This window comes from Rhodobacteraceae bacterium S2214, assembly GCA_025141675.1.
Lineage (GTDB): Bacteria > Pseudomonadota > Alphaproteobacteria > Rhodobacterales > Rhodobacteraceae > Yoonia.
The window spans coordinates 172,619-287,961 of sequence record CP081161.1; the positions used below are offsets into that span (position 1 = coordinate 172,619).

The 115,343-nt window shown below is 55.2% G+C and carries 101 protein-coding genes, 2 tRNA genes and 2 riboswitches (2 of these 105 running past the window's edge); of the genes, 41 read left to right on the forward strand and 62 right to left on the reverse strand.

The genetic code is table 11. The features are described from left to right. A protein-coding gene (locus K3729_00835; protein ID UWQ99378.1) for a MarR family transcriptional regulator crosses the window boundary here: on the reverse strand, positions 1-297 show its 5' portion. 210 nt of this gene lie to the left of the window's left edge; the window shows 297 of its 507 coding nt (coding positions 1-297); the start codon lies at positions 295-297; its stop codon lies off the left edge, out of view. A 141-nt stretch (positions 298-438) separates the two neighbouring features. On the opposite strand from K3729_00835, the gene K3729_00840 reads away from it, so the two are divergent. After that, positions 439-1,308 carry a branched-chain amino acid aminotransferase gene (locus K3729_00840; GenBank protein UWQ99379.1) on the forward strand — a complete coding sequence of 290 codons (870 nt, stop codon included), beginning with the start codon at positions 439-441 and terminating at the stop codon, positions 1,306-1,308. A gap of 49 nt (positions 1,309-1,357) precedes the next feature. Here K3729_00840 and K3729_00845 read toward each other — a convergent pair whose 3' ends face one another. The 11 genes from K3729_00845 to K3729_00895 all read right to left on the reverse strand — a co-directional run bounded on the left by K3729_00845 (position 1,358) and on the right by K3729_00895 (position 15,476). Continuing rightward, positions 1,358-1,627, reverse strand: a complete 270-nt coding sequence (locus K3729_00845; protein ID UWQ99380.1) for a hypothetical protein — start codon at positions 1,625-1,627, stop codon at positions 1,358-1,360. A gap of 243 nt (positions 1,628-1,870) precedes the next feature. Then, positions 1,871-2,788, reverse strand: coding sequence for a DMT family transporter (locus tag K3729_00850; GenBank protein UWQ99381.1), 918 nt, complete (start codon positions 2,786-2,788; stop codon positions 1,871-1,873). Positions 2,789-2,806: 18 nt separating this feature from the next. After that, positions 2,807-3,802, reverse strand: a complete 996-nt coding sequence (locus K3729_00855; GenBank protein ID UWQ99382.1) for a DUF2183 domain-containing protein — start codon at positions 3,800-3,802, stop codon at positions 2,807-2,809. Then, positions 3,802-4,962 (reverse strand): PQQ-dependent sugar dehydrogenase, encoded by a 1,161-nt coding sequence (locus K3729_00860; GenBank protein ID UWQ99383.1) that lies wholly within the window; start codon positions 4,960-4,962, stop codon positions 3,802-3,804. Before K3729_00860 ends, K3729_00855 begins: the two co-directional genes overlap by 1 nt. Positions 4,963-5,022: 60 nt before the next feature. Next, positions 5,023-6,060, reverse strand: a complete 1,038-nt coding sequence (queG, locus tag K3729_00865) for a tRNA epoxyqueuosine(34) reductase QueG (GenBank protein UWQ99384.1) — start codon at positions 6,058-6,060, stop codon at positions 5,023-5,025. A 77-nt stretch (positions 6,061-6,137) separates the two neighbouring features. After that, positions 6,138-6,803 carry a glutathione S-transferase family protein gene (locus K3729_00870; protein UWQ99385.1) on the reverse strand — a complete coding sequence of 222 codons (666 nt, stop codon included), beginning with the start codon at positions 6,801-6,803 and terminating at the stop codon, positions 6,138-6,140. Between the two features lie 64 nt (positions 6,804-6,867). Next, positions 6,868-7,611: a monofunctional biosynthetic peptidoglycan transglycosylase gene (gene mtgA, locus K3729_00875; protein UWQ99386.1), complete on the reverse strand. Its 744-nt coding sequence runs from the start codon at positions 7,609-7,611 to the stop codon at positions 6,868-6,870. Positions 7,612-7,683: 72 nt separating this feature from the next. After that, positions 7,684-8,646: a Hint domain-containing protein gene (locus K3729_00880; protein ID UWQ99387.1), complete on the reverse strand. Its 963-nt coding sequence runs from the start codon at positions 8,644-8,646 to the stop codon at positions 7,684-7,686. Between the two features lie 150 nt (positions 8,647-8,796). Then, the gene (gltB, locus tag K3729_00885; protein ID UWQ99388.1) at positions 8,797-13,329 is read right to left on the reverse strand and encodes a glutamate synthase large subunit; all 4,533 of its coding nucleotides are present in this window, start codon (positions 13,327-13,329) and stop codon (positions 8,797-8,799) included. Then, a complete protein-coding gene (locus K3729_00890) occupies positions 13,316-14,038 on the reverse strand; it encodes a hypothetical protein (GenBank protein ID UWQ99389.1) in 723 nt (240 codons plus the stop codon). Before K3729_00890 ends, gltB begins: the two co-directional genes overlap by 14 nt. A gap of 4 nt (positions 14,039-14,042) precedes the next feature. After that, complete coding sequence (locus K3729_00895) at positions 14,043-15,476, reverse strand: NAD(P)-dependent oxidoreductase (protein UWQ99390.1); 1,434 nt, start codon at positions 15,474-15,476, stop codon at positions 14,043-14,045. Between the two features lie 214 nt (positions 15,477-15,690). Here K3729_00895 and K3729_00900 point away from each other — a divergent pair, with 214 nt between their 5' ends. Then, positions 15,691-16,488, forward strand: a complete 798-nt coding sequence (locus K3729_00900) for an undecaprenyl-diphosphate phosphatase (GenBank protein ID UWQ99391.1) — start codon at positions 15,691-15,693, stop codon at positions 16,486-16,488. A 215-nt stretch (positions 16,489-16,703) separates the two neighbouring features. Here K3729_00900 and K3729_00905 read toward each other — a convergent pair whose 3' ends face one another. Next, a complete protein-coding gene (locus tag K3729_00905; GenBank protein ID UWQ99392.1) occupies positions 16,704-17,681 on the reverse strand; it encodes a complex I NDUFA9 subunit family protein in 978 nt (325 codons plus the stop codon). A 198-nt stretch (positions 17,682-17,879) separates the two neighbouring features. Between K3729_00905 and K3729_00910 the strand changes: the two genes are divergently transcribed. Continuing rightward, positions 17,880-17,966 (forward strand) — tRNA-Leu (locus tag K3729_00910). Between the two features lie 141 nt (positions 17,967-18,107). Then, a complete protein-coding gene (locus K3729_00915; protein UWQ99393.1) occupies positions 18,108-18,938 on the forward strand; it encodes a (S)-ureidoglycine aminohydrolase in 831 nt (276 codons plus the stop codon). A gap of 61 nt (positions 18,939-18,999) precedes the next feature. Here the strand turns inward: K3729_00915 and K3729_00920 are convergent, their stop codons facing one another. The 3 genes from K3729_00920 to puuE all read right to left on the reverse strand — a co-directional run bounded on the left by K3729_00920 (position 19,000) and on the right by puuE (position 22,250). Next, positions 19,000-20,310 carry a purine permease gene (locus tag K3729_00920; GenBank protein ID UWQ99394.1) on the reverse strand — a complete coding sequence of 437 codons (1,311 nt, stop codon included), beginning with the start codon at positions 20,308-20,310 and terminating at the stop codon, positions 19,000-19,002. A 63-nt stretch (positions 20,311-20,373) separates the two neighbouring features. Continuing rightward, the gene (locus K3729_00925; GenBank protein ID UWQ99395.1) at positions 20,374-20,862 is read right to left on the reverse strand and encodes an ureidoglycolate lyase; all 489 of its coding nucleotides are present in this window, start codon (positions 20,860-20,862) and stop codon (positions 20,374-20,376) included. Then, complete coding sequence (gene puuE, locus K3729_00930; GenBank protein UWR00891.1) at positions 20,859-22,250, reverse strand: allantoinase PuuE; 1,392 nt, start codon at positions 22,248-22,250, stop codon at positions 20,859-20,861. Before puuE ends, K3729_00925 begins: the two co-directional genes overlap by 4 nt. 184 nt (positions 22,251-22,434) lie before the next feature. On the opposite strand from puuE, the gene uraH reads away from it, so the two are divergent. After that, a complete protein-coding gene (uraH, locus tag K3729_00935) occupies positions 22,435-22,788 on the forward strand; it encodes a hydroxyisourate hydrolase (GenBank protein UWQ99396.1) in 354 nt (117 codons plus the stop codon). Here the strand turns inward: uraH and K3729_00940 are convergent. After that, the gene (locus K3729_00940; GenBank protein ID UWQ99397.1) at positions 22,785-23,696 is read right to left on the reverse strand and encodes a LysR family transcriptional regulator; all 912 of its coding nucleotides are present in this window, start codon (positions 23,694-23,696) and stop codon (positions 22,785-22,787) included. The two genes, uraH and K3729_00940, sit on opposite strands and share 4 nt — an antisense overlap. Positions 23,697-23,800: 104 nt before the next feature. On the opposite strand from K3729_00940, the gene K3729_00945 reads away from it, so the two are divergent. The 4 genes from K3729_00945 to K3729_00960 all read left to right on the forward strand — a co-directional run bounded on the left by K3729_00945 (position 23,801) and on the right by K3729_00960 (position 28,391). Further along, positions 23,801-25,036 carry a urate hydroxylase PuuD gene (locus K3729_00945; GenBank protein ID UWQ99398.1) on the forward strand — a complete coding sequence of 412 codons (1,236 nt, stop codon included), beginning with the start codon at positions 23,801-23,803 and terminating at the stop codon, positions 25,034-25,036. Between the two features lie 55 nt (positions 25,037-25,091). Beyond that, positions 25,092-25,190: riboswitch (TPP riboswitch) on the forward strand. A gap of 36 nt (positions 25,191-25,226) precedes the next feature. After that, positions 25,227-26,213: a thiamine ABC transporter substrate binding subunit gene (gene thiB / locus K3729_00950; protein UWQ99399.1), complete on the forward strand. Its 987-nt coding sequence runs from the start codon at positions 25,227-25,229 to the stop codon at positions 26,211-26,213. Then, positions 26,189-27,715, forward strand: a complete 1,527-nt coding sequence (locus K3729_00955; protein UWQ99400.1) for a thiamine/thiamine pyrophosphate ABC transporter permease ThiP — start codon at positions 26,189-26,191, stop codon at positions 27,713-27,715. Before thiB ends, K3729_00955 begins: the two co-directional genes overlap by 25 nt. Further along, complete coding sequence (locus K3729_00960) at positions 27,702-28,391, forward strand: ATP-binding cassette domain-containing protein (protein ID UWQ99401.1); 690 nt, start codon at positions 27,702-27,704, stop codon at positions 28,389-28,391. The genes K3729_00955 and K3729_00960 overlap by 14 nt, the downstream gene beginning before the upstream one ends. Positions 28,392-28,451: 60 nt before the next feature. Here K3729_00960 and K3729_00965 read toward each other — a convergent pair whose 3' ends face one another. The 3 genes from K3729_00965 to petA are packed head-to-tail and all read right to left on the reverse strand — an operon-like array spanning position 28,452 to position 31,231. Continuing rightward, positions 28,452-29,306 (reverse strand): cytochrome c1, encoded by an 855-nt coding sequence (locus K3729_00965; protein ID UWR00892.1) that lies wholly within the window; start codon positions 29,304-29,306, stop codon positions 28,452-28,454. Positions 29,307-29,323: 17 nt separating this feature from the next. Beyond that, positions 29,324-30,661, reverse strand: coding sequence for a cytochrome b (gene petB / locus K3729_00970; protein ID UWQ99402.1), 1,338 nt, complete (start codon positions 30,659-30,661; stop codon positions 29,324-29,326). A 12-nt stretch (positions 30,662-30,673) separates the two neighbouring features. Next, positions 30,674-31,231, reverse strand: a complete 558-nt coding sequence (petA, locus tag K3729_00975; protein UWQ99403.1) for a ubiquinol-cytochrome c reductase iron-sulfur subunit — start codon at positions 31,229-31,231, stop codon at positions 30,674-30,676. Between the two features lie 380 nt (positions 31,232-31,611). Between petA and K3729_00980 the strand changes: the two genes are divergently transcribed. Next, positions 31,612-32,262 (forward strand): porin family protein, encoded by a 651-nt coding sequence (locus tag K3729_00980; GenBank protein ID UWQ99404.1) that lies wholly within the window; start codon positions 31,612-31,614, stop codon positions 32,260-32,262. An 87-nt stretch (positions 32,263-32,349) separates the two neighbouring features. Continuing rightward, on the forward strand, positions 32,350-33,000 hold the full coding sequence (locus K3729_00985; GenBank protein ID UWQ99405.1) for a porin family protein: 651 nt from the start codon (positions 32,350-32,352) through the stop codon (positions 32,998-33,000). Here the strand turns inward: K3729_00985 and K3729_00990 are convergent. The 5 genes from K3729_00990 to dapF are packed head-to-tail and all read right to left on the reverse strand — an operon-like array spanning position 32,997 to position 36,988. Continuing rightward, complete coding sequence (locus tag K3729_00990; GenBank protein UWQ99406.1) at positions 32,997-33,596, reverse strand: glutathione S-transferase; 600 nt, start codon at positions 33,594-33,596, stop codon at positions 32,997-32,999. The two genes, K3729_00985 and K3729_00990, sit on opposite strands and share 4 nt — an antisense overlap. Positions 33,597-33,605: 9 nt before the next feature. Beyond that, positions 33,606-34,229, reverse strand: coding sequence for an FMN-binding negative transcriptional regulator (locus K3729_00995; protein ID UWQ99407.1), 624 nt, complete (start codon positions 34,227-34,229; stop codon positions 33,606-33,608). A gap of 8 nt (positions 34,230-34,237) precedes the next feature. Next, positions 34,238-34,873, reverse strand: coding sequence for a glutathione S-transferase (locus tag K3729_01000; GenBank protein ID UWQ99408.1), 636 nt, complete (start codon positions 34,871-34,873; stop codon positions 34,238-34,240). Positions 34,874-34,926: 53 nt separating this feature from the next. After that, on the reverse strand, positions 34,927-36,195 hold the full coding sequence (gene mtaB, locus K3729_01005; protein UWR00893.1) for a tRNA (N(6)-L-threonylcarbamoyladenosine(37)-C(2))-methylthiotransferase MtaB: 1,269 nt from the start codon (positions 36,193-36,195) through the stop codon (positions 34,927-34,929). Continuing rightward, on the reverse strand, positions 36,176-36,988 hold the full coding sequence (dapF, locus tag K3729_01010) for a diaminopimelate epimerase (protein ID UWQ99409.1): 813 nt from the start codon (positions 36,986-36,988) through the stop codon (positions 36,176-36,178). The genes mtaB and dapF overlap by 20 nt, the downstream gene beginning before the upstream one ends. Before the next feature lie 94 nt (positions 36,989-37,082). On the opposite strand from dapF, the gene K3729_01015 reads away from it, so the two are divergent. The 3 genes from K3729_01015 to aroC all read left to right on the forward strand — a co-directional run bounded on the left by K3729_01015 (position 37,083) and on the right by aroC (position 38,858). Then, positions 37,083-37,158: transfer RNA gene (locus K3729_01015), tRNA-Lys, on the forward strand. A 189-nt stretch (positions 37,159-37,347) separates the two neighbouring features. After that, the gene (locus tag K3729_01020; protein UWQ99410.1) at positions 37,348-37,635 is read left to right on the forward strand and encodes an SH3 domain-containing protein; all 288 of its coding nucleotides are present in this window, start codon (positions 37,348-37,350) and stop codon (positions 37,633-37,635) included. Between the two features lie 119 nt (positions 37,636-37,754). Beyond that, positions 37,755-38,858 (forward strand): chorismate synthase, encoded by a 1,104-nt coding sequence (aroC, locus tag K3729_01025; protein UWQ99411.1) that lies wholly within the window; start codon positions 37,755-37,757, stop codon positions 38,856-38,858. A gap of 49 nt (positions 38,859-38,907) precedes the next feature. Here the strand turns inward: aroC and K3729_01030 are convergent, their stop codons facing one another. The 7 genes from K3729_01030 to crtI all read right to left on the reverse strand — a co-directional run bounded on the left by K3729_01030 (position 38,908) and on the right by crtI (position 46,711). Beyond that, positions 38,908-39,774 carry a DMT family transporter gene (locus tag K3729_01030; GenBank protein UWQ99412.1) on the reverse strand — a complete coding sequence of 289 codons (867 nt, stop codon included), beginning with the start codon at positions 39,772-39,774 and terminating at the stop codon, positions 38,908-38,910. A 70-nt stretch (positions 39,775-39,844) separates the two neighbouring features. Next, positions 39,845-40,135, reverse strand: coding sequence for an HU family DNA-binding protein (locus tag K3729_01035; GenBank protein UWQ99413.1), 291 nt, complete (start codon positions 40,133-40,135; stop codon positions 39,845-39,847). A gap of 149 nt (positions 40,136-40,284) precedes the next feature. Then, positions 40,285-41,763, reverse strand: coding sequence for an AMP nucleosidase (locus K3729_01040; GenBank protein UWR00894.1), 1,479 nt, complete (start codon positions 41,761-41,763; stop codon positions 40,285-40,287). Between the two features lie 27 nt (positions 41,764-41,790). Further along, entirely contained in the window at positions 41,791-43,596 is a 1,806-nt protein-coding gene (locus K3729_01045) for an adenine deaminase (GenBank protein ID UWQ99414.1), read from the reverse strand. A 39-nt stretch (positions 43,597-43,635) separates the two neighbouring features. Continuing rightward, on the reverse strand, positions 43,636-44,115 hold the full coding sequence (locus tag K3729_01050) for a tryptophan-rich sensory protein (protein UWQ99415.1): 480 nt from the start codon (positions 44,113-44,115) through the stop codon (positions 43,636-43,638). A 35-nt stretch (positions 44,116-44,150) separates the two neighbouring features. Continuing rightward, positions 44,151-45,176 (reverse strand): phytoene/squalene synthase family protein, encoded by a 1,026-nt coding sequence (locus K3729_01055; GenBank protein ID UWQ99416.1) that lies wholly within the window; start codon positions 45,174-45,176, stop codon positions 44,151-44,153. Then, entirely contained in the window at positions 45,173-46,711 is a 1,539-nt protein-coding gene (crtI, locus tag K3729_01060) for a phytoene desaturase (protein UWQ99417.1), read from the reverse strand. The genes K3729_01055 and crtI overlap by 4 nt, the downstream gene beginning before the upstream one ends. A gap of 110 nt (positions 46,712-46,821) precedes the next feature. Between crtI and K3729_01065 the strand changes: the two genes are divergently transcribed. Genes K3729_01065 through K3729_01080 form a run of 4 tightly spaced genes read left to right on the forward strand, consistent with a single transcriptional unit; the run spans position 46,822 to position 50,962 of the window. Beyond that, the gene (locus K3729_01065) at positions 46,822-47,538 is read left to right on the forward strand and encodes a spheroidene monooxygenase (protein ID UWQ99418.1); all 717 of its coding nucleotides are present in this window, start codon (positions 46,822-46,824) and stop codon (positions 47,536-47,538) included. Beyond that, positions 47,535-48,539 carry a magnesium chelatase ATPase subunit I gene (gene bchI / locus K3729_01070; GenBank protein ID UWQ99419.1) on the forward strand — a complete coding sequence of 335 codons (1,005 nt, stop codon included), beginning with the start codon at positions 47,535-47,537 and terminating at the stop codon, positions 48,537-48,539. The genes K3729_01065 and bchI overlap by 4 nt, the downstream gene beginning before the upstream one ends. Continuing rightward, positions 48,526-50,106, forward strand: a complete 1,581-nt coding sequence (locus K3729_01075; GenBank protein ID UWR00895.1) for a magnesium chelatase subunit D — start codon at positions 48,526-48,528, stop codon at positions 50,104-50,106. Before bchI ends, K3729_01075 begins: the two co-directional genes overlap by 14 nt. Position 50,107: 1 nt before the next feature. After that, positions 50,108-50,962: an alpha/beta fold hydrolase gene (locus K3729_01080; protein ID UWQ99420.1), complete on the forward strand. Its 855-nt coding sequence runs from the start codon at positions 50,108-50,110 to the stop codon at positions 50,960-50,962. A 59-nt stretch (positions 50,963-51,021) separates the two neighbouring features. Here K3729_01080 and K3729_01085 read toward each other — a convergent pair whose 3' ends face one another. From K3729_01085 to bchF, 15 genes are all read right to left on the reverse strand, one after another. Beyond that, a complete protein-coding gene (locus K3729_01085; GenBank protein ID UWQ99421.1) occupies positions 51,022-51,462 on the reverse strand; it encodes a c-type cytochrome in 441 nt (146 codons plus the stop codon). A gap of 123 nt (positions 51,463-51,585) precedes the next feature. Continuing rightward, positions 51,586-52,800, reverse strand: coding sequence for a 5-aminolevulinate synthase (hemA, locus tag K3729_01090; protein UWQ99422.1), 1,215 nt, complete (start codon positions 52,798-52,800; stop codon positions 51,586-51,588). Further along, positions 52,790-53,596, reverse strand: coding sequence for a DUF3623 domain-containing protein (locus K3729_01095; protein UWQ99423.1), 807 nt, complete (start codon positions 53,594-53,596; stop codon positions 52,790-52,792). The genes hemA and K3729_01095 overlap by 11 nt, the downstream gene beginning before the upstream one ends. A 93-nt stretch (positions 53,597-53,689) precedes the next feature. Then, the gene (acsF, locus tag K3729_01100; protein UWQ99424.1) at positions 53,690-54,808 is read right to left on the reverse strand and encodes a magnesium-protoporphyrin IX monomethyl ester (oxidative) cyclase; all 1,119 of its coding nucleotides are present in this window, start codon (positions 54,806-54,808) and stop codon (positions 53,690-53,692) included. Further along, the gene (locus K3729_01105; GenBank protein ID UWQ99425.1) at positions 54,805-55,101 is read right to left on the reverse strand and encodes a hypothetical protein; all 297 of its coding nucleotides are present in this window, start codon (positions 55,099-55,101) and stop codon (positions 54,805-54,807) included. The genes acsF and K3729_01105 overlap by 4 nt, the downstream gene beginning before the upstream one ends. Before the next feature lie 64 nt (positions 55,102-55,165). Continuing rightward, entirely contained in the window at positions 55,166-55,624 is a 459-nt protein-coding gene (locus K3729_01110; GenBank protein UWQ99426.1) for a photosynthetic complex assembly protein, read from the reverse strand. 4 nt (positions 55,625-55,628) lie between these two features. Further along, positions 55,629-56,267 (reverse strand): PH domain-containing protein, encoded by a 639-nt coding sequence (locus K3729_01115; protein UWQ99427.1) that lies wholly within the window; start codon positions 56,265-56,267, stop codon positions 55,629-55,631. A 62-nt stretch (positions 56,268-56,329) separates the two neighbouring features. After that, positions 56,330-57,088 carry a photosynthetic reaction center subunit H gene (puhA, locus tag K3729_01120; GenBank protein ID UWQ99428.1) on the reverse strand — a complete coding sequence of 253 codons (759 nt, stop codon included), beginning with the start codon at positions 57,086-57,088 and terminating at the stop codon, positions 56,330-56,332. A gap of 19 nt (positions 57,089-57,107) precedes the next feature. Then, the gene (locus K3729_01125) at positions 57,108-58,538 is read right to left on the reverse strand and encodes a PucC family protein (protein UWQ99429.1); all 1,431 of its coding nucleotides are present in this window, start codon (positions 58,536-58,538) and stop codon (positions 57,108-57,110) included. Next, positions 58,535-59,224, reverse strand: a complete 690-nt coding sequence (bchM, locus tag K3729_01130; GenBank protein UWQ99430.1) for a magnesium protoporphyrin IX methyltransferase — start codon at positions 59,222-59,224, stop codon at positions 58,535-58,537. The genes K3729_01125 and bchM overlap by 4 nt, the downstream gene beginning before the upstream one ends. Beyond that, the gene (gene bchL, locus K3729_01135) at positions 59,224-60,120 is read right to left on the reverse strand and encodes a ferredoxin:protochlorophyllide reductase (ATP-dependent) iron-sulfur ATP-binding protein (protein UWQ99431.1); all 897 of its coding nucleotides are present in this window, start codon (positions 60,118-60,120) and stop codon (positions 59,224-59,226) included. The genes bchM and bchL overlap by 1 nt, the downstream gene beginning before the upstream one ends. A 91-nt stretch (positions 60,121-60,211) precedes the next feature. After that, positions 60,212-63,745: a magnesium chelatase subunit H gene (locus tag K3729_01140; GenBank protein UWQ99432.1), complete on the reverse strand. Its 3,534-nt coding sequence runs from the start codon at positions 63,743-63,745 to the stop codon at positions 60,212-60,214. Next, positions 63,735-65,273, reverse strand: coding sequence for a ferredoxin:protochlorophyllide reductase (ATP-dependent) subunit B (locus tag K3729_01145; GenBank protein UWQ99433.1), 1,539 nt, complete (start codon positions 65,271-65,273; stop codon positions 63,735-63,737). Before K3729_01145 ends, K3729_01140 begins: the two co-directional genes overlap by 11 nt. Continuing rightward, complete coding sequence (locus K3729_01150) at positions 65,270-66,553, reverse strand: ferredoxin:protochlorophyllide reductase (ATP-dependent) subunit N (GenBank protein ID UWQ99434.1); 1,284 nt, start codon at positions 66,551-66,553, stop codon at positions 65,270-65,272. Before K3729_01150 ends, K3729_01145 begins: the two co-directional genes overlap by 4 nt. Further along, positions 66,550-67,074: a 2-vinyl bacteriochlorophyllide hydratase gene (bchF, locus tag K3729_01155; GenBank protein UWQ99435.1), complete on the reverse strand. Its 525-nt coding sequence runs from the start codon at positions 67,072-67,074 to the stop codon at positions 66,550-66,552. The genes K3729_01150 and bchF overlap by 4 nt, the downstream gene beginning before the upstream one ends. Before the next feature lie 277 nt (positions 67,075-67,351). Here bchF and K3729_01160 point away from each other — a divergent pair, with 277 nt between their 5' ends. Together K3729_01160 and ppsR are read left to right on the forward strand one after the other, a co-directional pair. Continuing rightward, positions 67,352-68,110: a cobalamin B12-binding domain-containing protein gene (locus K3729_01160; protein ID UWQ99436.1), complete on the forward strand. Its 759-nt coding sequence runs from the start codon at positions 67,352-67,354 to the stop codon at positions 68,108-68,110. A 35-nt stretch (positions 68,111-68,145) separates the two neighbouring features. Next, entirely contained in the window at positions 68,146-69,573 is a 1,428-nt protein-coding gene (gene ppsR, locus K3729_01165; GenBank protein ID UWQ99437.1) for a transcriptional regulator PpsR, read from the forward strand. 13 nt (positions 69,574-69,586) lie between these two features. Here ppsR and K3729_01170 read toward each other — a convergent pair whose 3' ends face one another. Further along, entirely contained in the window at positions 69,587-70,108 is a 522-nt protein-coding gene (locus K3729_01170; GenBank protein ID UWQ99438.1) for a copper chaperone PCu(A)C, read from the reverse strand. A 529-nt stretch (positions 70,109-70,637) separates the two neighbouring features. Here K3729_01170 and K3729_01175 point away from each other — a divergent pair. After that, positions 70,638-73,169, forward strand: coding sequence for an EAL domain-containing protein (locus tag K3729_01175; protein UWQ99439.1), 2,532 nt, complete (start codon positions 70,638-70,640; stop codon positions 73,167-73,169). 73 nt (positions 73,170-73,242) lie between these two features. Continuing rightward, positions 73,243-74,115: an NAD(P)-dependent oxidoreductase gene (locus K3729_01180; GenBank protein UWQ99440.1), complete on the forward strand. Its 873-nt coding sequence runs from the start codon at positions 73,243-73,245 to the stop codon at positions 74,113-74,115. 124 nt (positions 74,116-74,239) lie between these two features. On the opposite strand, the gene K3729_01185 is transcribed toward K3729_01180, so the two are convergent. Genes K3729_01185 through K3729_01205 form a run of 5 tightly spaced genes read right to left on the reverse strand, consistent with a single transcriptional unit; the run spans position 74,240 to position 80,266 of the window. Beyond that, positions 74,240-75,871: an alpha-D-glucose phosphate-specific phosphoglucomutase gene (locus tag K3729_01185; GenBank protein UWQ99441.1), complete on the reverse strand. Its 1,632-nt coding sequence runs from the start codon at positions 75,869-75,871 to the stop codon at positions 74,240-74,242. A 27-nt stretch (positions 75,872-75,898) separates the two neighbouring features. Further along, positions 75,899-76,906, reverse strand: a complete 1,008-nt coding sequence (locus K3729_01190; protein ID UWQ99442.1) for a P1 family peptidase — start codon at positions 76,904-76,906, stop codon at positions 75,899-75,901. Positions 76,907-76,926: 20 nt separating this feature from the next. Beyond that, positions 76,927-78,513, reverse strand: a complete 1,587-nt coding sequence (locus K3729_01195) for a dipeptide ABC transporter ATP-binding protein (GenBank protein ID UWQ99443.1) — start codon at positions 78,511-78,513, stop codon at positions 76,927-76,929. Then, positions 78,510-79,322 (reverse strand): ABC transporter permease, encoded by an 813-nt coding sequence (locus K3729_01200; protein UWQ99444.1) that lies wholly within the window; start codon positions 79,320-79,322, stop codon positions 78,510-78,512. Before K3729_01200 ends, K3729_01195 begins: the two co-directional genes overlap by 4 nt. Further along, the gene (locus tag K3729_01205; protein UWQ99445.1) at positions 79,319-80,266 is read right to left on the reverse strand and encodes an ABC transporter permease; all 948 of its coding nucleotides are present in this window, start codon (positions 80,264-80,266) and stop codon (positions 79,319-79,321) included. The genes K3729_01200 and K3729_01205 overlap by 4 nt, the downstream gene beginning before the upstream one ends. Before the next feature lie 34 nt (positions 80,267-80,300). Next, positions 80,301-80,444, forward strand: a riboswitch (FMN riboswitch). A 78-nt stretch (positions 80,445-80,522) separates the two neighbouring features. Between K3729_01205 and K3729_01210 the strand changes: the two genes are divergently transcribed. Then, entirely contained in the window at positions 80,523-80,951 is a 429-nt protein-coding gene (locus K3729_01210; protein ID UWQ99446.1) for a 6,7-dimethyl-8-ribityllumazine synthase, read from the forward strand. A 40-nt stretch (positions 80,952-80,991) separates the two neighbouring features. Here the strand turns inward: K3729_01210 and K3729_01215 are convergent, their stop codons facing one another. Further along, positions 80,992-82,467, reverse strand: coding sequence for an ABC transporter substrate-binding protein (locus K3729_01215; protein UWQ99447.1), 1,476 nt, complete (start codon positions 82,465-82,467; stop codon positions 80,992-80,994). A 126-nt stretch (positions 82,468-82,593) separates the two neighbouring features. Between K3729_01215 and panB the strand changes: the two genes are divergently transcribed. Both panB and panC read left to right on the forward strand, forming a co-directional pair. Further along, a complete protein-coding gene (panB, locus tag K3729_01220) occupies positions 82,594-83,421 on the forward strand; it encodes a 3-methyl-2-oxobutanoate hydroxymethyltransferase (protein UWQ99448.1) in 828 nt (275 codons plus the stop codon). Then, on the forward strand, positions 83,418-84,260 hold the full coding sequence (gene panC / locus K3729_01225; GenBank protein ID UWQ99449.1) for a pantoate--beta-alanine ligase: 843 nt from the start codon (positions 83,418-83,420) through the stop codon (positions 84,258-84,260). The genes panB and panC overlap by 4 nt, the downstream gene beginning before the upstream one ends. Before the next feature lie 408 nt (positions 84,261-84,668). On the opposite strand, the gene K3729_01230 is transcribed toward panC, so the two are convergent. The 3 genes from K3729_01230 to K3729_01240 are packed head-to-tail and all read right to left on the reverse strand — an operon-like array spanning position 84,669 to position 88,470. Beyond that, the gene (locus K3729_01230) at positions 84,669-85,940 is read right to left on the reverse strand and encodes an acetylornithine deacetylase/succinyl-diaminopimelate desuccinylase family protein (protein UWR00896.1); all 1,272 of its coding nucleotides are present in this window, start codon (positions 85,938-85,940) and stop codon (positions 84,669-84,671) included. A 57-nt stretch (positions 85,941-85,997) separates the two neighbouring features. Beyond that, on the reverse strand, positions 85,998-86,918 hold the full coding sequence (locus K3729_01235) for a dimethylarginine dimethylaminohydrolase family protein (protein ID UWQ99450.1): 921 nt from the start codon (positions 86,916-86,918) through the stop codon (positions 85,998-86,000). Further along, complete coding sequence (locus K3729_01240) at positions 86,908-88,470, reverse strand: amidohydrolase (GenBank protein ID UWQ99451.1); 1,563 nt, start codon at positions 88,468-88,470, stop codon at positions 86,908-86,910. The genes K3729_01235 and K3729_01240 overlap by 11 nt, the downstream gene beginning before the upstream one ends. 239 nt (positions 88,471-88,709) lie before the next feature. Between K3729_01240 and K3729_01245 the strand changes: the two genes are divergently transcribed. The 10 genes from K3729_01245 (at position 88,710) to K3729_01290 (ending at position 101,923) form a co-directional block, all read left to right on the forward strand. Further along, entirely contained in the window at positions 88,710-91,244 is a 2,535-nt protein-coding gene (locus K3729_01245; GenBank protein UWQ99452.1) for a serine/threonine protein kinase, read from the forward strand. A 38-nt stretch (positions 91,245-91,282) separates the two neighbouring features. Continuing rightward, a complete protein-coding gene (locus tag K3729_01250; protein ID UWQ99453.1) occupies positions 91,283-92,038 on the forward strand; it encodes an FHA domain-containing protein in 756 nt (251 codons plus the stop codon). After that, positions 92,022-92,981: a protein phosphatase 2C domain-containing protein gene (locus tag K3729_01255; protein ID UWQ99454.1), complete on the forward strand. Its 960-nt coding sequence runs from the start codon at positions 92,022-92,024 to the stop codon at positions 92,979-92,981. The genes K3729_01250 and K3729_01255 overlap by 17 nt, the downstream gene beginning before the upstream one ends. A 1-nt stretch (position 92,982) precedes the next feature. Next, on the forward strand, positions 92,983-94,494 hold the full coding sequence (locus K3729_01260; protein UWQ99455.1) for a hypothetical protein: 1,512 nt from the start codon (positions 92,983-92,985) through the stop codon (positions 94,492-94,494). Positions 94,495-94,671: 177 nt separating this feature from the next. After that, positions 94,672-96,771 carry a dynamin family protein gene (locus K3729_01265; protein UWQ99456.1) on the forward strand — a complete coding sequence of 700 codons (2,100 nt, stop codon included), beginning with the start codon at positions 94,672-94,674 and terminating at the stop codon, positions 96,769-96,771. Continuing rightward, positions 96,768-97,721 (forward strand): dynamin family protein, encoded by a 954-nt coding sequence (locus K3729_01270; GenBank protein ID UWQ99457.1) that lies wholly within the window; start codon positions 96,768-96,770, stop codon positions 97,719-97,721. The genes K3729_01265 and K3729_01270 overlap by 4 nt, the downstream gene beginning before the upstream one ends. 87 nt (positions 97,722-97,808) lie before the next feature. Beyond that, on the forward strand, positions 97,809-98,171 hold the full coding sequence (locus tag K3729_01275; protein UWQ99458.1) for a hypothetical protein: 363 nt from the start codon (positions 97,809-97,811) through the stop codon (positions 98,169-98,171). Between the two features lie 52 nt (positions 98,172-98,223). Further along, entirely contained in the window at positions 98,224-99,000 is a 777-nt protein-coding gene (locus K3729_01280) for a hypothetical protein (protein ID UWQ99459.1), read from the forward strand. Between the two features lie 207 nt (positions 99,001-99,207). Next, positions 99,208-100,800 carry a substrate-binding domain-containing protein gene (locus K3729_01285; protein ID UWQ99460.1) on the forward strand — a complete coding sequence of 531 codons (1,593 nt, stop codon included), beginning with the start codon at positions 99,208-99,210 and terminating at the stop codon, positions 100,798-100,800. Positions 100,801-100,972: 172 nt separating this feature from the next. After that, entirely contained in the window at positions 100,973-101,923 is a 951-nt protein-coding gene (locus K3729_01290; GenBank protein UWQ99461.1) for a type IV pili methyl-accepting chemotaxis transducer N-terminal domain-containing protein, read from the forward strand. 61 nt (positions 101,924-101,984) lie between these two features. On the opposite strand, the gene K3729_01295 is transcribed toward K3729_01290, so the two are convergent. Next, positions 101,985-102,878: an SMP-30/gluconolactonase/LRE family protein gene (locus tag K3729_01295; GenBank protein ID UWQ99462.1), complete on the reverse strand. Its 894-nt coding sequence runs from the start codon at positions 102,876-102,878 to the stop codon at positions 101,985-101,987. Between the two features lie 212 nt (positions 102,879-103,090). Here K3729_01295 and K3729_01300 point away from each other — a divergent pair, with 212 nt between their 5' ends. Beyond that, complete coding sequence (locus K3729_01300; protein ID UWQ99463.1) at positions 103,091-103,657, forward strand: cold shock domain-containing protein; 567 nt, start codon at positions 103,091-103,093, stop codon at positions 103,655-103,657. Here K3729_01300 and K3729_01305 read toward each other — a convergent pair. The 3 genes from K3729_01305 to katG form a co-directional block, all read right to left on the reverse strand. Further along, positions 103,654-104,394 carry a sulfite exporter TauE/SafE family protein gene (locus K3729_01305; GenBank protein UWQ99464.1) on the reverse strand — a complete coding sequence of 247 codons (741 nt, stop codon included), beginning with the start codon at positions 104,392-104,394 and terminating at the stop codon, positions 103,654-103,656. The genes K3729_01300 and K3729_01305 overlap by 4 nt on opposite strands. Positions 104,395-104,405: 11 nt before the next feature. Next, the gene (locus tag K3729_01310) at positions 104,406-105,449 is read right to left on the reverse strand and encodes a Gfo/Idh/MocA family oxidoreductase (GenBank protein ID UWQ99465.1); all 1,044 of its coding nucleotides are present in this window, start codon (positions 105,447-105,449) and stop codon (positions 104,406-104,408) included. 116 nt (positions 105,450-105,565) lie between these two features. Further along, positions 105,566-107,737 (reverse strand): catalase/peroxidase HPI, encoded by a 2,172-nt coding sequence (gene katG / locus K3729_01315; protein ID UWQ99466.1) that lies wholly within the window; start codon positions 107,735-107,737, stop codon positions 105,566-105,568. Positions 107,738-107,836: 99 nt separating this feature from the next. Between katG and K3729_01320 the strand changes: the two genes are divergently transcribed. Beyond that, a complete protein-coding gene (locus K3729_01320; GenBank protein ID UWQ99467.1) occupies positions 107,837-108,736 on the forward strand; it encodes a hydrogen peroxide-inducible genes activator in 900 nt (299 codons plus the stop codon). Positions 108,737-108,806: 70 nt separating this feature from the next. Then, positions 108,807-111,071 (forward strand): methyl-accepting chemotaxis protein, encoded by a 2,265-nt coding sequence (locus K3729_01325; GenBank protein ID UWQ99468.1) that lies wholly within the window; start codon positions 108,807-108,809, stop codon positions 111,069-111,071. 21 nt (positions 111,072-111,092) lie between these two features. Here the strand turns inward: K3729_01325 and K3729_01330 are convergent, their stop codons facing one another. Then, entirely contained in the window at positions 111,093-112,052 is a 960-nt protein-coding gene (locus K3729_01330; protein ID UWQ99469.1) for a LysR family transcriptional regulator, read from the reverse strand. A gap of 79 nt (positions 112,053-112,131) precedes the next feature. On the opposite strand from K3729_01330, the gene K3729_01335 reads away from it, so the two are divergent. The 3 genes in view from K3729_01335 to K3729_01345 are tightly spaced (at most 12 nt apart) and all read left to right on the forward strand, a layout consistent with a single transcriptional unit that may run on beyond the window. Continuing rightward, positions 112,132-113,406, forward strand: coding sequence for an aromatic ring-hydroxylating dioxygenase subunit alpha (locus K3729_01335; GenBank protein ID UWQ99470.1), 1,275 nt, complete (start codon positions 112,132-112,134; stop codon positions 113,404-113,406). Next, positions 113,403-114,452, forward strand: coding sequence for an iron-sulfur cluster-binding domain-containing protein (locus tag K3729_01340; GenBank protein ID UWQ99471.1), 1,050 nt, complete (start codon positions 113,403-113,405; stop codon positions 114,450-114,452). The genes K3729_01335 and K3729_01340 overlap by 4 nt, the downstream gene beginning before the upstream one ends. Before the next feature lie 12 nt (positions 114,453-114,464). Further along, a protein-coding gene (locus tag K3729_01345; protein ID UWQ99472.1) for an NADH:flavin oxidoreductase crosses the window boundary here: on the forward strand, positions 114,465-115,343 show its 5' end (the start). It continues 1,167 nt past the right edge of the window; the window shows 879 of its 2,046 coding nt (coding positions 1-879); its start codon is at positions 114,465-114,467; its stop codon lies off the right edge, out of view.

The window sequence follows — 115,343 nt, forward strand, 5'->3', positions numbered from 1 at the left end:
CCCAACTGTGTTGAGCACCAAACCGTCTTCGACCAATGTACGCAACACACGATTAAGCGATTGTTTTGTAACGCCAAGGATCGCAAGCAGATTATTGACAGTCGTTCCCGGGCTGCGATGAATGAAATGTACGGCACGATGATGGGCACGACCATAGCCTCGTTCGGATAGGATACGATCCGGATCAGCGGTAAATCCGCGATAGGCAAAGAACATTGCCTCGGTTCCTTTGCGCAGCTGTTCATCCGTTAGAAACAGCAGGCTTTGACCCGTCGTCGACTGACCGCTTTGTGTCATGGCTTCCTCCACCTCGCTCATTCAGAATACGTCAGCTTTGTTGACATTCCAAGAATCAACTGTTAGCGATTTTGAGAAATTGCGCAACATTAAGTCCATTTCGGACATATTCGCGCAACAAATGCAAATCGGGAGGCCGCAATGGCAGCTGCATATGACGATCGCGACGGCAAAATCTGGTTCGACGGAAAGCTTGTGGAATGGCGTGACGCCAACGTCCACATTCTGACCCACGCAATGCATTATGCGTCGTCTGTCTTTGAAGGTGAGCGTTGTTATTCTGGCAAGATCTTCAAATCACGTGAACATTCTGAACGCCTGATCAAGTCCGGCCAGCTCATCGATTTTGATATTCCTTACACAGTGGATGAAATCGAAGCAGCCAAGCAGGCTGCCCTTGATGCCAACGGTTTGAAAGACGCATATGTACGTCCAGTCGCATGGCGCGGGTCCGGCACCGATATGGGTGTCGCTGCCGCCGCCAACCCTGTCCATCTTGCCGTGGCCGTTTGGGAATGGGGCAATTACTACGGTGATGCGAAAACCAAAGGTGCCAAGCTCGATATTGCAAAATGGAAGCGTCCGTCGCCGGAAACAGCGCCGTCCCAAGCCAAAGCTGCCGGTCTGTACATGATCGCCACCATGTCCAAACACGCCGCAGAGGCCAAAGGTTGTTCTGACGCGATGATGTTTGACTACAAAGGCGACGTTGCAGAAGCCACGGGCGCGAACATCTTCTTCGTGAAAGATGGCGAAGTGCACACGCCGGACGCATCCGCATTCCTGAACGGCATAACCCGTCAGACTGTTATCGGCATGCTGCGCGACAAAGGCATCACAGTTGTTGAACGCACCATCAAACCAGCAGAACTGGAAGGGTTCGAACAATGCTGGCTGACAGGCACAGCCGCTGAGGTGACCCCAGTTGGTCAAATCGGCGACTACAACTTTGAAGTTGGCGCCATGGCGCAAGAGATCGCATCGGATTATGAAAAGTTGGTCCGCAGCTAGACGCTAATGTCTGACGGCTAGATTTACAAACTCTAGCCGTCAGACAAATTTATGCAGCTTCTTTGATCCAATTCGAAACTTCAAGAGGCAAGCCATACCAAGCAGCTTCACCGGTAAGCCGCGCGACAAACAATCGGTCATTCTTATCAATAACATGCAGTAAATCATCTCTGATTTGTTGCGCAGACTTGTTCGACCGAACTAACCAGACCGATTGTTGTGGATGACACCAGCTACCATACGATTTAATTTTTTTGATAATCGCGTCGTAGTTTTGTCCTGCATGCATCAAGTCGTATGTAATTGCAAAAGTAGGCATTTTGCCACTCCTTATGGTTTGCCCAAGGGCATTAGACATAAGACCGCAACTTGACGTAGCTACACAAAAATGAGATTCTCAATATGTGCTCGCAAAGCGCTACGCCGTAGTAATACGGTCGGGTACTGAGGGAATCCCCTCAGTACCCATATATACAGGGCTTGGTTGTACGAGTCTACGATCTGTGGATAAGTATACTATATCTAGTAACGGAACGAGGATCGCGGTCTAGATAACAACCACCTATTTCCCTCCAATTGATCCCATCGCTTTGCGTGCTTGTGCCCTTTGCAGGCCCAACGTCCGTTCACGCCAGATGATCAAAACACCCGCAGAGATAACAATCGCGGCACCCAGAAGCATTGTCGCCGTGGGAACTTCGTCAAAGATGAAATACCCGATGCCGAGCGCTAGCAGCATGGATGTATAGTCAAAGGGCGCGACCAAAGACGCGTCGGCGTAGCGATAGCTTGATGTTAGGAAAATCTGACCGATCCCGCCGAATAGCCCTGAACAAATCAACAATGCCGCCGCTGACCAGCCGGGCCAAGCCCAGCCCCAAGGAATCGTAAACAACGACAGGATGCTTGATGTGACCGTGAACCAGAACACGATGGCTGCCGTGCCTTCGGTCGCGACCAGCTTACGCACAAAAACCTGCGCGAGAGCGGCCAGAACCGCCCCCATAAAGACGACCAATGCACCCAGCGTTTCGGACACCCCCAGCGCCGCTGACAGGCGCGGTGATAGCACGATCAAAACCCCGACCATGCCCAAAGCGACGGTGGACAACCGGAATATCCCGACCTTTTCGTCCAGAAACATCGCGGCAAACACAACCACCAGCAGGGGGGCTGCGTAGCCAATCGCCGTGACTTCAGGCAGCGGCAGCAAGCCCAGACCGGTGAACCCGAGCCCCATAGCGCCCGTCCCGATCAATCCGCGCCAGAAATGGCCCAAGGGGTTATTGGTTTTCCACCCGTCCCGCAATTCATGACGCATCGCGAGCCAGCCGAATATGATCGGCAGCGCAAAGAACGACCGGAAAAAGACGGCTTGGCCGGGCGGTACACTGTCAGCCGTCGCCTTGATCAGGCTGGCCATACAGACAAACATACAGACAGAAATTACCTTGAGCGCGATACCATGAACAGGTTGCATTGGCGGCCCCTTTCGGGGTCACACTAGGCGTGGTTCATCTGGGTGCAAGGCCGCAATTGTATCGATATAATCTGGCGCGACGTCCACCGGTACGCCCATCGCGCGGATCGCATCAACGTAAGACATGTCTTCTGCATCAGCCCCATCGCCGGGCGCGCGCAAGATTACTTGTTTGATCCGACCGTGGTGTCGCTGAACAGCGTCGCGATACACATGCGCGTCGTGCTGGCCGGTGTCACCGATCAGATAGAACGCCAAATCAGGGTTTGCGGCAAGGACACGATCAATCGCGCTTCCCTTATGATCCCCATGGGTGCCTGTGATGAACTGCGTTTCTGATATCCCGTAATCGCGCAGGAACTTTGGCGCTTTGGGCAGCCCTGTGCGTGCGAAAATCTGGTCAAGGAAACCGTGCATATTCCAAGGTGACGAACTGATGAAAAAGATAGGATTGCGCCCGTTCTGGTGCAACTGCGTCATCAACGTGACCGCGTCGGGAAAGACCTTACGCGTCAAGGCATTACCCGTCAAAGACGTCCACAAGTTGCGCCACAACGAATAGGCGCCCGTTTCCATCATTGTATCATCAATATCCGAGATCACGCCGAAATCCGCATCAGGGTGTGGGACGAACACAGGGCATACAGCGGTCACGCCGCCTGCCGAAATCACCTGATCGGTCCAACCTGTTTGATCGTCGCGTGGCACGAGAATGGTAAAATACCCTTCCTCGTCCGTCACCGCCGTGTAGTCGCCGCAGGTCACCGTCACATCGGCGACCTCATCGGTCAGAAATAGGCCCACCATCTGACGTAAATTCCGCCATTTGCTTTGATTGGCATGGGCTACGGTTTTCTGCGCGTTGCCAAGCACACGCCCGCGCACGACAAGATGTTCTGGCGTCGCGTAACCGATATAAGGCGCAATCACCGATGCCACGTGTCGCCGCTGAATAAGCGGATCAAGGCGGCGTTCAATCGCGCTGGCGATACGGGCAAGACGGAGTTTCAGCATTATTCGCCAACCACAACTTCAAGCACCGCACCGTCCGTGTCGTCGATCAGTACAAAGACGCGGCCGTCTGCAGTGACCTCTACATCGCGGACGCGGCCCACGTCGGTCAAAAGCCGTTCTTCCCCCGTGACCAACCCGTCTGTCATCTTCAGACGCACAAGCGCACCGGGGTTCAGCGATCCGATCAGAAGATCATCCTGCCAATCCGAATAAGGACCGTCGTAAAACGACATACCACCCGGCGCGATCACCGGATCCCAGTAATAAACCGGCTGTTCTGTGCCGTCTTGCACCGCCACCCCTTCACCAACGTCGCTACCACGGTAATTGATCCCGTAGGATACAAGCGGCCAGCCGTAATTGCCGCCAGCCACCGGTTTATTCAACTCATCCCCACCGCGCGGACCATGTTCAATGGTGTAAAGCGCACCATCCGGCCCAATCGTTGCACCCTGCATATTGCGGTGCCCGTAGGACCAAACTGCGTCATCGCCAAGCTGGTTCACAAAAGGGTTCGACGTCAGAACGCCGCCTGTGTCTGTGACGCGAATGACCTTGCCGTGCGTCGTCGTGATATCTTGCACCAATGTGCCATCATCACCGGCGCCGCGATCGCCGGTCGTGACCCAAACGGTGCCGTCAGACATCGGAATCACACGACTGCCGAAATGTTGCCCCTTCGATGTCGGGTTCGACTGCACAAAGATATCGCGGACATCGGTTAACGCGTTGTTGTCCCCAAGTATGCCGCGCGCAGCGGCGGTGACAGCACCACCATCGACCGGCTTTGCGTAGGTCCAGAACAACGTACGGTCCGTCGCAAAATTGGGGGACGCGGCAACATCCAGCAAACCGCCCTGCCCTTGATCCCAGACATCGGGCAGACCGGTTATCGGATCAGACAACACACCGTCCGCATCGATCAATCGCATTCTGCCGGGTCGTTCGGTCACCACAAATGCGCCATCAGGCAATGCGGCGATCCCCCAAGGGCGCTGCAACCCATCCGCCAAAATCGTCGTCGTAACGGGTGTTGTTTCCAACGCAGGGGCGCGGGTCTGTTCGGGAAATGCAGGGTCAAAACCGGCATTGGGCGCGCCCTGTTCGACCTGACCGATGGCCAGCGTGGGTAGTACAAAAAACAACAGGCTCAAGCGCATGGTCGCAATCCTTTTCTTGGGGCTGATGCACAGCGTAAGGTGCAACTGCCCAAAGCCAATTCAAGTTCCCGTGGTCAGGCAATCAATGGCCCAACGGGCAGCATCAGCAACGGCTGGATCGGGATCATTGACCAGTGGCTTTGCAGCATCAACTAGCGTTGGATTTCCGGAATTTCCGATTGCATACAGAACGTTACGCACAAATCGATCCCGCCCAATTCGTTTTATGGGAGACCCCGAAAACCGTGCGCGAAAATCCGCATCATCAAGTGCTGCAAGCACAGCCAAAGACGGGGCAAGGTTGTCGGCACGCGGATCGTACTTCGCATCACGCCCGTCTTGGGCAAACTTGTTCCACGGACAAACCGCCAAGCAATCGTCGCAACCGTAAATCCGGTTGCCGATCAACGCCCGCAATTCGAGATCAACAGGACCCTTATGTTCAATCGTCAGATACGAAATACACCGTCGGGCATCCAGTCGATAAGGCGCGGGAAAAGCATTAGTCGGGCAGATATCCAGACACGCGGTGCAATTGCCGCAATGGCTTTGCTCTGGCGCGTCCGATTCAAAATCAAGCGTCGTGAAAATTGCGCCTAAAAAGAACCACGACCCCAGATCACGCCCCAACAGATTGGTATGCTTGCCCTGCCAGCCCAATCCGGCGGCCTGTGCCAACGGTTTTTCCATAACCGGAGCCGTATCAACAAATACCTTTATTTCAGCGTTCGGGTCCTGTTCGATCAACCAGCGACCAACCCGCTTCAGACGCTTTTTAACAACGTCATGATAATCTCGGCCTTGGGCATAGACGGAAATCGCCGCGCAATCCGGTTGTTCCAAAACAGCCAACGGATCATGATCAGGCGTATAAACCTCGGCGAGCATGATCACCGATTTGGCAGCGGGCCAAAGGGCTGCGGCATTGCCCCGCCAATGCATCCGTTCTGCCATCCAAGACATTTGGCCATGCATGTCGGCATCAACGAAAGCAGCCAGTCGATCCGCAGTTTCAGGTGCCGCGTCAGGCCGACAAATGCCAACCTTCGCAAAACCTGCGTCTGTGGCGAAAGCGACAAGATCATCACGCAGGCCCATATTTCTTTTGGTCCTAAATATCTCGGGGGTTTGGGGGCTGGCCCCCAACCGATTTTTCGCGAAAAATCGCCCCGCGTTTAAAAATCAAGGTCCGCATAATGGCGCGGTTGTGGGAAACCTGGCACCTGATCGGCCAGCAATGTCCGGAAAGCAGGGCGCGATTTGATCTTCGCATACCAGTCTTTGACGATCTCCGAGCGGTTCCAATCCACGTCAGAGATATAATCCAAACAGGACAATTGCGCTGCAGCTGCGAAGTCCGCCAAAGACATTTCATTGCCTGCCAACCACCGACGTTGGTCCAGCAAATGCGTCATGTAATCCAGATGATACCGGATCGCCTTTGCACCCGATTTCACGTTCGCGCTGTCGGGATATCCTGTCCCCATCACCTTGCGGAACACGCGTTCGCCGACCAGCATCGACGTCACTTCTTTGTAAAACTTGTCGTCAAACCACGCGACCAGACGGCGGACTTCGTAACGTGCTTCGGCCCCTTTGGGCAGCAAAGCAGGCGTCGGGTGCGCTTCTTCCAAGTATTCGCAGATCGCGGCACTATCGGCCATCGTCCGGTTGCCCAGCTTCAAGATCGGCACTTTGCCTGCAGGATTGCGCCGCAGGAAATCGCTGTCCTGTTCCCAGTACCGTTCTTCGACCAGTTCCACTTCAATTTTCTTCTCAGCAAGGCTCAGGCGCACTTTGCGAGAAAAAGGTGACAGCGGGTAATGGTACAAACGATTCATTGGGGTCCCTCTTGTGGTGCTTGTCTTCAATGCCGCAACCGGCGTCCTGTTTCAATGGGCGTCTCTATTCGCCGTTGAAACAAGCGGCCCGCCCGTCGACACGGATCGTTGCTGCACCGTCCAGAATTGATGCCGCACGCCTGCGGGTCGCATTGGACGGGTTCGATGCAGATCGCGTTTTTGGAGACGGCAGGATCGCAGCAAGTCGTGCCGCTTGCACCGCCGATAAGTCGGACGCATTCACGCCAAAATAATGACGCGCTGCGGCCTGCACCCCGAACACGCCTTCATCAAATTCCGCGACGTTCAGGTACAGTTCGAGCACCCTGTGCTTTGTCCAGATCAGTTCCGTCAGAGGTGTCCACAGTGCTTCCGTCGCTTTGCGCACCCAAGATCGGCCATGCCACAGGTAGACATTTTTGACGACCTGTTGGGAAATCGTGGATGCCCCACCTGTGCCGCCCCGTTCAATCCGGTCGCGGATCGCCTTCACATCCAGCCCCCAGTGCAGGCAAAAATTGGCGTCCTCTGCCGCCACCGCAGAGCGGGCCATCACAGGCGCAATATTTTCGAGAGGAACAAAGTCATATGACACGCCCCCGACGCGGCGGCCTTCTTGAAACATATAGGGCGTCGTTGGTGGGTTCACGATGGCGTAAAGCACTGTCAGCCCTACGACGACAGCGATAGCGCCAAGCACGACCCGCCAAAACCAGCGCCGCATCCTTTGGATAAGCGACGTCCCCGGCATCGCCTTTTTCGCAGGCTTGCGCGGCTTTGCTTTGGTTTTACGGGTTGATTTGGCCATAACGTCTTAAGTCATAGGCACGGGCATCTGGTCAAGCGTGGTTGCATGTGTTCACACGTGTCGCCACACCGATCAAGCGGCAAACACTGCTTCGGATTGTAGGACAATTGCTTCACGACCTGACAGGTTCGGACGGGCCATGCAAAGCCCGTGATCCACACCGTCATCCTTCAGTTCGGGAAACAGGGCAAAGAGTTCTGCTGAAACACCCGGCATCGCCCCGAGAATGTAGTCTCCGGGATAAAAGCTTTCGGACCAAGTCCCGTTAGCCTGAATAACTTCGTGCTGGGCAAACAGAATGTGATGGTACGTCACGGTCTGAACCGGTTCGGATGTGATCAGATCGCCATCGACAAGATCCTTTGCGGCGACAAGCACTTCTTTCTCTCCGAAATAGAATTCCGGAATCCAACCGGTGACGAGCATGCGGTGCTGCGGTGACACCAACAGTGCGGTATCGTTGCCTAATGCACCCGGGGCGAACCGGATCGGAGCGAAATCTCCGCCACCCCAAACGCTGCGCCGCCCGTGCCAAACGATAGGCTGATATCCGTGGTCACGCGTCCAAACCAGATCACCTGCGACCAAGTCTTCGACTTTCCGGTAACCTTTGTCCGTCCTGATCAATGACCCTGACACGAAACAGGGCGGGACAGGAAAATTGGACACGCGATCCGTATCCAGATCGGTCGTCGCCAGCTTTGTGTTACCATTGCTTAGGTTTGGTAGGCCGTCACCATCGGCGTTCATATCAACCGCGAATGTTTGCGTTGAGCCATCCGCCAAATTCACCCTGACAAAAGCAGCGTCTTGGGATGAATCCGCCCGCACATCGCCATAACCCAAGAATGTATAGGTCAGAAAGGTAACGCCACCATCGATCGACACTGTTTCGCCGCCGTTCGGCCCACCAAGTTGGTTATCGACGTCCTGAAATATCAATTGGGTCGTCGAATTCGCGACGATGTTGATATTGCTGCCATCCGTAAACGGATCTCCGTTCACATTTTGGGCGGTTAGAGTGAAATCAGCCACGTCAAAAGTCCAATACACTAACTCATGTATAGACAGACTATTATTCGATTTTGTCTAAAAGGTGACGTGAAGCGGGCACACAGCAATGTTGCACACGTGCAACGCGACTTGAAAAGCAAAGGGGACAGCCCTGCGGCTGTCCCCTTGATCTTATTCCGCTGGAATTGCCTGTTCTTCAGTGGCCAGCGGATGCTTGAGGTGCACCAGCATTTCTTTCGGGCAAACCTGCACGAAGTTGGCTTTTTCAGTATCCCAATTCTGCAAAATCTCAGCAGCTTTGCGACTGTCTGTTTCAGCCAAGTGGCGTTTGATCAGCCCAAGAAGCTGATCTTCCCAAGCCGGAACAGTCACCGGGCATGTCACCAGCGTTTCCATGTTGATAAGGTCGCCTGCGGCACCCTCAGGATCATAGATGTACGCCATCCCGCCTGTCATACCGGCACCGAAGTTCGCACCGATTGACCCAAGGATTACGGACACACCACCGGTCATGTATTCACAACCGTTGGTCCCGCAGCCTTCGATCACGACACTCGCGCCAGAGTTTCGCACAGCGAAACGTTCGCCCGCGCGGCCCGCTGCAAACAGATAACCCGCGGTCGCACCATAAAGCACAGTGTTCCCGATGATCGTGTTATTTGCAGCCACCAGTGGCGACGCCATTGGCGGACGTACGACGATGGTCGCACCGGACAGACCTTTGCCCACGTAGTCGTTGGCATCGCCGGACACTTCCAGCTTTAGACCCGGCGCACCAAAAGCACCAAGCGACTGGCCCGCAGAACCGCGCAGTTTCACGGTCAGATGGTCAGGTTGCAGGTTGTTGCGCATCCCGAACTGTTTGACGATGTGGCTGGATGTACGCGTCCCGATGGTCCGCAGCGTATTTTGCACCGCATAATCAAGCTGCATCTTTTCGCCGTCGTTCAGGAAGCGTGCTGCATCCTTTACGATTTGCGCATCAAGCGTATCGGTCACCGCGTTGCGTGGTTTGTTGCGATCGTATTTGATCTCGCCAGCGCCATCGACAGTGATCAGAAGCGGGTTCAGATCAAGGTCATCAAGGTGAGCAGAGCCACGTGATACCTGCGTCAGAAGATCAGCACGACCGATCACTTCATCAAGGCTACGTGCACCAATAGACGCGAGGATTTCGCGGACTTCGGTGGCGTAGAATGTGATCAGGTTCACGACCTTATCGGCGTTACCTGTGAACTTTTCGCGCAGTGCTTCATCCTGTGTACACACGCCCACCGGACAAGTGTTGGACTGACACTGACGGACCATAATGCAGCCCATCGCGATCAGTGCTGCGGTGCCGATGCCGTATTCTTCGGCACCCATCATCGCGGCCATGACGATGTCACGACCAGTCCGCAGACCACCATCGGTCCGCAATGTCACGCGTTCACGCAAGTTGTTCATTGCGAGCACTTGGTGTGCTTCGGTCAGACCCATTTCCCACGGCAGACCCGCGTATTTAATGGATGTCGCAGGGGACGCACCAGTACCACCGTTGTGACCTGAAATCAGGATCACGTCGGCTTTCGCCTTTGCAACACCAGCCGCAATTGTACCAACACCGGAAGACGCTACGAGCTTCACCGTCACCTTACAGCGCGGGTTGATCTGCTTGAGATCGTAGATCAGCTGCGCAAGGTCCTCGATCGAATAGATATCGTGGTGCGGCGGCGGTGAAATCAGCGTCACGCCTTTGGTCGAATGGCGCAGACGCGCGATCAGATCGGTGACTTTCATCCCCGGTAGCTGACCACCCTCACCCGGTTTTGCACCTTGGGCGACCTTGATTTCAAGCTCTTCACATTGGTTCAGATATTCCGCTGTGACACCAAACCGGCCAGATGCGACCTGTTTGATCTTCGCAGACGGGTTGTCACCGTTTGGTTCCGGATGGAAATGCGCCGGATCTTCGCCGCCTTCACCAGAATCGGATTTCGCACCAATCCGGTTCATCGCAACGTTCAGGGTCTTGTGCGCCTCTGGCGACAAAGCACCCAGCGACATACCGGGTGTCACGAACCGTTTGCGGATCGATGTGATGCTTTCGACTTCTTCAATCGGGATCGCATCGCCCATTGTTTTGATCGCAAGCAAGTCACGCAAATGGATCGGCGGGTTCGATTGCATGGACTTCGAGAACTGCTGCCACATCGCATAAGACGCTTTGTTACAAGCGGCCTGCAACATGTGCATTGTCTGCGCTTCCCAGGCGTGTTTTTCGCCGGACCGACGGGACTTGTAGAACCCACCGATTGGCAACACGTCGTTGGCGGCTTTCCAACCTTTTGCGTGAACTTCTTCGACCTTGGCTTGGATACCAATGGTCCCGATACCGGAAATCCGTGACTGCATGCCGGGGAAATATTCGGCGCACATCGCGCGACCCAGACCGACGGCTTCGAAATTCAGACCACCGCGGTAAGACGACAGTACCGAAATACCCATCTTCGACATGATCTTGAGCAGACCCGCGTCCACAGCTGCGCGATAACGGCGCACAGCATCAATCAAGGAGCCTTCGATCAAGCCACGTTCGATACGATCAGCAATCGAATCCTGTGCCAGATAAGCGTTCACAGTTGTCGCACCACAGCCGATCAGCACCGCAAAGTAATGCGGGTCGATACATTCAGCAGAGCGCACGTTGATCGAACAGAATGTCCGCAGACCATTCTTGGTCAGGCCGGAATGCACAGCAGATGTCGCAAGGATCATCGGCATTGGCACGCGTGTTTCGGACTGGTGTTGGTCAGTCAAAACAAGGTGACCGGCACCCGAACGCACGGCATCTTCTGCTTCGGCACGAATGCGTTGCAGCCCAGCGCGCAATGCGTCGCGGCCTGTTTCAAACGTACAGTCGATGAACGCGACGTTGTCCCCAAAATGCGCAACCATCTTGTCAAATTCTGCGTTCGCCACAAACGGGCTTTCGAGCATGACGATTTCGGTTTGGCTGCTATCTTCGGACAGAACGTTCTTGAGGTTCCCAAACCGTGTTTTCAACGACATCACGCGGCTTTCGCGCAGTGAATCGATTGGCGGGTTTGTCACCTGAGAAAAGTTCTGGCGGAAGAAATGGGACAGCGGGCGGTATTTCTTGGACAAAACTGCAGACGGTGTGTCGTCACCCATGGACGCGATCATTTCCTTGCCGTCTTCGGCCATCGGGGCCAACACATTTTCCAGCTCTTCGATGGAGTAACCAGCAGCCACCTGACGTTTGCGCAGCTCTTCGCCCGCGAAAACAGATGTTTCTGGCAGGTCGCGCATCGACAGTGAAAGGTTGTTAACCTTGCTCACCCAATCACCAAATGGCTGCGCTGCGGCCAGCGTGTCTTTCATTTCGGTGTCGTGGAACAGTTTGCCTTCTTTCATGTCCACGGCAATCATCTGCCCCGGACCAAGTGCGCCTTTTTCAACGACAGTGGATTCGTCGATGGTGACCATGCCCACTTCGGAACCCGCGATCAGAAGGCCGTCGCCAGTCACGACATAGCGCAGTGGACGCAAACCGTTCCGGTCCAAACCACCACAGACCCAACGACCGTCGGTCATCGCGAGCGCCGCAGGACCATCCCATGGTTCCATCACAGCGTTGCAATAGCCGTACATGTCCTGCCAAGCCTTCGGAATATCCACGGCTTGATGCGCCCATGCTTCGGGCACCAACATTGTCTTGGCCATAGGGGCGTCGCGACCTGCGCGCACCAGAACTTCAAACACGGAATCGAGCGCGGCTGAGTCAGATGTGCCTGACGGGATGATCGGCTTAATGTCTTCCGCCATTTCGCCAAATGCGCCGGACGCCATGCGAATTTCGTGGGACCGCATCCAGTTGACGTTGCCCTTCAGCGTGTTGATCTCACCGTTGTGCGCCAACATGCGGAACGGCTGGGCCAATGACCACTGTGGGAATGTGTTTGTGGAATAACGCTGGTGGTAGATCGCGAACGCCGATTCAAAACGATCCTCGAGCAGGTCAGGATAGAAATCCGCAACCTGTTCGGCCAGCATCATGCCTTTGTAGATGATCGAGCGGCAAGACAATGAGCAGAAGTAGAAGCCTGCAACGCCTGCACCTGTCACCGCTTTTTCGATACGACGACGGATGATGTAGAGTTCGCGTTCGAACTGTTCCTCGTCGATATCCTTCTCATTGCGGATCAGGATTTGTTCGATTTCCGGACGTGTTGCGTTGGCCTTATCGCCCAAACATTTCACGTTCACAGGCACATGGCGCCAGCCGTAAATATAGTGGCCCATGCGCAGCACTTCGGCCTCAACGATGGTCCGGCAGCGTTCTTGGGCACCAAAATCGGTCCGTGGCAGGAACACCTGACCAACCGCGATTAGTTTGTCCTGATCCGGTTCGTGACCTGTGCGGCGTACTTGATCGTAGAAGAATTGCACTGGAATCTGGACGTGGATACCAGCGCCGTCGCCGGTTTTACCGTCCGCATCAACAGCACCACGGTGCCAGATCGCTTTCAGCGCATCGATGCCCTTTTGGACAACGCCACGCGACGCTTCACCGTCGATTGCCACAACAAGACCAACACCACACGAAGAATGTTCTTCTTCTTCACGGTACAGGCCGTTGTCGTTCATCCATTGGCGCTTTGCCTCTTCGGCGGCGACCCAGTTTTCATCATAGTTTGTCATTGAGGGACTCCAAGCGTTGGATCAGGGATGGGGCAGACGACAAAGTCTCACCGCAGCCGTGTTTTGGGTTAGCTGACAAAAAGCCGGGCTCACCTGGGAAGATGAATTCAACCGGATTGTCGTCGTTATCAAAGGTGCCGTTTTCAGTTGTGACTTTGCTGGATCCGGCAAGGAACATGTTGAAGCGCTGGGAAATATATTCATTCCCTTCAGACGCCCATTTCACATCACCTGCTTCATCGTATGCGGTGATGTTGTATTGCGTCTGATCAAGCACAACGCCGTCGATGGTGATCTGTTCACCCGTCAACGAATCCTGACCCACATAGCGTGTTTTCCCGACTTCTTCGGATTCGGTCATAAAGTCGTAAGTATCGATGCCCATCTCAACCAGTTCCGAGAAAGACGCGCGATCACGCGGTTCCGCTTCAAGCCGCTCAACATGGCCGGACCCGACGTGGAAACTTTCAACCCACTGCGTTTCTTCATCAATTTCACCGGCGTATGTGACGCCGTTTTCGCCAATGCTGATCCGGCGCTGGTGGCCTTCGGCGTCACCTTCACACGTAAAGATATGGTCGACAGAACAGGCTTCGGTCTGGATTGTCAGGTAGGCATCGCAGCCCGCTGGCAATTCAAATACTTCGGCAGTTTGGGCGACAGCAGGAACCGCTGCGCTGATCAAAAGGCAAGTCAGTGTCTTCTTCATAAGATTACTCCGCTGCGACTGATGTGGCTTGGGATAGATACTGTAGGATTGCGGCTGACGCGTCACGCCCGTCACGGATCGCCCACACAACAAGCGATGCACCGCGCACGATGTCACCTGCGGCAAACACGCCATCAAGGCTGGTTTGGCCCGTCTCAAATGCGGCTTTGATCGTGCCCCAACGTGTGACTTCCAGACCTTCAACGCCCCACAGGGCGGGAATGTCTTCGGGTGTGAAACCCAGCGCCTTGATCACAAGATCAGCTTCTTCGACGTAGTCAGCACCTTCGATCAGTTCAGGCACCTGACGACCCGTCGCATCGGGTTGACCAAGACGCATTTTCTGGACGTTCACGCCTGTGACTGTGTTACCTTCGAAACCGTTCGGGGCAGACAGCCAGACGAATTCGACGCCTTCTTCTTCGGCGTTTTGCACTTCGCGTTGTGATCCGGGCATGTTCGCTTTGTCACGACGGTACAGGCATTTCACGGATGTCGCACCCTGACGGATCGCCGTGCGGACACAGTCCATCGCGGTATCGCCGCCACCGATGACGACAACGCGTTTGCCTTCGGCGTTCAACTCACCACTTTCGAATTCTTCGACAACATCGCCGAATGATTTGCGGTTGCTGGCGGTCAGGTAATCAATCGCGTCGGCAATGCCGTCCGCATCAGAACCCGGCGCTTCAAGGTCGCGCGTTTTGTAAACACCCGTCGCGATCAGAACCGCGTCATGCTTGCCGCGGATGGCGTCGAATGAGATGTCTTCGCCGACGTTGCAGTTCAGAACGAATTCAACACCGCCATCTTCGAGCTGCGCCATACGTTTCATCACAACGTCTTTTTCCAGCTTAAAGCCCGGAATACCGTAAGTCAGCAGACCGCCCCCGCGATCGTACCGATCATAAACCGTGACCTGTACACCTTCACGGCGCAGCATGTCAGCGGCAGCAAGACCACCCGGACCCGCGCCGATGATGCCAACACTTTCAGTGCGTTCCATGTGCGGACGGATTGGGGCGACCCAACCTTCTTCGAATGCGGTGTCTGTGATGTATTTCTCAACCGCGCCGATGGTGACAGTCCCATGGCCAGATTGTTCGATCACACAGTTACCTTCGCACAGACGGTCCTGCGGGCAGATGCGACCACAGATTTCCGGGAAAGTGTTTGTGGCTTGGGATACTTCATAGGCTTCTCGCAAGCGACCCTCAGCAGTCAGACGTAGCCAATCGGGAATGTTGTTGTGCAGCGGACAATGCGACTGACAATAAGGGACGCCACACTGGGAACAGCGACTTGCTTGCTCTTCGGCTTTGGCCGTCGCAAATTCAGCATAGATTTCCTGAAAATCCGTGTTGCGCAGATTAGGTACGCGTTTTTCTGGCATATCGCGTTCGACGTTTACGAACTTGAGCATCTTTTGGCCGGCCATGGCATCCTCCTGTCAAAGGGCTAGAGCGCCCTTTTATGCGGGAGCGTCAGAAATGAAAAGTCAGCACTACTGACCTATTAATCGGATTTTGACGTCAAAGCGATAATAATTTTGAGGTCTTGTTGATTTTTTAGGTCCGCAATGAACCCTAATTCGACTCTTTCCCCGATTTTAAAGGGGTCTATGGTGCGCGAAACCGAATCAAGGATCGCACATGCCGCTGTTCAATCTTATCCTCGTTGCCCTTATTCAAGGCCTGACAGAGTTTCTACCTGTCAGCTCATCGGGCCACCTGATCCTTCTTCCGTCCCTGACTGGTCTTGATGATCAAGGTCAGGTCATCGACGTCGCGGCCCATGTTGGCACCCTGATTGCGGTCATCATCTACTTTTGGTCGGACGTGAAGCTGGCCCTGTTTGGTACGTTGCGACTGCTGCGCGGGAAGATCGACACCAAAGGTGCCTTTTTGGCCCTTTGCCTGTTAATCGGAACCATTCCTGTCATTGCCGTCGGCTTGATTTTGAAAGTTACTGGTTTGGCTGACGCGATGCGAGGGATCACTGTGATCGGTTGGTCGATGCTGATCTTTGGTATCGTTCTGTATTGGGCCGACCAAAAGGGCGCAGAGACACGCAGCGCCGAAGAATGGACATTAAAGCACGCGTTTATCATGGGGCTGTGGCAGTGCATCGCATTGATCCCCGGCACATCGCGGTCAGGCATCACCATTACAGGTGCGCGGCAACTGGGTTATAATCGGCGCGACGCGGCGCGGCTGGCAATGCTGATGTCGATCCCGACGATCATCGCTTCGGCGGCACTATTGAGCCTCGATGTCATCGGAACACCCGGCGTGATGGGCGATATCGCTATCGTCGCCGCTATGTCCTGCATTGCAGCGCTCGCCGCACTTTTCCTGATGATGAAGCTGCTGCAATCGGTCAGCTACACACCCTATGTCATTTACCGGATCATCCTTGGCGTGGTTCTACTTTTTATCGCCTACAGCTAAAGCCTCGGCCCGATATTCAGCTTTGATCCATCAGTAGAGCGGCCAAATACAGAGCCGCAAAAACACCAACAGCACCGCCACCGATAATCACGACGTCAACAGAATCAGGCAACGGCCCATGAAACTGAATTCAAGTTGCGACGGTAATACGGGTTGGTGTCATGACAGGCGCGCGTTGGGGTGTCTGATGTGACGCTACCCTGCCGCGCAAACCTTTAGGTCCGCAAGTTTTTCGCAGATTCCTTGATAGCGTCGTACTGACCTGACGGGCGGAACCGCCACAGATAATCGGGCAGAATCGTCGCCATCGTCGCAGGACGGATCCCCAACGCATCAAAGCCCTGCGCATCATCAGACACGACATTATCAACGGCCAGATTGATAACCTGATCCTTCGTGATCGGTGCCTTTACGATGCCGGCCGTCAGAAACTGCCCAACACCAAAGACCGATGCCATGATCTTTGCTACAAAGAACGGCACGTTCAGAATCAAACGGCGGCGGCGCACGACAGCAAGCATGTCTTGCATCAGTTCGCGGAAGGTTTTCACCTCTGGCCCACCAAGTTCAAACACGCCGAACGCTTCGCCATTCACGCCTTTGACAGCGGCGGCAGCTACATCGTCCACATGGACGGGCTGGAATTTCGTGTCCGCACCAACGACAGGCAAAATCGGCCCAAAACGAGACATGCCGGCGAACCGGTTAAAGAATTCGTCTTCTGCACCGAACACAATCGACGGACGCAGGATCATCGCGTTGGGCATATGTTCAAGAACGCCTGCTTCGCCTTGCGCTTTGGTCTTAGCGTATTCACTGTCAGCGTCGGCGTCCGCACCAATGGCAGAGATATGCACCATACGGTCAATGCCCATACCCGCAGCGATCCGCGCCACGCGCGCGGCGCCTTCCGCTTGGACAGCTTCGAAGGTGTTTTTGCCAGTCTCGGCCAGCACACCTACGCAGTTCACAACTGCATCGGCGCCTTGGGTCACAGCCGCAACGCTTGCGTCATCACGGATGTTGCAGAATACAGGTTCGACCTGACCAACCACGCCGTAAGGGCGTACAAAACCGGCCTGTTCAGGATTGCGTACAGCAACACGCACACGCCAGCCTTCTTTGGCCAACCGCAATGCGATGTAACGCCCGACAAAACCGGAACCGCCAAAAATGGTAACAAGCTTGGACATGAGGCTGGCCTTTCATTGATTTCGCCTGTGTTTACGCCTGACAGCCGTGGCAGACAAGACGAAAGGCGCAGTTCGGTTTCGCATGTTTTAACGGGTTTTGCGGATAGGATCGCGTGGTAGAGCCCTGTTCGTGCAAAAACCCGTGCGAATCGCGTTGACAGGCACCGCGCAGGTCACTAGATCACCGCTACCAACCGTGCCCAGATGGCGGAATTGGTAGACGCGCCAGCTTCAGGTGCTGGTGTCTGTATGGACGTGGAGGTTCGAGTCCTCTTCTGGGCACCATTTTCCTTAGTTCGGAAAAGATGCAGCGGCGCAGGCCGCGTATTATCAAAACAATCTGTAAAGTCCTTTGCCGCGTTATCGCTGGCCCACGCTCGCAGGGTCGCGCATAATCGTCGTGTTCAAGCCGCGCAAAGGGATAACATGTCTAACACGTATTTCGCACCATCCGGCGGGCATCCTCCGCAGACTCAGCTTCTGACGGATCGTGCCGTTTTTACAGACGCCTACGCTGTTATCCCTAAAGGCACGATGCGTGATATCACGACCAGTTTCCTGCCATTTTGGAACGACACGCGCCTTTGGGTAATTGCGCGCCCCATGACTGGCTTCGCCGAGACATTTTCGCATTACATCATGGAAGTCGCCCCGAACGGTGGCTCTGACACGCCTGAAACAGACGCGAGCGCCGAGGGGGTTTTGTTTGTCGTAGAAGGGACAGCCACGCTTTCGATCAACGGCGCAATGCATCAGCTAGACGAAGGCGGATACGCCTTTATCCCGCCCGCCAGCGACTGGAGTTTGCGGAACACATCCGACAAAACTTTGCGGTTCCATTGGATCAGAAAGGCCTATGACGCCGTCCCCGGTTTGCCTGCGCCAGAGGTGCTGATCCTGAACGAAAACGACATCGCCCCAACAATTATGCCGGACACAGACGGCAAATGGGGCACGACCCGCTTTGTCGACCCGACTGATCTGCGCCACGACATGCATGTGACTATCGTCACGTTTGAACCCGGTGCTGTGATTCCATTCTTGGAAACACACGTGATGGAACACGGGCTGTATGTGTTGGAAGGCAAAGCCGCTTACCGGCTGAATACCGATTGGGTCGAGGTCGAGGCCGGCGATTACATGTGGCTGCGCGCGTTCTGCCCGCAAGCGTGTTATGCGGGTGGACCGGGCAAATTCCGGTATCTGCTATACAAGGACGTGAACCGGCACATGGGATTGAAACCCTTAACCCGCTGACCAAATGAAAAAGGCACCCGCGTTTGCAGGTGCCTTATTTGTTTACCGGCTTTGTTAGTCTTTACTCTTCTTCTGGCAGGATCAGGTTTAGGACAATCGCCATCAATGCCGTCGGTGCAACTGCTGACGTTGCCAAGACCTTCACGACGCCTGGCAGATATTGCACAGCGGTTGGCACCAAGTTCAGGCCCAGCCCGAAGGCGAGTGATACCGCGATGATGATCATGTTGCGGCGTGTCATGTTGACGTCAGTCAGCATGTTAAGGCCAGCAGAAGCCACCATGCCGAACATCACGATCACGCCGCCACCAAGCACTGGTAGAGGCATGGATGCGATCACTGCCCCAACCTTAGGGATCAGACCACAAACGATCATGATCAGCCCTGCAATTGTTACAACGTGACGGCTCATGATGCCGGTCATCCCAACAATGCCGACGTTCTGGCTGAAGGATGTATTTGGCAGGCCACCAAAGATACCCGCAACCGCTGTCCCAAGACCGTCTGCATAGGTCGCACCAGCGATTTCCGCGTCAGTTGCTTCGCGCTGTGCGCCTGCTTTGGCCGTCGCTGACGCGTCGCCAACGGTTTCAATCGCGGATACGATTGACACCAATGTCACAGCGATCACTGCGCCTAGGTTGAATTCAAACCCGTATGGCAACGGCTGGATCGACGTGATCCACGACGCACCCGCCACGGAACCAAAGCTGACCATGCCCAGCACCCATGCCAAGGCGTAACCTGCCAGCAGACCGACAAGGATCGCTGCATTGGATAATGCGCCTTTGGTGTAGAACTTGAGCAATAGCGACACGACGATCACTGTCAGCGCGACTGACCAGTGTTTCAGCGACCCAAAGCTTTCAGCCGCCATTTGGAAATCAGCCGCACCACCGGCTGCGTATTTGATCGCAACTGGAATGAGGTACAAACCGATCGCGAGAATAACGAGCCCGATCACCAGTGGTGGAAACAGGAAACGTAGCTTGTCGATAACTGCCCCCAAAAGGAAATGCACAACGCCGCCGATGATACAGGCTGTCAGCGCCACACCAAGACCCATCGTCGCGGCGATACCGGCCAGTACGCCAACGAAAGCAAAACTTGTGCCCTGCATGATCGGCAGTCGCGCACCAATTGGTCCGATCCCGACAGTCTGAAACAAGGTCGCGATACCAGCAAAAAGCATCGCCATTTGGATCAGATAAATCTGCTCTGGCCCGCCAAAAGCAAGGCCCGCAGCACCTGCCACGATAATCGATGGCGTCACGTTGGATGCGAACATCGCAAGCACGTGTTGTAAGCCGAGCGGTATGGCTTGCGCGATGGGTGGCGTCACATTTGGATCGCTATATCTTATGTCTGTCATTGTTTTGTGTCCCTATTTGTTGGTCGTTTTGCCAGTCTTGACGCTGGTCTCTTTTCGCAAGTGTCATGCGTTTTGGGCGATTTGAAACGCTGTTTCAAACCAATGCTCTTGCAGGTTCGGCCCTGCGCCGATCCGATCCACCACTGCGAATAGCCCTGGTGCGCTGATCGGCGTCAGTACGCCGTGCCATGTGTTGCGGTGGTAGTTCAAGCCTTGGCCCGCTTGCGTCAGAAACGCCTGTGGGTGGTCCGGTTTGCCGTTGTCGTCCGCAGCGACGACCACAACGAATGGCGTATGCGTCATCGGGATGAACGCTTGGCTGCCGTCGGGGTGACGTTCCATCATATCAAGCGCGATAGGGAAACTGCGGGCCTGCGCGTTAAACAAGCTGATCCCTGCCTTGCCATCTGCAAAGTCGAGCCGGGCGAGGTCATGATGCCGTCCGCAAAGCCCTTGGTTGATGATTTTATCAGGATCACCAGCTATTTCTAAGACATCGCCAAACGGCGCGAACGCCTCTGCCGTCAGCGGTTGCAGATGCAGGACGGTCATGTGCCGAACTTCGCGATCAGGCGCAGTTGCGCGATGCGTTCGACTTGGCGGCAGGCCTCTTGCAATTCGTCTGCCGTGTCGTTGAAAAGACGTCGGTTGAAGGCGGCTGTGATGGTCGCTTTCGTATTGTCGCCCACTGCAATGATGAACGGGAATCCGTGTTTTTCAACGTAACGCGCGTTCAGGTCTTGGAACATTTCGCGTTCGTCGTCGGTCAACACATCAAGGCCCGCGCTTGCCTGTTCTGCGGTGCTTTCTGCGGTGAGCTTTTTCGCCGCTGCCAGTTTCCCTGCCAGATCTGGGTGCGCCCGCAACACACCTAAGCGTTGATCATCGGATGCTGTGCGGAACACGCGGCAAAGTGCCGAATGCACGCCCTGTGCGGTGTCATGCGTCGGCCCAAGTTCCAACGCATGCGCACCTTCGGCAATCCACGGGCTATGTTCAAATATTCCGCCATATTCAGCGACGAAGGTCGCCCGATCCATCTGCGACGGGCGGGCAAAACGCTGATGCGGATGTGTCGCGGCCCAATAATCTGCGATCTGTTCACGCGTCGCGAACCAAACACCGTCATGCGACTGAAAATGCGCGATCGCGCGGCGCAGGGCAGCAGCACGCCCCGGACGGCCGATGATCCGGCAGTGCAAACCGATCGACAGCATCTTTGGCGCACCAGCGGCACCTTCGGCATAAAGCGCGTCGAAACTGTCTTTTAGGTAGCTTTCAAACTGATCACCCGTGGTGAAACCCGCCTGAATGCCGAACCGCATGTCGTTGCAATCCATCGTGTACGGCACGATCAACTGGTCTTGATCCCCAAATTCCATCCAGTAAGGCAGATCGTCGGCGTAACTGTCCGCAATATAGGCAAACTTGCCAGTTTCGGCGGCCAAACGCACCGTATCGTTCGAACAGCGGCCTGTGTACCAGCCGCGCGGCGGGGTGCCGGTGACTTCGGTATGCAAGCGGATGGATTCAGCAATCGCTGCGCGTTCTTCATCCTCTGGCATGTCTTTGTGTTCGATCCATTTCAGACCGTGGCTGGCGATTTCCCAACCAGAGGCCTGCATCGCCGCGACCTGTTCAGGGGCACGTGCAAGCGCAGTGGCGACGCCGTAAACCGTGACGGGCAAATCCGACAGCATCCGATGCACACGCCAGAAACCGGCACGCGATCCGTATTCGTACAAGGATTCCATGTTCCAGTGACGCATCCCCGGCCAAGGTTGCGCCCCTGTGATTTCGGACAAAAACGCCTCTGACGCGGGATCACCGTGCAGAATGTTGTTTTCACCGCCCTCCTCGTAATTCAGCACGATTTGCACAGCAATCTTGGCCCCATTCGGCCAGTTGGCTGCGGGCGGGACGGCGCCGTAACCAGTCATATCACGGGGGTAGCGGTTCACATTGTTTTCCTTGATCATGCGGGTACCTTGTAAATCAAACTGATCAGCTTGGTTTTCAAATAAAACATGAAGCTGCCTCTTGCACGTCCCCTTTGGCACTTGCGGCAGGCTGACGTATAGATCGACCTCATCAGAGGCACCTTTTGCAGCGGAAAGACCTGTTATGACCGGATTTTTGACAACTCACGTTCTTGATACGGCGCGCGGATGTCCTGCCCAGGGGCTGAAAATAGACCTGTACCGCATTGATGGTGACACGCGAGCGCACATCACATCGCTGACCACTAACGATGACGGACGCACAGACAGCCAGATTTTGCCTGCTGCAGATTTCGCGACAGGCACCTACGAATTGGTGTTTCACGCGGGCGCCTACCTTGATGCGATCGGCACGCCGGCTGAGGACCCGCGGTTTCTTGATATCATCCCGATCCGGTTCGGCATGTCAGAGCAATCGCATTATCACGTGCCACTGCTGTTATCCCCGTTCGGTTACAGCACCTATCGCGGTAGTTAATCGGTTGCGCGGACAATCGGTGCGATCCGACTGATCACGTAGTCCATAAACAGCCGTGTCTTGGGGTCTTGATTGCGTCGGTGCGTGAACAAGCAGGCCAGCTGCACAGGCGTTGGTGGCGTCTCATTCGCCACGACAACAAGTCGGCCCGCCGCAATGTGATCCGCGACCTCGAATACCGGTTTGAGCGCAACCCCGCAGCCATCCAGCGCCCAATTGGTCAACACATCGCCATCGTCACATTCGTAACGTCCCGCGACCTGAAACTTCTTGGGGCCATCGGGGGTCATTAGCCGCCACTGAAATTCGGTCGCGCCCGGAAAGCGCAGGTTCAGACATTCGTGGCCGTCCGCAATCAGCGCCGTGCCGTTTTGGGGATGACCACGGGCCGCAATGTAATCGGGCGCGGCGCAAAGTACGCGTTCCACATCCGCGATTTTGCGCATTCTGAGATTGCTGTCCATCGGTTGGCCCATGAAAAACGCCAGATCCAGCCCTTCCGTCGTCAGATCAACCGTCCGGTCCGTCAACCGCAACCTGACCTGCACGTCAGGATATTCTTCTAAAAAACCGGGAATAAGAGGCGCGATCAAGCGTTTCCCAATGCCCAACGGCACGGCAACATACAGCGATCCGCGCGGTTGATCAGTGATGTTCACGACCTTCGCTTCGGCTGCATCGACGGCCTCTAGTACCTCGCAGGCCCCACCATAGAACGCTTGGCCTTGTTCGGTCGCGGTCAGGCTGCGCGTGGTCCGCTGGAACAATCGAACGCCTAATTTTTCCTCAAGTTGCGATATCCGCGCTGATGTCACAGCAGGCGATATCCGCAAATCACGCCCAGCAGCAGACATACTGCCCAGTTCGTAGACGCGCACAAAAGTTCGGATATTATCGAGGTATGACATTGTTCTGGATTTTTTGATGCTGTTTGGCCATTCCAAGCAATAGCAGAACAATCACAAGCGGCCTAGTGTGGCCACACTTTATACACGGCACGGCGGGGACCCTAATGTACGACATGGCAATTCTTTGGGACTGGATCGCGTTTTCCGTCCGCTGGCTGCACGTGATCACGGCCATGGCGTGGATCGGCGCATCATTCTTTTTCATTGCGCTTGATCTTGGCCTAAAGAAAGCACCGAACATGCCTGACGGGGTGCACGGCGAAGAATGGCAGGTACATGGCGGCGGTTTTTATCACATTCAGAAATACCTCGTTGCACCCCCGAACATGCCCGAACACCTGATATGGCATAAATGGCAAAGCTACATCACGTGGGTATCCGGTGCCGCCCTTTTGATGATCGTCTATTGGGTCGGTGGCGAGTTATTCCTGCTCGATCCGACCAAGGCTGATCTGACGTTGTGGCAGGGTATCCTGATTTCTGGCGGATCACTGACCATCGGTTGGTTGGCCTATGATTTCTTGTGCAAATCCAAGCTTGGCGAACAACCAACCACGTTGATGGTGTTGCTGTTTGTCATCCTCGTTGTGATGGCGTGGGGGTATAACCAGATATTCACAGGGCGCGCTGCGTTACTGCATCTTGGCGCTTTCACCGCGTCGATCATGACCGGAAACGTTTTCTTCCAGATCATGCCGAACCAACGCATCGTTGTCGCAGACCTGAAAGCGGGGCGCACGCCAGATGCAAAATATGGAAAGATCGCAAAGCTGCGGTCGACACATAACAACTACCTGACTTTGCCAGTCGTGTTCTTGATGTTGTCGAACCACTACCCGCTGGCGTTCGGGACTGAATACGCGTGGATCATCGCAAGCCTGATTTTCCTGACCGGCGTTACGATCCGACACTATTTCAACACGATGCACGCCACGGGTGCTGGTCCAAACTGGACCTGGGCGGTCACCGTCTTGCTGATGCTGATTATCGCTTGGCTGTCATCAGTCAGGTCGACAGAAACCATCGAACAAGCCGAAGCCCGCGCGATGACGCCCTATGAACAGCATTATGCGTCTGCCGAAGGGTTCGACGAGGCCTACAACACCGTGCTTGGCAATTGTTCGATGTGCCACGCGCGCGAACCGTTCTGGGATGGCATCCGCTGGGCACCCAAAGGCGTGTACCTTGAAACGCAAGCGGACGTCGCCAAACACGCAACCCAGATTTACCTACACGCTGGCGTTTCACACGCCATGCCGCCACCCAACGCGATCCAGATGGACGCCGACGCCCGCGAAACGCTGATCACGTGGATCACAAACGCTCGAAACGATGGCTAGTCGTTAACACGCGTTAACCGCTACCCTTGCCCTTCCCCATAAAGCATCCTACCAACGCCCTACCTCGGGGGGCCAATACGGCTGAGATTGCGCAAGCTGACCCGTTGAACCTGAACCGGTTAAGACCGGCGGAGGGAAGGTTTAGCACGCACGCTATCCCCCAATCCGCCCGTCGCATTTGGAGGATACGATGTTCAAAACCACTTATCTGACAGCTGTTGCGGGACTTTGCTTGGCGACTGCAGCCACGGCAGAGACCCCGAAATTGTCTGTTCTCACCTACGACAGCTTCACCAGCGAATGGGGCCCCGGCCCTGCGGTGGAAGCGGCGTTTGAAGAAATCTGCGCATGTGATCTGGAATTTGTCGGGGCTGGTGACGGCGCTGCATTGCTGGCACGTTTGCAGCTGGAAGGACCACGGACCGAAGCCGATATCGTGCTCGGACTGGATACAAACCTGACAGCCGCAGCCCGTGAGACAGGTCTGTTTGCACCGCACGGCATCACGGCTGACCTGACACTGCCATTGGGCTGGACTGATACGGAATTCATGCCTTTCGACTGGGGCTATTTCGCTTTTGTGGGCAACGCCGACGCGGACGCACCAACGTCACTGCGTGAATTGGCCGAGAGCGACATCAAGGTCGTGATCCAAGACCCTCGGTCATCCACACCGGGCCTTGGTCTACTGATGTGGGCGAAAGAAGTCTACGGCGACGAAGCCCCACAATTCTGGGACGCGATCGCTGACAACATTGTCACCGTGACACCCGGTTGGTCTGAAGCCTACGGTCTGTTCCTTGATGGCGAAGCGGATGCCGTGTTGTCCTACACCACATCACCGGCCTACCACCTGATCGCCGAAGAAGACGATAGCAAGGTCGCATGGGAATTCAGTGACGGCCATTACATGCAGGTCGAAGTCGCTGGCAAAGTGGCCGGCACCGATGTGCCAGAATTGGCTGACCAGTTCTTGGAATTCATGGTGTCAGACGCGTTCCAATCCATCATCCCAACAACCAACTGGATGTACCCAGCCGCCACACCTGCGGATGGTCTGCCAGACGGTTTCAACACATTGATCGCGCCAGCCACATCTTTGCTGAAAACACCGGAAGATGCGCTTGCTGTCCGTGAAGAGGCATTGGCCGAATGGCGCGCAGCGCTGTCCCAATAATCACGCGCATCCCCGCTGTCATGGCGGGGATGTTGGTGCTGGTGCTGACGCTTGGCACGTTGATCGCAGTTGCGATGCGGGCCGAAGTGGGCACTGGCCTTTCTGCCGCAGATTGGGCCGCGATCAAATTTACGGTATCGCAGGCATTTGTATCTGCATTGGTCAGCATTATCATCGCGATCCCCGTCGCGCGCGCCTTAGCACGACAATCGTTTCGCGGGCGTGGCGCGTTGATCACCCTGCTTGGTGCCCCGTTTATTCTTCCCGTCATCGTGGCCGTTCTTGGATTGCTCGCAGTTTTCGGACGCAACGGTATTTTGAATGCAGGGTTAGAGGCCTTGGGCCTACCCACCTTTACGATCTACGGTTTTCATGGCGTGGTTCTGGCGCATGTTTTCTTTAACCTGCCACTCGCGACGCGGTTCATTCTGCAAGGCTGGCTCGCGATCCCGTCCGAGCGTTTCCGGCTTGCGGCGACGCTAAACGCACCTGTCGGTCGTCTGTTGGAATGGCCGATGTTGCGCAGCGTTTTGCCCGGAACATTTCTTATCATTTTCCTGATTTGCCTGACCAGTTTCGCGGTCGCATTGACCCTTGGCGGTGGGCCGAAGGCAACGACAGTGGAACTCGCCATCTATCAAGCTGTCCGGTTCGATTTCGACCTTGGGCGTGCCGCACTACTGGCCTGTATCCAGTTTGGCATCTGCACTATCGCCGCCATCGTTGCATGGCAGGTCACCGCCGTGGATGGTTTCGGCGCGGGTCTGGACCGTGTGGTGCAGCGTTGGGATGGGTCGCGGTTCATTGATTTTGTTTGGATCGGCCTTGCCGCTGCATTTTTGATCGTGCCGCTGTCGATGGTCGTGATCAACGGGATCATGGGCCTGTCAGAATTACCATTCAGCATTATCCAAGCGGCCACCCGATCGGTGATTGTCGCGCTCGCATCTGCGGTTTTGTGCATCACGATGGCGTTGGCGCTTGCCTTGCAAGGCGGACGCATCGTGTCGATCATTGGCGTATTGCCTCTTGCTGCGTCGGGTCTGGTCGTGGGCACAGGGTTGTTCCTAATTGTCTTTCCCTTCTGGCGGCCATCCGATCTTGCCTTGCCCGTCACAGCGCTGGTCAACGCGACGCTGGCATTGCCATTTGCGCTGCGCTCCATTGCACCTGCCGTTGATGGCGTTGTCGCCGACTACGGCCGGTTGATGGACCAGTTGAACGTCACGGGCTGGACACGGTTACGTCTGATCATATTGCCCCGCATACGCAGGCCACTAGGCTTTGCGCTTGGCCTCGCGGCCGCATTGTCGATGGGAGATTTGGGAGTGATCGCCTTATTCGCGGATGAAAACGGCGCGACCTTACCGCTTGCGATGTACCGTCTGATGGGCGCGTATCAGATGGACGCAGCAGCGGGTGCTGGGCTGCTCTTAGTTGCGCTCAGCTTGTTGCTGTTTTGGATTTGTGACCGTGGAGGGCGCGTCGATGCTGACGTTTGAAAAAGTGACGTTAACACAGGGCACGTTCCACCTGACCGCGCACCTTACGCTTCCAACGGGGATCACCGCGATCATTGGTCCGTCCGGTGGCGGGAAATCTACACTTTTGGCAACAATTGCCGGGTTCATCGCACCGACCACAGGCGACATCCTATGGCACGATAAATCTTTGTCTAAGCAACCGCCCGGTGAACGCCCCGTCAGTATGTTGTTTCAGGACAACAATCTATTTCCGCATCTGACGATTGAACAGAACGTCGGTCTCGGGATTAGGCCCGACCTAAAGCTTTCAACCGCTCAAAAAGAGACGGTCGCCAAGACACTGACGCAAGTTGGGCTGGCCGACTTAGGTTCACGCAAGCCGAACGCGCTGTCCGGCGGCCAGCAAAGCCGCGCGGCATTGGCCCGTGTGCTGGTTTCGGATCGACCTTTGGTTTTGCTGGACGAACCGTTCGCGGCCTTAGGCCCTGCACTAAAAGACGAGATGCTGGAATTGGTCACAACGACGTTGGCTGCGGCTGGCAAATCCATTGTCATGGTGACGCATGATCCGGACGATGCACGACGTATCGCGGATCGTGTGGTGCTGGTGGCTGATGGCAAAGCCCACCCACCCGTCGACGGACAACGGATTTTCGACGATCCACCAGCGGCATTAACAGCCTATCTGGGCTAGCACCCGAAACGCAAAAGGCCCGCCAAACTGGCGGGCCCTTCGAAATGGTTCAAGACGATATCAGTCTTTGTGCTTGTGTGGTGCCCACAAACGCTTGTTTGTGAGGTAAAGAAGTACAGACAGGATCGCGAGGAAGATCACGCCGGTCAGACCAGCCTGCTTACGCGCCATCATCTTTGGTTCAGCAGTCCACATCAGGAACGCTGCGACGTCTTCGGACATGTGGTGGATGTCGTTGGAATGGCCGTCAGCAAAATCGATGTCGCCGCCGTAGATTGGCTGTGCCATGCCGATCCATGATCCAGGCACCATGTGCTTGCCTTTTTCATCGATGCAGCTTGCTGGGAAACCACCGGACGCGAACGCCGTGTTGTAGTAACCATCCATGTTCGCATCAGCAGCACATTCTGGTTCTTCTTCGTAGCCGGACAGCAGCGCTGTGATGTATTCAGCGCCACCCATGCCGTACCACAACTGGGCAAGGCCCGTGCCATATGGACCGTGGAAACCAGCGCGCGCTTTTGCCATCAAGGACAGGTCGGGCGCGTTTGCTGATGTCACAGCTGGGAATTTGTCAGCTGGTGTGGCTGTGCGGAAATCGCCTTCGCCGTCGAACAATGCAGGGTCAAAGACCTCGTAGAATTCAGCGTAGGCAAAAACCTGATCCTCGGGCAGTGCAGGACCGCCTTCGTCGCCAAGTGTGCGGATCGCTACATGTTCAAGACCGTGGCATGACGAACAAATCTCTGTGTAGATCTGCAGACCACGCTGAAGTTGCATCTGGTCGAAAGACCCGAACATGCCATCGAATGAAAAATCAACATCATGAATGTGCACTTCGGATCCGGCAGCCGCCGCTTGTGTCCCCAGAAGGGACACGGCAGCAACGGCTGAAAGGGTGAGTTTACGGAACATAGTCATTGTATCTTTCCTCACTCTGCCGGCTGTGTGGCACCATCAGTGCCTTTGGCCGGGTAGTGCGCGTTGAAGTCTTCTTCGATAGTCGCCGGTGGTGTGTCTGGCTTCTCGATCACGCCGAGCAATGGCAGGATAACGAGGAAGTAGGCAAACCAGTAAGTAGAGGCGATCAAAGAAATCCAGTCATACGGGAATTCAGCCGGACGCGCACCAACCCACATCAACAAGATGAAGTCGGCAACCAGCAGCGCGAACCACCATTTGAACATCGGACGGTACCGACCTGACCGGACAGAAGATGTGTCTAACCAAGGTGCCAGCGCCATGACAGCAATCGCACCAAACATCGCCAGAACACCGAAGAATTTCGCATCAATGATGCCAAAGCTCAGGAACTGAACAATCTGAACAACCCAAACGTCTGCAGTGAAGGCCCGCAGGATCGCGTAGAATGGCAAGAAGTACCATTCTGGAACGATGTGTGCAGGTGTCGCAAGCGGGTTCGCAGGGATGTAGTTGTCAGGGTGGCCCAAGTAGTTCGGCATGAAGCCAACGACCGCCATGAACACGACCAAGATCACAGCCAGCGCGAACAAATCTTTGATCACGAAGTATGGCCAGAATGGCAGCGTGTCTTTTTGTGCGTCTTCTTTTGATGTCCGACGTACCTCAACACCAGTTGGGTTGTTGTTGCCTGTCGTGTGGAACGCCCAGATGTGCAGGATCACGAGACCGGCAATGATGAACGGCATCAAATAGTGCAGTGAGAAGAAGCGGTTCAGCGCAGGTTGGCCAACGGCGCCAGCACCCAACAACCATGTCTGGATGCTTTCACCGATGAACGGGATCGCCCCAAACAGGCCTGTGATAACGGCGGTACCGTGGAACGACATCTGGCCCCATGGCAGAACGTAGCCCATGAACGCAGTCCCCATCATCAAAAGATAGATGAGCATACCGATGATCCATGTGACTTCACGTGGTGCCTTGTAAGACCCGTAGTAAAGTCCGCGGAAAATGTGGGCGTAAACAGCCACAAAGAACAGCGACGCGCCGTTCATGTGGAAATAACGGATCATATGTCCGCCATTCACGTCACGCATAATGTGTTCGATAGACGCAAACGCCATATCAACGTGTGGCGTGTAGTGCATAACCAGCACGATGCCGGTGATGATCTGCAGCGCCAATGTAAATGTCAGGACAATGCCCCAAATCCACATCCAGTTCAGGTTTTTCGGAGTCGGGATCATCAAAGTGCCGTGCAGCAAGCCTACAATTGGCAAGCGCTTATCAAGGCCCTTTTCGAATTCCGTCTTTGGTTCGTAATGGTCGTGGGGAATGCCGCCCATGGGTATCTCTCCTTAACCGAGTTGAATTGTTGTTTCGTCGATAAACGACGCGACGGGGACAGGCAGGTTGCGCGGTGCTGGACCCTTACGGATACGGCCAGCCGTATCGTAGTGAGAACCGTGGCACGGGCAGAACCAACCGCCGAAATCACCAGCATCGCCAAGCGGCACGCAACCAAGGTGTGTACACACACCCATCTGCACCAGCCATTGACCAGCTTCGTCCAAGGACCGGTTTTCGTCGGTCGCAGGCACTTCGCCAAGGTTGTCGTTGTTCGCTTCTGCATCAGGCAGATCGTCAACGCTGACCTCACGGGCCTCTGCGATTTCTTCTTCTGTGCGGTTCCGGATGAAAACCGGCTTACCCTGCCACAGCACAGTGATCTGTGTGCCGGGATCAATCGCGCTGATATCAACGCGGATAGAGGCCAAGGCCAAAACATCGGCAGAGGGGTTCATCTGATTGACCAGCGGCCAGACAGCAGCGCCTGTAACCACTGCGCCCGCACCAGCGGTGGCGTAGTAGATAAAGTCGCGGCGTGTGCCCTGGTGTTCGTCTGCATGTGACACGGGGTGCATCTCCGTTTTAATGTTGCGGACATTCCGCACGAATAGAGGTCGTTCCATAAAGGGCCGCCCATTGCGGCGGTGTTTAGACGGCAATTCCCTGCCAGTCCAGCGGACATTCGGGCGCAGCCTGTTATCTGATGTCTAAGTGTTACGCGTCGCTAACCCGTTAAACCTGCCATACTTTATTTTAGGACTATATCCTGCGTCTTATCAGCGCGACTCCCCCAGACCTGCGCAATCGTAAGCAAGAAAGCATAATTACTGATTCGATTCTCGGCGGAAACTAGCGAAGAGGTGAACAGATGTGGCGTTTTGGGTGGTTGAGCAGGGCAAAACAGGGGTCTATAGCGGAATCGAACCTGTAACGCTGGACCACCGCTATGACCGCCATCCGCCTTATTTCATTGTTGATCCCGCTTGTGGCTGCAAACACTGCTGCGGCCGAGGTTGAACTTAGCTTTTACGGCGGCATCCAAAACGCGCCTGCGTCTGATGTAACGATTGCAGGCGACGATGTGATTCCCGACGCGACTTTTGGCATTGATTGGGAAGGTCGATCATTTGATGCACCCGTCTACTATGGCATTCGTGTCACAAAATGGCAGAGCGCGTCGTTTGGTTACGGCGTCGATTTCGCACATAACAAAGTGTACCCGCAGGACGGCGAATTGCCGGCTGGGTATGATCGGTTGGAATTTACCGATGGTCTGAACACATTGACGGCAAATGCCTACTACCGCTGGCAAGACGCATTGGGCGAGATCACACCATATGTCGGGGGTGGTGTCGGGCTGTCTATCCCACATGTAGAGGTCCTGACCGCTGACAGCCGGACCCTTGGCTATCAGGTGACCGGTCCTGCCGCCACATTGATCGCCGGTGCAAGCATGCCAATTAATGATCAATGGTCGATTTTTGGCGAATACAAAGGCACTTACACGGTCAACGAAGGTGACTTGGATACGGGTGGAATAGTATCCAGCGACATCTTTACGAACGCGCTCAACGTTGGGGTGAGCTTCAACTTTTAATTAGCATCTCGCGCGAGTTTGATTTGCGCGATCAGGGGAAGCTGCGTAACCTTTTTGGTACGACGACTGCCAAAGGGATTCGTTTCTATGCTGCACCGGTCAATTTCGACCATTCTTTTCTGTTTTGCAGTGCCATCAGCGGCGCTTTCTGAAGTCGAAGTCAGCCTTTATCTGGGGAACCAGTCAGCGCCGCCATCCGACATCAACGTTACAGGTGACAGCGCGATTCCCGAACTTAGCTTTGAACAAAAGTGGGAAGGACAGTCGTTCAACTGGCCGATCTACGCAGGGTTCCGCGTCACAAACTGGCGCACGTCAGAATACGGCTACGGTCTGGACTATGCCCACAACAAGGTCAGACCACCGAACAGCGAATTGCCCGCGGGCTTTTCCGCGCTCGAATTCACTGACGGGCTGAACACTTGGACGATCAACGGGTACCGCCGCTGGCAAAACGCCGTCGGGGACGCCACACCTTATGTTGGCGCGGGTCTTGGCATTTCGGCTCCTGGGGTTGAAGTCCGCTACCAAGGGTCAGACACCTTTGAATACCAAATCACCGGCGTGGCCGCGACGTGGCTTGCAGGGGTGACCTATCCCGTGAACGACGAATGGTCGGTTTTTGGCGAATATAAAGGAACGTTCACGTCCAACGACGTGGATTTGGACGGTGGCGGATCGCTGACATCCGACATCTTTACCAACGCATTAAACGTCGGCGTCAGCTTTAGCTTTTAAGTCGCTGTCGCCTGCATCGACGGGCGCTCCACAAATGCGGCATGCCAAGCGGCCAAGTCGCCCTTACCGTCACGCCAGTTCCGCACATCGTGCCGTAAATCCACATAGGACAACGCACAAGCGACCGCGATATGGGACATATCCAGCGGGCCTGACAAATGGCTCATCCAGCGGTCATTGATAGACGCGATTGCACGGCTGGCCTTTTGCCATTGCGCTTCGACCCAATCAGCGGATTGTTCCGCTTCGGGACGCAAACGCACCTCGTAGGCCATAGAGACAGTCGTATCCATGATACCGTCTGCGGTGGCTTCTAACGTCAATGTTTCCCAAATCCGCGCAGCAGGATACATGCTGCCGTCGTTGGTATCGTTGAGGAACCGCGTGATGACGCGACTGTCAAACAACGTTGGGGCATCATCACGGACCAAAGCAGGGATTTTCCCAAGCGGGTTCGCCGCGATCACAGTCGCATCAGAGTTAAACGCTGTCGTGGCAACGGCTTGTTCCGGAACGACGTCTTCCAACCCCATCTCGCGGATCAACACACGTACTTTGCGCACATAGGGCGACGTCGGGGACATAATCAGTTTCATGTGGCTTCCTTAATTTTGCGGTGGATAACGCATCAGATGCGCAAGTGTTTGGGTGTCGATGCCTGTCGTTGATGTTTCGATCTTGTCAGCCGCGCGCAGGCGAACGTCGTCGGCCTTGTTCTGGCTTAGCTTCCATGTGCCGTTAATCGCGCTGACATGCAGATGGCACGGCACGATCTGGCGCATCATCTTGTCCAGCACGTCCGGCGTCATCTTTGTCGTCAACCAAGGCGGTTTTGGCGCAAGTTGATCTTCGAAATGCGCCGACTGCCGATCCAACATGTCGCGCATTGCATCCTGCGGGAGCCGTTCGAGCGCACCACGCAGGTGGACAGCAACATAGTTCCATGTCGGAACTTGATCTGGCACCTCATACCAATCGGGCGACACGTATCCATCAGCCGCTGTCACGGCAATGACGGCCTTTTGGGGAGTGTCCAGCAGGCGTAAGATCGGGTTTGACCGGACAAGATGCAGATCGGCGGTCACGCCATCCGGAGTCAGCGCAAAGGGAATATGCGACACCAGCGGACCATCGTCATGGTTCAACGCCAACACGCCAAATCCACGTTCCCGCGCAAAGGTGATGTTTTGGACATCGTCAGGTTTGCGGAAGGACGGGTTGGGATGCATAATCTGCCTTATGGAAAATAAGTAGGTTCAGCCCCCGGCACCCAGATGGGTCGCTTGACCATAATGGTGGCGAAGCTGTCCGAGGTTTCAAACGCTGTCAACCAACGGATCAGATGCGGCCAGTCTTGGGCATTGAACCAATCACGATCCGTATTCGCGAACTGACGCACGAAGGGAAGGATCGCGGTATCAGCCATTTTGGCCATATCACCAAAGAGATAGGTTTGACGTGCAAGCCGGTCGTTTAGGCCCATCAACACATCTGCGGCAGCGGCACGATCGGCAGATGCATCACGTTCAGGGAAGCGCACCGCGTATTTCGTGTGATCAAGCGCTTTTTTGAAAGTACCATCGTTGATGTCGATCATCGCGTGCCCTTCGGCAGGCATATCAAGCCAACCTTCCGGATCATTCTTGCGCAACGCCCACATCATCACGTCGCGCGATTCGTCTATGACCGTCCCGTTGTCATTCAAGACAGGTACAGTCGCTTTTGGGCTGACCGTTGTCATTTCGGCCGGTTTATCCTTGAGAAGAATGTCGCGCAGATCGACCGTCACACCGGAATAGAGAACCGCAAGGCGTGCTCGCATGGCATAGGGGCAGCGGCGAAAAGACCAAAGGATCGGTGTTTGGGGCGTCATGCGGGAGCCTCCGGCGGGGAAATAGAGTACGTCAAAGAAGCGGGTTGCGGCGTTTATGCCGTCAGCTGAGTGGCTGTGGCACCGGTGATTGCAGTGGTTACGATCTGGGATTCAGGTTGGTCGGTGTCGAAGGTAACTTCGGCAAATTGCTGGGTCCGGCCCATGCGGGGATTTTCCATCAGAATGTGATGGGTTTGACCGATTTGGGCCTTCAGGTGATTCTGCACTTGGGTCTCACCTGCAGCGCGAAGCTGGGCGGCGCGCGCTTTGATCAGTTTACCGTTTACTGCCGGCATACGCGCAGCAGGCGTTCCTTCACGTGCGGAATAGGGAAAGACGTGCAGCCAAGTAAGATTACAGTCCTTCACCAATGCCAGTGAATTGGCAAACATCGCGTCGGTTTCGGTCGGAAAGCCCGCGATGATATCCGCGCCGTAGGTCATATCAGGGCGCAGTTTGCTGGCTTGTTCAGTGAATGCGATTGCATCGTCACGCAGGTGCCGCCGTTTCATCCGCTTCAGGATCATGTCGTCGCCATGCTGAAGCGACAGATGAAGGTGCGGCATCAGACGCGGTTCGGTCGCAATGGCCTGCATGAGGTTTTCGTCCACCTCGATGCTATCGATGGAACTGATCCGTAGACGCGGCAGGTCAGGCACCAATTTGAGGATTCGCATGACCAGATCGCCAAGCTTTGGTTCCGATGGCAGGTCAGCCCCCCACGACGTCAGGTCGACGCCGGTCAAGACGACTTCGTTGTAGCCCTTTTGCACAAGCCGTTTGATCTGGTCGACCACGACGCCCGCTGGCACCGATCGCGAATTACCGCGGCCGTAAGGAATGATGCAAAACGTGCAGCGGTGGTCGCACCCGTTTTGGACTTGCACGTAAGCGCGGCTGCGAGTGCCGAAACCGTCGATCAGGTGACCTGCGGTTTCTGTCACGGACATGATGTCGTCGACCTGCACAGGTTCGGTCGCCCCGATCAGGTCAGGGGCCATCTGGACCCATGTGTCAGGGTTCATCTTTTCGGTATTGCCGAGGACGACGTCGACTTCACCCATATCCGAAAACGTCTTGGGTTCAGTCTGCGCTGCACATCCGGTCACGATGATCTTTGCATCCGGATTGGCGCGGCGTTGCTTACGAATGTCTTGCTTGGCCTTGCGCACCGCCTCTGCCGTCACCGCACAAGTGTTCACGATGATCGCATCAGATACGCCCGCTTGGGTCGCCAGATCTTTCATCGCCTCGGTTTCATAGGCGTTCAACCGACACCCGTGATTCGAAAAAATCGGAGCTTTAGCCATGCCAGACACCATCAAACACATGGGCCGTCGGGCCAGTCATCCAAACGCCATCATCCCGCCAGTCAATCTGTAGCGTACCACCATCCAGATCAATCTGTACCTTACGCCCAGTCAAACCACGGCGGACGGCAGCCACAGCAGTCGCACAGGATGACGACCCAGACGCAAGTGTCACTCCAACGCCACGTTCCCACACCCGCATGCGGATATGATCAGGGCCGATGAGACTGGCGAACTGTACGTTTGTGCGCTGCGGATAAAGCGGATGATGTTCCATCTCGGCACCGCGCGCCTCAAGGTCAATAGAATCAGCGTCCTCTACAAAGAACGTACAATGTGGGTTACCCATCCCGGTGGCCGTTGGCGCACCGTCAATCGGCAAAGATAGCGTGTCCATCTCATGCGCCAGCGGCACTTCATCCCAGTTCAGTTGCGGGTGCCCCATATTCACGGACGCCATGCCATCCACATCGACGGCCTGAAGCGTGCCGCGTTCGGTGGTTAAGGTCACGGAATCGGCCCCGGAATTGTCCATCATGTGTCTGGCAATACAACGGGTTGCGTTCCCACATGCGCCAGCTTGTGATCCGTCGGCATTCCAAAACGTCAAATGAACGTCTGCACCAGGCGAATCACTAAGAACAGCGAGCTGGTCATAGCCCACCCCACGATGGCGATCCGCGATAGCAATTGCCAAGGCAGCATCAACGCGCGGGGTGATTCCCCGTTCATCAACAACAACAAAGTCATTTCCCAGTCCATGCATCTTCATAAACGGGATTCTGGTCACATTTTTCTGGCTCATACAGGCGCATATAGACAAGGTTTGTGATCTTATCCAGATGCGCGCAAATTTGGGGTTGACGCTGTCGGCCGGTATTCCTAGAAGCGCCCCCAGTGGGCCGTTAGCTCAGTTGGTAGAGCAACTGACTTTTAATCAGTAGGTCGATGGTTCGAACCCATCACGGCTCACCACTTTCCCTCCTTAGCTTTATCTACCAAAGGCTGATGCATTGCTGGGATTGTGGGTCGTATGATTGCGACACTTGGTATGATTCGGCCGTATCATCGAAACTTTCATCGCTTTTGGCTGTCATTGCTTTTACAAATCAAAGCAGTGCAAGTCCCGCGCACGACATTGAAAACCAATCCTTAGGCTACATCATGCGTCCATCGCTTATCCTTGTTTTTCTTGCTGCCACCCTTTTGTCCGCGTGCGGTGGTTTAGGGCGTGATCGAACAACCGTCGTTGGTGTCGGTACAGACGATCTGCTGAAGCTGCGGTCGGGACCGGGGCTTGGGTTTGCTGTGGTATTGGGGTTGCCGGATGGGACCGATCTTGTGCGCCGCGACTGTGTTACCGAAGTGGGTCAATTGTGGTGCGAAGTGGCGCTTGCCGATGCGCCACGCGTTTCCGGATATGTGTCTGCGGATTACTTGGACCGGCGATAAAGCCACTACGGCGGATCGATTTACGCCACACCAGCGGGGAAACCCAACACCCCATACATTTGTGCCCCTTTCCTGCACCTGCCGATTGCCCTATTCGGGACCAAACGAAGGGGACATTCATGTCGATCAACAGCTTTGGCCATCTTTTCCGGTTCACCACATGGGGCGAAAGCCATGGGCCTGCGTTAGGGGCAACGGTCGATGGCTGCCCTCCCGGTGTGAAACTCGAAGCGCCAATGATCCAGCAATGGATGGATAAACGCCGCCCCGGTTTGAACAAAAACACCACCCAGCGCCAAGAAGCGGACGAAGTCAAAATTCTGTCCGGCGTTTTTGATGGCGTCACGACGGGCACCCCGATCCAGTTGATGATCGAAAACACAGATCAGCGGTCCAAAGACTACGGCGATATCGCGAATACGTTCCGACCCGGTCACGCGGATATCACGTACCACCAGAAATACGGTGTGCGGGATTATCGGGGCGGTGGACGGTCGTCGGCGCGTGAAACCGCGTCGCGGGTTGCTGCTGGTGGTGTCGCGCGTGAAGCGATCAAAGCGATTGCCCCCAATGTCGAAATTCGCGGTTACATGACCCAGATGGGTGCCAAACAGATTGATCGGTCCAAACTGGACTGGAGCCAGATCGACAAGAACGATTTCTTTTGCCCAGACGCAGATGCAGCGGCGGAATGGAACGACTATCTGGCGTGGCTGCGCAAAGACGACCACAATTCCGTCGGTGCGATTATCGAAGTCGTCGCGCGCGGCGTTCCTGCAGGGATTGGCGCACCGATCTATGGTAAGCTCGATACCGATCTCGCGGCTGCGATGATGTCTATCAACGCTGTGAAAGGCGTGGAAATTGGCGAGGGCATGGCCGCAGCAGCGCTCACAGGGCGCGACAACGCTGATGAGATTTTTATGGGCCAAGGCGGTCCAGAGTATTCGTCAAACCACGCTGGCGGCATTTTGGGTGGAATCAGCACCGGCCAGGATATCGTGGTTCGGTTCGCCGTAAAGCCAACGTCGTCGATCCTGAGCCCACGGAAATCAATCCGCATGGATGGCACACCAACCGAAGTGATCACTAAGGGGCGGCACGACCCATGCGTTGGTATCCGTGCGGTGCCTGTGGGTGAAGCCATGATGGCTTGTGTCATTTTGGATCACCTGCTGTTGGATCGCGGTCAAACAGGCGGTGTGCGCGGCCAGATCGGTTAATTGGGGGCCAGCCCCCAAACCCCCGAGATATTTTTGACCAAAAGAAGGATTAGGCTGGTTGTTTGCTCAATTGTACGGCCAGAATACCTCCTGCTATGATCACCACGCCCAAAACGTCGAGCAGACCAATGGTTTCGCCGAGCAGGGCCGCCGCAATTGCAACCCCCAAGAACGGGTTGAGGAAGTGGAACGTTGACGCTTTGACAGCGCCGATGCGCCCGACAAGCACGAACCAAACCCACGTTGCCAATAATCCGGGCACGATTGTTGTGTAGATAAAGGCCACGATCAGTTGCCAATTCCATGTCACATCGAAGGTTTCGAACGCGAGTGCGGGGACCCAAAGCATAGCACTGCCCACAAGCATTTGCAGGCCAACAATCATCAGCACATTGCCGCCTGAAGCAGCCCCAAGCACAGCAAGCGTCGCGATTGTCAGGGACACGACCCCGATCAAGCACAGGACGAGGCCGTAAAGGTCAACGCCACCTGTGATCCGTGCGCCCATGATGACGACGACACCGATTACACCGGCGATAAGGCCGGCAATACCCAGTGCTTTGATTTTCTGCCCTAGGAAGAGCCAGCCGACCAAGGCCACAAGCAGCGGCATGGTTGACGCGATGATGGCAGCCAGCGACGCGGCGATCGTCTGCATCGCCACGAAGTTCAGTCCAAGGTACAACGCGTTCTGGCAAACACCGAAAACGACGACGCCAACCCATTGTTGGCGCGATAAACGCATGTTCTGGCCAAGTGCGGCGGCGATAAGCACCCCGAGCGTGCCCGACACAAGGAACCGAAAGGCAAGCGCAGTCAACGGCGGCGCGTATTCCACGATCACGCGAGCAGACGTAAATGCGGAAGACCACATCGCCGCGAAAGCAAGGCCCATCAGAATTGCGCGTATGTCCATGTTACCTCACAAACGAAAAAGGGCCGCCATTTCGGCGACCCTTTCCCAATCTTGCAAGATGCGCAACGACTTAGTCGTTTACGGAATCTTTCAGCGCTTTCGCGATTGTCATTTTGACAACCTTGTCTGCGTCTTTCTTGATTTGCTCACCAGTGGCTGGGTTGCGAACCATACGCTCTGGACGTTCGCGGCAATAGATTTTGCCAACGCCTGGAAGTGTCACAGCGCCGCCGCCGGATACTTCTTTCGTGATGATGGAAACGATCCCATCAAGCGCGCCTGTCGCGCCTTTTTTGTCCAAGCCGGTTTCTTCGGCGATCGCAGCTACCAGCTGCGCTTTTGTCATAGGCTTAGTGGCCATGGTTCAGTCTCCCTCGTTTTATACTTTAACAACCCATAGGGTCCCCTACCGTCTGAGTGAACGGTATATGGTGGCTATCCACTACAATTTGTGTGTCCTGCGCAAGGAAAATAACGCGTTTTCCACTGTTTTTTGCAGGTTTTGCGCCTTTAGAGGAACGCTGTTTCCTCAAAGCTGCGTAATTTACGGCTGTGAATGCGTTCTAGCGGCATATCACGCAAGCCTTCCATCGCCCTGATTCCGATCATCAGGTGACGAGCCACCTGTGTTTTATAGAAATCAGACGCCATTCCGGGCAACTTCAGTTCCCCGTGTAGCGGCTTATCCGACACACACAAGAGCGTACCATACGGCACCCTGAACCGAAAACCGTTCGCCGCGATGGTCGCGCTTTCCATATCTAGCGCAATCGCTCGTGACTGCGACAGCCGTTGCACTGGGCCCGCTTGTTCGCGCAATTCCCAGTTCCGGTTGTCGATGGTGGCAACGGTACCGGTCCGCATAATTTTCTTCAGTTCGTAGCCTTTCAGCTTGGTCACGTCGGCCACAGCCGTTTCCAACGCAATCTGAATTTCGGCCAACGCAGGGATCGGGACCCAAACGGGCAGATCATCGTCCAAAACGTGATCTTCACGCAGGTACGCATGAGCCAACACAAAATCACCTAGGCTTTGCGAATTGCGCAGCCCAGCGCAGTGACCCACCATCAACCACGCGTGGGGGCGCAGAACCGCGATATGGTCAGTCGCCGTTTTCGCATTTGATGGACCGACACCGATATTGACCAACGTAATGCCACCGCCGCCTTCACGTTTGAGGTGATACGTTGGCATTTGCGGCAGTTTCGCAGGCGCATGCAACGGTGCATCTGCATCAGTGATTTCCACGTTGCCGGTACTGACAAAACTTGTGTAGCCGCTATCTGGATCAGCTAGCATTTGACGCGCGTAACCTTCGAATTCCTCTACATAGAACTGATAGTTCGTGAATAGAATATGGTTCTGGAAATGCTCTGCTGCGGTGGCTGTATAATGCTGCAAACGCGCCAACGAATAATCCACGCGCTGCGCTGTGAATGGCGCCAATGGTGCGGACCCGTCTGGGTACTGGAACCCTGCCCCGTTCACGATGTTATCGTGGGTCGTACTGAGATCCGGCACATCGAATACGTCGCGCAATGCGAAATCCATCGACCCTTCTTGCGGAACAGTCATCGTGGAATCGTTCGCCACGGCAAAGTGAACCGGCATCTCTGTGTCGGAACAACCGATCACAACCGACACTCCGTGGTTTTCGATCAACAGACCGATCTGTTGCTCAAGATAATGCTGAAACAGATCGGGACGGGTCACTGTCGTGCTATATTCACCCGGCTCTGCGACGTGGCCGAAGGACAGGCGGCTGTCCGCCTTTGTGTAGCTTGTCGTCGTCAGGCGGATTTCAGGGTAAAACGCGCGGTATTTATGCGCAGGCGTCTTGCCAGACACCGCTTCAGCAAAGTGTCCACAAAGGAACTGCGTCGCTGTGCGGTAGATTTCATTCAGGCGGGCGACGGCTGCTGCCGGATCGGTAAAGCTTTCAGGGGCTGGCACATCGGGTGTCAGCAAGGTGCGTGTATTTTCATTCATCATACGATTATCTTCACTTATTCTTATTTATTTTTCGTTTTCATCTTCAAACAGCGACGTCATTTCAAACTTGGTCACATCGACCAAACCCAAATCAGAAATGCGTAACGCGGGGATGACCACCAACGCGAGAAGCGAATGCTGCATATAGGCATTGTTCAGCGTACATCCACATGCGGCCATCGCTGCGACCATTTGATCGGCGTTTGCAGCCACTTCCGCTGCGGGTCTGTCTGACATCAATCCGGCAATAGGCAATTCGATCAATGCGATTTCCTTGCCGTCTTTCCAGACAGTTACGCCGCCGCCAACTTCACCCAGACGGTTCGCCGCCTGCGCCATGCAAGCGCGGTCTGTGCCGACCACAATCATGTGATGGCTATCATGGGCGACGGTCGACGCGATTGCCATGTCGCCTGTGTAGCCAAAGCCGGACACAAAGCCGTTGACCACATCACCCGTCGCGCGATGCCGTTCGACAAGCGCGATTTGGCAAGTTTTGCCTTCACCCTGCACCACACCCTCTACGACGGGCAGGTCAGCGGTCAAGGCCTCTGTTGGCGCTTGGTTTTCGACGACGCCGATGACCTTGGCGGACACGGTGTTTTTGCCCGCAGGCGCTGCGATCTCAAAATCAGCGGCGGCAAGCGTCTTGCCCATATGCACCGTCTGGCGCGCCTTTTCAGGCCACGCGTAATGCGGGCAATCGACGGTGATCTTGCCTGCCTCTGCCACCTTCACCCCGCGTGCGTAAACCACATCAATCGGCAGTGTCTTCAAATCAGACGTCAGAATGACATCGGCCCTGCGACCCGGTGCAATCGACCCGAGTTCACGTTCCAAGCCAAAGTGTGTCGCCGTGTTGATCGTCGCCATTTGCAACGCAATCACAGGATCACACCCGCACTCAATCGCATGACGCACAACGCGGTTCATGTGGCCGTCGTTGACCAAGGTTCCGGCCATGCAATCATCTGTGCACAGAATGAAGTTGCGTGGATCAAGCCCCTTTTCCGTCACAGCAGTGATCTGGCTTTCGACGTCATACCACGCAGAGCCAAGCCGCATCATCGATTTCATCCCAAGCCGGACACGGGCAATCGCATCTACTTCGGCGGTTCCTTCATGGTCATCGGCGGCACCGCCCGCGACATAGGCGCTAAACGGGATACCCTTGTCAGGTGATGCGTAATGGCCACCCACAGTCTTGCCCGCGTTCATTGTCGCGGCCATTTCAGCCAGCATCTGCGGATCGCCGTTGATCACACCCGGGAAATTCATCATCTCCCCAAGTCCGATGATACCCGGCCAAGCCATCGCTTCAGCCACATCATCCGCGGAAATCTCAAAACCTGTTGTTTCCAGACCGGGGGCGGACGGGGCGCAGGACGGCATCTGTGTGTAGATGTTCACGGGTTGCATCAGCGCTTCGTCATGCATCATCCGCACGCCTTCCAGCCCCAAGACGTTCGCGATTTCATGCGGGTCGGTGAACATCGTTGTCGTGCCATGCGGGATGACGGCTGCGGCAAATTCAGCGGGCGTCAGCATACCGGATTCGATATGCATGTGACCGTCGCAAAGACCGGGAATCAGGTAACGTCCGGCAGCGTCCACAACGTCCGTATCAGGGCCGATGCAATGCGATGCATCAGGGCCGACATAGGCAAAGCGGCCTTCGACGATGGCGACCTGCCAGCCGTCCAGAATTTCGCGGGATTGTACGTTTACAAGGCGACCGCCTTGGATCACCAGATCAGCATGTTCGCGACCAGCGGCGACTGCAACCAAACGGGGGGCGGTTTCAGCCCAAGACTTAATGTGTTGTTCCATCCCCAATGGTTTCACCGTTTTGAGGAAGGCGCAAGAGGTCTAGAGCTTCGCAATGTCCAACGGTTTTTGGTCAGGGTTCAGCTGAACCATTTTCAGGTTCAGTGCCGCCGCAATTGTCACCCAAACCATGTAGGGCACAAAGGCCATGCCTGCCCAGAAATCGACTTGAAAGTGCGTGATGAGACAGCCCAATACCGCCAACCAAAGCGCTGCCATGATCGGCAAGGATTTCTTCAAGGCGCGCAACCCGAAGAACACAGGCGTCCACAGTGTATTGAACGCGATCTGCAGGGCCCAAAAAGCAAGCGCAATTTGCGATCCTTCGATGCCAGCAACGCGTGCGCCCGCAAAAGCGATCAACAGATAAATCGACGTCCATGCGACGGGAAATACCCAGTTGGGCGGCACCCAGGTTGGTTTGTTCAGCTGCTTGTACCATTCCCCAGTTGGAAACAGCGCACCTGTGGCGGCGGCCCCGAATGTCGCGAGGAGGAAAATGACGAAGTAAACGAAGTCCATGGATCAGCCCTTTGTTACGGGTCGCATCTGCATAACTATGCTTTTTGGCGATTGGTTCCAATTGCTTCTTGTTCACGCGCTTTCAGGTCCGCAAGAATATCCAGCACGGCCAATGATCTGCGCTGATCAGGCACGCGATGCGACGCCGCATCGACCAAGAACCGGACTTCATTGAGCGGCTGTGCATAGATCACCGCTGATGTGGGCATAAACGTCGACACCGCCGTTTGCGTGCCAGCTTGCAGCAACCACCCTAGTTTTTGCACCTTGCTCGTGTGCGCCCGCATCGAAATCGTATCGTACCCTTGGTGGCGAATTTGTGTACCGATGCCCGCATAGATCAAACGCGCAGCCCAAATTCCGGTACGCGCTTTGAAAGGTAGCGCGTTGATCCCTGCTTCAGATCGCAGATAGAGCCGCTGCGCCTCGGCCAATAGGCGTTTCACCATCATCCGCACGGCATCGGTCGGCAGTGGGTCGCGGGTGAAATTGAACGGATCAATCCCCGCTTCTGCCAGCCAATCCATCGGCAGGTATATCCGTCCCATTCGAGCGTCTTCGCCGACGTCGCGAGCAATATTGGTCAGTTGCATCGCAACACCCAGATCACAAGCTCGCGCAAGCGCATCAGGGTTGCGCACCCGCATCAAGACGCACATCATGGCACCGACAGCACTTGCCACGCGGGCCGAATAATCACGCACGCCTGACAGGTCGTTGTAGCGTCGTTCATCCGCGTCCCAAGCAAGCCCTTCAAGCAAAGCTTCTGGCAGCGCGCGCGGCATTTCAAATTCCGCAACAATCGCAGCGAATGCGCGGTCTTCCGGAGCGTCGCGCGGGCGACCCGCATAGGCCAAATCAAGCCGGTCTTGCAGGCGCAAGACGGCGGATGTTTTACACGTGCCTTCGTCTACTTCGTCATCTGCCAAGCGGCAAAACGCATACAGCGCCAAAGCCGGATCACGCACGGACACCGGTAATATCTTGGACGCCGCGTGAAAGCTTAGCGATCCTGTGCGGATCGTCTCGCGACAATGGTCTAGATCAGCCGGATCAATCATTCCGCAGCCATCCTTATGTCACGCTGTAAGGGCGCATCTGGCACTAATTTGCCCAGCACTTCTGCGCTTGATACCACACCGGGCAGGCCGGCACCCGGATGGGTCCCCGCGCCGACCAAATACAGACCTTTCGCTTCTTCGCTCACATTGTGCGGACGGAAATAGGCGGATTGCAAAATACGAGGTTCAAGCGAGAAACCCGCGCCATGCGGCGACAGATACCGGTCACGAAAATCTTCGGGTGTGTAAATCAATTCGGTCGTCAGATGGTCCCTGAAACCGGGGATTAAACCATCCAGAACATCAGCGACCTTAGCCTTATAAAGATCGCGCTCCTTACCCCAATCAACGGGGTTTGCATGGCCCAGATGCGGCACCGGCGATAGCGCGTAAAAGGTATCATCACCCTTCGGGGCGACCGTTGGATCAGTCACCGCAGGACGATGCACATAAAGCGACATGTCGTCAGCAAGCCTGCCTTTGATAAAAACGTCGCGCAAAAGCCCTTCGTAACGCGGACCGGACATGATCGTGTGATGACCTACGTCGGCCCATTTATCAGCGGTACCTTTTGTGCCGAAATACCAGACGAACAATCCCATGGACCACCGTTTGCGGTCCAGCTTTGCACCTGTCCACCTCTTTGGTTTCTTCAACATCTCTTTGTAAGTATGGCCCGCGTCGGCGTTACTGACGACCAAAGGCGCGGCTAGTGCTTCGCCATTTGTCGTGCGCACGCCTTTAGCGGCACCATCTTCGACGACGATTTCATCGATCTGTTCACCCAGCCGAATGACGCCGCCTTGCGATCGGATCACGGACGCCATGGCGTCGGCAATCGCCTGCACGCCGCCGACAGCGTAATGGACGCCATATTCCTTCTCGAGATGGCTGACCAAAGCGTACATCGACGTCACATTCATCGGATCGCCGCCAATAAACAGCGGATGAAACGACAACGCCATTTGTAAACGCGGGTCTTTCACACGGGCCTTTGCAAGACCGAGGATAGAGCGATCCGCGCGCAGTTTCGCAAACTCTGGCAGCACTTTAATAGTGGACCATGCCTTGTGCATCGGCTCTGCGACCATGCCTTCGAAGCCTACAACATAGCGGCGCTGGCTGTCCTTGAGAAAACGCTTGTAACCTTTCACATCGCGCGGCGACAAACGACCCACCTCAGCGACCATACGATCGGTGTCTCCGCATGCGGTAAATTTCGATCCATCCGGCCAGCGTATCTCGTAGAACGGATCAAGCGGCTTCAAATCAACGTCCTTGCGGAAATCACGACCGCAATCTGCCCATAATGCCTCAAACACCTGCGGGACGGTGACAATCGTCGGGCCAAGATCAAAACGATGCCCGCTTTGCAGCACGGATGATCCGCGGCCACCCACGCGATCAAGCTTATCCAACACTGTGACGGCATAGCCTTTCGCACCGAGACGCATGGCTGCGGCCAAACCGCCCAGGCCTGCGCCCACAACAAGCGCTGCATTGGAATCAGGGGAGGAAGCGAAATGTGTCAACATAGATTTACACTAAGTCGGGAAATTCGGACTGGCAAGTACAAGCTATGTGTATGCAACCTTTGCAAAAGCAGATTCATATGTCAGGGTAAGTTTACACAATAGGAATCTTCATGCCGCAAACGGTCACTCTTTCTTTCTTCAGGTTCGCAGGCCCCATCGCACGGATGTGGGCATTTGCTATGATGGGCTTTGCGCGCAGACCTATGGCCCGCATTCCCGATATCGGATTTTGGAAACTATGCGGGTCCGGCAAGGGCGAAGGGTTCACGCCGCGCATCGCCCCTGATGTCTTCGCAATCCTCGCCACGTGGCCGGACGCGCAAACTGCACATGACAGGGTAGCCGCGACCCCCATCTATAAACGCTACCGCGCCGAATCCGTAGAGAACTGGACCGTATTTTTGACCCCAACGTCAGCACGTGGGGATTGGTCTGGTGAAAAGCCGTTTTTGCCACAGCAGATCAACAGCGGACCTCTCGCGGCGCTGACCCGAGCCACGATAAAGCCCGACATTTTATCACGCTTTTGGGCGCGCGTACCGGATATTTCGGCGATGATCGGGACCGACCGTAACGTCGCGTTCAAAATTGGGATCGGCGAGATCCCGATGCTGCATCAAGTCACTTTTTCCATTTGGCCATCGCAGGCCGCGATGGACGCATTCGCCCGCACCGGACCCCACGCCCAAGCGATCAAGGCAGTACGCCAAGAAGGCTGGTTCAAAGAAGAACTTTACGCCCGTTTCGTCGTTCAATCCGACATCGGCACGTGGGGCGGCACGTCGCCGCTTGCAAACCTCACCAGATCAGAACTGGACCCCGCATGACACAGCCTTTCCCGTTTTCTGCTATCGTCGGCCAAGAAGAAATGAAACGCGCGATGATCCTCACAGCGATTGATCCGTCAATTGGTGGTGTCTTGGTGTTTGGTGATCGTGGTACTGGCAAATCCACCGCTGTGCGCGCATTGGCCGCCCTTTTGCCGCCCATTGCGGCTATCGAAGGATGCCCCGTGAACAGCGCAAAGGCGGGCGAGGTTCCGGATTGGGCCAACCTCAAAACCAAAGCCACACACGAAGTTCCGACCCCCGTCGTAGACCTACCGCTTGGCGCGACAGAGGATCGCGTGACGGGCGCGCTAGATATTGAAAAGGCTTTGTCACAGGGCGAAAAAGCGTTCCAACCCGGCCTGCTGGCGCGGGCAAATCGGGGATATCTTTATATCGACGAGGTGAACCTGCTCGAAGATCACATTGTTGACCTACTGCTTGATGTCGCGCAATCCGGCGAAAACGTAGTGGAACGCGAAGGGCTTTCGATCCGGCACCCTGCCCGTTTTGTGCTGGTCGGATCGGGCAACCCTGAAGAGGGCGAACTGCGGCCCCAACTGCTTGACCGATTTGGGTTATCTGTCGAAGTCGCCAGCCCAAAAGACATCGACACGCGGATCGACGTGATCAAACGACGCGATGCTTATGAAAATGACAACGCAGCCTTCATGATCCGGTGGCAGGCCGAAGATGCCGCCATTCGCGACCGCATTCTGACTGCGCGTAAAGCATTGAAAGACCTCAAAACACCTGATGCGACGCTGCGCGATGTCGCGGAACTCTGCCTCAAGATGGGATCAGACGGTTTGCGCGGCGAATTAACGTTACTGAAAGCGGCGCGTGCTTATGCGGCGTGGCGTGATGATACCGCCCTGACCCGTGCGCATGTGCGCGATGTGGCAGGCATAGCGTTGCGCCACCGCCTGCGCCGCGATCCGCTAGACGAAGCAGGGTCAGGTGCCCGTGTTGGTCGTGTTGTGGCCGATGTCCTTGGGTAGCGAATCATGGCAAAATGCGATGCTTGCGCTGCATGTGTTGGCGCAAAATTCGGGACTAGGCGGCATGGTTGTCCGCGCGCGGTCCGGTACTGTCCGTGATGCTTTCATGACCGCAGTGAATGACCATTTTGGCAGCGTGACCCGTTTACACCCGCTGATGTCGGATGATGTTTTGCTTGGTGGGATTGATCTGACCACGACGCTGGCGTCTGGATCATTGGTCGAAAAATCCGGCCTGTTGATGGCGGGCAATACGTTCGTCCTTACGATGGGGGAACGATGTTCCTTCGGACTAGCGGCCCGTCTTGGATGCGTATTGGATCAAGACCCAACCAAACGGCTGATTGTATTGGACGAAGGCGCGACACCTGACGAAACGGCCCCTGCGAACCTACTAGAACGGCTCGCGTTTCATATTGATCTCACAGAGGTGGGCATCAGCGATGTTTCTAGCGTTTCTTATACGTTGAACCGGACACAAACGTCCGACGACGACCTGCACCAGATCATCGCGATTGCAAATCAGTTGGGGGTCGCGTCGCTGCGTGCGCCTGCATTTGCGCTAAAGGCGCTACGTGCGACTGGTGACCTGGAAACCGCCGCTCAGTTGACGCTCGTTCACCGCGCGACACAGTTCCCGCAAGAACCAGACGATCCCCCCGCGCCAGAACAGTCGGCCGAGACCCAGCAAACCCCAACGGAAATCCCCGACGATTTGATTCTGGACGCTATTCGGGCCATGTTGCCCGACGATTTACTGGATCGGACCGCCGCACAAAAAGCGCGAGCCGGACAAGGCAACGGGAGTGGCGCCGCACGAAAAAGTAACCGCCGCGGTAGACCGTTACCTGCACGTCAGGGGCGGTTGTCGGACGGCGCACGGATCGACCTCGTCGGTACATTACGCAGTGCTGCACCTTGGCAAACGATCAGGCGGCAAATGACAGGGCGTGACCGTCTGCACATTCGTCAGTCAGACATTCACGTCAAACGCTATGAAAACCGCAGTGATCGCTTGTTGATCTTTGCCGTCGATGCATCCGGATCTGCGGCTATCGCACGGCTGGCAGAAGCAAAAGGCGCAATCGAATTGCTGCTGTCGCAGGCCTACGCCCGCCGCGACCACGTCAGTTTGATCGCGTTTCGCGGAACGACCGCAGAATTATTATTGCCGCCAACACGATCGCTTGTGCAAACAAAGCGCAGGTTGGCGGCCTTGCCCGGCGGAGGCGGCACACCGCTTGCGGCCGGTTTGCAGGAAAGCTTGATGCAAGCGCTGCATGCCAAGCAGAAAGGGTTAACCCCCACCGTGGTTATGTTGACGGATGGCCGCGCGAACATCGCTCTTGATGGCACAGCAAACAGACAACAAGCGGCCCAAGATGCGCAAGACATGGCAATTGCTGTGCGGTCTCACAGTGTCGAAAGTCTGGTCATTGATACAGGCAACCGGCCCGAAGCCGTGCTGAAACACCTCGCTTCAACACTTGGTGCGGCGTACTTGCCACTCCCGCGCGCCGATGCACACCGCCTGTCCGGTGCCGTTAGCGCCGCGTTGGACGTCTGACGTGCGCTGGCCACGCGATGCGTCCAACTGGCCCATGCGCGAATTTTCCCAGCATATTCTGTGCAAACCTCATCGCTGGCATGTGCAGACAGCTGGAAGCGGGCCACTTATTCTTTTGATCCACGGCGCTGGTGGAGCCACGCAAAGTTTCCGGCACTTGTCTCCTATTCTTGCGACCACAAACACAGTGATGGCGATCGATCTGCCCGGTCAGGGTTTCACGCAACTGGGTGGACAGGGACGATGCGGACTGGACGCGATGGCCGATGACCTATTGCGGTTACTGCATCAGATCGACGCGAAACCTGACCTTATAGTTGGTCATTCAGCAGGTGCTGCGATTGCGCTACGGCTTTGTGATCTTGGGGTCAGACCACCGCATGGCGTTGTCGGCATCAACGCAGCACTTGGAAATTTTAAAGGCGTGGCGGGATGGCTTTTTCCGGCGATGGCCAAGTTTCTAGCCGCGACGCCTTTTACGGCAAGCGTTTTCTGCGCGACCACGACGGCGGCATCCGTACACAAATTAATCAAAGGAACCGGATCAAACATCGGCCCCGAGGGAGAGGCGTTTTATCTGCGACTAGCCCAAGACACGGGTCATGTGGGCGCAACTTTGTCGATGATGGCGCAGTGGTCGCTTGATCCGCTGCTTGCTCGCCTCCCGCAAATTGATGTGAAAACAACTCTCATCGCTTGCACAAAAGACAAAGCGGTCCCCCCCCAAACTAGCGCGGAAGCAGCCGCGCATATGCCAAACGCGCGAGTTTTGGAATTGCCAAATCTTGGCCATCTTGCCCACGAAGAAGACGCGGATCAAATCACCGACATCATTCTGTCCGCGCTTCAGTCATAAATGCAAAAGGCCGCCAAGGTTTCCCCTGACGGCCTTTGCAAAAATCATTCCAAAGTGGCCTATTCAGCGAATGTCGCAAGGTATGCGTACATATCAACAGCCTGCGTTTCGTCACGTACTTTGTAGGACATTTTCCCACGCGCACGGTTGTTGTCGAGCGCTTCACGCAAGTAACCCGTTGGGTCCATGACGTATGCGACGAAGCTTTCTTCAGTCCAACCAAGACCAGTCGTTTCGCCAAGTTCAACGATAGAGTTGCCATACCGGAACCCGTCAACTGTGCCAGGGACGCGGCCCGCAACACCGTACAGGTTAGGGCCAGTTTTGGCGGCACGGCCGGCCAAAACGTTGCCGTCGGCATCTGCAACCACGTGGCAGGATACGCACTGGCGGTTGAACTGTTCTTCGCCGGCGGCCGCATCACCGGATGCAGCGTGACCGTCGGCAAATGCAGGTGCGGCAAGCATCGTGATCGCCGCTGCGATGTTAAATGTCTTCATGATCGTCTTCCTCTCGATCTAATTCTGTCGCCACATGTATCTGATACATCAGCGTCACTCTATACGTTAGCGCCTGCGCTTGAGGCGTCCAGTCCCTAGTCGTAAAATTCTCCGTGATCGGCGTTAAGCCACCGCATGCGCGAGGGCACATTGTTTCCACAATACACGCAGCGCCTTTACCAAATGATCAATGTCATCATCTGTATGTAATGGCGATGGCGTAAAGCGCAGACGTTCCGTTCCTTTAGGTACAGTCGGGTAGTTGATCGGCTGCACGTATATATCCCATTCACGCATCAGATAGTCCGACAGCATCCGGGTTTTCACAGGATCACCGATCATCACAGGCACGATGTGGCTTTCGTTCTGCATATGCGGAATACCTTCGCGGTCCAGCGCCTGACGCAATTTGGCGACTTGGCGGCGCTGGCCTTCCCGTTCGGTGTTTGACGCCTTTAGGTGTGCGATGGACGTACGCGCAGCAGCTGCTACTGCAGGCGGTAAAGCAGTCGTGAAAATAAAACCACTGGCGAAACTGCGAATGAAATCGCACAAGGGCGCCGACCCTGTGATATAGCCGCCAACAACACCAAACGCCTTGCCTAACGTGCCCTCGATCAGAGTGATCCGATCTGCAATCTTGTCGCGTTCAGATACACCGCCGCCGCGTGAACCGTACATGCCTACGGCGTGGACCTCGTCCAGATAGGTCATCGCACCATATTTTTCTGCAACTTCGACAATCTCTCGGATCGGGGCAATATCGCCATCCATGGAGTAGACGCTTTCGAAGGCTACAATCTTTGGGCAATTCGCAGGCAATGCGGCAAGTTTTTCTTCCAGATCAGCCACGTCGTTATGTTTCCAGATGACTTTCTGGGCGCGGGAATGGCGAATGCCTTCAATCATCGACGCGTGGTTGCCAGCATCAGACAGGATCACACATCCGTCTAAACGCGACCCAAGCGTCGATAACGCGGCCCAGTTCGACACGTAACCGGACGTGAACAGCAACGCGCTTTCCTTGCCATGTAGGTCAGCCAGTTCATGTTCCAACAACAGGTGATCATGGTTGGTACCACTGATATTGCGGGTACCGCCTGCGCCCGTACCTGTACGTTCAACAGCCTCGCACATTGCAGCAATCACCTTAGGATGTTGGCCCATGCCAAGGTAATCGTTGGAACACCAAACCGTTACATCACGCACGCCATCCTCGGCATGATTGGCAGCCCTAGGGAATTTCCCACATTGGCGTTCCAGCTCCGCGAAATAGCGGTAATTGCCGTCGGCTTTCAGCTGGTCCAGCTGGGCATTGAAAAGCGTATCAAAGTCCATGGTGTCTATCCGTCTTTCTTCCAAAGTCATCTTGTCGTGGGGCCGGCAGCATCCAGCGCCATAGTTTTGCATCCGGCAGCGGGATCACCATCAACCAGTGTTCAAGCAAGGCAAGCGCCGCCAATGCAGTCAGCAAAGCAAAACCAATCTGGGTCACATCGGTTTGGGCCGTCCAAAGCCGTTCCGCACAAACTGCTAGAACGGCGGTCAGCACGGTGATTGCAATCGGAAAGGCCAACGTCACAGGTCCCTGTTTGAAAAAGGTTTTCAAGTGGGTCAGGCGCGCTGGGATGAATTCCAAATTGATGCGGGGTACCCCGAAAAATAGGTTCAGCTTGGCGCAAACACGGGCCAGAAACAGGATTAGAAACGTCGCAATCGCGATCTGGTTCAATGCGCCATCAGATACAACGCTCAGCCCAATCGCCGCGACCAGCAATAACACCTCATGATAGGCCAGCGCCGACACAGCGTTCACAAAGCGCGGCCACCCCAGTTCACCGGACATCGCACCAACGCGGCGTGGACCGGTCAGAACGCCCGCCAAAAACGTCAGCTCGATCCAACCCCAAATTGCAAGGGCGCCGAGGAACCCTTGGTAGACGCCAACAACGGTTTGGGCCTGCAAAGATGCACTCACCAACGCAACGCCGATTACCAACACCGGCACGCCCGCTATGACCAAGGCAACATGGCCATCAACGCGGTCCGCGCGGCGCACAGCCATCATGATCACGCCAGTGGAAAACCACCAGATGAACAAGGCAAATAATGCTGCGATCCAAGGCTGTGTCATGTCAGGGCGTCATCATCTTCTTTTGGTTTCAAATATCTTGGGGTCCGGGGCAAAGCCCCGAAAAGGGGTGGGAGGGCGGGGCCCTCCACCCCATCAATAGGCAGGTGCCATCACAGGGCTTTCAGGCACATCACTCGCAATCGCAGGGATCGTCAGCAGCGACAGGAATGCGGCCCCTGCTCTTGCAGAACCGATCATCCGCGTCACAAACCCGCCAATGCCGCCCGCACGTTTGCCTGCTGCGATTTGTACATTTGCGTCCTGCATCTTGTTCAGCTGCTTTTCCCAACGCGGGTGATCGATATCGAGAACCATCGGGAACACCTGACGTGAAATGTCCGATGTTTTGCGGAACACTTCTTGGCCATACCATTTGGGATCAACGCCCAGCGCCTTGTGGAATTCTGGCCGCTGGTGGTCACGCACCCACATCGTCGAAAACACGGCTGTCAGGAAGAACTTGATCCACAGTTTATTGACGCGGCTTTCAGTCAGCGAAGTGTCCGTTTTCAACAGCAAGGCAAACGCTTCCCCGTGGGAAAATTCGTCGTTGCACCATTCGCGGAACCATTTGAAAATCGGATGGAACCGCATTTCCGGATGCTTCTCAAGGTGGCGGTAGATCGTGATGTAACGCGCATATCCAATCTTTTCAGATAGATAAGTCGCATAATAGATGAACTTTGGCCGGAAGTAGGTGTACTTCTTCGCTTGCGTCAAAAATCCAAGATTCACTGCTATACCGGCCTCGCGCAACGCATCATTGATGAAACCGGCATGTCTTGCCTCGTCACGGGCCATCAATTGAAACAGCTCTGTGATATCTTTGTTCGACCCGCGCCGCTTCATTTCCTTGTACAGCACGCAGCCCGAAAATTCGGCGGTACAGCTTGAGATCAAGAAGTCGATGAATTCGGCCTTCAACTTTGGTTCCATCCCGTCCCAGTCGACGGTGTCCCAATCTTCGTTTTTCTTGAAATGACCCCGGTTCGGATCTGATTTCATCTGGGCGATCAGGGTGTCCCAATCCGCGCGAACTGGCGTGACATCAATCGCGTCCATTTCGGCAAAATCGGTTGTGTAGAACCGCGGCGTCAGCAGCGTATTGGACATGGCCACTTGCGTCGCTTCTTCGTTGGTCAGTGGCGGAAGTGCCTCTTGCGCGGCGATGGCGTCTTCGGCGGTCAGGGCCTCGGATGAATGAATATTCATGACATCACCTCTTCGCTAAAGGAAAATTCGCACAATTCCATAAATTCGAAATCGCCAGTGGCACGTGTCCAAATTTGTTCGATACGGCTCGCCCGCGTGATCACCGCAGTCCGGTCTTCTTCAACCAGCTCACCGAAGGCTGCCATGATTTCAGGCCCCTGAACTTGCACCGTGTCGCCCGGATGAACGACAGCGCCGTTGTTGAATTTGACGTGCGCGGAAAGTTCTTCGAACCGGTGGCTGATCGTCACCGTGCAAGGTGCCGTTTCGCGTGTTCTGAAAAGTAGTCCCATCTGTGTGTTCCCTTTCACATATGCTGCGGCAGGATGGCTAATCCGTCGCAAGTGGTGGTTTCGTTCACTTCAGTAAATTCGCAAATGCCGCGACATTGTCGGTGCCGTAACCGATAAGATCGATGACCATTCCCGTGGACGGATCGACGATCCCAACATGCCCGTTAGTGCGGCGGACAACTTGGATCGGCGCATCTATTGCCACGGCTTGCAGCGCGCGTTCGCGTTCAATCACGCGGCCCATCACGCCCAAGAACCCGGCCCTGTCATCCGATGACGCTGCAATCACTGCTCCGGTATCGTCGCGCACCGTATATTTTCCAGTCCGGTCGCCGACCAAGGTGACAGTGCGTTCCTGCACAACAGGCGCTTCAATCAGCACGCCCGTGTCCGGCACGTCAGCCCATTGGGCGTAACCGACCAGCGCACAGCTTCCGACCATCAGAGCAAACATCGCTTGAACAAGAATGCGCGGCACCATTTCCTTTTCGGGACGCCGGTTGGGGTGGTCTAGACTGGTCATGGCTTTACTCCGCTGCAACGGCTGCGCCGCTGTTTGGTTCGACACGCGTGATCTGCGGCTGGCTGATCCGTGTTTCGGCAGCTTCTGCAAATATCTCGGCCACTTTGGCTGCATGCGGGATACAGCGTAGTGCCGGTTGCGTGCGGTTGATGTGCCATGGCCGGACATGCGGCCAGGTCATTAGGTACGACAGCCGTGTTTCACCGATCAGCTCAAAGGCAAGCGTGCCCGTGCCCGCGGCTTTTGTGTCAAGCTTGGCCGTCCCGATCCATGTATAGGGCAAGTTCAACGTCATGGTCAGCGCAGCGCCGATCCGCATGCCAACCCGCTTGTTGGTGAGTGTATATACGGTGGATTTCGCCTGCATATAGGCAATGCCGTAGATGATCGCGCAGGCAATCCCGCCGATAATCACAAAGGGGATGCCGTGTGCCATCGATTGGGTCAGTGAAACTTGGGTGGATGACACCCCGATACGCCACACAGCCAGCAAAACGAAATACCCCATGACCCATCGGATACCCCATGCTTCGCGGGCCAATGCACGCGGATTGGGGGCACCTTGCCACAAGATATGTTCATCTTCGGGCAATTCTTCGGGCAGACCCCTTACGGGTTCGAACTGAAAGTCGTCATGGGTCATCACAGCATCCCTCTGTGGATTAGATCACAAGGGGACCAGCGGCGAACTGGACCCCAAATACTTTATTGTTTTGGGTTGGCGTACATCGCGCCACCACCGAACCAAGCCATCACCTTTTCTTCTTCAAGCAATGTGATCTGCTCAGCGGATTTCGCTTGCGGAATTCCGGCCCAATTGTGGGCATGCAGTGATTGGACCATCACGTGATCCGGCTTGATCCGCGCCATGTTCATCGGGATCAACCTGTGCTGACCGGACCCTTCCGGGTTCAAGTCAACAGTCAGGTAACGCACCATCTGTTCAGGCACATCGATCCACATATCCACGATGCGGCCAATCACTTCGCCATCACCACCCATCACAGGCAAACACCGCGGATCGCGACCAGCGGACACCTTGAAATCTGCCAATGACGTCATCGGCTTGATCTTGACGTGACCGTGGGCGTCCAGTTCTGGGTGATCACTGCGGGCAGCCCAGCTTGCTGGACCAACACCGTCAACCATCGGATCACCTGTTGGGACCATTGGGGAACCCGCAGACACCGACGACTGGGCCAATGGCAAATCAGCACGCTCTGGGTTTTGCCCAGACGGCACCGTCAATTCACCGCGACCATCACGCAATGCAAACGTCTTATCGGCAGGTGTTGGAAAAATTCCCGGGCCGGACGACGGCGTTCCGTCATCATCAATCAACGGATACCCTTCGCGCATATTCTCGGTTTGCAGATAATAAACGAGGCCCGCGAAGAAGATCCAGAAACCCCAAATTGCAAGGCTCGCCAGATCAAAATTACCAAGGAATGTCGTACCAACCATGATGTTGTCCTTTCGGTGGTCAGGTCGGGAACTCAGCAAGACCGGATCTAGTCTGAGCCCCATGTGTAATCGCCTTGACCCGCACAAGCGGTCCCAGAACAATCAACGTGATGAAAAGAAGGCCAATTTCGGTGTGATAGACGACCGAATAGCCGGTGGCTGGCGTGGCGAGCGCCTCTGACAACATGCCGGTTCCAGCGGCATGGTTCACGAGGTCACGCAATGTGCCCCCGATAAATATCGACAACCCGGCGCCCGTGGCCTGCGCGGCCCCCCAAGCACCCAGCGCAAGACCTCGTCCGGCTGTTCCAGTGGTTTTCATAGTCATCGCGGCCGTCAGCGTGGCGACGCCAAACAACCCGCTTCCAAATCCGATCAATGCGGATCCAACGTAGAACAATACTGACGACCCAAGCGGTGCCGCAAAGATCACGGCAGCAAAGGCGGCAATGCCAACCAATATGCCGCGCCCACATATCCGGTAGGGGTCCATTGCACGGGCCAACCACTTTGCGGCCGTCCCGAACCCTAACAAAGCGCCACCTGCCCAAGTGGCCGTTAGCAATGTCGTGGCCGATACAGAAAGGCCAAGAATTTCGCCGCCATAAGGTTCAAGCAGCACGTCCTGCATGTTGAAGGCCATTGTCCCGATAAACACGACCGCCAACAGACGGCCCGCGTCACCACCGCTTGCGAAGTCGGACCAAGCCGCTTTGAACGTTGGCCCTTCGGCGGCGCGTTCAGCCTTCGTCATCGGGGCTACGTTTTCCTGTTTCCACAACGCAATGAGGTTCAGCAGCAAAGTCACAACAGCGGTCCCCTGCACCACTTGCACAAGGCGTAAAGCACTATAATCACGTAACAATGCCCCAATAATAATCGCCGCGAAGGCCATCCCGATCAGATGCATCACGTATAACAGGGCCACGACCTTTGGACGGGTGTCCTCGGTGGCGCGATCCGCGGCAAGTGCGAGCCCCGCAGTTTGCGTCATGTGCATCCCGATGCCCGTCAGCAGGAATGCAAGTGCGGCACCAACATAGCCCGCCCACGAAATATCAATCGCCCGGTCACCTGACAAAACCAGCAAAGCCATCGGCATAATCGCCAAACCACCGAACTGCCACATCGTCCCAAACCACAGGTATGGAATGCGTTTCCAACCAATCGCAGACCGATAATTGTCGGATTTAAACCCAACCAAGGCACGGAACGGGGCCACCAAAACCGGAATAGCAATCATCGCGGCAACCAGCATCGCGCCGATGCCGAGCTCAACAATCATGACACGATTCAACGTGCCTAAAAGCATCACAGCGGCCATCCCCACGGACACCTGAAACAATGACAGACGTAGCAACTGGCCAAGCGGCAAATCTTCAGACACCGCGTCGCCAAACGGCAAAAGGCGGGTCGACAAGGATTGCAGGGATTTGGCCTTAAAGATCACGCAGCACCTCCCTCGAAAACCAATGCGGTCGAGATGTAGAAGCTTGATTTGATACGTTCGATTTCAGTGACACGGCCTTGCGTGTTCTGCTGGCGTAGCGCCTTTTCAACAGCACGACCATTTTGCGGCACCATTTGTGGGGACCGATCAGCACGCGGAAACAACTTTCCAGCCCCGAACATCGCCATCAACAACGGGGTGCGCGGCGGCAACGTGAAGACGAATTTACCCGATACACGGGGGCCAATTGCGGCCAGCTGGCGGGCGACATCTGGGCTGGTGTAGTAGATCATCGAATCCATCGCGATCCCATGATCGAAATGACCCAACCCGGCATCAAACATATCGCCGGACCGCCAATCAATCGTACCCTTTAACGTGCGTGAGGCACGATCTTGGCCGATTTTCACAAGCGCGGGTGAAATATCAATCGCAACAACATCGGCACCACGGTTCGCCAATTCGACGGCTGCTGCGCCCGTCCCGCATCCGGCGTCCAACACACGGCACCCCGACAGGTCCTGCGGCAACTGATCCAACATCAATCGACGCATACGATCACGGCCCGCACGCACCGTCGCACGAATGCCAGACACCGGTGCATCCGACGTCAACCGTTCCCAAACCTTGGTCGCAGAGCGGTCGAAGTAATCTTCAACGCGGTCACGTGTGGCGGTGTAATCCATCAATCAAAACCCAACAGTTCAAAAATCTCGCGATCCGGCAATGGAGCCGGTGCCAAAGGTTCCGTGCCATTCCAAAGCGTCTCTGCCAGCCGGATGTATTCCTTGCGGACCAGCACAATTTCCTCGTCGTCCGGCATCTCGAACAACGTTTTCTTTTTCAGGCGGCTGCGCCGGATCGCATCAAGGTCCGGCATATGGGCAATGCGGTTAAACCCGACGGTTTTGCAGTAGCGGTCGACCTCGTCCGTTTCGCGGCTACGGTTCGCAACACAGCCCGCCAACCGGACTTTGTAATTTGCCGATTTCGCCTGCACCGCAGCAATAATCCGGTTCATGGCGTAGATGCTGTCAAAGTCGTTGGCTGTAACGATCAGCGCGCGATCGGCATGCTGCAAAGGGGCGGCAAAGCCACCACAAACAACGTCACCCAAAACGTCGAAAATCACGACATCCGTCTCTTCGAGCATGTGATGCTGTTTCAGCAATTTGACCGTCTGGCCAACGACATAGCCACCACAGCCAGTGCCCGCAGGCGGGCCACCTGCTTCAACGCATTTCACACCATTAAACCCGTCAAAGACGAAATCCTCGGGGCGCAATTCTTCTGAATGGAAATCAACGTCCTTCAGGATATCAATGACCGTCGGCACCAGCGTGCCGGTCAGGGTGAACGTACTGTCATGCTTGGGATCACACCCAATCTGCAATACTCGCTTGCCTAGCATTGAAAAGGCCGCTGACAGGTTCGACGACGTGGTCGATTTCCCGATCCCGCCTTTCCCATAAACCGAAAACACCTTCGCGCCCTCGATCTTCGCATTTTCATCTTGATGGACCTGAACAGACCCTTCGCCATCCAATCCGCGTATGTTGGGTACTTCGTCACGTGGGCTCATGCAGAGCCTCCTTCCGTTTTCATCTGTCCAAAACAACGCACCATGCGGGATGGTGGGAGGGGCGATGCTTTGCAAAAGCGAGCGTCTCTCATCATTCTGCTGCAACTCCTTCGATGTGATCTTCAATCTCGTCCGCCGCATTCTGCAGGGCGGCCAAAGTCGCGTCGTCAGGGGCCCAATAGGCGCGGTCCGATGCTTCCAGCAATCTGTTCGCCATGCGCATTGACGCCTGCGGGTTCATCTCTGCCAAGCGCGCGCGCATGCCTTCGTCCAACACAAATGTCTCGGACAACCGTTGATACACCCATGGCTCGACCTCGCCGGTTGTGGCCGACCAGCCAACGGTGTTCGTGATATGCGCCTCGATCTGGCGCACGCCCTCATGGCCGTGCTTCAACAAACCTTCGTAGAATTTCGGATTCAACGAACGTGCACGCGTTTCAAGCGACACCTGATCTTGCAAGGTGCGCACCTTTGCGGCCCCACGCGTTTGATCCCCGATATAGACCGCTGGCGCATCGCCACCCTTGGCGCGCTTCACAGCGCGGGCAATGCCACCCAGCGTGTCGAAATAATGATCGACCGACGTCACGCCCAACTCGACACTTTCCAAATTCTGATAAGCGAGATCGACGTCTTTCAGGGCTTTCTGCAACAATGCTGGGTTCTGTGACGCCTTGCCATCAACACCGTATGCAAATGATTTCCGCGCCTCATAGGCATCTGCCAGTTCATCCTCATCACCAAAGGCAGAACTATCGATCAACTGATTCACATTGGACCCATAAGCACCTTCCGCGTTGGAAAAGACCCGCAGCGCTGCGTCCTCTAACGTGCAACCCATCTCTTCGGCATAGGCAAGCGCATGGGCGCGGATGAAGTTCATCTCAACCGGTTCATCTGCCTGCGCTGCTTTCAACGCAGCTTCGGCCAGCATCCGTGTTTGCAGCGGCAGGAGATCACGGAAAATCCCAGACAACGTCATCACAACGTCGATGCGTGGCCGCCCAAGCTTGGCCAATGGAATCAAATCAGCGCCGGACAATCGCCCAAAATTGTCGAACCGGGGAATCGCTCCCATCAACGCCAAGGCTTGCGCGATTGGGACCCCGTCAGATTTGATGTTGTCCGATCCCCACAACACCATCGCGACAGTGCGCGGCATGCAGTCAGGGGTGGCGAGCAACAAGTCCGCCTGTTTATGGCCGTCAGTCATCGCAAAGGTGGTTGGCATGCGGAACGGATCAAACGCGTGAATGTTGCGGCCCGTCGGGACAATCTCGGGCGACCGGATCAGATCACCACCCGCAACTGGCGGAATGAAGTGTGCGGACAAGGCCCGCATCAACGCTGGCAGTTCATGATCCTCGCGCAATAGATCAACTGGCGCGTCCGGCCCCATTAACGTTGCCATATCGTGCAATGCTGCCGCCGACATCGGCTGACCAACAACATGTAACCCGTCAGGGATCAGCGACCCTTCTGTTTCCAGAACTTTCAGCCAAAGCCCATCCAGATCACGCGCATTCAGGTCCACCGCGTTGGCTTGATCCCGAATAAGCTTTTCCAATTCATTCTTCGCCGCATCGTTCGGCGACATCCCGCGCCAGCGCGTCAGGCTGTCTTTCAGATCTACGAACCCCTTATACAGACCCGCCTGCGCCAAAGGCGGCGTCAAATGGCTGACCGTAATCGCGTTCGCACGCCGTTTTGCCAGTGATGCTTCGGACGGATTGTTGGCCGCGTAAAGGTAGATGTTGGGCATCTCACCAATCAACCGATCCGGCCAATCCTGTGCCCCAAGGCCCGCCTGTTTGCCCGGCATAAATTCAAGCGCGCCGTGCATACCGAAATGCAGCAAGGCATCCGCTGCGAACGTATCGCGCAGCCACTGATAGAATTGTACAAACGCATGTGTTGGCGCAAATCCGCGTTCAAACAACAGACGCATCGGATCGCCTTCGTATCCAAATGCGGGCTGCACGCCGATAAAGACGTTGCCAAGCTGCGCCCCTAGTATGAATACGCCACGCCCGTCGGATTGATGTTTTCCGGGGACAGGACCCCAAGCCGCTTCGACTTCGCTCAAATGCGTCGTGTTCGCGACCATCGTATCGGCATCAACATAGGCCCCGACATTAGCGTCCTGCCCGTATTGTGCGGCATTACCCTGCAAGATAAGCGCCCGTAATGCGTCCACATCACGTGGCACATCAAGCGTATAACCCTCCCGCTTCATCCGCGTCAGTGTATTGAAGAGGCTCTCGAAAACACTGAGGTAGGCAGCCGTGCCAACAGCACCAGCATTTGGCGGGAAGCCGAACAGAACAACACCAACTTTCTTGTCCGCGTTCGCCTTACGCCGCAACAATGCCAGCCGTTTTGTCTTTTCGACAAGCGTTGTGATCCGTTCAAAACACGGCGCCATCGCCTTGTGGGTAGAAGTCGCCTGACACATTTGCGCACAGCCCTGACAGCCACCGCTTTCATGCCGCCCTGCAAAAACGGTCGGGTTCGTCGCACCATCGATTTCAGGCAAAGCAACTAACATGGTCGTTTCAATCGGACCAAGCCCCTGCGGACTATCAGCCCATTGACCCAGTGTCTGAAATTCGAGTGGTTGCGCCGCGACATAGGGCACGTCCAGCGATTTTAGCAGGGCAACAGCTGCATCACTGTCGTTATATGCAGGCCCACCGACCAGCGAAAATCCAGTCAGCGACACCATCGCATCGACACGACCTTGGAAGTAAGTTTCAATCGCGGGCGTCCCGTCCAGGCCGCCAGCAAAAGCGGGGATCACTTGGATATTTTGGGTCGCAAAACCGCGGATAACAGCGTCATAGTGCGCCTTGTCCGACGACAGAATATAGGACCGCAGCATCAACAACCCGACGGTCGCAATTGGATCGTTGATCTGTGGAAGTTCGTCAAAATCAGTGACGATATGCGGTTCGGCCAGATCAGGGTGATAAAGACCGACCTCGGGATATTCGATTGGCGGGTTTGCCTTCACTGGTGCCCAAGATTGCCCAACTGCGTAGCGCGATACCAACATCCGGATCATCTGTTCGATATTCGCGTCAGATCCGCCCAACCAATATTGCATCGACAAGAACCAGTTCCGCAGATCTTGGCTCTTGCCCGGGATCAGCCGCAAAATTTTGGGCAGGCGGCGCAGCGTTTTCATCTGCGACTTGCCAGATTTTGCCTCTTTCGATTGGGACGGCCGGAGCTTTTTCAGCAATGCCATCGCGCCGCTGGCGGGCTTGGACATGTCCAGATCGCCCATCTTCGTCAGTTTCACGATGTCACTGTCGGCAATCACATTGATCATCGCATCACACGCATCGCGCCGCGCCAAAAGGTCGGGCAAAATGGCCGTCGTATGATCCTCAAGAAACAACAGGTTCGCGACGATAATGTTAGCCTGTGCAATCGACTGTTTCGCATCAGCCAAAGCGGCGGGGTTTTCACCCCATTCGGCAGCCGCATGCACTGCAATCTCTAGCCCCGGAAAATCGGCAACCAGCCGGTCGCGAACCCGCGTTGCAGGACCTGCTGTGTGACTATCCAGCGTGACAATCACAAAGCGGTACGGATCAGGGGGACCACTATCGCGCATAATGAGCCTTCGCTTCGTACAGCGTATCCAATGAAATTTCAGCCAACCCCCGTTGCGCCGCGAACGCTTCGGTATTGCGCCGCGCTTTACCGCGCACAAAAAACGGAATCTTTTTCAATTCGCGTTCAGCGTCGGACAGCCAAACCACGTTATCAGCTGCGGGCGCTTGCACGTCTCGGGGTGGGATCTCTACAGTGGCTTCTTGCGCGGGCAACGGGCTATGTCCGCCGTGGTGGGATGGACCGGCTGCGTCGTGGAATTCAAAATCATCGCGGAACATTGTCAGCAGATGTTCTTCCAGCCCCATCACAAGCGGGTGGATGAGCGTGTCGAAGATAACATTCGCACCCTCAAATCCGACCTGCGGCGAATATCGCGCAGGGAAATCCTGAACATGGACGGGGGCGGAAATAACGGCGCAAGGAATACCAAGCCGTTTGCCGATATGCCGTTCCATTTGCGTGCCAAGGATCATTTCGGGGGCCGCATCTTGGATCGCATCCTCAACCGCGAGATAGTCGTCCGTGATCAACGCGGTCAGACCATATTCTTTGGCTAATGCTTTTATCGGCCGCGCCATTTCGCGGTTGTAGCAACCAATGCCCACGACCTCGAAACCCATTTCATCCCGCGCGATGCGTGCATGCGCCGCAACATGCGTGCCATCACCAAAAATGAACACGCGTTTGCCGGTTAGGTATGTCGAATCGACTGATTTAGACCACCATGGCATGCGCAACCGGCTTTCATCGGCGCGGCACGGCAGTCCCGTGATTGCGGCGACCTCTGCGATGAAATCGCGCGTGGCTCCGACGCCAATCGGGACAGTTTTGGTGTAGGGCTGATCGTGATTTTTCTCGAGCCAGCGGCAGGCAGACTCGCCCGTCTCTGGTGTCAGAAGGACGTTGAAATGGGCGGCAGGCAAAGCAGCTATATCTGTGGGCGTTGCGCCGTATGGGGCCACGACATTCACGGAAACGCCGATGTCTTCCAAAAGGCCGGTGATTTCTTCAATGTCATCGCGAGCCCGAAACCCAAGCGCGGTTGGCCCTAGAATATTGCAGGTCACGTGCTTTGTTCGTTCAGCCGGACGCGTCAAGTTTTTGACGATCTGGTAGAATGTTTCATCCGCACCGAAGTTTTCTTTGCGGGAATAGCTGGGCAATTCCAAAGGGATGACAGGGATCGTAAGACCCATAGTTTCAGCCAATCCCGCAGGATCGTCTTGAATCAATTCTGCTGTACAAGACGCCCCCACGATGATCGCTTCGGGCTTGAACCGATCGACCGCATCTTGGGCCGCCGCTTTGAAAAGCGACGCTGTGTCAGACCCCAAATCACGCGCTTGGAAGGTCGTATAGGTCACGGGCGGGCGATGATTGCGCCGCTCGATCATGGTGAACAACAAGTCGGCGTAGGTATCGCCCTGCGGTGCATGCAGAACGTAGTGCAGCCCCTTCATACAGGTCGCAACGCGCATCGCGCCGACATGCGTGGGGCCCTCATATGTCCAAACCGTCAACTTCATTCCGCAGCCTCTAGGTTCAGCACGGATTTGCGGCGCAGCGGGCGCGAAAACAGGCCCGCCAAATCACCCGCTTGTTCGTAGAAATGGACAGGCGTGAAGACCAATTCGATCGCCCATTTTGTGGACAATCCTTCCGCCTCTAGCGGATTCGCAAGGCCGAGCCCGCAGACCGTCAGATCAGGGCGCGCAGCACGTGCCCGCGCCAGCTGTTTGTCGACGTCCTGCCCTTCGGAAATTTGTGGTCCTGCAGGTAACAGGTCCAAATCGGGACCGTGCAGAGCGTCGTGAATATAGGGCGAACCGACTTCAATCGCGGTCATCCCGCATTCACGGGTCAAGAACCGCGCCAATGGAATTTCCAGCTGACTGTCCGGAAAGAAGAATACGGACTTGCCGTTCAAGACGTCCGCAGCTTGGCTAATTGCCTTGCGCGCCCGCGCACGTGGCGCTGCAGTGACCTGTTCAAACAGGTCTTCAGATACCCCAAATTCAATAGCAATTGCACGCAGCCAAGCAGTTGTGCCTTCATCCCCGAACGGGAAAGGTGCCGCGATATGCCGTGCCCCGTGCCGTTCCAATGCTGCGTGAGTATCGCCCAGAAACGGCTGGATCAGGGCAAACACAGTGTTTTCCCCAATTGCTGTCGTGTCATCGATACGCCGCGCAGGAAGCAGGCGCACGTTGTCGATCCCAAGTTTGCTGAGCAGATCAATCATTTGATCTTCGACAACATCAGGCAAAGCACCCACAACAAGAAGCTCACGCTCGGTTGTGTCTTTTAGAACCGGCACCATCGCGGCAAGACAGGCATCTTCGCCCTGCGTGAATGTGGTCTCGATTCCCGAACCAGAGTAATTCAACACACGCACATGCGGCGCGTGAACTTGGGTCAGACGTTCGGCTGCGCGAGCCAGATCAATCTTGATGACCTCAGATGGGCAGGAGCCGACAAGGAACAATTGTCGAATATCGGGGCGACGCGCCAATAGACGGGCAACTTCGCGATCAATCTCTGTATGCGCGTCGGCCATACCAGCCAAATCGGTCTCTTCGAGAATCGCTGTCCCGAATCGTGGTTCCGCAAAGATCATTACGCCCGCTGCCGATTGCAGAAGATGCGCACAGGTCCGCGACCCAACAACTAAAAAGAAGGCGTCCTGCATTTTCCGGTGCAGCCAGATGATTCCCGTCAAACCGCAGAACACTTCACGTTGCCCGCGTTCCTTCAGAACTGGGGCGGTACGGCATCCACCGTTGGATGGAGTTAGCGGCAGGTTCATGCGACCACCTCTGCGGACAAACGCGCCAAGCGCAGTTTCCAGACGAATTGGGCGGCATTCACGACGTAGGTGGCGTAGGCGGCGAGCGCGATCCACATCAAGGTCATTGGGGCAAAAGCGCCAGAGATCAGCGCAAAGACGTAAAGCAAATGCAGGGCGATAACGGCAAAGCTAAATACGTCTTCCCAAAAGAATGCGGGTGCGAAAAGGTACTGATCGAAAACGACTTTTTCCCAAATCGCGCCAGTCACCATGATCAAAAGAAGGATGCCGGTTTTCAGAATGATTGATGCCGTTGCGGCCTCGTACCCCGTTCCAGTCCCGAGATAGCGCAACACCAAGCCAAACGAGACGAGAAAGACTAGAAACTGAAGCGGCGCTAAAACGCCCTGCACGAGCGTCCAACGTGTCGCGTCGCGACGTGCTTTTTGGTCCGGTGTATACAGGGGCGTCACAGATTTCTTCGCGCCCCGAAAGACCGCTGACTGTCCGCTATTCTGACCGATGCTTTGGACGCTCATGTAAACTTTTCCTGACGCTTGCATGTGTCATGCTAGGTCCCAAAGTCGCAAAGTGTCAACTTTAAGTTACACATCGTGATGGAAATATTAGCGCTTACAATATGAGCATCCTATCAAATTTCGCCCTATATATTAGAAAGATAGAGCAATTTCTGCAAATCCGAGTTAGAAAAAGTGTCAATTATCTTTGACAATTCGTCAACTTGCGCAGACACTGCATGTCACTTCTTGCAATCCCACTGAATGATCCTTTCCGAAACGGCACAAAGGTGCGCAGATGACTCAATCATCAACAACAAAAGCGCCTCGGGGTTTGCGGATTGGCGCGTCTGAAACGAAAGCACAGCTTGCAAACGCAAACCCCGCTTTGAACGCAGACATCCTTTTGTCGCTTTACGATGCTGCGCTGTCGTCCGGCCGTGAAGACTGCAAGTTGACCATTACGCAAGCCGCCAGCGCCGGAATTGCCCAGATGACTTTGGCCGATCACTACATTCCTGCGGTTGCCAAGGTTTTGGGCGATCACTGGTGCAGCGACGTTCTTGGATTTGCCAGCGTGACCATTGGGGTGGCCCGCCTACAGGCCCTGCTACGCGAACTCGGCCCGGAATGGTCCGCAGATTCGACAGCACCCGCGAATGCACCCGGCGTCTTGTTGATCACTCCACGGAACGCTGCTCATACACTTGGAGCGGCAGTTATTGCAGGGCAACTCCGCCGTAACGGGTATTCAGTCAGGATGGCATTTGATGCCGACCGGCAATCTGTTGCCAGTTTGATGGATCGCATTGCCTTTGACGCCATATTCATTTCGGCTGCGCGGTCTGAAAGCCTTGATAAATTGCGTCGTTTGATAGAGTTTGTACGGACGTTAACTTTTCACCGTTTGCCGATTGCGATTGGCGGGTCGGTTTTAGAGACATCAGCCGATGTTGCGGCCCTGACCGGGGCGGACATCATGACATCAAATATCGATGAGGCGATCACATTTTGCGGCCTAAAAGAACAGCCGTCCCAAAATACCGCCAGGACCTAGACCATGACCAAGTGCCAAACACCGGTACGACAGCGATGACATCGCGCGGTACAAAATACTGGAACTCCGGCTCCATTCCACTGATCGCTCCTGAAATTCTGGGCAACATCATTGCTGAAGTCGCTGACCTCGGCATCGTGATTTCAAGCGAAGGTCACGTGTTATCGGTGCTGGTCAATCCGCTGTACGATTCATTCAAATCGTTCGAACGGTTTGAAAATCGCGATATCCGGACGATCCTGACAACGGAAAGCATTCCAAAGTTTGAAAGCCGTCTTGCTGCATTTTTGCGCGAAGACGAGAACGTCAAACCTGTTGAACTGAACCACGCCAGCGCAACAGGTCGGTGGGAATTCCCCATCCGGTACAGCTTCCACAGCATTGGCCCAGACGGTGCCATTTTGATGCTCGGGCGTGATCTGCGTCCTGTCGCAGAGATGCAGCAACAATTGGTCCAAGCCCAGATCGCGCTTGAACAAGACTACGAAACCCAGCGCGAACATGACACGCGGTTTCGGGTTCTTATGGAAAACACGACCGACGCCATGGTCTTTGTGTCGGCACATAGCGGTCTGATTACTGAAGCGAATCACATCGCCGCCAACCTGCTGGAAAGCAATCGTGACAGTTTGGTCGGTCGACATTTCGCGGATTCATTTGCTGTGCGCAAAGCGGGTGATCTTGTCGCGGACATGACGACGCAAGCAATTGCAGAGACGGACACCCCCGTCACAGCCACACTGCGCAAATCCGGTGTTGATCTGTTGATGACACCGACTCTGTTTCGGGCGGCGGGCGAACGCGTCCTGTTGTGCCGTATCGCCCCGAAAGATGAGGCAGCCGTTCGTCCTGACGATCTGTCAGCGAATTTGCGCGGTCTTTACAAAAGCAGCACAGACGCGATCGTTTTCACGACCGACGACGGCACGATCATGTCGGCCAATGACGGGTTCCTGAACCTGATCGACATCGCACACGATATATCCGTGCGGGGCAATAACCTTGCCAACTACCTCCAAAGGGGCACGGTCGACGTCAAAGTCATGGCTGAAAATGCAGCTCGCAACGGCAAGATGCGGTTCTACGCGACCCGTGTTGCGGGTGATTATGGCAGTCCACGCGCTGTTGATATCTCTGTCTCGCAGATCATGGCCGGTAAAACGCCGCTGCTTGCATATGTGATCCGCGAAAATACGGGGTCAGACACCGCCCGCGAGGCTACCGGCGCGACGGCTGAAGATACGATGCAATCCGTGAAGGAACTTGTCGGTCAGGCCACATTGAGAGACATCGTCGCAGAAACGACAAATGTGGTCGAAAAAATGTGTATTGAAACGGCGGTTGCTTTGACCATGAACAACCGCGTGGCCGCCGCAGAAATGCTGGGGCTTTCACGGCAATCGCTTTATGTGAAGCTGCGCAAATTCAATCTACTCTCCCGCGATGGAACCGCAGGAGAGTAATTAAAGACATGCCTTAGTGGTTGCTGTGGTCGTCATGGCCTTCGCCGTGATCCATCTTCATGCCGTCCATATGCCCTGAACCAACGCGCTCGACGATTTCTTCAAGCGTTTCGACGTCAAAGACGACTTCGATGCTACCCGCTGTTTCAAAAACGAGCGTCGCGTTCACAGTTTCACCTTTTTCAAAGGGGTCGCCATCAAGACCCATAAACATGATGTGCTTGCCACCCGGCGCGAACGTCACAGATTCGCCCGGTGCAATTTCTGCGCCCTCGATCTGGAACATCGTTGCCACGTCATTTTCGACTTTCACGTCGTGGATTTCAACGCGCGGAAAATCAGCTTCGACCGCAATCAATGTATCAGCCGCCTCGCCGTTATTCGTGATCGTCAAGTAGCCCGCGCCGGTCATTGCGGACGCAGGTGTTGTCTTGGCGGCAGGGTGGTCGATCACCAGATCACCAACCTTATACTCGTGTGCTGCGACCAGTGATGGCATCGCAACGGCTGTCAAAACCGCCATAAATCTAAGCATCTGAATCATCCCTTTACTCATAGGCTTCATCGGTTGGGTAACTTTGTCAGGCACACGGTACAAGTGGCTAGATGTCACAGCTGATTGTGTCAGCAATTAAATTCTTAACGCTATCTTAACCTTTATTAGCGATAGCTGGGTGGGCGATTGTGGAAGCGAGGCAAACAAGTTGAGAATGGGGCGTGAATCTCCGACGGACTTGCTAGCGGCTAGCCTGATTGACCCGCTGACGATTCCCGCAGTCTATTTAAAGCCGGATGGTGTCATCATTCACCATAACGATGCTTGGGTCGATTGGATCAGCGCGGACCCTACCCCAGTTTTTGGCCCAAATATTTGTAGCCTTATTCACCCATCCCAACGCAGCGCGTTTATAGATCGACTTAGTCCAATAGGCTTAACCCACGGGGATGGCTGCGTTTTTCGTACCACCCACAAGGGGCGTTCGATTTGGTTCACGGCTGTGGGCGGGATCCAGAAATGGGATTCTGGTATCCTAGGCCTTGTTGTCCCAAGTCGCAGTTGTGACATGCAGCCCAATGGTTACCGACCCGAAAGCTGCTTCTGGTCCGAAGTCATCAACAACCTGCCTGACGGTTTCTGGTCCTATGATCGGTCCCTGAAAGAATCGTTTCGATCCGATGCATGGTTTGCGTTGCGTGGCCTCGATAAATCCGAACATTTACACACATCGCGCGCGACCCAACTTGCCCGCATACACCCCAACGACCTGCCAGATGTGTTGCAGGCCACCCGCAAATTGATGCTTGATGGTGCCTGCGATGTGCAATTCCGCGAACTGCACGCTGATGGGCATTGGATATTCATTCGGTCGCAAGCCAGAGTCACGGAGCGCGACGAAAACGGAAAACCGATTAGAATTATCGGGACCGATAGCGATGTTTCACAGCTGGAACAGACCCAATCGTCGTTAGAAGAACTCAACAAACTTAAATTTCGCTGGCTTCACGCCATGGACAGCGAAATGCACGGCATGTGGGACATCGATAACGCCGCGAACATCCGCTATTTTTCCAAAGGGTGGCGCCTTATTCGTGGCCTTCCCGCGGATCACCCGGGTGTGACAAGCAGCAGCGACTTGCTCAATCGCGTCCACACTCTGGATCACGCCGCCCTGATGAAATCTATGGATGCCGTTGAGCGTGGAGAGCTTGATCAGTTCTTTTACGAATATCGCGAAAAGCACGCCGAAGGACATTGGATTTGGATTTTGTCACGCGGTCAGGTCGTATCGCGCGGCCCTTGCGGCAAGCCGATGCGCATCATTGGCACCGATACAAACATCACCCACCTCAAGCAACTCGGCGACCAATACGACGATGTTTCGAAGCGTTTAGAACTGGCCATACGAACGTCGGGCTTCGGCGTTTGGGAATTCAACATCGACACGCAAACTGTCACGTGGGACCGGCAGATGTATGCGATGTATGGGATCACCGATGGTGATCAGCAAAAATCCAGAACGATATGGGAAGATTCGCTTCACCCCGATGACTATGATGAAATCGTCGAAGCAAGCGCAATTTCGATGCGCGACCGTGTGGATTTTGATCTGTCATATCGCATCATTCGCGGTGATGGCGTGATGCGCCATCTGCGTTCGACTGGGCATTACTTTACTGATGCGCAGGGTGTGGACAAACTGATTGGCATCAATTGGGATACAACACGCGAACATGAACAGGCCGAAGCACTGCGCGAAGCCAACGAAAAAGCGGTTGAACAAAATGCTGCTTTGGAAGCCGCACGCGCAGAAATGGAATACCAATCCAACCACGATGCGCTGACCGATTTGCCAAATCGGCGCATGCTCGAACGGTATCTGAAAAACGCTCGGGACCGCCGCGTTGAAAACAAGATGCGCAGTGCGGTGCTACATATCGACCTCGACCGATTCAAGCAGATCAATGATACATTGGGACATGCGGCCGGTGATGCCGTTCTGCGCCATGTTGCTGATATCCTGCGCAGTGCAGCGACGCCAAACTGCATCGTTGCACGTGTCGGCGGCGATGAATTCGCCGTTTTCTTGGATCACGCTCCTCACAATGCGTTGTTAGGGTATTGGGCACGCAGCATCATTCAGGAATCAAAACGTCCCTTTATGTATGAAGGCCACGAATGCCGTTTCGGGCTGAGCATCGGCATTGCGACAGACGACCATTTGCTGATGGATGATACCGCCCTGTTTTCAAACGCGGATCTGGCGCTTTACCGCGCTAAAGAAGACGGGCGCGGGCAACTGCACTTTTATACTGCGGACCTGAAAACGGCGGCGCTCGCGCGGCGGCAATGTGCTGACGACATGCTCATCGCACTTGATGAAGGCCAATTTCAGTGCGTTTACCAACCGCAATATGACTGCAAGACGCTTGAAATTGCCGGCGCAGAAGCGTTGGTCAGGTGGGATCACCCCACACGAGGTAGGTTAACGCCCGATGCATTTCTGGATGTTGCCGAAGATCTTGATATCGTTGCAAAGATCGATCAGGTGGTTTTCGAACAGGCACTGAAAGATTCAACGCGGTGGCGGGCAGCCGGGAAATACGTTCCACAAATTTCGGTGAATGTTTCGGCAAAACGGCTCTTGGATCCGATGCTTGCAATGCGCATATCCCACCTCGCCGACGAAGAACAAAACTTCGCTTTTGAACTGCTAGAATCCGTATTTCTTGACGATGCGGATGATAACCTTGCGACCAATCTCGATTGTATCCGCAAACTCGGGATTGCGATCGAAGTCGACGATTTTGGAACCGGCCATGCCTCGATGGTGGGTTTGCTGAATCTCCGGCCTGATCGACTAAAAATTGATCGCCAATTGGTCATGCCCCTCGTCCGCAGTCAGCAACAACGCAGGTTGGTGGCCTCCATCATCGAAATCGGGCACGTTTTAGGCATTTCAGTCGTCGCAGAAGGCGTCGAAACCCAAGAACACGTCAAAGTTCTCGCAAGTCTTGGGTGCGATTTCTTGCAAGGCTACGGTCTGGCCCGTCCCATGGGCGTCGACGACATACAAGAGCTTCTGCCAAACTTATAATTCACCTTGCGACGACTGCTGTTTTCGCCATGCTGCGGTCAAGGAAACTTACCAAATCAAAAGGCGACCTCTTATGGCAAAACTCGCATTCTTGGGCCTCGGCGTCATGGGCTATCCGATGGCCGGACATCTGCAAGCTGCTGGCCACGACGTCACCGTTTATAATCGGACCGCTGCAAAAGCAGACGCTTGGGTCAAAGAACACGGCGGGGCAGCCGCAAAAACACCTCGCGAAGCCGCAATCGGCGCTGATTTGGTGATGGCCTGCGTCGGCAACGATGACGATCTGCGGTCTGTAACACTCGGCGATGATGGTGCTTTTGCAGGAATGGCCGACGGGACATTGTTCGTAGACCACACAACCGTGTCCGCCGCCGTGACACGTGAATTATTCCAAGCTGCCGCCGACAAGGGCATCGGTTTCGTCGATGCGCCTGTGTCTGGCGGTCAAGCAGGCGCTGAAAATGGTCAACTGTCGATCATGTGTGGTGGCGTGCAGGCCCAGTATGATGCTGCCGAAAAAGTCATCACGACTTACGCCAAATTGTGCCGCCGGATCGGTGACAGTGGTGCGGGGCAAGTCACCAAGATGTGCAACCAAATCGCCATCGCAGGGCTGGTTCAGGGCCTGTCAGAGGCGCTTCACTTTGCCGATAAGGCCGGACTTGACGGCGAATCCGTGGTTGAGGTGATCAGTCAGGGCGCGGCTGGCAGTTGGCAAATGGCGAACCGTTATAAGACGATGATCGCCGACGAATTCGATCATGGGTTTGCAGTGGATTGGATGCGCAAAGACCTCGCAATTTGCTTGGCAACAGCAGAAGAAAACGGCGCAAGCTTACCCGTCACAGCACTTGTCGATCAGTTCTACAAAGACGTCCAAAAACTGGGTGGTGGTCGGTGGGATACCTCTTCCCTTCTTAAACGCCTGACGTCTGTGGGTTAACGCCGCTTCTTTTGGTCATAAATATCTCCGCCGGAGGCATCAGGGCTGTCATCCCCACTGGCTTCGGCGTTCAGCTATCCAAAATGTCTTGCCTGCCTTGGCAGGCCCATTTCGGTCAGACAATCTAGGTGATGACGTCTGGCTTGCTGCGCCCTGTCGCGGCTTCCATACCCAGAATTGCATGCGCCGCAGCAATAACATCAGCCAAAGCAGCCTGCGCATCTTGATCCAGCTTCGCCGGATCTTCTTCCAATGCTTCCAAATACAACCGCAGCGTCGCACCCGTTGTGCCCGTGCCAGATTTGCGCAGGACGAATCGCGTCCCATCCCCAAACATCACACGTAGGCCCTGCTGGTGGGACACGGACCCATCAACCGGATCGTTATAGCTGAATTCATCCGCCGCTGTGACGGTTAGACCCGCAAAAACCTGCCCGACGAGCTCCGCTTGTTTATCGCGTAGGCCGTTAAAGACGATATCAGCCTGTTCCGTTGGAATGGCTTCGAAATCATGCCGCGAATAGTAGTTCCGACCATAGACAGCCCAATGCGCTTTCAGCAATTCCGCAACGCCCTGTCCGGTCGCCGCAATTATGTTCAACCACATCAGTACAGCCCAAAGACCGTCTTTTTCACGGATGTGGTCCGACCCCGTGCCAAAGCTTTCTTCGCCGCACAGTGCCACTTGCCCGTCGTCCATCAGGTTACCGAAAAACTTCCATCCTGTCGGGGTCTCGAAGCAAGGCAAGCCGAGCGATTTGGCCACCCGATCCACCGCTGCAGATGTTGGCATCGACCGCGCCACTCCGCTTAAACCGTCCTTATAACCCGGCGCCACCGTGGCGTGGGCCGCGATAACCGCAAGGCTGTCGGATGGACTGACGTAACATTGGTGGCCCACGATCATGTTCCGGTCACCGTCCCCGTCAGAGGCCGCGCCAAAATCCGGTCCGTCTTCGGCAAACATCGTTTCCATCAGTTCATGCGCCCACGTCGGGTTAGGGTCCGGGTGCATGCCACCAAAATCCGGCTGAGGCGTTCCATGCACGACAGTCCCTTTGGGCGCGCCCAATCGGTTTTCCAAAATCTCCCGCCCATAGGGACCCGTGATCGCGTTCATTGCGTCAAACTGCATAGTGAAATTATCTGCAAATAGCGCTCGGATTGCCCCAAAGTCGAACAGGGTTTCCATTAAATCCGCGTAATCGCTGACTGGATCGACGATCTGGACTGCCATTTCGCCAAGCATGCTGTCGCCGATTTGGTCGATATCCGGCGCATCACCTTCCCAGATGTGGTAGGTATCAATCGTCGTAGTTCGTTCAAAAATGGCGTCTGTCACGGCCTCTGGCGCGGGTCCACCGTTCGGCGTGTTGAACTTGATCCCAAAGTCTTCATCAATCCCGCCCGGGTTATGGCTGGCCGACAGGATTATGCCCCCATCCGTCTTATGAAGCCGGATCAGGTGTGACGCGGCAGGGGTCGACAGCAAACCGCCTTGCCCCACAATAGCTTTCGCCGCCCCATTCGCAGCAGCCATGCGCAAAATTGTCCGGACCGCGACATCGTTGTGGAACCGCCCGTCGCCACCAACCACCAACGTTTTACCCGCAACACCACCGATCCCGTCAAAGATCGATTGGACGAAATTCTCAAGATAATGCGGCTCCATGAACACCCGCGCCTTTTTGCGCAGACCAGAAGTTCCCGGTTTCTGGCCATCAATCGGTGCGGTCTGAACTGTTTTGCGCGTCATTATCTGTCCTTTAAATTCAACCAATGGCTACAGGGTCTCTGACCAGCACGGCAAGAGATCATTTTTCGCAGGTGTTGCGTGGTAAATGCCGCGTGCAATCGCGCGGCTTAGGCAAACGGCGGCTGCATGTCCAATCGCCAGAAGCGCGCCATCATCGACAGGTTCTTTGGCATCACCCGTCGATACCGCAAAAACAAGATCCCCATCGAAGGGCGTATGCGACGGCACAATCGCACGAGCCATACCGTCGTGTGCTGCAACAGCGACGCGTTGGCATTGCGCTTTGGTCAACGGCGCATCAGTCGCAACAATTGCGATCGTTGTATTGGTGGGCTGACCAGACGCCGCCATTGCAGCCGCCTTTTGACTATCCGGTAGATCGCCCAACTGTGCAGAGGGATTGACGCCATAGCCGCCGAATTCTTCCCCGACCTCATAGGGCGCAGCCCAGAAATGGCGGGTATCTGGCGTTGTAACAGACCCAACCGGATTAGCCGCAACTAACGCGCCCACAGTCGTCCCATCTGGCAAAACAGCAGAAGCCGATCCTAACCCGCCCTTTTGCATCGCAGCCGTCGCACCTGTACCAGCACCAAAACTGCCCAGCGCGAATTCTGAACCTGCCGCATCATATGCCGCCCGCCCAAGCGCGCGATACGGGTTCTGATCCCACGTCTTGGCGCCCCCATTGATCAGATCGAACAAGATTGCACCGGGCACCAAGGGGACTGTCACATTGCCTACGGCAAAACCGCGTCCAGCCGCATGCAGACCGTCCATTACGCCGGACCCCGCATCTAGACCAAAAGCCGATCCACCAGACAGAAACAGCGCGTCGACGGCTGGCACCAATTTATCAGGGGCCAGCAAATCCGTTTCACGCGTTCCAGGTGCACCGCCCATAACATGCACCGAAGCTGTAAACGGGGCATCCGCCGTCACCACGGTCACGCCGCTTTTGACATCGCTGTCTTGCGCATTTCCGACCCGCAAGCCGCGCACGTCGGTGATCAGATTGAGGGGGCCGGTTTTCATCAGTTCCCTTTTCAGTGGTTTCACCCATCGTCCGGTAAAGTCGGCGCGGCTGCAAGCAATGTTTGCGTGTATGGATGCTGCGGATTTTGGAAAACGTCTTCGGTCGCGCCTTGTTCGACGATCCTGCCCGCTTGCATGACAAGCACCTTATCCGTGATCGTCCGCACAACCGACAAGTCATGCGAGATAAACAGGTAAGAAAACGACCGTTGCGCGCAAAGTGCTGCGATCAGATCAAGCACTTGCGCCCGCACAGACACATCAAGCGCAGAGACGGCTTCGTCAAAAACGATCAGATCGGGTTGCGTGATCAAGGCGCGTGCAATGGCGATGCGCTGACGCTGCCCGCCTGAAAATTCATGAATGTATTTGTGAGCGTCTTCCGGTTTCAAACCGACGTCGGATAGCACCTGAGCCACTTGGGTGTGCTGTTCCGCTTGTGTCGGCCTGGGGTCGGACAAATGGAATGGCTCTGCAATCAAACGACCCACACGATGACGCGGATTGAACGACCCAAATGGGTCTTGGAACACGACTTGCATCTTGCGACGAACGCTCAGGTTCGGCTGTTTGCCAGCAAAGACCGGATCGCTATCAAGTGTGATAGTACCGGCCTGAACAGGCTCTAGCCCCAGAATAGCCCGTGTTAGGGTCGATTTTCCACAACCGCTTTCCCCGACAAGGCCAATCCGTTCACCGCGTTGCAGGTCAAAGCTGACATCATCGACAGCCCGAAACCGCCCCGGTTTCGCGAAGAACGAAGGGCGCGGCGTGCGGTAATCACGGCTGACGCGCTGGACCGACAAAAGCGGACTGTGCGCAGCGACGGGGGGTAATACAACCTTGTGCCCAGACGCTGCGAAGAGCGCCCGTGTGTAGGGATGTTTTTTTGCACGGAGAAGATCGGCGGTTGCCCCCTGCTCCACGATCCGCCCCTTCTGCATCACAACGATCCGGTCGGCCATATTCGCCACAACTGCCAGATCATGGGTGATCATCAGAAGTCCCATATCGAACTCGGCCACGAGGTCTTGCAAGAGCGCAAGGATGGTCGCCTGTGTCGTCACGTCCAGCGCCGTCGTGGGTTCATCCGCGATCAGTAATTTTGGTCGCAATGCGATTGCCATCGCGATGACGACGCGCTGACGTTGCCCCCCAGATAATTCGTGAGGATAGCGCGATAGCGGGAACCGATCATTGGGCAGGCCCACGCGCGCCAACATTTCAGCGGCCCGTTTACGCGCATCTGCACGTGATGCATCCCCGTGCACGCGAATGGTTTCGGATACCTGATCACCGATGGTTTGCACGGGATTGAGCGCGGTCATCGGTTCTTGAAAAACCATGCCAACATCATTCCCGCGCATCCCGCACAACTGCGCTTCTGACGCTTGCAATACGTCTTGCCCGTCAAGATCAATTGCACCCGTTGCGACAGACCCGCGCGGCAAAAGCCCCATCACGCCCAGCGCTGTCAGCGATTTTCCAGAACCGCTTTCGCCTGTAATTGCCACGATCTCGCCTGCCTGCACGTCAAACGAAACGCCGTGCAGGATCGGTGTCTCGTGGATTGCGACCGACAGGTTTTGTACGCGCAGCAATGTCATGTCCGGTCGACCCTGATCCGTGGATCAAGCGCGTCGCGCAAGCCGTCACCGAGCAAATTCAAACCCAAGACCATGACAACAATTGCACCGCCCGGCATCAGGGCTGTGTGCGGCGCGAAGCTGACCAGCGTCTGCGCGTCTGCCAGCATCCGCCCCCAGCTTGCCGTGGGCGGTTGCGCACCCAATCCGATGTAGGACAGTGCCGCTTCAGCCAGAATGCCAAGCGAAAATTGGATCGTGCCTTGAACAATCATCAAGTTCAGTATGTTGGGCAGGATGTGTTCCCAAGATATGCGGTACGCCGACTTCCCGCAAACGCGGGCCGCGAGGATAAAATCACGTTCCCATAACGACAGTGCTGCCCCTCTGGTCAGTCGCGCGAAGACAGGAATGTTAAAGATGCCGATGGCAATGATCGCGTTTACCGCCCCTGCCCCGAATACAGCCGTGATCAGGATCGCGATGACCAACGACGGGAAAGCGAAGATCAAATCGTTCCCACGCATGATGAATTCGTCAATAAACGCGCCCCGCTTTGCAGCAGCCCACAGGCCCAACGGCACCCCGATGGCCATGCCGATCCCCACGGCGAGCAGTGCCACCGCGATGGATGTCCGCGCGCCCATCATGATCATCGACAGAATGTCCCGCCCGAATTGATCGGTGCCAAGCCAGTGCGCCGCGTCGGGCGATTTCAGCTTGTTCGGGATATCGAACACCTCGATATCGTAAGGTATCCAGACGAAGGATAGCAGTGCCATCGCGATAAAGCTTAGCGATAGAATTGCGCCAATCCACAGCCCCTTCATGTCCGCGTCCTCAAACGTGGATCGACGGCGGCATAGGCGATGTCGACCACGAAGTTCACCAAGATCACGACGAAGACGAGCAACATCACCACGCTTTCCACCACGATCAAATCGCGAGCACTGATGGCTTGGAAAATCAAACGCCCCAGACCAGGTAGGAAAAACACCTGTTCGATAATGATCCCACCGGCCAGCAAAAACGAGAACTGCAAACCGATGATCGTCAGCACGGGGATCAGCGCATTGCGCACCCCGTGTTTCCAAAGCGCTTGGCGTTGCGATAACCCTTTGGCGCGGGCGGTGCGCATGAAATCCTCGCCCAGCATGTCCAGCAAGGATGATCGCATCACACGCGCAAGGATCGCAGCTTGGGGCAGCGCCAAAGATATCGCGGGCAGCGTCAGTGCCTTCATCCCGCCCCAGAACCCTTTGTCCCAACCGGGGAACCCGCCCGCCGAAAACCAACGTAGATTGATGGCAAAGATCAGGACCATGATCATCGCGAACCAGAAATTCGGGATCGCAACGCCCAATTGCGTGGCTCCCATCACCGACATATCGCCGATACGGCCACGGCGGGATGCAGCGTAAATGCCCGCCGGAAAGGCGATGAGCGTCGATAAGATCAGTGCGTAGATGGCAAGAGGCAAAGACACGACGACGCGATCTGCGATCAGCTCTGACACAGGTGCGCGGTAGGTGTACGACGTACCAAAATCGCCAGTGATCATCCCTGTTACCCAATTCAAATAACGCACAGGTTTCGCCACATCGAGCCCAAGTTCAGTCCGCAACGCCGCCACTGTTTCGGGTTGCGCATTGATCCCCAACATGAACGACGCCGGATCACCTGGAGCAATTTCGATCACTGCGAAGATCACGAAAGATGCCACAATCAAACTGATCACGAGTGACAGAAATCGGCCCAAGACATATCGGATCATCTCTTGCACCCATATATCAATCGTGTATCAATTGGATCGTTCTCAGGGCGGGGTGTAACTCCCCACCGGCGGTATGTGGCAACACGAGCCCGCGAGCGCCTTTCGTCCGCGAAAGGGTCAAGCAGATCAGGTGCGATGCCTGAGCCGACAGTGATAGTCTGGATGAAAGAGAACGCGGTCACGCATGTCCTTTGGGGCAAGTGTGGACGTGTGATGCCTTGGGTGACGTGTCGATTGTTACAAAAGGAGATCACAAATGACACCACCCCGTTTTGCATTCATCAAAGCCAACTGGCACGCTGATATCGTTGATCAGGCGCTTGTAGGCTTTCAGGAATTGATTCCAAACGTTGATGTCTTCGACGTGCCCGGCGCGTTCGAAATGCCGTTGCTCGCCAAACGTCTTGCCCCGCAATACGACGCAGTCGCCTGTGCCGCGCTGGTCGTTGATGGCGGTATCTACCGGCATGAATTCGTCGCCGATGCTGTGGTCAAGGGGCTGATGGACGTTGGCCTTCAGACCGATACCCCGATCCTGTCCGTTAGCCTGACGCCCCATCATTTTCAGGAAACGGCGCACCACACCGCGATCTACCGCGACCATTTCAAGGTCAAAGGCCGCGAGGCGGCAAATGCCGCGCTGTCGATCACGGGCGTGTATCAGAATTTGCATGTAGCCGCCTAAGTCGAATGCCTCCGGCTATGATCGCCGGAGGCTTTTGCAATTACTCTGCCCAACTAAGCGCTGTCAGATCGACTGACGCCGTTGGCTGGTTTTCCCACATACCCTGTAAGTCGGCCTTCACAACGGACGTCCACGCAAGTTCAAACAAGTAGCCATTGACGTAATCTTCCGAGATTATCGTCTGCGCTTGGGCCAACAGATCCGACCGCGCGGCTGGATCAGCAGTTCCAGTCAGGTCCATCATCAGCGCCTGAAAATCGGGATTGTCATATTGGAAGTAATAGTCGGGGTTCGCATAAATCCCGATATCCATCGGTTCCGTATGGCTGACGATCGACAGGCCAAAGTCCTTGCCCTTGAACACTTCTTCCAGCCACTGCGCCCATTCCAGATTGCTGATCTCGGTTTCGATCCCGACTTGGCGCAGTTGGGCCGCGATAATCTCTCCGCCACGTCGCGCGTAGGATGGCGGCGGCAGCTTCAGCGTCGTCGTGAACCCGTCAGCAAAGCCAGCCTCGGCCAACAAGGCTTTCGCTTTTTCAGGATCGTAGTTCGAATTCGCGGTCAGATCGACATAATCGGGGTTGTGCGGCGCGAAGTGGGTCCCAATCGGCGTGCCAACCCCGAACATCGCCCCGTCAATAATCGCTTGGCGGTCAATCGCATGGGCGACAGCTTGGCGTACCCGCACATCATCAAACGGCGGCATCTTGTTGTTGGTGGACAGGATCGTCTCACCTTCAGTATTTCCGCGCAGCACTGTGAAGCGCGGATCAGCATCGAACTGCGGCAGGTTTTCAGGCGCAGGAAAACCGGCAAAGGCATCCACATCTTCGGCCATCACAGCCGCAAAAGCCGCCGTTGGATCGCTAATGAACCGGAATGTCGCGGTTTCAATCGCAGGGGCATCGCCCCAGTAGGCGTCATTGCGTACCAATTCGATCCGGTCGCCTTGCGCCCAATCACTGAACTTATATGCACCCGTGCCAATCGGGTTCGTCGCAATATCTGCGATGCTGTCTTCCGACACAATTACCGCATCGCCCCATGCCATGTTAAACAGGAACGATCCGTTTGGCTGGGACAGGGTGACCTTCACAGTCAAAGGATCAACCGCCTCGACGCTTGCGATACCGGCAAACAACGCCTTTTGCGCATTGGTGCTATCCTCGGCCCGCGCCCTATCCAGCGAAAACACCACATCATCCGCGTCCATCGCCGTGCCGTCATGGAACATCACGTCGGGTACAAGGCTGAATGTGTAGACCAAACCGTCGTCGGAAATGTCCCAGCTTTGCGCAAGACTTGGCACCACAGCACCGTCCGCCTCAAACCGCGTCAGCCCTTCAAACACGTTATGGTAAACCACCGTATCGATCGCCTGCGCTGCGCCGCCGGTTGGGTCAAGATTAGGCGGTTCAAGCTGGACGGCGATGGTCACACTGTCATTGGCCAATGCGCCAGTCGCGCAAATCGCAACAAAGGATGACGCGATGAATGTCTGGAAACGTTTCATGATGAACCCCCTCTGGTTCCCATCACTGTTGACGCAACCTTGGGTCAAATCAAGTCCCATGGCTAGAAACCAAACTGTGTGACTGCTATTGGGCCCGTCAACATGTGCTAACCAAGGACTACCAATATGAGCGCCACAGCCAAAAAACGCGCCCCAATGCCTGATGATATTCGGGCGGCGAAAGGTGGGACTCCACTGGTCAGCCTGACCGCCTACACGACACCGATGGCCCAGATGATGGACGCGCATTGCGACTTTGTTCTGGTTGGCGACAGCGTCGGGATGGTGCTGCACGGATTGCCATCCACGCTGGGTGTGACGATGGATATGATGGTGATGCACGGTCAAGCCGTGTCGCGCGGATTGACCAGCGCGATGATGGTGATCGACATGCCGTTCGGGTCTTATGAAGAAAGCCCACAGCAAGCATTCCGCAACGCCGCCCGCCTGATGTCGGAAACGAACGCAGGTGCTGTGAAGCTGGAAGGCGGCGTTGAAATGGCCCCGACCATCGCGTTTTTGGTCAAGCGCGGCATTCCCGTCATGGCCCACATCGGCCTGACACCGCAGTCGATCAACACGCTGGGCGGCTATAAAGTGCAAGGTCGCGGTGACGCGGGTGACGCGTTGATGGCCGATGCCATTGCGGTGGACGAGGCAGGCGCTTTCGCCGTGGTGCTTGAAAAGGTGCCGGAGACGCTCGCCGATGAGGTCACAACGCAGGTCGACATCCCCACCATTGGGATCGGCGCGAGTGCCGGCTGTGACGGTCAAATCCTTGTCGTGGATGACATGCTTGGCATGTTCACAGCGTTCAAAGCCAAGTTCGTGAAACGTTACGCGCATCTCGCAGACGACGGCGAAGCCGCGATTGCAGCCTACGCAGAGGAAGTTCGCGCGCGGACATTCCCTGCCGCTGAACATGTGTTCTCTGACAAAGCGCCAAGCAAATGATCGCCCCGATTGAACAGACGCTCGCAGGTCTTCGCACGCAGACCGCGATCTGGCGTAGGGCTGGCGAAACGATTGGTGTTGTCCCGACGATGGGCGCACTGCATCAAGGGCACTTATCGCTCGCACGCGCCGCCCGCGAAACCTGCGACCGCGTGATCGTCACAATCTTTGTGAACCCCAAACAGTTCAACAATCCTGACGATCTGAAAAACTACCCACGCACCGAACAGGAAGACGCGAAGAAACTGGAATCCATCGGCGTTGATCTGATCTACAATCCCGATGGGCCGCAGATGTATCCTGACGGCTTTGCGACGAACGTGTCTGTGAACGGGCTGACCGATATGCTTTGCGGCGCACACCGGCCCGGTCATTTCGATGGGGTGGCGACGGTCGTGTCGAAGCTGTTCTTGCAGACCTCAGCGGACAAGGCGTTTTTCGGCGAAAAAGACTACCAACAGCTGCAAATCGTGCGGCGCATGGCGGCTGATCTGGATATCCCAATCGACGTCGTTGGCTGCCCCACGATCCGCGAAGAAGATGGGTTGGCAATGTCATCGCGCAACCTGCTGATCTCGGACCGGGCGCGTGTAAAAGCGCCTGCTTTGGCGGAGGTGATGAACGAATTGCGCACCGCGTTGCTGGCGGGCGGGCGGATGTCGGACCTGCTGGACGACGCAAAGAGGAAGATCGTGAACGCGGGGTTCAACGAGGTGGAATACCTCGACCTACGCGATGGGACGGATTTGGGGCTGCTGGACCAACCAGTAGAGGGGTCACGGCTATTCGCAGCGGCTTGGCTGGCTGGAGTGCGGTTGATTGATAATATTGCGGTTTAATAGAGTAGAAGCTCGAAAAACAGCCTTGAGCGGCTAATTCACTAACCATATTAAAAAGGCCGCCCCGGAGGACGGCCTTTTTTAGTCTTAAAGCCCGAATATCCCAAGAAGCCAACCTAGGAACAAAAGTCCTAGAGAAAACTCAACACGGTATTTGGTACCGCAGGGTTTCGTGGCTTCGAGGATGAATGATGCACGCATGACGCACTCCCTACATCTCTCGTGTGCGTACCCTTATAGAAGCCGCGTAGCACACATAGACCACTTGCTGACATTTCCCTTTTGAGTAAAGTAAGGCGGCTGCCAGCCAGCGCGACTTTGTCGGTGCCCATAAAGAGCGTTGTTATTGATGTGGGAATCAACTTTCTCCTTTTCAAGCAAGAAAATCAACTTTTCTAGTTGATCACCTCAATTAATCAACAACTTCACCAAACTCCGGGCCATCACCTTCGCGCTGTCGATCATATCATCGACCCCCACATATTCGTCCGGCTTATGGGCCAGTTCCAAAATCCCCGGCCCGTAGGCCACGCAGTTCTTGAGCTTCCCGATCCGGTCGATGTGCTTCTGATCATAGGTCCCGGGTGAGGCGACGAATTCGGCCTCTTTCCCAAGCACATGCGCGATCTCTGCCGCTACGGTCGCGGCCACGGGCGCGTCCCGGTCTGTCATCGACGGCAGAACACTGTTCAACTCTGTCAGCGCATAATCGAACTTGGGTCGGTCGGCTTTCAAGCCTTCCAGCAACGCCTCAACCTCTCCCCGCACGTCCTCTAGCGGTTCCTCAACCAAGAACCGCCGGTCGATTACGACGCGGCAAGAATCTGGGACGCAATGTGCGGGCAGGCCGGTGAAGTCATCCGATTGCTCAGCCATGCCCCCATGGATCGAATTGATGTTCATCGTCGATTGGCGGGCCCCCTCTGGCACCACGGGCATATCCGTGCGGCGCAGGGCCATGGCGGGGTAAAGGTCGCTCTCAAACTTGTCCAAGACCGCGCCCATATGGCGGACAGCGCAATCGCCAAGGAACGGCATAGAGCCATGGGCGATCTCGCCAAACGTCTCAATCTCGGCCCACCAGCCGCCGCGATGCCCAAGACACACGCGGTCCTTGTTCAGCGGTTCGGGGATGATGACGTGCTGCACGCGCTCGGGCGCAAAGAAGCCCTGCTCGGCCAGATAAGCGACGCCACCGTAGCCGCCGGATTCTTCGTCAGCGGTGCCGGAGATCTCAATCGCACCGTGATAATCGGGGTAGGTCGCGATGAAGGCTTCTGCTGCGATGATCGACGCGGCCAGCCCGCCTTTCATGTCGCAGGCCCCACGCCCGTAGATTTTACCGTCGATCAGTTCGCCGCCAAACGGATCAACAGTCCAGCCTTTGCCGACCTCGACCACATCCGTATGCGAATTGAAATGCACGCAATCGCCCGCATCTTTGCCATCCCGCCGCGCAATTACATTCCAGCGGGGGTAGCGTTCGCTATCGCCGGGCGTGCCGTGGGCGCGGATCATCTCGATCTCGAAACCCGATGCCTTCAACCGCTTGCCAAGGAAGTCGCAGATCGCCTGATAATTCTCGCCCGGCGGGTTCAGCGTCGGGATACGGATCAAATCCCCAGTCAGCTGGATCAGGTCGTCGCGGCGATCTTCAATCGCGGCCATCAGGGCGGTCATCTGCGGGGTGTCATCTGTCATGACACCACCATTGCCGAAGGTTGTCGCCCGAGCAAGTCACGCAACCCGTTTCAGTGCCTGCGCCATGCAATGAATGCCACCGCCAGTTTTGCTGATCTCGGACATATCAATCGCTGCAACATCAAAACCACGCGCGCGCAGTTGATCAATCAACGTCTGCGAAGACGTCGGCGCGATCACGCGATCCCCGCCGAGTGACATGAAATTGCAGCCCAGCGCCATGGTATCGCGGAACGGGACGTCGATGATCTCGTGACCCTTGGCTTTCAACCAATCCACAATCGCAGGTTCCGTGCAATCCAGACATACTGCCGTCAGCTTTTCAGCGATTGGCACAACCATCAGGTCGATATGCACATAGTATTCGTCGATGAAGGCAAGCCGCGTTTCCCAGCCTTCCGCATCGAACCACGCTTGGACCTGACGCGCCCCTTCTTCTTGGGTCCGCGCGCCACCACAACCGATCAGCACACAGCCTTCTTCGATGACGTTAAAGTCGCCGCCTTCAAATGTGCCAGCGGTCACCATGTCGTAAATCGGGATGCCGAGCTGTTCATATGTGCGGATCGCTGCATAATTCTCGCCGCGCCGCCACCATTGGGACATCGCCGTGATTACCGCGCCGTAAGGAGTCATCACCGAACTATCGCGCGCGTAGACCTGCATCGGTAGTTCAGGTTGCGGGTCATGCATATGTATAGTGACATCGAAATGCTCGTATGCGCTGACCAATTCCGCATGTTGGGCTTGGGCCACCTGAACGTTGCACGGATTTTCGCGAAGATGATGACGAGACAACGAACTGGTGGACAGGTGCCGTAGTTGCGCGGGCGACCCCAGCAAGACATCCGTCAGCCGATCCGTTTCATTGGCAAAGCCCCATGTGTCCAATAGTGGCGTGCCGCCTTGCACGTTACGTCGTTGCAAAGAAAATTCGTTCGTCATGTCATGCACCATCCATATCTTTGGGAATCCACCAGTCGCACCCCCGCGCCGTCGTCACATATTCCGGCCAGCGGAAATTGATCGGCGGGTCATAGTCACACAAGGGCGGGATCGGGTCCTGTGCTGTCCGCGCTTGAAATTCAGCCATTGCGGCGTCACGCGCGTCGTCGTCTTCAAGCAGCCGAACCGCAGACATCGCGAGAATTTTCGCCGCCGTTTGTACCATTGGATCAATCGTTGCGGGGATACCCCCAAGCGCGTTCATCACCCACGACGGGTAAGTCACGCTAGAATCGGCCGCCAAGGCAGGGCGCGCCACATAGAACCGTGCTGTCGGTGCGTGCCATGTCATGTCTGTATAGTCGTCAGATGTTGAATTTGTCTGCGACGGCGGTAGGTCATGTCGCAAAATCGCTTCCGCCGCTTCGGGATCAATCAGGCGCGACATTTCCGGAATGAACGGGTCCTCCATTGGTGCCAAGCCTAGGTTCTTTTGCATTTCACGTGCGATGGCCTTGGCCCCATCATCCCAAATCGGCGGCCCCACTTCGACCATCGCTTCCCAGACTGTCCGTGCCATTGCGTGGTTCGCCAATCCGGGTCGGGATTTGCAGACCCAGTGTTTTTCCCAGCGGCATCCAGTCATATCCGCTGCGGCCTGCGCGTTGCGGTCCAGCACAGCTGTGATCTGTTCCGCCATCGCAATGTCGGGCGTGCGCATCATGTATTGTATCTCGGCCAGTCTGGCTGGCAGGTTATCAGCCGTGGCTTGCCCTGCGGTCAGGATGGCTTCGGAAATCGACCAGCCGCCTTGGTGCGGCAACATGCTGTCGCGTAGGGATTTCGACGCGAGGTACATCATATTCAACGCATCATTCGCACCGGGCGCCCGAACCGCTGAATGGCTTTGCGGGATCGGTGTGTCGGTCGTGCCCCATGTTTCCGGCGCATCGCAAAGGAAGCGGTAGACCATGGAATAGGCGGCACCACAGTGGGTATCCCACCGTACCGTGTTACACATCGGCAGCATATAGAACGGATAAAACGATAGTATCGCAGCAAGCCCGTCATAGTATCCGGCAGCGGCGTGGATTGGTTTTGACCCGCGCACCTTTTCGGCAGGTTCACCGGTAAACCGCAGCCCACCCTTGATCCCATGCTTTTCCATTGCGGCTTTGGTCGCCAATAATCCGCCAAGCCCTGCGATCCCAAGACCGGAATGCGGATCAGTATGCCCGCCTGCTTGGTAACCGAGACCATCACGTGGAGCACGATCTGTCGTCGCCGCCTGACAATTGCCAGGCACAGCATCGTATTCGGCATACATCCCAATGATTGGACCATCGCCATTCGACCAATCTGCACAGAATGCCGTTGGCATCCCTGCGCTACCTTCTTCAACTGCGAATCCCTCTTCGCGCAGCCGTTTGACGTACCACGCAGCAGATTCGTATTCCCGCCAAGCGGTTTCACCGAAGTTGAAAATGGTTTGGCATGCCTTTGAAAGGTCTTCAGCTGATTGTTCAACGTGGTTTAAGGCTGTCGCTTGTGCAGTGCTTGGCATCCAAACCCCCTATATTGCAGGTAAAGTTTGGTGCAAAATAGGTTCGCCCGCTAGTGATTGTTTCCGGAAAACTTATCCCCATTGTTCTCAGATCGACTCCAATCAGCGCCCGAAAAGATGATTAATGGCCATGAAACAACAAAGTCGCGTCACCTTTTAGCCTAATTTGAATGACAATTCTCGATCCCAAGTCAGACGGATCCCCCCGTCAATTTATTTGTTTGAAAGCTGGATGTGATATGGGCAACGAGAACGCAGCAGAAATCGGCACCGACGAGGATTTCGTTGACGAGCTGAAGCCGGGCACGCAGTTGATGCATGGCCAGTATACGATCGAAAGCTTCCTGAATGCAGGCGGCTTTGGCATCACGTACTTGGCCAGAGATAGTCTTGATCGGAAGATCGTGATCAAGGAATGTTTTCCTGGATCTTTCTGCCGCCGTAGCCGGTCGATTGTGCAGGCACGGTCCCGTGCCCACCAGAAAGAACTGAATTCAATGGTACGCTTGTTTGTGCAAGAGGCGAAAAGCCTTGCCAAACTGAACCATCCGAACATCGTGGGCGTTCACCAAGTCTTTGAAGACAACGACACCGCTTACATGGCGCTCGACTTTGTTGAAGGTCGCGACATGCTGGATACGCTAGACGATCCAGATGCGGTCATGGCACCGGAAACCATCAAGTCGATGTTGATTGACGTGCTGGGCGCGGTTGGCTTCATTCACAGCCAAGACATTCTGCACCGCGATATTTCACCAGACAACATCCTGATCGAACCATCAGGTCGTCCGGTTCTGATCGACTTTGGTGCAGCACGTGAAGAAGCCACCAAGCAAAGCCGCGTGCTGTCTGCGCTCAGCGTTGTGAAGGACGGTTATTCGCCGCAAGAATTCTACATCGCAGGATCAGACCAGAACGCGTCATCCGATTTGTACGCACTGGGCGCTAGTTTCTATCACTTCATCAAGGGTGAGGTTCCGCCGAACTCACAAGCACGGTTGGCTGCAATCGCATCCGGTGACAGCGATCCATACGTTCCGCTGAATGGCGCGATCCCGGGCTACGATTCCAATTTCTTGTCAGCCATTGATAAGGCGCTTGAAGTCCTGCCAAAGAACCGCGTTCAGTCCGCACAGGAATGGTTGGACATGATTGCGGGTAAGCATTTGCCAACTGCCGAAGGTAGCAAAGCGACAGTTGCATCAGCAGTTGCAGCAACAGCGCCATCATCACAAGGCAAGTCCAAGGTCGCAATGTTGATGGCATCAGCCGCAGCAATTGCTGTTGTTGGCGTTGGCGTCGCATTCTCAACCGGTGCTTTTGACGCAGCAGAGGTCGTTGAGGCCGACGCATCCGCGACGGCAACTGAAACACCAGACGCCATGGCAGAAGCTTTGGCGCTTGTTGAAGCAGCGACACAAGACGCAATCGAAGAAAGCGCCGCAGTTGAAACAGCTGCTACAGAGGCTTCTGCAGTCGAACAGACGCAGGCGACGGACACCGCAGTTCTTGAAGCCCAAGCTCAAGTCGAGGCCGAATTGGCTGCACTGGAACGTGCCGCCGAAGAAGAACGCGTCGCTAAAGCCGCCGAATTTGCAGCGCTCGCCGCTGAAAACGAAGCACGCCGTATCGCGCTCGCCGAAGAACGCGCCGCTGCATTGGCAATCCGCGAAGCAGCCCAAGCTGAAGCCGCGGCACGCGCCGCAGTAGCAGCCGAAGCACAAGCTGTCGCAGAAGCGCAAGCCGCAGCGGCTGAAGAAGCGCGTCAATTGGCCGAAGCACGTGCTGCACAAGAAGCACAGGACGCAGCCGAAGCAGAAGCACGTGCCATTGCACAAGCTGAGGCTGACGCAGCTCAGGCAGCAGCCGAAGAAGCCGCACGTGTTGCCGCAGCCGAAGCCGCCGAAGCTGCGCGTAAAGCAGAAGCTGCAGCACTGGCCGCCGCGACGCTGGACACACCAACACCGCCGATGGATTCTAACGAATTGATCGCACTTGCCGGGATCACCGGTGCACCTGAAATGCCGGCGACTGCCTTTGCAGCCATTCTGGCGGAAGGTCCGAACGCATCCGGTTTTGCTAATACAGCTGATTTCGTCTTGCCCGACACTGCCTCAGGTTTCACATCTGTTTCATTGGCGCTGTCAGAAGCGATCCCAGCGTTCGCGCCGGGCCGCGAGATCGTTAACGAGACACCGGCAGACAATTCATTCGTTCTGTCAAACTGGACCGTCGAATTGCCGTTTACGGCAGCGTCGTCTTCGTCCCGTGTCATCGGCAACGTTGGCCCTGTCGCCCCGCTTTGGGTGAACGAAGGTGTCGAAATTGATACCGTGAATGGTCGCGCAATCGCGAACATCGACGGCATTGGCGACACGCTGAAGAGCGCGATTGAATTAGAGGATCAGACTGAATTGCAGGTCAGCTTCGGCATCAAAGATGCGGAAACCGGCAATCAAACTGAACAAAACTGGACCCTGCCTATCATCCAAAAGACAGCCCTTTTGAATGGGATCAGCTTTGAAACACGTCGCATCGACGATGCGTGGGTCACAACTGTGACTGATGCACCGGCAAGCGCGAAAAGCGACCTGAAGGTCGGCGATCAGCTGATCGCATACATGCTGACATCCGAACTTGTGGATGATCGCACATCAATGAAAACGATCATGGATCGTGAACTCGCTGACGGCAAATCGCTGTTTAGCTTTGCTGTCAACCGTGACGGAACGATGTGGATTGCATCGCTCGACTACGCTGGCAATGCGCAATGAAATCGGCCTGTGCCCTAAGGAAAAAAGAGGTATAACCCATGAAATTTCTAAGTGATCTTTTTAGTCGCAAGCGTTCCGACGCCAAGCCGGCCGATGCACCAATCGAAAACTTTGCGGATGTCGCGACACGCGCTGACGCAACGCTTGATCAGGTCAACACCAATGCGTTGATCGACAATGTGAACGAAAAAGTTGGCGATAAATCCCCTAAGGTTAACATCTGGGATGATGAAGAAGACTTGCCACCGGTCGCGTCGCTCGAAGAAATTCGCCCAAGCGCTCCGGCACCAGCAAAGGCCCCGTCACGGGCACGCCGCACGAAAACGCGCCTGATCGGTTTCGAAAGCAGCTCTGGCGTTGTAGATCTGTTCGACAGCACACCGGCAGCAGCACCTACCAAACGGGCAAAGTTCCCAGTTGGTTGGGCGATTGTTGTGTCCGGCCCAGGCCGTGGCGAATGTTTCTCGCTGGAATCCGGCATGTCCCAGATTGGACGTGGCGAAGACCAAGCCATCCAGCTTGATTTCGGCGATAACGCCGTGTCGCGTACCAACCATGCAGCGATTGTTTACGATGCTGAAAACCACACGTTCCTGTTGGGTCACGGTGGCAAAAGCAACATCGTACGCCTGAATGACCAACCAGTGATCAGCAATGAAGCTCTGAAAGACGGTGATATGATCCGGATCGGTGAGACGACTTTGCGCTTTGTGCCGCTTTGTTCCCCAGACTTTAACTGGGCAGCTGAAGGCACCACCGACAACGAGGAGTCCGACGATGTGGCGATCGCCTGAACCCCGTTACGACGTAGCCTCTGCGTTGTGCCAAGGCGGCCGTGACTATCAGGAAGACGCGATTGTCACTGACTTTCCGTTTGGATCTGATAGCGGTGTTGTCGTCCTTGCTGACGGTATGGGTGGCCATGCGGCTGGTGATGTGGCGTCAAAGATCGTCGTCACAGAAGTCTTTAGCGAACTGAAATTCCAATCTGCGAACTTTCACGAATTCGAAAAAGACATCCCGTCGATGATGACCTCTGCGGCAGCTGGTGCAAACGCATGTGTCCGCGACCATGTCCAAGACAACCCACAAACCCGCGGTATGGGTGCGACTTTGGTTTCGCTCGTCATGGTGGAAAACCGGATGTTCTGGATGTCGATTGGTGACAGCCCGTTGTATCTGCTGCGCGGTGGTAAACTGCGCCAGTTGAACGAAGATCATTCAATGGCTCCGCAGATTGATTTCATGGTGCAATCGGGCCTTCTGGACCCGGAAGTTGCCAAGAACCATCCCGATCGGAACTGTCTGACGTCGGTGATTTTGGGCGAGCGCGTCGCGAAGTCTGATTGCCCGAACGATCCGTTTGGTCTTGAGATTGGCGATATCGTGGTCGTGTCTTCTGATGGGCTTCAGTATCTTGATGAACCGGTGATCCAAAAGATCCTGCACAAGTACCGTCGCCGTAAAAGCGCCGAAATTGCAGGGCATCTGTTGGAAGCGATCGAAAAGCTGGGTGATGTGGATCAGGATAACGTGTCTTTTGCCGTGATCAAACTGAACCACAACAAGCCGATGGATCGCGCCGTTCGGGTGAAACCGACCGACATCGTTGATACCACATCTGCGTCCGTGACCCGTGTCGTCCATCTGGATGAGGTGGCCGAAGCTAAGAAAAATGCTGCATCCGCTGCATCTGATGAAGAACCAGCACTGAAACTGGTATCCGGAGTAAAGTAATATGTCTGTACGGGCTGCCGCCGATCAAGTTCACCTCGCACTTAACGATGCGCTGGTGTCTGGGAAAATTCCTGCTGACGCGGCTGACGCTGCGAACGCATTGCTCAAGCGTCTGCGACAGCCCGTACGGGTCACTCTTTTGGGCCTACCTGGTGCCGGTAAATCAACCTTGGTCAACTTATTGCTGAACGACGCGGTTATCCCCGACGGGATTAGCTTGCCGACAACGCAATACGTCCATGGCGATACCCCGTCAGCTGTCATGACGCTCAGCGATGGTCGGCGCGAAACCTTGGACAAGGCAGATCCGTTTCAAATCGCGGCTGCTTCCCCTATGTTCGTCGAAGTGGCTTTGCCACTGGCAGCACTCGGTCGGATCAACGTGCTTGAAGTTGTGGCCCCTGCCGTTTTGCAGGACCAACAACGTGCGATGCATTGGGCCGCAAAACGGACCGATCTGGCGCTGTGGTGCACCGACAATTTTGATCGGTCCGAACAAGCGTTGTGGGACACGATGCCGGATGCCATCAAAGACAACGCATACTTGCTGCTGACCCACGCCGATCAAGCCTTGGCTCGTGGTGAATTGGATCATTTGCTGGGCAGCATCCGCCAGAATCACGCCTATCAGTTCAACAAAATCATGCCTATCGCGACGCCAAGCGCTATTGCTGCGCGCCAACCTGACGGCAGCGTCGACAAAGCAATGATGCAAAAAAGTGGTGCATTGACGCTGATTTCTTCGATCCTGAAACAGGTCGATGCGCGGTTGCAAGGCGCGGTTGACGAAGCCGGCGCAATGGTCGCGCACTACAAAGATGCGCCAGTCGCAAAAATCGCCGAACCAGTCGCACAAACACCCGTGGCGCAAGAACCCGTCATCACGCCTTCAAAGCCTGTGAATGTCGTTGAAATGAAGACAGCCAAGCCTGTCGATATGGTCGAAGCAGCAGCCAAATCTGCGCCACGCCCACGGGTCAAATCCAAACTTGTGGCCATCGAACGATCGCGCCCTACGCAAAAACCGCAGGCAGCCCCGGCACCCGCGCCACAAGCGCCTGTCGCAACAGCACCTGCGGCCGATCCTGCGCCGAAGAAGGCACGTCCTGGCTTTATGCCAAAGGCGCGCACGACGGTGATCATTCCCCGTGCGACACCCGAAACATGCGCCGCCTACGATGAAGCAATCGCTTACCTGACAAAGCAGGGGCGTGCGCTGACACAAGACATGGCCGCAAATGATAACCTGTCGTCCGATCACCTGATGAACGCGTCTGCGGACAATATCATGTGGTTGTCTGACTATCTCGAAGATCTGTCTATCGCTGATGATCCTGTGCTCGAAAAGTCCCGCACGCGGGCCTTGGATGCCGCTGAACTGGTCCAGCTGATGCAGATCGAGAAAAACGATTCTGCGGCGCTTGATGCGCTAAGCTTGGTGATCCAATTGAAACGCGATCTCGAATCTGAAATTGCGCTGGCCCGTCACACAAACCGTCATCAAGCCGCATAAAATAAGGGAAAACAGCCCCTGCCGACTTAGCGACGGTTCAATTTTTAAGCGAACTTTTGCCTTAATTCCGCCGCGGCAGACTGTTTCTTTAGACGGATCAATTAAGGTTCGGGCCGCCTATTGGCCCCAACCAGAGCCAACGACCCGCACAAAACGCGGGCAGGAAAGAACGTGGATATGGAAAAGTTGACAAACGATCAGGGTGAGCAGGCCCAAGTGTCACAGCCCGGATTCATGCGGATTGGTCTGAACAAGCTTGAGACCTACCACGACGAACTGAGCGATCTTGAAGATACCCTTTTCGACATCGAAAAGATTGGCGGCCCAGAAGCGGCCAAAAAGGCGCAAAAGCTGGTCAAACAGCTGCGTGCGTTCGAACCGAACATCACGATGATCGGCCAGATTAAGGCCGGTAAAACATCGCTCGTGAACGCCATGGCAGGACGTCCCGGATTGCTGCCAGCGGACGTGAACCCGTGGACGTCCGTCATCACGTCACTTCACCTGAACACGCCGATGGCGCCCGATGCGCCGCGTGCGTCATTCCAGTTCTTTGACCAGAACGAATGGGATCATTTGGTCGAAAACGGTGGCCGTATCGGCGAATTGTCCAGCCGCGCTGGCGCCGACGAAGAAATGAACAAGGTCCGCGAACAGATCGGCCAGATGTACGAAAAGACCCGCGAACGGTTGGGACGTAAGTTCGAACTACTGCTGGGGCAACGTCACAACTACGCCGAACTCGACGACGACCTGATGCAGCGCTACGTCTGCATGGGCGATGACTTCGACGAGATTTCGCAGGCCGAACAGCAGGGTCGTTTCGCCGATATTACGAAATCAGCTGACCTGTACATGGACGCTAATTTCTTGCCGATGCCATTGTGTATCCGCGACACGCCCGGCGTAAACGATACTTTCATGATGCGTGAGCAGATCACGATCAAAGCCCTGCGTGACAGTCGGATTTGTGTGGTTGTTCTGTCTGCACACCAAGCGTTGTCAACGATGGACATGGGTTTGATCCGTTTGATTTCAAACGTGAAAAGCCGTGAAGTCGTGATCTTTGTGAACCGTGTCGACGAACTGTCCGATCCGGCAAATCAGATCCCTGAAATTCGTGCGTCTATTCTGCAGACTTTGTCTGACAACAACGGCCCCGAAAACTGCGAAGTGCTGTTCGGGTCTGCCTACTGGGCCAACATGGCGCTGGGCGGTGATCTGACCGAGATTGTCGATGACAGTGCTAACGCCTTGTTCAACTACGCCGAATCGATCCTTGGCGACCAAGCCACGGATATGGATGCGTTCGAAATGGTCTGGCAATTGTCCGGCCTGCCGCATCTGTTCGATGCGATTTCCGAACGGATCGCCGAAGGTTCTGGCGCAGAACGTCTGACGTCCATCCGCAAGAGCGCGCAAAACCATGTGGGCGGCCTACGGGCGTCGAGTTCACTGGTGTCCATGCGTCTGGAAGGCGACAATGTCACAACGATGGATGAAACGACGCTGAAAGCGCATCTTGATGCCATCGACGCGAAGCATATTCAGAAACTGAATGACGGTCTGGACGAAGTCTTTGCCAAGTTTAGCCGCCGTATTGATCAATCGAACAAACGATTCCTTGACCGCGCGGTTGAGACGCTGATCCAACACCTTGAAACTAAGGGTGAAAACGAGATTTGGCAGTATTCTCCTGATGGTCTGCGCATTCTGTTGCGCACCGGTTATCAGGTGATGAAGAAAGACTTTACCGCGATGTGCGACGCGGCTTTTGGTGATGCGGCGACTGATCTCACTGATCTTTATGGTCAGGCATTTTCGGTAGATGTCGAAAACTTCACGGTGACACCACCAGACGCACCTGGCGTGCCTGCGCCCGTGTCTTTGGGACAAACCATCGCGCTTGATCTGCAGACATCGTGGTGGAAAGGCTGGTGGCAACGCCGCAAAGGATATCGTGCTTTTGCCAGCAATTTCTACGAATTGATCGAGGCGGAAACCGCCCCTATCGTCGATGACCTGAAGAACCGTCAATTAAACGACATCCGTCAAACCGCCCTTGGCGAAATGGCCGATTTCTTGGCTGAACAACGCGGCATTCTGACGGATATCGCTGAAAAATCTCAAATCGGTCTTGGTGATCTGGAAGGCCTGTTCGGCATTACAGCCCAGCAAGAACGTGAAGAACTGTTCGACATCATTTTCGAAGATCTCGCGATTGATGACGATGACTACGACGTTGACCCAAAAATATCTGGAGGTGCTGCCGCATGACCCATTCCACTTCGCTGAACCGTAAGCCACGCATTGCGCTTATGGGTGAATTCAGTGCTGGCAAAAGCACGTTGTCAAATCTGCTGCTGGGGTCACGCCCTTTGCCGGAAAAGGTAACAGCAACGCGCTTGTCACCTGTTTGGATGGCATCCGGTTCGCAGCCCCCTTACCGCGTTGATGTGGACGGCACGGAAGAACTGATTTCACTGTCGCATCTCGAAGAAATTGGCGTTGAAAACACACGCGTGATCCGTTTGTTCTTTGAAAGCGATATCCTTGATGTGTGTGATCTGATTGATTTTCCAGGAATTTCCGACCCGAACATGTCATCTGATGTGGTTGAACGGATGCTGGAAGAAGTCGACGCCGTGCTGTGGTGTACCCACGCGACTCAAGCGTGGCGGCAATCCGAAGCTGCGGTTTGGGCCCAGATGCCCGAAGCCGTGCGCAAGCGGTCTATCCTGCTGATCACGCGTTTCGACAAGTTGACGACAGAGCGTGACCGCAATCGTGTCTTGGCGCGAGTCAAGCACGAAACCAAAGGTCAGTTCGGCGCGACCTTCCCCGTATCCCTGCTTCAGGCATTGAATGCTGGCGAAGACTACGATGCATGGGACGCCAGTGGTGCTGGCGCGTTCACCGAACATTTGATCGAAATGGTTCAGGAACTGACCATTGCTGTCGCAGGAACAACCGAAACGCTTTACGTGTCGGCTCCGGAAGCAACAGAAGTCGATGCAACTGACGCAGAAGCTGCGCCGCTGTTGTTGACAGACCCCGTTGTAGACGGTCGCGACCCCGAAGCCGCACCAGTCGTGCCGCGCCGTGTCAACGCACGTCGCGACGATGCCGCAGATGACAATTCACACAAGCCGCGCCCAAACACATCGCGTCCCGTTTTCCACATGGACGACGAGACTGTTGAAAACCCAGCGCAGATTGCATCTTAAACAACCGACGCATGTTGCAGTCCCTTTCCCTGTGCGCCCGAATGTCATAAAAGGACTTTGGGTGTAACGGGATAGAGTGCGCAAGACATGGCCACAGAAGAATTGGACGCGCTGCACAGCCAGTTTCCAAAGTGTGAAACGCTCGCGTTTGCGGATCTGTCCACCGAGATGGTTTTGGTTACAAACACCGACGCCCCGCAGCAACGCGAGGCGCTGAACGCGTTGTGCGCAGACGCGGCCAAAAGCCTTGGCAAACCCGGAAGTCCAAATTTTGGTGATGGTCAAAGCGACACAGCAATGATCGCGACCCGCGATCAGCTGACCATTTTCTTGCGCGCAGCGAACGAACCATCTGACGTTCTATGCTGCGTCTGTCAGCCGGATATTGACGTGTCATCGTTCCTGACAGCCGCGCGCCCGACGCTTCAAAAAATTAGCAGCGGATCATGATGATCGATCTCGCAACTCTTCCCATGTCGCACGATGCAGGATCACCTTTGTGATGGATAAACAAACCCTTGCCCAGAAACTCGCCGCGCTTTCATCCGAAGGCGAGAGCTTTGAAAACGGCCTGCGAGTTGTATCTGACGGGACAGAACCGCCGATTCTGACCGCGATCCTGAACGAAATCGACATGACCGTCTTGCCGCGCAAACTGACGTTCAAGATGAACGGGTCCGAAATATCTTTGGTCGCGGGCGGGCGTCGCCTGCGTGGTTTGGTGCAGGCATCAAAAGACATCACAGGCGTGATGGGCGTGTTGGGGAAATCCATTTCCCATGATGCGCCGGACGTCATTGATGGTCTGCATGGTATCATTGATCAGTTCACGGCCGCTGCCGGCGAATTGACAGTTGTCAGTGACGAACCCGACGCGATGGGTGGCCAATCTGACGCGGGTCTAACCGCGCAGAATCTTGCTGCGCATTGGGGCGTTGACCTGAACCCGGCGCCTTTGACTCCGATGATCTCTTTTGTTCGTGATTGCGGGGATCTGGTCACCGCTTGGGTTGTTTTGAAAGACGGGTCCGAGAACACAACCGGCGGAGATGGCGCAAAACTGGCGACATTACGCGCAGCGATTGATGCAAAATGGGACAGTTTTTCTCAATCAGTGGAACAATTAGCGGGTCCAACAGGATTTATTTGCCTGAATGATGCCTTAGATGAAGCCGGGTCTGTTGCAATCGTAAAGACTTCTTCAGAAGCTGCTATTTTGTGCTATGCGTCTGAAAATATGGCAAATTTGCACAGTGCGTGGTCAAAATCTAAACTTTAGGGCCAAAACCGCACTAAACCCTTACGTGTAGTCCAAAAATGAGACTGCCGTTAGGTCAGCTTCCGCACTCAGTTTGGTCATAAATTTTCCACAAAATCTTATCAAATCTCACCATCAATGACGCGAACGAAAACGTTTGCGTTCGTGGATGGGTCGCTTTTTCAAGTTTAGACGCCCGTTTTTGTTTGGTTATGAGGAGATTTCGATATGTTTTTCAACAAGTACAACGCACGTCAAATTGCGGCACGTGCCCTAATTACTTTTGCTGCAGGCGCTTTGCCAATGTCAGTTCTCGCAGACGAGGTTACGCTCAAGTCTGCTGACGGAACCGTAAACCTTGTTGGGGAATTCGTCGATTTCGTCGATGACAACTACGTCATCCGCACCGGCCTTGGCGATCTTCGGATTGCCGCGAACCGCGTTCGCTGTGAAGGCGATGCATGCCCGGTCTTCGATACTGCCACTGCAGACATCCAAATCGCTGGGTCTGACACAGTTGGTCTTGGCATGATGCCATTGCTGATTTCCGGCTACGCGTCGCACCTGAATGCAGAAGCATCAGTCATCGCGACAGAAACCCGCGGTCAAATTCTGGCGAACCTTGTTGGTGACGGTGGATTTGGCGATGAAATCGGCAGCTATCTTGTAACATCAACATCGTCCGGCGATGCGTTCTCTACCCTTCTGGATGGAACGGCTCAAATCGGCATGTCATCGCGCCGGATTCGTCCAGCTGAAGCCCGTGCATTGCGTGACAACGGCGCTGGCAACATGGTCAGCGCAGAACAGGAACATGTGATTGCGGTGGATAGCCTTGTGGTTATCACCCACCCGGAAAACCCAATCAAAGAACTGTCGCTTGAACAGCTGCGCGGTATCTATTCGGGTGCCATCACAAACTGGTCCGAAGTGGGCGGTGCTGATGCTGAAATCAAGCTGATCACACGTGTCGACGGATCCGGTACACGTGCCGTATTCGAAAGCCGTATCTTTGGTGAAATCGAACCATCACTCGTTTCCACGGCAGCTGTTGTCGAAGGCAACAACGAAATGGCCGCAATGGTGAACGAAGATCCATTTGCGCTGGGTTATGTTGGCTACGCTTTCCAGCGTGGCGCAAAAGCCTTGTCCGTTGTGAACGAATGCGGAATTTCGGTGACACCTGACGCGTTCTCAGCCAAGACAGAAGAATACGCCCTGCAGCGTCGTCTGTATCTCTACAACCGTAGCGACGCGATTGATGCATCCACACAAGATTTCGTGGACTATACCGTGTCCAAAGATGCTGATGGCGTGATCGCAAAAGCAGGCTTTATCGACTTGGGCATCAGCCGCCGCGAACAGGCGCTTGATGGCGCACGTGCACGTGCATTGCTTGATCCAAACGTTGACGCCTACGAAGGCGGCGTGATGCGTGAAATGTTGTCTGAAATGGTTGATTACGACCGCTTGTCCACAACATTCCGTTTCGCGACAGGATCATCCCGTTTGGACGAACGTGGCTTGCTTGATATGGCACGTTTGGCCGATTTCCTTGAAGCGCAGCCAGAAGGCACAAAAGTGCGTTTTGTTGGCTTTACAGACGGTGTTGGTGCGTTTGATAGCAACCGGACACTTTCAGAAAGCCGCGCGAACCAAGTGATGGCGGAACTTACTGCATTTGCAGGTGATCGTGTCGCAAACCTTGAAATGGGCGTGTCCGGCTTCGGCGAGATCGCACCATCCGCATGTAACATCAACGAAAACGGTCGTACGATTAACCGTCGCGTTGAAGTGTGGATCGAAGCTGCCCGCGGGTAATTTTGTCGGGCACAGTCAAATGGCTGTGCCCGCATCACCCACTGGTCGCCTGTTTGGCATCCTTTTGCCAACAGCACTTTGAATTTTCAGAACCGGTTTCGATCTGCCCACGTGCTGCGATTCATGCCGGTGATATCCTGCACCCTTTGCGGTGTGGAAAAAGGAGATCAAGATGACACGCACTTCAAGTATTACACAAATAACGCTCGGTGCCGTTGCTGCATTGACGCTTTCGACCGCAACCCAAGGCGTCGCGCAATCCGGTGCTATTTCAATTCCACCCGAAGATCCGATCCAGCTGACCCAGTTTCTGGAAGATATTGGCGCAAGCGAACGCATCAACCTATCGGGCAAACTACGAATGTTAAGCCAGCGCATTCCTGCAGCGGCCTGTACTTATCACGCTGGAATCGCACCGGAGCAAAGCAACGCCGTTTTGCACGCTGCAAAAGTAGAATTCGACACGATTATCGCCGCACTTGAATTTGGTGATGAGACGTTGAACATCATCGGTGAAGAACAACGTCGCAAGACACTGGCCGCGATCGCAAACCTTCATGCAAAATACGATCCGCTCCACGCCGCATTTGACGACATCGAAGCCACCGGCGGTACCGACGAAGAAGTCTTGGAACTGGCCGAACACAACATGGAAGTTCTGGATGCCGCAAAACTGCTCGTCAGTGAGATTTCAGGCCAATATGCCGATCCAACTGCTTTGTTGCAGTCTGACGCATTGACCATCGATATTGCTGGCCGTCAGCGGATGCTGACCCAGAAAATCTCGAAAGAGGTATGCTTGATCATGTCAGGCATCTACGCGGATGCGTCGCTTGAAACGCTCGGCGGAACTGTCAGCATGTTCGAAACTTCGTTGAACGCGCTTATCTTCGGAATGGATGGCGCCGGCATTTCGCCTGCACCGACTGAAGAAATTCTGACAGGCTTGGAAATCGTGCAAGCGGATTGGGCAGAGATCAGCGATTACGTCGCAACCGTGTCGGCTGGCGGATCTGTTGATGAAGCAACCCGCGCGATGATCTTCACAGGTTTGAACAAGACGATGGCCGATATGAACGCCGTTGTTGGTATGTACACAGAGAATTCTAAGCTGGGCCTATAACAACCCTTCAGAAACCAACCAAATGCCCTGTCGTTTCGCGGAAACGGCAGGGCATTTTCGTTCAAAACATTGCCAGCCCAGTCATGCGCGTTTCGATCCGGTAGACTGACGCAGATGCCGTGATGAACAACGACGTCATATCTTCACCGCCAAAGCAAAAATTCGTGGATTTTTGCGGCATCAGGATGACTCCAAGACACTGTGCATCTGCTGTAAAGATGTGCACCCCGCTGGGGCCATTGCAAAGAATATGGTCCTGCGTCGTTGTCTTCATGCCATCCGGCACCCATGGTCCGTCGCCCACGACATTCGCCCAGATTTTACCACCCGACAGCGCCCCGTCAGCTGCGACATCAAACACACGAATATGGCCACGCGGACTGTCATTGATAAACAATCTGGTTTCGTCTTGGGACAGACATAGACCGTTAGGTTGGTCAAAATCGCTGGCGACAAGGTGGAGGGATCCGTCAGGATCAAGCCGGTAAACCCCTTGAAACGCCAATTCCTGATCGCGGATGATGCCCAAATCGGCACGCGTCCGTCCATACGCTGGATCAGTGAACCATATCCGCCCCAAGCTGTCGCAGATAATGTCGTTAGGGCTGTTTAATGCGCGTCCTTCATAGTGGGTCGCGATTGGCGTGACCCGCTTCCCACCGTGGTCGCGGATCGTCACCTGTGATGCCGCGTGTTCACACGTCAGAACCTGCCCGTCGCGATCAAAGAAGTTACCGTTCGCTTGATTGCTGGGTAGGCGAAAAATACTATGACCCGCCCCTTCGCGCCAAATGTATTGTTTGCTTTCTTGGATATCCGAAAACATGAGCCACTTATCGTGCGGGTGCCAAATCGGGCCTTCCGTAAAACCGAAACCTGTCGCGATTTCTTGCAGCCCAGCGCCATCCGGAAACAAGTCAGAGAAGGCCGGATCGCGGATATCAAACTGGGTCATACATTCACCTGTATCAATATATTTCGCCTTAGGGTCATCATGATCGTATAAAGTGGTCAAGTTCGTTGATTCTTAGTTAGCGCCTTCGTAACCTGAAGCGTCGAAATTTTGTTTATTTTTCATGCTTTTCGACACTTCATTGACAATATGTTGACCCGTTCAGCGCACAATCACGAATTGAACCTGACCTTTAGGTCAGGTCACACGTTACGATGATTGATTGCACAGCAGTCCAAGCTTACCCCAAAGAAGATGCCAATCTTCTGATCATGTTTCGCGGTCACATTATGTATTCTGACGACAAAAGTTACTCTGGTTCTGTCAAATGGTTCGATCCCGCAAAAGGCTTCGGTTTCGTCGTCGACGCCGAGTCAGGGAATGAGGTGCTGTTGCACGTCAACACGTTGCGCGAGTTTGGCATCAACACAATAGCCAAGGAAGTCGTTGTCGACTTCCTTATCGAAGGCACGGACCGTGGTGTCCGCGTCGCGCGGGTTCTCGAGATCCGCCAGCCCAACGATGTCGTGACCTACGATGACCTGACGGCCGAGGAAAAAGAGACACTTGAACCAGGATGCGTGAAATGGTTCGACTCGGTCAAAGGTTACGGGTTCGTCATGCTGTTCCGCACGAACGAAGAAATTTTCGTCCATGCCGATATCTTGCGCAAATTCGGCATGGGTGAATTGTTTCCAGGCCTCGCTGTTGCGGTGGTTGTGGAACGTGGTGAAGCACAGAAACAGGTTGCTGTCATCCAACCTTGGAAATTCACCAGCTAAATGCCCGCAATCCCCTGCCAGATCAGGCGTGCGGCCAATAGCATCAAGATAACATTCAAGACTTTGCCAAAGATTGCATCGTTCATGCGGCGTAAAACGTGTCTGCCGGCCAATGTTCCGACAAATCCTGATGCGATCATGACCCCCATAAAACCCAGCCAAGGCCCGAATGCAAAACCGAGCATTCCGAAGACGATAATCTTTAACAGATGCTGCAACGTCATCATCACCGCATGGGTCGCGACATGAGCCTCACGGCCTAATTGATGGGATTTGACGATACCCGCAACGAATACACCAGTTGCGCCGAAGAACATCGTCAGGAAGCTCGACAAAAGCCCCGTCAGAAACGGCCAATGCGTCAGCCACTTTGGCGGTTTACGCAGGACAGACCAGGCCACGAATAGGCCGACGCCGATTTGAACGGCACTTGGCGGTAAATCAACAACGATCAATCCGCCGACACTGACACCAATCAGGCTGCCGATTGCAAACGCTCCGATGGGTGGCCAAAACGTATGCTCTTTCAATACGAAAGCGCGGTAGGCGTTCGATCCGAATTGGATGACCCCGTGGACGGGTATCAACGCGGCGGGGGGCAACAAGGTCGCCATCACCGCCAGCATCATTGCGCCGCCACCGATCCCCATTGCGACAGTAATGAATGATCCGAAGAAGCTGATCACAAACAGGAAAACCGCCGTTGCTGGATCAAGGCCCGCGTAAAGAAAAGACATGCCCAACGTGGTCACGCCCCCATGTCTACACGCTGCCCCAAACGCGATGACGTTTCGATTGCAGTGATTAATGCATGGGATTCGAGCGCCTGTCGTCCTGTTACAAGCGGCGCACTGCCCGTTCGTATCGCGGTGGCAAAATCGGCGATAACGTCTTGGTGCCATGCCACTTGACCACCCGAAAGGGGAACAACCACGCCGTCGCTATTATCCTTGATAGGCGTCTCCACGCGGCCGTCATGCCAACTGACAGTCAATGAGTCTTTGGTCATTCGCAATGACCCCTGACTAAAGTGAAGCGTGATCGTTTCGGTCCCATGCGGGAATGTGGCCGTACTGGCCAGCAATGATCCAACAGCACCCGATGCGAATTGCAGTCCAACAACGGCTACGTCTTCGGCTTCCATACGATGCAACGGCGACGTCGCCGTCATCGCCTGCACGCTTTTCACAGGGCCCGTCAAAGACAGCGCAAGGTCAATCGAATGGATCGCATTGGTCAGCAATACCCCGCCCCCGTCACGTGCGTAGGTCCCGCGCCCTAGTTCATCGTAGTAGCTTTGCGCACGCCAGATCGGGACGGCAATTTCGACATGACCCAATCGGCCAAGCGTTCCGTCTGCCACGTATTTGGCAGCAGCACGGGCGGTGTCGCGAACACGATGCTGGAACAGAACGCCAAGCGTTACACCAGCTTCTTCGCATATCTCGACGACCTCGGTTGCTTCTGCGGTCGTTCGCCCGACCGGTTTTTCGAGCAGGATATGTTTGCCGGCATTTGCCAATGGCGCGATTACGTCGGCACGTACACTCGGCGGAGTCGCAACAATGGCCATGTGAATATCTGGGTCTCGTGCGATTTCAGAAAGGTCGGATGTAAAGATGGGCGCGGGTCCATCGTAAGCCTCGGCAAGCCCCCGCGCGCGGTCAGGATTGCGGGACACAACAGCTCGCAGATGCATGTCGTCCTGCGCTGCGGAAATGGCTTTGACATGGCGCTCGGCGATCATGCCCGCACCAATCAATGCGATGCCTATCGGCTGGTGTTGGGACATGCTGCTACCTGTAGTTGTTTGTTACGTCCCCAGTATCAAGTCGCTACGGCAGACCCAAACAAAAACGGCGCCCCAACCAAGCAGGGCGCCGTTCAAATTTTGAACCATCGGATGGTTTAGACGATGTCAGCCGTCATGACCTTCGTCCAAGCTGCGATAAAGTCGGACTTGAATTTATCCGCCGCATCAGCGGACGCGTACACTTCAGCCACCGCACGCATCACGGAATTGGACCCCATCAGGATATCGACGGATTTGCCTGTCCACTTCACGTCACCAGAAGCGCGATCGATGCCTTCATAGCTGTCCTTGGACGTTGCTTTCCATTCGGTCGCCATATCGAGCAGGTTCACGAAGTACGCATTGTTCAGCGTGCCGGGTGTGTCTGTGAATACGCCATCCGCTGACCCGTCGTAGTTCGCGCCAAGTGCGCGCATACCACCCAACAGCACAACCATTTCTGGCGCAGTCAGCGTCAGCAGTTGTGCCTTATCGACCAACATTTCTGCAGGTGTGCGCAGGTTGGCGTCCTTGTTGTAGTAGTTACGGAAACCGTCTGCCTTTGGTTCCAGCCATGCGTATGATTCAACGTCGGTCATGTCCTGCGTCGCGTCAGTCCGGCCCGGTGCAAACGGCACGTCCATGCCGCTGGCTTTTTCCAGCGCAGCAACACCACCCAGAACGATCAGATCAGCAAGCGATACTGGTTTGACAAAGTCAGATTTCACACCGCGCAGCACGTCCAGCACTTTCGCCAGTTGCGCAGGGTTGTTGGCTTCCCAATCCTTGGCTGGGGCCAGTGCAATCCGTGCACCGTTGGCACCACCACGACGGTCAGAGCCGCGGTATGTGGATGCGGATGCCCAAGCGGTGGAGATCAGTTCAGCCGCCGTCAGGTCCGTCGCAAGGATTTTCGCCTTCAGATCAGCGATGTCCGCGTCGTCGATCAGCTCGTGATCAACTGCAGGCACCGGATCTTGCCACAGCTGTGGCTCTGCAGGTTTGTGATCACCCAAGCCACGCTCGTATGAACCCATGTCGCGGTGCGTCAGCTTGTACCATGCCTTTGCAAACGCTTCTTGGAACGCTGCCGGGTCTTTGTAGAACCGTTCGGAAATCGCGCGGTAGGCGGGATCTTCTTTCAGTGCGATGTCGGATGTGAACATCGTTGGCAGGTGCTTTTTGCCATCAACATGGGCGTCCGGCACATCGGCCTCACCGTTTTTCGGATACCACTGATGGCCACCACCGGCACCTTTGCCAAGCTCCCATTCATGTTCGAACAGATTCGAGAAATAACCGTTGTCCCATGCGACCGGGTTGCTCGTCCAAGCGCCTTCCAGACCGGACGAAATGGTGTGTTCGCCCTTGCCGGACCCGTATGTAGAATGCCAGCCAAGACCTTGCGCTTCCAGCGCCGCGCCTTCTGGCTCAACACCAACGTGTTCATTCGGGTCAGCGGCACCATGGCCCTTACCAAAAGTGTGACCACCAGCAACCAAGGCCACTGTTTCTTCGTCGTTCATCGCCATACGGGCAAAGGTGTCGCGAATGTCGCGTGCAGACAGCAACGGATCAGGATTGCCGTTTGGACCTTCCGGGTTCACGTAGATCAGGCCCATCTGAACCGCACCCAGTTCGCCGATCATGTCGTGGGCGTCTGTGTAGCGTTTGTCGTCCAGCCATTCAGTTTCTGGACCCCAGTAGATGTCTTCTTCTGGTTCCCAGATATCTTCACGACCGCCTGCAAAACCGAATGTCTCGAAACCCATCGTTTCAAGCGCGACGTTGCCGGTCAGAACCATCAAGTCAGCCCAAGAAATCTTGCGACCATACTTGGCTTTGATCGGCCAGATCAGGCGGCGCGCTTTATCAAGGCTCACGTTATCAGGCCATGAATTCAGCGGTGCAAAACGCTGGCTACCGGAACATGCGCCACCACGGCCATCACCCACACGGTACGTACCCGCAGAATGCCACGCCATCCGAATCATGAACGGACCATAGTGACCATAGTCGGCAGGCCACCAATCTTGGCTATCCGTCATCAACGCTTTCAGGTCTTCTTTGACGGCGTCGATATCCAGCGATTTGAACTCTTCCGCATAGTCAAAATCGTCGCCCATTGGGTTCCCTTGGGGCGTGTTCTGATGCAGCATCCGCAGGTTTAGCTGTTCAGGCCACCAGTGCTGGTTCGCAGTGGTGCCTTTTGCACCGTGGCGATGTGCGCCACCAAGAACCGGACACTTTGCCGAGCTATCATTTGTGTCAAAGGCGTTGCCGTCCATGGGAATTCTCCGTTGTTGATGTGCTGTTTGGCCGAGTCGTAGCAAGAATTTAGAATTAGTTTAAGTTGAATATCCTGATTAAGGCGATAAGTTTACCTTATGATAAACGTTACCCTCAAACAGTTCCGCTATTTTGAAGCGCTCGCACGACACGGCCACTTTGGGAGGGCCGCGGATACCTGTGCCATCTCTCAGCCCGCTTTGTCGATGCAGATCAAAGAGTTGGAAGAAACGCTTGGCGCGCCGCTATTCGAACGTAGTGCGCGACAGGTTCGTTTGACGGGATTCGGCGAAGACTTTGCTTTGCGTGTGCGGGACATCCTGCGTGGTGTTGAAGAACTGGAAGATTTGGTACGCATGCCTGGCCGTCAAATGGCTGGCCGCCTTCGGATTGGCGTCATTCCCACCATCGCCCCCTATCTTTTGCCAAATATTCTTGGCCGACTCACAAAAACGCACCCCGAACTCGATATCCACGTGCGCGAAACAACCACCCCGCGCTTGGTACAGGAATTGCTAGATGGCCAGATCGATACGGCGATCGTAGCACTTCCTATTGCTGAACCGTCCTTTACGGTTGCACCGCTGTTCACCGAAGACTTCGTTTTGGTCCGACCCGCCAAAGACGCTAGTGAACCGATCCCACATATTGATGACCTACAAACCATGCGTCTTTTGCTGCTAGAGGAAGGCCATTGCATGCGCGATCAGGCTCTGTCGTACTGTAACATGCAAACAGCGCGAGCACGCGAAGGTCTGGACGGCAGTTCACTGTCCACACTAGTGCAACTTGTCGGCGCAGGGATCGGCGTGACACTGATTCCTGAAATGGCGCTAAGCGTCGAAACCCGATCCGCACCCGTTTGCGTCAACCGGTTCGGCGGCATGCAGCCATCGCGAACAATTGGTATGATTTGGCGCAAGACCAACCCGCTTGCCCAGCAACTGGAACAAATCGCCGAAGAGGTCAAAGCAGCAGCACCAACAAATACGATCTGAGCTTATCGCTTCCTTAAGAATGTGTCCTGTATTGACGGCGGACCGTTCTGCTTGAGTTGGAGAAGCCGCGATGAACATCAACGACATCCGAATGACCGCGAAACTGCCAGTGGCATTTGTTTTGCTGTCATTGAGCGTGGCGTTGTCATTAAGCTGGCTAAATTACCAAGACTTCAAAAACAGCCTGTTGCAACAAACGCAGGCAAAGCTTGAAATTCTAACAGTTGAACGGTCGCTTGCGATGGAAAACTGGTTCGAATCCCTTGATTCAAAAGTAGCAAGCTATGCGTCCGACCCGACAGTCATCCAAGCGATTCAGGGGTTCAATTCAACGTTTGGGCTGCTCATGGATGATCCAGTCGCGGACTTGCATAAGGCCTACATCGACGAAAACCCAAATCCTGTCGGTGAAAAGGATCTTTTCGACCGCGCGCCTGCATCAATCCCCTACAATTTTCAGCACGAAAACTTCCATCCGTTCTTTCGGGACATAAAAAACCGGCTTAGCCTTTATGACGTTTTTCTTTTCGATACAGACGGCAACCTGCTGTACTCCGTTTATAAAGAAACCGATTTTGCGACTAATTTCCTGACAGGACCATACGCAAATTCTGGCCTTGCTGCCGCATTCGAAACATCTCTCACGCTTCCTGTCGGCGAAACGGTTTTCAATGACGTCAAACCATACGAACCCAGCTACGGCGCACCCGCGGGTTTTATCGCGACACCGGTGGAAAACGCGCAAGGGACCATAATTGGTGTCTTTGCAGTGCAGTTAGCTTTGGGTGCAGTTAGCGACGTCATCGCGCGCGCGGATGGACTTGGTGAAACCGGAGAACTGACGATGCTAGCACCCGACATGCTGGCGCGGTCCGAATCCCGTTTTGACAGTCGCCATTCAACGCTTGACCCATTGACGCCCAATCAATCAGTGATCGACGCCTTTAAAACCGGGGTGAGCACTTATTCAAATGACGTCAACTTAAATGGCGCGCTGTCCATTGGCGTCGCACGTGTCATCGACATCCTTGGTAAAAACTGGGTTCTGGTCGGGGAATTCGAACTTTCAGAAGTCTACGCGATTGCGAAACAGGAACGAAACAAGGTTTTCGTTCTGACGTTAGCGGCCATGTTGCTTGTCGCACTGGTAGGTTGGTTCATATCCAAAACCTTCACAGATCCTCTGACTTCGATTGTGCAAGCAATGCAAAAGATCGGCGACCGTGACTACAATTTCACCATTCCAGATACACGCCGCAAAGATGAAATTGGTGATCTCTCCCGTACCTTGGAACTTATGGCGGATCGCTTGCGGGCCTTTGACCAAAAGTTGATCGAAGAAAACGAAAGAGCCGACGCGCAACGATACGCCGTTGACGAATTGGGAAGCGGACTAAGGCGGCTTGCTGCCGGAGATTTTACAAAGCCGCTGGAACAGACTTTCGCCGCCGAATATGACGCGCTCCGCGCTGATTATAACAATAGCGTCCAAAGCGTTGGATCGACGATCCAGAATCTGAAGCAGTTTTCCAAAATGATCGGTAATCAAACCGAAAAAATGAGCGAAGAGGCGCAAGAACTATCGCGCCGCACCGAAAATCAGGCGGCGACGCTCGAAGAAACCGCTGCTGCCATTGATCAAATCACCAGCAAGATCGCGGAAAGCACGCAGGAGCTGAAATCAGCCGAAAAGCTGATCTATGAAGTTGATGCCGATGCCAAAAAGGGGCGATCGGTCGTCGAGAATACGACAAGTGCGATGGGCGAAATCGAAAAGTCATCCAAGGAAATCGGGTCTATCATTAGGGTTGTGGACGATATCGCGTTTCAAACCAACCTTCTCGCCTTAAATGCGGGTGTCGAAGCGGCCCGCGCCGGTGATGCCGGCCGTGGTTTTGCGGTGGTAGCAGCCGAAGTCAGGCAACTGGCCATGCGTTCGACAGAGGCCGTCAGTCAGATCAAAGAACTCATCACAACCAGCGCAACAAATGTCGAAACAGGCGTGGCGCTGGTCCGCGATACGGAAGGTATGCTTTTGGAAATTGTGAAACGAATCGAAACGATTTCGACGCTGATTGCTTCGGTTTCTGCAGGGGCAACCGATCAAGCCGGCAGCATTACAGAGATTAATGTCGGCGTTACAAATCTAGACCGCGTAACCCAGCAGAATGCTATGATGGTCGACAATTCAACGAACAACGTTCGCGCGCTCCAGTCAGAAGCAGCAAATCTGCTGGAATTGCTGAAATTGTTTATCGTTGCCGACAACGATGACACCGTGGTTTCGTTTTCATCACGCAACAGATCAACTGCGCCAGCGGTCACCGGAGCGTAAACCATTCTAATCTGGAATGCCTTAACGGCTTCCAGACTGTACTAACGCTTGCGTGAACCATTCGGCAAATGCCTCTACGGACTTCTTTTGACTGCGTCCCTTTTTAACCAGCAGATGATGCTGCCCCGGTGGGGTAACACGGGCCGTACCGAGTGCGACAAGTCGCCCATCAGAAATCGGGCGCTGCAAAAGGCTTCCCCAACCTACTGCGACGCCATCACCGTTCATCGCCGCATATGCGGCGTCCGAATAGTTACTGAACTGAAGCCGTGGACTGATGGATGTTGTCGGCATGCCCATCCAACGAAACCATTGCCCCCATGACAAAAACCGACCCGATCGTTGCTCCCCTTCGATCAATGGGAGCTCCGCGAGCGTAGCGCCCGTTATCTCTTGCGCGGGATCAATGCTGTGATGCGCGGCAAAATCGGGCGAACATACCGGGAATACGACTTCCGGAAGTGATGCGATGATAGTTTGACCGTCAAACTGACTGGTCCCATAACGCAATTCCAAATCCAGTGATTGATCTGGTGAATGCGTCCAAACGTCTTCGGAAATAACCCTTACCCGAATGTCTGGGTAAAGCGTGTGAAACGCCGTTAATGCGGGTATCAACCGAAAATGCGCGAAGGCGAGCGAAACGCCGATTGTCACGCTATCCACAGCGGCCGCTGATCGGATGTTGTCGATAGCGACCGCAATTTTATCGAACGATTCATTCACAGCTTCAAACAATTCCAATCCGGCACCGTTCGCCTGTACGCGCCGGTTTGCACGAATGAAAAGCTGTGTTTCTAGTGCAATCTCCAGCTCTTTAATGCGTCGGCTGACGGCGGCTTGGGTCACACCTAGCTCTGCGGCAGCAGCCGTAAAACTTTGCAATCGTGCCGCCGCTTCAAACGCATTCAGTGCGCCGAGCGATGGAATGGATCGTCGTAATCGGCGCAAGGCTGTCTCCAATACATAATCAGTAGTCATGCATTGGTAGCAAATTACTGCAGTTGTCGCACGTCGAAATCTGCAGATAATCTTACGCACCATTATCGTGAGATTGCCCATGTTAGATGAGAAAAACCTGCACGCAGACGATGCGTCAATCGGATCATTACTGTGCAAAAGACAGGCCGGTCATACATTACCCGCCCAACTATATATCAGCCAAGCGGCATATCTGGCTGATTGCGATGCCATCTTTGCCAAGCATTGGATCGCTGTTGGCGTAGACTGCGACGTCGAAGAACCCGGTGATGTGATCGCGATCGAGATTGGGACATCTTCCATCGTTATTGTCCGTGACGACGACATGAACATCCGTGCCTTCCATAATGTCTGCTTACATAGAGGATCGCGCTTGGTTCCGCCGGGCCGTTCGGTCGTTGGAAAACTCGTGTGTCCGTATCATCAATGGACCTACGATTTGGACGGCGCATTGGCGCTGGCCCCGCAGATGGGCGTCGACTTTGATCGCAGTTTGCATCATCTCAAGCCGGTCGCGCTTAGATCCATTGGCGGCATTTTATATGCTTGCCTATCAGACGAACCGCCCGACGATATCACACATCTGATCAACAAAGTGGGACCGCGCCTTGCACCCTATGATCTGACCAATGCCAAAGTCGCATTCGAAACCGAGATCATCGAAGACGGCAATTGGAAACTAACGATGGAAAACAATCGTGAGTGTTATCATTGCGCGTCAAACCATCCAGAACTCAGCCTATCGTTCCATTCAGCCGATTTCGGTTTTGATCCAGAAGGCCTGACGCCCACCGAAAAAGACGAGGCCGATGCGCTTGCCAAAGCTTACGAAGAGCAGGGCAAGATATGGGAAACGCAGGGGTTAGACCCAACTGCGATTGAACACACCGTTGGGTATCCCACCAATTTTCGCATGCAGCGCCTGATCATCGCAGGTCTTGGTGAATCCCAAACCATGGACACCCGCGCGGCCAGCGCAATCCCGTTGGGGAATATGACGATGTCAGGAAGCGGCGACCTGCACCTGTGGGGGATCAATTCGTGGAACCACATCATGGCGGATCATGCCGTGATCTTTACCGCGTTTCCCATGGGTCCTGGCAAAACGCTCGTCCGCACAAAATGGCTTGTGAACAAGGATGCCGTTGAAGGCGAAGATTACGATCTTGATCACCTGACTGCTGTTTGGAAAGCAACAAATGCGGAAGATGCTAACCTGGTCGCGCTGGCCCATCAGGGCGTGTCTTCGGCAGGGTATCGTCCCGGTCCATATTCGCCATTCACCGAACGTGCGTTGGATGAATTTGCGACGTGGTACGTTGAACGCATGACTGCCCACGGTTACGCGACATGATCACGGAAAACGTCTGGGAAGCACGGCGCAAACGGGCTTGGCCATCAGACCGGTGGGGAATGCTGACCTGTCGCGCAACTTGGGACGATGCACCCGATGTGCGCACTTTCTTGCTGACCCCAACCGAAGGATCACGTATCGCCCATAACCCTGGCCAATACATGACCTTTCGGATCGAAACGGCAGGTGGGATCATCGAACGCTGCTACACGATCGCATCATCTGCGGCGCGCAATGGCGGCATCGAAATCACAGTGAAACACCAACCTGACGGGGCCGCATCCGGTACATTGCATGAGACGCTGAAGGTGGGCGCAGAGATCGAAGCCTTCGGGCCTTCCGGGCAATTCACGCCAATCCCGTTTGAGGGCAAGAAATTCGCCTTGATTGCAGCGGGAAGCGGCGTGACCCCGATGCTGTCCATTCTACGCACAGCCGCTGATCGTGGCATCGCATTGGACTGCGTCTTCGTTCACGTGACCCGCGACGCGACAACCGCAATCGCTGCAGACGAGATTCCCGTCTTACATCGCAAACTGCCCCTGTTAGTGTCTCACATTTTGCCATCCCAAGGCGCACATGCTACCCGACTTGATCCCGAAGTGCTATCACTGTTGATCCCGGATCTGGCTGATCGCAACATCATGTGCTGCGGTCCAGATGCCTTTATGGCGATGGTGTATGACGCCGCGATGGACGCGGGTGTGCCACCTGCGAACTACCTTCAGGAAAGCTTTACCTTCGCGGACGTAGCGGACATCGAAGATGCTGCAACAGACGCCCCTCTCCGGCGCATCACCTTCGCCAAGACAGGCGTCACCTTTGATTGCCCCGAAGGGATGAACATCCTGCGGGCCGCAAAAGACGCAGGCGTGCCAATGCCGTCGTCTTGTTCAAAAGGTGAATGCGGGACTTGCAAAACGTTCAAGCATTCGGGTGAAGTGAACATGACAAACGCGGGCGGTATCCGGCAGCGCGAAATGGATCGCGGTTTCATTCTGCCCTGCACCAGCCGTCCGCTCACCGACATAATTCTTGACCGCTAAAGGATTGCATTCATGTCCCTCGATCCCCTTTTGCAGCCTTATCAGCTCAAGCATCTCACCCTGAAGAACAGGGTCATGACGACAAGCCATGAACCCGCCTACCCCGAAGACGGGATGCCTAAGGGACGTTATCGGGCTTATCATGCGGAACGTGCCAAAGGCGGTGTTGCTCTTACTATGACCGCCGGTTCAGCTGCAATTGCCCGCGACAGCCCGCCCGTGTTCAACAACATTCTGGCGTATAAGGACGAAGTCGTGCCTTGGGTGCGTGAACTGACCGATGCGGTGCACGCACATGGGGCCGCTTGCATGATCCAGCTGACCCATCTGGGACGGCGCACGAACTGGAACAAAGGTGATTGGCTGCCATCGGTGGCACCTAGCCATGACCGCGAACCTGCGCACCGTGCCTTCCCAAAAAAGATGGAAGACTGGGACATTGCCCGCATTATCGAAGATTATGCAGCCGCCGCAGAACGGATGCAGGCGGGCGGCATGGACGGGATCGAACTGTATGCGGGCGGTCATTTGCTTGATCAATTCTGGTCGCCGCTGTCGAATACCCTGCAGGGACCCTACGGCGCCGACACGCTTGAAAACCGCGTACGGATGACGCTGGATGTGCTGACGGCCATTCGCAAACGGGTTGGGTCTGATTTCATCGTTGGGGTGCGCGGTACAGTCGATGAAATGCAAAAGGGTGGGATCACGTCCGAGGAAGGCGTGCAAATCGCCTCGATGCTGCGCGACAGTGGCATGATCGATTTCTTCAACGTGAACCGTGGTCGTATCCATACCGATCCTGCGATGACAGGCATGATCCCCGTTGCTGGGATGCGCAGCGCGCCGCACCTTGATTTCGCATCCGAAATTCGGAAAGCCACAGGTCTG

Coding starts and splice junctions, on each gene's coding strand:
- K3729_00840 (UWQ99379.1), top strand. CDS start 439: ATGGCAGCTGCATATGACGATCGCGACGGCAAAATCTGGTTCGACGGA.
- K3729_00845 (UWQ99380.1), bottom strand. CDS start 1,627: ATGCCTACTTTTGCAATTACATACGACTTGATGCATGCAGGACAAAAC.
- K3729_00850 (UWQ99381.1), bottom strand. CDS start 2,788: ATGCAACCTGTTCATGGTATCGCGCTCAAGGTAATTTCTGTCTGTATG.
- K3729_00855 (UWQ99382.1), bottom strand. CDS start 3,802: ATGCTGAAACTCCGTCTTGCCCGTATCGCCAGCGCGATTGAACGCCGC.
- K3729_00860 (UWQ99383.1), bottom strand. CDS start 4,962: ATGCGCTTGAGCCTGTTGTTTTTTGTACTACCCACGCTGGCCATCGGT.
- queG (UWQ99384.1), bottom strand. CDS start 6,060: ATGGGCCTGCGTGATGATCTTGTCGCTTTCGCCACAGACGCAGGTTTT.
- K3729_00870 (UWQ99385.1), bottom strand. CDS start 6,803: ATGAATCGTTTGTACCATTACCCGCTGTCACCTTTTTCTCGCAAAGTG.
- mtgA (UWQ99386.1), bottom strand. CDS start 7,611: ATGGCCAAATCAACCCGTAAAACCAAAGCAAAGCCGCGCAAGCCTGCG.
- gltB (UWQ99388.1), bottom strand. CDS start 13,329: ATGACAAACTATGATGAAAACTGGGTCGCCGCCGAAGAGGCAAAGCGC.
- K3729_00890 (UWQ99389.1), bottom strand. CDS start 14,038: ATGAAGAAGACACTGACTTGCCTTTTGATCAGCGCAGCGGTTCCTGCT.
- K3729_00895 (UWQ99390.1), bottom strand. CDS start 15,476: ATGGCCGGCCAAAAGATGCTCAAGTTCGTAAACGTCGAACGCGATATG.
- K3729_00900 (UWQ99391.1), top strand. CDS start 15,691: ATGCCGCTGTTCAATCTTATCCTCGTTGCCCTTATTCAAGGCCTGACA.
- K3729_00905 (UWQ99392.1), bottom strand. CDS start 17,681: ATGTCCAAGCTTGTTACCATTTTTGGCGGTTCCGGTTTTGTCGGGCGT.
- K3729_00915 (UWQ99393.1), top strand. CDS start 18,108: ATGTCTAACACGTATTTCGCACCATCCGGCGGGCATCCTCCGCAGACT.
- K3729_00920 (UWQ99394.1), bottom strand. CDS start 20,310: ATGACAGACATAAGATATAGCGATCCAAATGTGACGCCACCCATCGCG.
- K3729_00925 (UWQ99395.1), bottom strand. CDS start 20,862: ATGACCGTCCTGCATCTGCAACCGCTGACGGCAGAGGCGTTCGCGCCG.
- puuE (UWR00891.1), bottom strand. CDS start 22,250: ATGACTGGTTACGGCGCCGTCCCGCCCGCAGCCAACTGGCCGAATGGG.
- uraH (UWQ99396.1), top strand. CDS start 22,435: ATGACCGGATTTTTGACAACTCACGTTCTTGATACGGCGCGCGGATGT.
- K3729_00940 (UWQ99397.1), bottom strand. CDS start 23,696: ATGTCATACCTCGATAATATCCGAACTTTTGTGCGCGTCTACGAACTG.
- K3729_00945 (UWQ99398.1), top strand. CDS start 23,801: ATGTACGACATGGCAATTCTTTGGGACTGGATCGCGTTTTCCGTCCGC.
- thiB (UWQ99399.1), top strand. CDS start 25,227: ATGTTCAAAACCACTTATCTGACAGCTGTTGCGGGACTTTGCTTGGCG.
- K3729_00955 (UWQ99400.1), top strand. CDS start 26,189: ATGGCGCGCAGCGCTGTCCCAATAATCACGCGCATCCCCGCTGTCATG.
- K3729_00960 (UWQ99401.1), top strand. CDS start 27,702: ATGCTGACGTTTGAAAAAGTGACGTTAACACAGGGCACGTTCCACCTG.
- K3729_00965 (UWR00892.1), bottom strand. CDS start 29,306: ATGTTCCGTAAACTCACCCTTTCAGCCGTTGCTGCCGTGTCCCTTCTG.
- petB (UWQ99402.1), bottom strand. CDS start 30,661: ATGGGCGGCATTCCCCACGACCATTACGAACCAAAGACGGAATTCGAA.
- K3729_00980 (UWQ99404.1), top strand. CDS start 31,612: ATGACCGCCATCCGCCTTATTTCATTGTTGATCCCGCTTGTGGCTGCA.
- K3729_00985 (UWQ99405.1), top strand. CDS start 32,350: ATGCTGCACCGGTCAATTTCGACCATTCTTTTCTGTTTTGCAGTGCCA.
- K3729_00990 (UWQ99406.1), bottom strand. CDS start 33,596: ATGAAACTGATTATGTCCCCGACGTCGCCCTATGTGCGCAAAGTACGT.
- K3729_00995 (UWQ99407.1), bottom strand. CDS start 34,229: ATGCATCCCAACCCGTCCTTCCGCAAACCTGACGATGTCCAAAACATC.
- K3729_01000 (UWQ99408.1), bottom strand. CDS start 34,873: ATGACGCCCCAAACACCGATCCTTTGGTCTTTTCGCCGCTGCCCCTAT.
- mtaB (UWR00893.1), bottom strand. CDS start 36,195: ATGGTGTCTGGCATGGCTAAAGCTCCGATTTTTTCGAATCACGGGTGT.
- dapF (UWQ99409.1), bottom strand. CDS start 36,988: ATGAGCCAGAAAAATGTGACCAGAATCCCGTTTATGAAGATGCATGGA.
- K3729_01020 (UWQ99410.1), top strand. CDS start 37,348: ATGCGTCCATCGCTTATCCTTGTTTTTCTTGCTGCCACCCTTTTGTCC.
- aroC (UWQ99411.1), top strand. CDS start 37,755: ATGTCGATCAACAGCTTTGGCCATCTTTTCCGGTTCACCACATGGGGC.
- K3729_01030 (UWQ99412.1), bottom strand. CDS start 39,774: ATGGACATACGCGCAATTCTGATGGGCCTTGCTTTCGCGGCGATGTGG.
- K3729_01035 (UWQ99413.1), bottom strand. CDS start 40,135: ATGGCCACTAAGCCTATGACAAAAGCGCAGCTGGTAGCTGCGATCGCC.
- K3729_01040 (UWR00894.1), bottom strand. CDS start 41,763: ATGAATGAAAATACACGCACCTTGCTGACACCCGATGTGCCAGCCCCT.
- K3729_01045 (UWQ99414.1), bottom strand. CDS start 43,596: ATGGAACAACACATTAAGTCTTGGGCTGAAACCGCCCCCCGTTTGGTT.
- K3729_01050 (UWQ99415.1), bottom strand. CDS start 44,115: ATGGACTTCGTTTACTTCGTCATTTTCCTCCTCGCGACATTCGGGGCC.
- K3729_01055 (UWQ99416.1), bottom strand. CDS start 45,176: ATGATTGATCCGGCTGATCTAGACCATTGTCGCGAGACGATCCGCACA.
- crtI (UWQ99417.1), bottom strand. CDS start 46,711: ATGTTGACACATTTCGCTTCCTCCCCTGATTCCAATGCAGCGCTTGTT.
- K3729_01065 (UWQ99418.1), top strand. CDS start 46,822: ATGCCGCAAACGGTCACTCTTTCTTTCTTCAGGTTCGCAGGCCCCATC.
- bchI (UWQ99419.1), top strand. CDS start 47,535: ATGACACAGCCTTTCCCGTTTTCTGCTATCGTCGGCCAAGAAGAAATG.
- K3729_01075 (UWR00895.1), top strand. CDS start 48,526: ATGTCCTTGGGTAGCGAATCATGGCAAAATGCGATGCTTGCGCTGCAT.
- K3729_01085 (UWQ99421.1), bottom strand. CDS start 51,462: ATGAAGACATTTAACATCGCAGCGGCGATCACGATGCTTGCCGCACCT.
- hemA (UWQ99422.1), bottom strand. CDS start 52,800: ATGGACTTTGATACGCTTTTCAATGCCCAGCTGGACCAGCTGAAAGCC.
- K3729_01095 (UWQ99423.1), bottom strand. CDS start 53,596: ATGACACAGCCTTGGATCGCAGCATTATTTGCCTTGTTCATCTGGTGG.
- acsF (UWQ99424.1), bottom strand. CDS start 54,808: ATGAATATTCATTCATCCGAGGCCCTGACCGCCGAAGACGCCATCGCC.
- K3729_01105 (UWQ99425.1), bottom strand. CDS start 55,101: ATGGGACTACTTTTCAGAACACGCGAAACGGCACCTTGCACGGTGACG.
- K3729_01110 (UWQ99426.1), bottom strand. CDS start 55,624: ATGACCAGTCTAGACCACCCCAACCGGCGTCCCGAAAAGGAAATGGTG.
- K3729_01115 (UWQ99427.1), bottom strand. CDS start 56,267: ATGACCCATGACGACTTTCAGTTCGAACCCGTAAGGGGTCTGCCCGAA.
- puhA (UWQ99428.1), bottom strand. CDS start 57,088: ATGGTTGGTACGACATTCCTTGGTAATTTTGATCTGGCGAGCCTTGCA.
- bchM (UWQ99430.1), bottom strand. CDS start 59,224: ATGGATTACACCGCCACACGTGACCGCGTTGAAGATTACTTCGACCGC.
- bchL (UWQ99431.1), bottom strand. CDS start 60,120: ATGAGCCCACGTGACGAAGTACCCAACATACGCGGATTGGATGGCGAA.
- K3729_01140 (UWQ99432.1), bottom strand. CDS start 63,745: ATGCGCGATAGTGGTCCCCCTGATCCGTACCGCTTTGTGATTGTCACG.
- K3729_01145 (UWQ99433.1), bottom strand. CDS start 65,273: ATGAAGTTGACGGTTTGGACATATGAGGGCCCCACGCATGTCGGCGCG.
- K3729_01150 (UWQ99434.1), bottom strand. CDS start 66,553: ATGAACCTGCCGCTAACTCCATCCAACGGTGGATGCCGTACCGCCCCA.
- bchF (UWQ99435.1), bottom strand. CDS start 67,074: ATGAGCGTCCAAAGCATCGGTCAGAATAGCGGACAGTCAGCGGTCTTT.
- K3729_01160 (UWQ99436.1), top strand. CDS start 67,352: ATGACTCAATCATCAACAACAAAAGCGCCTCGGGGTTTGCGGATTGGC.
- ppsR (UWQ99437.1), top strand. CDS start 68,146: ATGACATCGCGCGGTACAAAATACTGGAACTCCGGCTCCATTCCACTG.
- K3729_01170 (UWQ99438.1), bottom strand. CDS start 70,108: ATGCTTAGATTTATGGCGGTTTTGACAGCCGTTGCGATGCCATCACTG.
- K3729_01175 (UWQ99439.1), top strand. CDS start 70,638: ATGCAGCCCAATGGTTACCGACCCGAAAGCTGCTTCTGGTCCGAAGTC.
- K3729_01180 (UWQ99440.1), top strand. CDS start 73,243: ATGGCAAAACTCGCATTCTTGGGCCTCGGCGTCATGGGCTATCCGATG.
- K3729_01185 (UWQ99441.1), bottom strand. CDS start 75,871: ATGACGCGCAAAACAGTTCAGACCGCACCGATTGATGGCCAGAAACCG.
- K3729_01190 (UWQ99442.1), bottom strand. CDS start 76,906: ATGAAAACCGGCCCCCTCAATCTGATCACCGACGTGCGCGGCTTGCGG.
- K3729_01195 (UWQ99443.1), bottom strand. CDS start 78,513: ATGACATTGCTGCGCGTACAAAACCTGTCGGTCGCAATCCACGAGACA.
- K3729_01200 (UWQ99444.1), bottom strand. CDS start 79,322: ATGAAGGGGCTGTGGATTGGCGCAATTCTATCGCTAAGCTTTATCGCG.
- K3729_01205 (UWQ99445.1), bottom strand. CDS start 80,266: ATGATCCGATATGTCTTGGGCCGATTTCTGTCACTCGTGATCAGTTTG.
- K3729_01210 (UWQ99446.1), top strand. CDS start 80,523: ATGACACCACCCCGTTTTGCATTCATCAAAGCCAACTGGCACGCTGAT.
- K3729_01215 (UWQ99447.1), bottom strand. CDS start 82,467: ATGAAACGTTTCCAGACATTCATCGCGTCATCCTTTGTTGCGATTTGC.
- panB (UWQ99448.1), top strand. CDS start 82,594: ATGAGCGCCACAGCCAAAAAACGCGCCCCAATGCCTGATGATATTCGG.
- panC (UWQ99449.1), top strand. CDS start 83,418: ATGATCGCCCCGATTGAACAGACGCTCGCAGGTCTTCGCACGCAGACC.
- K3729_01230 (UWR00896.1), bottom strand. CDS start 85,940: ATGACCGCCCTGATGGCCGCGATTGAAGATCGCCGCGACGACCTGATC.
- K3729_01235 (UWQ99450.1), bottom strand. CDS start 86,918: ATGGTGCATGACATGACGAACGAATTTTCTTTGCAACGACGTAACGTG.
- K3729_01240 (UWQ99451.1), bottom strand. CDS start 88,470: ATGCCAAGCACTGCACAAGCGACAGCCTTAAACCACGTTGAACAATCA.
- K3729_01245 (UWQ99452.1), top strand. CDS start 88,710: ATGGGCAACGAGAACGCAGCAGAAATCGGCACCGACGAGGATTTCGTT.
- K3729_01250 (UWQ99453.1), top strand. CDS start 91,283: ATGAAATTTCTAAGTGATCTTTTTAGTCGCAAGCGTTCCGACGCCAAG.
- K3729_01255 (UWQ99454.1), top strand. CDS start 92,022: ATGTGGCGATCGCCTGAACCCCGTTACGACGTAGCCTCTGCGTTGTGC.
- K3729_01260 (UWQ99455.1), top strand. CDS start 92,983: ATGTCTGTACGGGCTGCCGCCGATCAAGTTCACCTCGCACTTAACGAT.
- K3729_01265 (UWQ99456.1), top strand. CDS start 94,672: ATGGAAAAGTTGACAAACGATCAGGGTGAGCAGGCCCAAGTGTCACAG.
- K3729_01270 (UWQ99457.1), top strand. CDS start 96,768: ATGACCCATTCCACTTCGCTGAACCGTAAGCCACGCATTGCGCTTATG.
- K3729_01275 (UWQ99458.1), top strand. CDS start 97,809: ATGGCCACAGAAGAATTGGACGCGCTGCACAGCCAGTTTCCAAAGTGT.
- K3729_01280 (UWQ99459.1), top strand. CDS start 98,224: ATGGATAAACAAACCCTTGCCCAGAAACTCGCCGCGCTTTCATCCGAA.
- K3729_01285 (UWQ99460.1), top strand. CDS start 99,208: ATGTTTTTCAACAAGTACAACGCACGTCAAATTGCGGCACGTGCCCTA.
- K3729_01290 (UWQ99461.1), top strand. CDS start 100,973: ATGACACGCACTTCAAGTATTACACAAATAACGCTCGGTGCCGTTGCT.
- K3729_01295 (UWQ99462.1), bottom strand. CDS start 102,878: ATGACCCAGTTTGATATCCGCGATCCGGCCTTCTCTGACTTGTTTCCG.
- K3729_01300 (UWQ99463.1), top strand. CDS start 103,091: ATGATTGATTGCACAGCAGTCCAAGCTTACCCCAAAGAAGATGCCAAT.
- K3729_01305 (UWQ99464.1), bottom strand. CDS start 104,394: ATGTCTTTTCTTTACGCGGGCCTTGATCCAGCAACGGCGGTTTTCCTG.
- K3729_01310 (UWQ99465.1), bottom strand. CDS start 105,449: ATGTCCCAACACCAGCCGATAGGCATCGCATTGATTGGTGCGGGCATG.
- katG (UWQ99466.1), bottom strand. CDS start 107,737: ATGGACGGCAACGCCTTTGACACAAATGATAGCTCGGCAAAGTGTCCG.
- K3729_01320 (UWQ99467.1), top strand. CDS start 107,837: ATGATAAACGTTACCCTCAAACAGTTCCGCTATTTTGAAGCGCTCGCA.
- K3729_01325 (UWQ99468.1), top strand. CDS start 108,807: ATGAACATCAACGACATCCGAATGACCGCGAAACTGCCAGTGGCATTT.
- K3729_01330 (UWQ99469.1), bottom strand. CDS start 112,052: ATGACTACTGATTATGTATTGGAGACAGCCTTGCGCCGATTACGACGA.
- K3729_01335 (UWQ99470.1), top strand. CDS start 112,132: ATGTTAGATGAGAAAAACCTGCACGCAGACGATGCGTCAATCGGATCA.
- K3729_01340 (UWQ99471.1), top strand. CDS start 113,403: ATGATCACGGAAAACGTCTGGGAAGCACGGCGCAAACGGGCTTGGCCA.